The organism is Bacillus sp. XB1 (assembly GCF_053557995.1).
Map to the genome: position 1 here is coordinate 377,690 of NZ_JBNRIL010000002.1, position 115,343 is coordinate 493,032.

Sequence of the window (115,343 nt, forward strand, 5' to 3'; positions counted from 1 at the left end):
TATGCCAGCCGTACTTCCAGAAGGTTTAATGATTGGTTGTACACCAAAGCGTGTTGACCCTCGTGATGCTTTTATCTCAAAAAATGGAGCATCGTTTAAAGAGTTAGCGGAAGGTGCTATTTTAGGTACGAGTAGTTTAAGACGTAGTGCACAGCTACTCGCTGCGAGACCAGATTTACAAGTTAAGTGGATTCGCGGGAATATCGATACACGTTTACGTAAATTAAAAGAAGAAGATTACGATGCGATTATTTTAGCGACAGCTGGATTACAAAGAATGGGCTGGGATGATGAAGTTATTACAGAACATTTAGATGAAACGTTATGTGTACCTGCTGTAGGACAAGGTGCATTAGCGATTGAGTGTCGTGAGGATGATAAGGATTTATTGCAATTGTTAGCGCATATTAATGATACGATAACAGAAAGAACAGTGGCAGCGGAGCGAGTATTTCTTCATAAACTTGAAGGTGGATGCCAAGTTCCAATTGCTGGATATGCAACCCTTACAGAGAACGATGCAATCGAATTAACAGCTCTTGTTGGCTCTATGGATGGCTCTGTTTTATTAAAAGAGACAGTAGTGGGTACTAATCCTGAGGAAGTAGGATTAGAGGCCGCGGACCGTTTAATTAAGCAAGGCGCCCAAGAACTCATTCTTGCTGCAAATAAGGAGCAACAATAAATATGAACGCTCTCGCTGGAAAAACGGTATTGATTACACGTGCCCAGCATCAAGCGAAACAAATGAGTGTAGCAGTGAAAGAAAAGAGCGGAATTCCATTGGAAATTCCGCTTTTGCGTATGGAAGGTATGTCTCATAGGCAAATTCAACATATTGAAGAGCAGCTACATTCATACGACTGGGTTATTTTTACGAGCAGAAATGGTGTAGCTTTTTTTCTAGATAGTTTAAAAAAGAAACTACCACTAACCATTAAAATCGCTGCGGTAGGTGTGAAAACAAAATTAGAGTTAGAAAAAAGGGGCTATCAAGTTCATTTTGTTCCGACTTCATTTGTTGCAGAAGCATTTGCAGAAGAGTTTCTAAAAGAATTAAGTGGAAATGAACGTATTTTATTTCCGAAAGGGAATTTAGCAAGAGAGGTAATTCCGGTTGCACTTCGGGAAATTGGTGTTTCTCTAGATGAGCTAACCGTATACGGTACGAAAGTGAATATAGAAAAAAAGCAAGAGCTTATAGCGGCATTGAAGTTAGGGAAAGTAGACATTATTACATTTACGAGCCCTTCAACTGTTACTAGTTTTGTTCGTTTACTTGAGGGTACAAACTGGAGAGAATGGACAAAAAAATGTACAATTGCTTGTATAGGACCTATTACGGAAAAAGAGGCAAGTCTTTATTTTCCGTCTGTTATTGTGCCGAAAGAGTACACTGTAGAAGCATTACTACAATGTGTTTGTGAATCTATAAAATGAAAGAATGGGGATAGAAATCTATGAACTCTTTACAATTTAATCGTCATCGTCGTTTAAGACAAAGCGGGGGCATGCGTGCGCTTGTGCGTGAAACGTTTTTACATACGGAAGATTTTATTTACCCTATTTTTGTATTAGAAGGTGAAAATGTTCGTAATGAAGTTCCTTCTATGCCAGGCGTATATCAAATGTCTTTAGATTTATTGCAAGCTGAAATGCAAGAAGTTGTTGATTTAGGTATTCGTTCTGTTATTGTATTTGGTTTACCTGCTGAAAAGGATGAAGTTGGATCATCAGCATATTGTGATCATGGAATTGTACAACGTGCTATTCAGCAAATTAAAGGTGATTTCCCTGAACTAGTAGTAGTTGCAGACACATGTTTATGTCAATTTACAAGCCATGGTCATTGCGGTGTAATTGAAGATGGTATTATTTTAAATGACGAGTCTCTTGCAGTTCTTGCGAAAACAGCTGTAAGTCAAGCGAAAGCAGGAGCGGACATTATTGCGCCATCAAACATGATGGATGGCTTCGTAACAGCAATTCGCCATGCATTAGACGAAAATGGTTTTGGACACGTGCCAGTTATGTCGTACGCTGTGAAATATTCATCAGCATTTTATGGACCATTCCGTGATGCTGCGCACGGTGCACCGCAATTTGGTGACCGTAAAACATATCAAATGGATCCGGCAAACCGTATGGAAGCATTCCGTGAAGCAGAATCGGATGTAATGGAAGGTGCAGATTTCTTAATCGTAAAACCAGCTCTTTCTTACTTAGATATCGTTCGTGATGTGAAAAATAACTTTAATTTACCAGTTGTCGCTTATAATGTAAGTGGTGAATATTCGATGATTAAAGCGGCAGCGCAAAATGGTTGGATTAATGAAAAAGAAGTTGTTCTTGAAAAATTAATTAGTATGAAACGTGCAGGAGCAGATTTAATTATTACGTATCATGCAAAAGATGCAGCAAGATGGTTACAAGAAGGAGGCGCTAAATAATGAAAAAGTTTGATAAGTCAATTGCAGCGTTTGAAGAGGCGCAAGACTTAATGCCTGGTGGCGTAAATAGCCCGGTTCGTGCCTTTAAGTCTGTTGGGATGAATCCGTTGTTTATGGAGCGTGGAAAAGGCTCTAAAGTATATGATATCGATGGGAATGAATATATCGACTACGTATTATCATGGGGTCCTTTAATTCATGGTCATGCAAATGATCGTGTTGTAGAAGCGTTAAAATCTGTTGCTGAAAGAGGTACAAGCTTCGGTGCACCAACAGAAATTGAAAATAAATTAGCAAAACTTGTTATTGAGCGCGTGCCATCAATTGAGATTGTGCGTATGGTTAACTCTGGAACGGAAGCAACAATGAGTGCACTACGTTTAGCTCGTGGTTATACAGGTCGTAATAAAATCTTGAAATTTATCGGTTGTTACCACGGTCATGGTGATTCGCTATTAATTAAAGCTGGTTCTGGTGTGGCGACTTTAGGTTTACCAGATAGTCCTGGTGTACCAGAAGGTGTAGCGAAAAATACGATTACAGTAGCTTATAACGATTTAGAAAGCGTAAAATACGCGTTTGAACAATTCGGTGATGATATTGCTTGTGTAATTGTAGAACCAGTAGCAGGAAATATGGGGGTTGTTCCTCCACAGCCTGGATTTTTAGAAGGTCTTCGTGAAGTAACAGAACAAAACGGTGCATTGCTTATTTTTGATGAAGTAATGACAGGGTTCCGAGTAGCTTATAATTGTGGCCAAGGTTATTATGGCGTAACGCCTGATTTAACATGCTTAGGTAAAGTAATCGGTGGTGGTTTACCAGTAGGAGCATACGGTGGTAAAGCGGAAATTATGCGCCAAGTTGCGCCAAGCGGACCGATTTACCAAGCTGGTACTTTATCAGGTAACCCACTTGCAATGGCGGCAGGTTATGAAACGTTAGTACAGTTAACGCCAGAATCATATGTAGAATTTGAGCGTAAAGCTGAAATGTTAGAAGCTGGATTACGTAAAGCAGCTGAAAAACATGGCATTCCTCACCATATTAACCGTGCAGGCTCTATGATTGGTATTTTCTTTACAGATGAACCCGTTATTAATTACGATGCAGCAAAATCTTCAAACTTAGAATTCTTTGCGGCTTACTATCGTGAAATGGTAGAACAAGGTGTATTCTTACCGCCATCTCAATTCGAAGGTTTATTCTTATCGACAGCACATAGTGATGCAGATATTGAAGCGACGATTGCAGCAGCTGAAATTGCAATGTCAAAATTAAAAGCGTAATGTATTAGAGAAAATCGCTCTCCGTAAGGGGAGCGATTTTTTTTATTCATAAAGTAAGCTTTCCGCACATAAATCTGTAATGACATATAGTTTGGGAGGGGGAAAAGAAGTGGCTGCAGATCATTCATTACGATTTTCATTAAAAGAATCTGTGTGGTTCCAAAAAGGACAGGAAGTCGAAGAACTTTTGTCAATTTCGTTAGATCCAGACGTTGAGATAGAAGAGCTTGATCATGAAGTAATCGTGAGAGGACAATTAGATTTAACGGGAGAGTATGTTGCACGAAAAGATGATTCGGCGTATTCATTAAGAGAACTATCGCCAGCAAAGTCAATTGATTATGTAGAAACAAGAGAAGATGGGGTTAATGAACTTGTTCATTCCTTTCCACTTGAAATATCAATTCCGAGAAATCGAGTGAAAGTAATTGAAGAGCTATATGTATCAATCGAGGAATTTGATTATGAATTAAAGGAAAATGGTTGCTTACAATTATTAGCGGATATATCTATTACAGGTTTGTGTGATGAAGAGAGAAGCGAGGATGAAGTTGAAGAGGAAGAGGAAGAAACGGTGTATGCTGAGTTAGAAGAAGATTCAGCGCAAGAGGATGAAAATAGACCGGCGCCGCATGTAGAAGAACCAGCATATAAGGAATCAGATGAGTGGGAAGATTACGCATTTGAACCGTTCCAATTAGAGGAAAGAAAAGAGCAGGAATTAGAAGAAGAGAAAATAGAAGAACATGAATTTGTGGAACGTGAAGAGGAGCAAGAAACAACGCCACAATTTGAACTGTTCGGACGAAAAGATTTCAAGAAAGAAAAAGCGAAAAAGCAGGAAGAACAAGAAGAAGAGTACTCACAGCGAGATGAAAATGCGCTTTATTTAACAAAACTATTTACGAAAGAACCGGAAGAAGAATTTACAAAGTTAAGAATGTATTTCGTGCAAGAAGGGGATACAATTGAATCTATTGCAGACCGTTATGAAACGTCTGTACAAAATTTACACCGTGTCAATCAAACAGAAGATATATTTTTAAATACGGGGCAAATTATTTATATTCCCGTTTCAAGGGTAAAGACGAAATAAGGAAGTGAGTGTTTTCACTCACTTCCTTTCTTAGAGGCTATGTTTTGAATAGAAAGGGTTATTCGTATGGATATTGAGTTGCGAAATCACTATGAACCTATTGTGAGGCAATATAGATTGGATACGCAGCATATGGAAGAGCACGGAAATGTAATGAAAATTTATACGAATCAAGGTCCATATGCACTCAAGAAAATAGAAGGCAGAAAGTTAGAGCGGAATAACTTTCTGCATCATATTCAATATTTGAAGGAGAAAGGTTTTTCAAATTATGTACCTATATATCATGCGACGGATGGAAGTTATATTTTAAGTGACGGGACGTATAATTATTATTTAATGCCTTGGTTAGAACGTGCAGAAGGAAACGGTGAGGACAATGATCAATACCATAAAATGTTTCAGACACTTGGAACGTTGCATCAAAAAACTGTGAAGGAAGAAACGTATACGGAAGAAGATTTAGAAAAACATTATACAAGTATATCCGATCGTTGGGAAAATGATGGTGAGATGTTAGAAGAGTTTCTCGTAGAATCTGAATCAAAATGGTATATGTCCCCGTTTGAATTGCAATATTGTACGTACTATCATCATGTAATGAGAGCGCGTGAATTTGCAACGAAGCAATTAAATGAGTGGAACGATGCGATGAAAGAAAAAGAGAAAACGCGTATTACTTTTGTGCATGGTAATGTGTCACTTAATCATTTTTTATTTGACTATGAGCGGAATGGCTATTTTATTAGTTTAGAAAAATCGAAGTTTGCAACGCCTGTGCAAGATATAGTAGGTTTTTATTCACGTTCTTTAAACACATATCCAATCGCAAGAAGTGATCGGTTTGAATGGTTTCAAATGTATCAAAAAAATTTCCCTTTTACGAAAGAAGAGCAACTACTTATGTTTGCGTATATGACGTATCCATCGCAATTTATTCGGCAAATCCAGTCTTATAAGAAAAGAAGAGATAATCGCAACGAGGAAAATGAACTGCGCGGAGTAAAGAGTTTGCAACAATCGCATTGGCTCGTTAGCAATATAGAATATTTCCTGTCGCAATTACAAGCTGCCCAGCAAGGGAACGGATAAAGTAAAGGCATTCTCCGCTGATGATTAGCCTTCACCAATTGGGCGTTTACGGGCAGCAGGGCTCCCATCTAACTTCTTTGCTTCAGCTGAGTTTTGAGGTGGAGGTCTTACTGCCCGCAAATAGCGGGGGAAAGAAGATAAGTAGAGGATTCTACTTATCTTCTTTTTTTTGCACGAAAAGCTGTAGTTTTAAATTTATCTTGACGAATAAGGTTTCGTTTTTTACACTATTGTATATAATAATTAACAATCATATAAATGCCTTGAAGGGGAAGAGTATAACATGAAACGTCTTCAGAGAGGAGAATCATTAGCTGAGAGATTCTCTAGATAGTTATGTTAGAAGGTAGCCCTGGAGCATCTTTTCTGAACGGAATAGTTCTTATTAGGAAAAGACGGATTTGTCCGTTATCAAATTAAGAGTATAAGCAAATTATGAATTTGTTTGTAAATAAAGGTGGTACCGCGATGTCCCTCGTCCTTTTTGGATGAGGGACATTTTTTATTTTAAGGAGGGAAAATAATGTCAAACACGGAAAAGAATTTACCAACTAAATATGATCATATGTCCGTTGAAGAAGGCCTTTATCAATGGTGGCTTGAAGGCAAATATTTTGAAGCAACAGGAGACGAGAAGAAACAACCGTATACAATTGTAATTCCACCTCCGAACGTAACTGGTAAGTTACACCTAGGTCATGCTTGGGATACAACTCTTCAAGATATTTTAACTCGTACGAAGCGTATGCAAGGATACGATGTACTATGGCTTCCAGGAATGGACCATGCTGGTATCGCAACACAAGCGAAAGTAGAAGGAAAACTTCGTGAAGAAGGTATTTCACGTTACGATCTTGGCCGTGAAAAATTCCTTGAAAAAGCTTGGGAGTGGAAAGAAGAGTACGCTTCTCACATTCGTCAACAATGGGGGAAAGTTGGTTTAGGACTAGACTATTCTCGTGAACGCTTCACATTAGACAAAGGTTTATCAGATGCGGTTAATAAAGTATTCGTTCAATTATACGAAAAAGGCTTAATTTACCGTGGTGAATATATCATCAACTGGGATCCAGCAACACGTACAGCTCTTTCTGATATTGAAGTAATTCATAAAGAAGTTCAAGGTGCATTCTATCATATGAACTATCCGTTAACAGATGGTTCTGGTCACATTCGTCTTGCGACAACTCGTCCAGAAACGATGCTTGGTGATACAGCAGTAGCAGTTCATCCAGAAGACGATCGTTACAAACATTTAATCGGAAAAACAGTTACACTTCCAATCGTAGGCCGTGAGATTCCGATTATTGCTGATGAGTACGTAGAAAAAGATTTCGGAACGGGCGTTGTAAAAATTACACCAGCTCATGACCCGAATGACTTTGAAGTAGGTAACCGTCATGACTTACCACGCATATTAGTAATGAACGAAGATGGAACAATGAACGAAAAAGCTGGTAAGTATAACGGTATGGATCGTTTCGAATGCCGTAAAGAATTAGTAAAAGACTTACAAGAAGCTGGCGTATTAGTAGAAGTCGAGCCACATATGCATTCAGTAGGTCATAGTGAGCGTAGCGGTGCAGTTGTTGAGCCTTATTTATCAACACAGTGGTTCGTAAAAATGGCTCCACTTGCTGAAAAAGCAGTAGCGCTTCAACAAAAAGAAGAAGAAAAAGTAACGTTCGTACCAGAGCGTTTTGAAAACACATATTTACGTTGGATGGAAAATATTCATGACTGGTGTATTTCTCGTCAATTATGGTGGGGACACCGTATTCCAGCTTGGTACCATAAAGAAACTGGTGAAGTATACGTAGGTACAGAAGCACCAGCAGATATTGAAAACTGGAATCAAGATAACGACGTACTTGATACATGGTTCAGTTCAGCGTTATGGCCATTCTCAACACTTGGTTGGCCAAATGAAGATTCAGCAGATTTCAAACGTTACTATTCAACAGATGCACTAGTAACGGGTTATGATATCATCTTCTTCTGGGTATCTCGTATGATTTTCCAAGGTTTAGAGTTTACAGGAGAGCGTCCATTTAAAGATGTATTAATTCACGGTTTAGTTCGTGACGAGCAAGGTCGTAAGATGAGTAAATCTCTTGGTAACGGTATTGACCCAATGGATGTTATCGAGAAGTACGGTGCAGATGCAATGCGTTTCTTCTTATCAACAGGAAGTGCACCAGGTCAAGATTTACGTTTCAGCATGGAAAAAGTAGAATCTACTTGGAACTTCATTAATAAAATTTGGAACGCATCACGTTTCGTATTAATGAACATGGATGATATGAAGTATGAAGAAATCGATTTAACTGGTGAAAAATCAGTAGCAGATAAGTGGATCTTAACGCGCTTAAACGAAACAATCGAAAGCGTAACACGTAACATGGATAAATATGAGTTCGGTGAAGCTGGTCGTTCATTATACAACTTCATTTGGGACGATTTCTGTGATTGGTATATTGAAATGGCGAAACTTCCACTATACGGTGAAGATGAAGCAGCTAAGAAAACAACTCGTTCTATTTTAGCTTACGTATTAGATCAAACAATGCGTCTATTACACCCATTCATGCCATTCGTAACAGAGAAAATTTGGCAACATTTACCGCATGAAGGCGAGTCTATTACAGTAGCTGCGTGGCCAACAGTTCGCGAAGATTTACAAGATACGGAAGCTGCGGCAGAAATGCACCTTCTAGTTGATATCATTCGCTCTGTTCGTAACATCCGTGCAGAAGTAAATACGCCAATGAGCAAAAAAGTTCAAATGCAAATTAAAGCAAAAGATGAGGCTGTACTTGCTCAACTTACGAAAAACAGCTCTTACATTGAGCGTTTCTGTAACCCAAGCGAATTAACAATTCAAACGGACTTACAAGCGCCAGAAAAAGCAATGACTGCAATCGTATCAGGTGCAGAGTTATTCTTACCGTTAGCTGATCTTATCAATCTTGATGAAGAGAGAGCTCGTCTTGAGAAAGAACTTGAGAAGTTCGATAAAGAAGTAGAACGTGTACAGAAGAAACTTTCTAACCAAGGTTTCGTAGCGAAAGCTCCTGCAGCGGTTATTGAAGGAGAGCGTGCGAAAGAGCAAGATTACCTAGAAAAACGCGAAGCAGTTCGTCAACGTCTAGCAGATCTTGAAAAGTAAAAATGTTTTTAGAGACTCACTATATTGGTGAGTCTCTTTTCTTTGCGTATAATAGAACTATGAAAGTTGTCTTTTGAAAGGGGAAAAACATACGTGATACATACATACGAAGAAGCGATAGGGTGGATCCATAGCCGATTGAAATTTGGAATTAAGCCAGGATTAGAAAGAATGAGATGGATGTTAGAAGAACTTGGAAATCCAGAGCGTCATATAAAATGTGTTCATCTTGCTGGTACAAATGGAAAAGGTTCAACGTTAACATATATGCGTTACATGTTAGAAGGCGCGAAATATAAGGTAGGAACGTTTACCTCTCCTTACATCGAATCATTTAATGAACGCATTAGTGTGAATGGAACACCAATTGCAGACGAAGAGATTACTGAACTTGTAAAGATGGTAAAACCAGTCGTGGAAAAACTAGATGAAACGGATTTAGGGGAAGCGACAGAGTTTGAAATTATTACTGTTATGGCGATTTGCTATTTCGGTAAAGTCAATTTCTGTGATGTTGTTTTATTTGAAACAGGGCTTGGTGGACGTTTTGACTCTACCAATGTCATACACCCTGTTCTCACGATTATTACGAATATCGGTCACGATCATATGCATATTTTAGGAAATACACTAGGGGAAATTGCATATGAAAAGGCAGGGATTATTAAGTCTGGCGTGCCGGTAATTACTGGTGTACAAGATGAAGAAGCTTTGCAAGTCATTCAAAATGTTGCAAAGGAAAATCATGCAAACTTATACGAACTTAGCAAGCATTTTACAGCGTTACATAAACAGTCTAATGAAGATGGGGAACAGTTTGATTTTACTTGTCCTTTTTCCGCATTTGAAGATTTGCAAATCTCAATGAAAGGCATTCATCAAGTAGGAAATGCAGCGTTAGCACTTATGGCAGTAATGTATGTAAAAACATATTTATCATTTTTAATTGAGGAAGAGGAAATAAGAACGGGATTACTGGAAGCATATTGGATTGGGCGCTTTGAAAAGCTACAAAGTAACCCGGATATTATTATAGATGGTGCTCATAATCCAGAAGGTATCGAAAGCCTTGTGAAAACAGTAGAAGCGCATTACAAAGATAAAAATGTAATAGTGTTATTTACTGCCCTTGGTGATAAACAATTACATAACATGGTAGGCCAATTAGAAACCATTGCAGATGAAATTATTTTTACAACATTCGCCTTTGATCGTGCTATTTCTGCTGACAAGCTTGCATCATATTCACAGAAAGAATCAAAATTAGTTTTTGAAAATTGGAAAGAGGCAATTGATACAAAAGTTGAAAAGATAGCAGAAAATGATGTTTTTATCATAACAGGTTCTCTTTATTTCATTTCTGAAGTACGAAAATATATTCGCGAGAAAAACTAGATAGTCTTTGCTATCTAGTTTTTTTGTTCTACAAATGAAGTCAAATGCATACATATAAGATAAATATATAGGGTTATTTGGCGAATTCCTCTGACAAATATCTCGTTTTTTTATGAAATGAATATGATATGATGCGGACAACGATAAGAGGTGAGGTGTGAGTGTATGGACAAGCAATCACGAACGATCTCAGTGAAAGTGAATGGAACAGAAGCGAAGTATGAGGAAAAAAAGAAAGATGAATTTGAATGGATGGTAGTAGAAAGTGAACGACCGAAAAATGTTGTTCCGTTTCAAAAAGCGAAATCAATGTCTGTGGAAAAATACCGAAAGAAGTGGAGTAATACATTAATTGTAATCGTTGCAACTGCAATCATTATCGGTACAGCTTTTGGAATGGGGATGCTTCATTTACTTACTGGACAAGGAACGACAGGAGGAAGTGAAGTGACAGCTTCAAGGCCGACTGGAAATGGAGAATCAAAGGTGGGTGGAACGGCAGAACAAACCCCAGCACCGAAAGAAGAAAAACAAAAAGCACAGGCAGGAACGTCATTGGATCCGATGAAATTATTTTTTGTTCAAGGGGGGCTTTATTCTTCTGAAGAAAAGGGACAGGCAGCTCTTGAAGAATGGAAAGGCAATGGGGGCATTGGTGCTTTGAGACCGAGCGGTGATAAGTATGCAATAGTTGTTGGTATTGCTAGCGATGAACAGTCTATAAATCAATTAATGACTAAGTATAAAAATGATGGTGTCTCCGTTTTAAAAAAGAGCTGGGATATAACAGATAAAGCATTGCTGAAAGATGATAAAGAAGTAGGGACATTTTTAACAAAAGTGCAGCCATTATACACTCATTTAGCAAAATATGCTTCTAGCGTACAAGTTGGTGGAAAAAGCAGCCAAAAAGATATAGAAGCAATTGAAAAAGAATGGAAAAAGGTTGAAAAAGAAGGGGAAAGTATGAAACGAGAAGAAGCAAAGAAACTGTATATGTATACGTCGGTAGCTGTACAAACAGTAAAAGATGGGAAGGTGGATAAGGAATCTTTGGCGAAATTAAATCAAGTTATTATTGATGGTTTACTCTCGTATGAAAAAATTGTTTCGTAGAAAGTGAAATGATAGGATAATAAAATGAGTAAGAAAGAAGTACATGTACTTCTTTCTTTTCTTTTGAATTTAGAGCAAAGTGCTTTCTCTATGACGGGAATATAATCGTATGCAATAAAGAAGTTTTATTTTAGTTAGAGAAATTAATATTTCTTTCATTTGTGGGCAAACTATTCCTTTGATACGATTAATATAAATTGTTCTGCTTCATGTGAGAAAGGAAGGAGAAAATATGAGAAAAATAATTTTAGCTTCAGGATCACCTCGGAGGAAGGAATTACTTGAGTTAGCTAGTGTGCCATTTGAAATCGTTGTAAGTGAAGTAGAGGAAACAATTGGTGCATATTCATCGCCTTCTGATATTGTAATGTCGCTTGCCTTGCAAAAAGCATCAGCGGTGGCAGAAAATAATAGTGATCACATTGTGTTAGGTGCAGATACAATTGTTACATATGAGTCGCGTATTCTTGGTAAGCCTTCTAATGAGGATGAGGCGAAAGAGATGTTACAATTACTATCAGGGAAAACACATGAAGTGTATACAGGTGTTGCGATTATAGCAAAAGAAAAAACGGTTACTTTTTATGAGCGTACAGAAGTTACATTTTGGGAGTTAACAGAAGAGGAAATTGATACATACGTCGCGTCGAAAGAACCTCTTGATAAAGCCGGTAGTTATGGGATTCAAGGTAAAGGATCTATTTTCGTTCAAAATATTCAAGGGGACTACTATAGTGTAGTTGGCTTACCGATCGCACGCCTCGTTCGGGAATTAAAACAATTTGATATTGATGTAACCCATGCGTAAAATTGCATGGGGTTTTCTTTGAGAGAACAAATAAAGGGGTGGAGAGATGAACGGTATTCGTGATGTTGTAAGAGAAGAACAGCCACGGGAGCGTTTATTGTTAGAAGGTGCTGGAAGTTTATCCAATCGAGAGCTTCTCGCAGTGTTACTCAGAACAGGTTCTAAAGAAGAAACAGTTTTAAAGTTGTCAGATAAAATTTTACACCAATTTGATGGCTTACGTATGTTGAAAGATGCAACATTAGAAGAGCTAATTAGTATACATGGTATTGGGATTTCAAAGGCATCGCAACTTATGGCAGCCTTTGAACTAGGCAGAAGAATGGTACGTTTAGAATATCAAAATAGATATAGTATTCGAAGTCCAGAAGATTGTGCGAAATACATGATGGAAGAAATGCGTTTTTTACAACAAGAGCATTTTGTTTGTTTATATTTAAATACAAAAAATCAAGTTATACATAGGCAAACGATCTTTATTGGAAGTTTAAACACGTCAATTGTACACCCGAGGGAAGTTTTTAAAGAAGCCTTCCGTCGTGCAGCAGCCTCTATCATATGTCTTCATAACCATCCCTCAGGAGATCCCACGCCGAGCCGTGAAGATATTGAAGTAACCAAACGCTTAGTAGAATGCGGCCAGATTATCGGAATTGAAGTGCTTGATCATATTATAATAGGTGACCATAAATTCGTGAGTTTAAAGGAAAAAGGTCATATTTAAGACTATGCTTTTTACTTATTTTGTTTTATAATGTGATTTATGAGTTTTTTGTAGAAATTTATCTACAAAAAGGATAAAGATATAAAAAACGTACTGTTTTTATAATATAAATTAAGAAAAAATGAGTCCGTGAAAACAAGAAAGGAAGATAAATAATATGTTTGGATTTGGTGGATTTACTCGCGATCTTGGAATAGACTTAGGAACTGCGAACACGCTTGTATATGTAAAAGGAAAAGGTGTAGTTTTACGTGAACCTTCAGTAGTGGCGTTACAAACTGATACGAAACAAATCGTTGCTGTAGGTAGCGACGCAAAACAAATGATTGGTCGTACACCAGGGAACGTTGTGGCACTTCGCCCGATGAAAGACGGTGTAATTGCTGATTACGAAACAACTGCAACAATGATGAAATATTACATTCAACAAGCTCAAAAATCAAACGGTTTCTTCTCACGTAAGCCGTATGTAATGGTATGTGTACCATCTGGTATTACAGCTGTAGAAAGACGTGCAGTAATCGATGCGACTCGTCAAGCGGGTGCTCGTGATGCTTATCCTATCGAAGAGCCATTTGCAGCAGCAATTGGTGCAAACTTACCTGTTTGGGAACCAACTGGTAGTATGGTTGTTGATATCGGTGGTGGTACAACAGAAGTTGCAATTATTTCTCTAGGTGGTATTGTAACAAGCCAGTCAGTCCGTGTTGCTGGTGATGATATGGACGATTCAATCATTCAGTACATTAAGAAAAGCTATAACTTAATGATCGGTGAAAGAACAGCTGAAGCATTAAAATTAGAAATTGGTTCTGCAGGCGAGCCCGAAGGTATCGAGCCTATGGAAATTCGCGGTCGTGATTTAGTAAGTGGTTTACCAAAAACAGTACTAATTCAGCCAGAAGAAATTGCAGATGCATTAAAAGATACAGTAGATGCGATTGTAGAATCAGTTAAAAATACGTTAGAAAAAACTCCACCTGAATTAGCGGCTGATATTATGGACCGCGGTATCGTATTAACAGGTGGCGGGGCATTACTACGTAATTTAGATAAAGTAATTAGTGAAGAAACGAAAATGCCAGTTCTTGTTGCAGAAGATCCATTAGATTGCGTAGCAATTGGAACAGGTAAAGCATTAGACAATATCGATCTTTTCAAAACTGCTGCTCGATAATATTGCAAAATAAAAATCAGTGAAATTAAGAGGGTGTGAACGTGCCACAGTTTTTCTTAAACAAAAGATTAATTGTTTTGTTGGTTAGTATTATTCTTCTCGTGGCATTGATTGGAATCTCATTGAAAGAACGGAACAGTTTAACATGGCCAGAGCAGTTTGTTAAAGATACTGTCGGTGTTGTAGAACGTGTATTCCAAAAGCCAGCGAAATACGTAGCTGGATTCTTCGAAAATGTAGAGGATGTAAAGCGCACGTATGAAGAGAATAAAGAATTAAAAGCAAAATTAGATAATTATGCAGGTCTATCAGGGAAAGTAAAACAATTAGAAGATGATAACAAGAAGCTACAAGAGCTAACTGGTAAAAAAGAGTTAAATAGCGGGTATACTGAAATTCCAGCTACTGTTGTTTCTCGTAATCCAGATAAATGGTACGATTTAATTGGAATTGATAAAGGGGCACAGCAAGGAATTAAAAAAGATATGGCTGTAGTAACTTCACAAGGGTTAGTTGGAAGAGTGAAAAGTGTATCTCAGTTTACATCATCAGTAGAATTACTAAGTTCTATGAGCCGAACAAATCGCGTTTCTGCCATTGTACAAGGGCAAGAGAAAATCTTTGGATTGATTGAAGGTTATGACAAAGAAAAGCAATTACTTCTTTTCACAAAGATTGGCTCTGATGCACCGGTAGAGAAAGATCAACTAGTTGTAACATCTGGACTGGGTGATATTTTCCCGAAAGGTCTTGTAATTGGAAAAATCGTTGAAGTTCAGCCGGATGCATATGGCTTAACAAAAACAGCTTATGTAAAACCTGCCGCTGATTTAAATGACGTAGAGCATATTACGGTTGCTAAACGTGCAACACCTTCAGCGCCATTAGAATAGGAGGAGAAGAAGAGATGATGAAGATATTAAAAAGAGCAGCTCTTCCTCTTTTGCTCCTTTTTGTGTTTCTATTTGAAAATATGTTTGCTACTGTTGTTCCAACGGATGTGTTTTGGAAAGACAGCATAGCAGCACCGCATTTCTTTATAATCGTATTATGTTTTATTACAGTGTATTATAGTCCGGTCCAAGGGATTTATTACGGACTATTATTTGGCTTCTTATTTGATACCGTATACACAGAACTTGTCGGGATATATATTTTTGCTTATCCGATTTTAGCTTATTTAGTATATAGTGTGATGAAAGTACTACAATTGAATTTATTTATTGTTGTTTCTATCATATTAGCTAGTGTTGTAGCACTAGAGTATTATGTGTATGGATTCTTAACTTTATTAGGACGTACTCATATGCCAGCGTATGTCTTTTTCACAGATCGTCTCCTTTCTACTTTATTGTTAAATGCTATTTTCTTATTGATAGTTTGTTTCCCACTGAGACGATATATAGTGCGTCTTTCAAAAGCGATGGAAGAAAAAGAAAAAAGGATTTTCTAATTTTATGTCGAATTGAATCGGTGGGGTGAACTTTAGTGGAAGAAAAAAAGCAACAAAATGTAACGATAAAAGGGACAAAAGATGGGATAACGCTTCATTTAGATGATTGTTGTTCATTCTCAGAATTATTGGTGGAATTAGACGAAAAACTTTCTACACATTACTACGATGGTGATGGACGCTCTCTAATTGAAGTGCATGTGAAAGTAGGAAATCGTTATTTAACAGAAGTCCAACAAGAAGAGATTCGTACGTTAATTCGTAATAAAAAGAATCTTGTTGTGGATTCAATTGAAAGTGATGTTATCACTAAAGCAGAAGCAATAGCTTGGAAAGAAGAAACAGAAATTGTCCCTATTTCCAAAATTGTTCGCTCTGGACAAGTTTTACATGTAAAAGGAAATTTGTTGTTAATTGGAGATGTTAATCCAGGCGGAACGGTTATCGCTGGGGGGAATATTTTTGTCGTAGGATCATTAAGAGGAATTGCACATGCTGGGTATTATGGGGATTCGGATGCTGTAATCGCTGCATCTGTTATGAACCCGATGCAACTTCGAATTAGTGATGTGGCAATGCGGGCTCCGGAAGAGAAAGAAGACGGAGCGGAGGCGGCAGAATGTGCGTATATTAATGAGAACAATCACATTGTTGTCGATCGCCTGCAACTTCTCACTCATCTTAGACCTAATTTAACAAAGTTAGAAAGGGGAATTGTATAGCTGTGGGAGAGGCAATAGTAATTACATCTGGAAAAGGCGGAGTAGGTAAAACTACTACATCTGCGAACATTGGTACGGCCCTAGCGTTATCTGGAAAGAAAGTGTGCTTAATTGACACAGATATCGGTCTTCGAAATTTAGACGTAGTAATGGGGCTGGAAAATCGTATTGTATTTGATCTTGTTGATGTCGTTGAAGGGCGTTGCCGTTTACCTCAGGCTCTTATTAAAGACAAACGTTTTGATGATCTTTATTTATTACCTGCAGCACAAACGAGTGATAAATCAGCGGTAACACCTGAACAAATGGATGAATTAATACAAGTATTACGTCAAGATTATGATTACATATTAATCGATTGTCCTGCGGGGATTGAGCAGGGATTTAAAAATGCGGTAGCTGGTGCGGATAAAGCAATCGTTGTTACGACTCCAGAAGTATCCTCAATGCGCGATGCGGATCGTATTATTGGGCTTTTAGAAAAAGAGGATATTGAACCACCGAAACTTGTTATTAACCGTGTACGTAGTCATATGCTTCATGAACAGGATATGTTAGATGTTGATGAAATTGTACGTACATTGTCAATCGAGCTTCTTGGTGTTGTCGAAGATGACGATGAAGTTATTCGAGCTACAAATACAGGTGAACCTGTGGCGTTGCAACCAAGCGGAAAAGCAGCGTTGGCTTATCGTAATATTGCAAGACGCTTGTTAGGTGAGAATGTACCATTACAAGCATTTGAACAAGAAAAGGTATCGGTATTTGCAAAGGTGAAAAACTTCTTTGGAATCCGTTAAGAGCACTTCGCACATATGCGAGGTGCTTTCTTTTTTCTTCACACGAATATCTTTCTTTCTTAGCTCATACATATGTACAAACTGTATACAACTGTTTCTAATGAAATTAGCTTAACGAAAGAAAGGAGACAGTATGAAGAATAGACGCGTAGAAGAAATTAAAAAGCGGATTGCAAAAAGGAAGGCCGAGCAAGAAAGGATGGAGGAAGAGCAGTATTTTAACGGAGGGAATTTTGATAGTGAAGCGGTATTTATTGAAGATGGAGAAAAGGAAATGCATCCTTTATTTCGAAAGGAAGTCTTTTTCTTCAAAGTTTTATTATCAGCAATATTAGTTCTTTCGGTTGCTATTTTATATAAGAATGCTCCTTCTTCATTCAATGGAGCTAAAGCTGTTACAGAAAAAGTGATGAAAGAGGAATTTCAGTTTGCTACTGTAGCGAAATGGTACGAAAAGCAATTTGGAAAACCGCTCGTATTCTATTCGCCGAACGAGAAAAAAGAAGGAAGTATTCAGCAAAAAGATTATGCAATTCCTGCTTCTGGAAAGGTAATGCAAGGGTTTCAAAAAAATGGCCAAGGTGTATTTGTCCAAACAGCTACAAATGCAAAAGTGGAGTCAGTAAATGAAGGGTTAGTTGTTTTTGCAGGCAAGAAAGAGGAACTTGGAAATACGGTTCAAATTCAACATGCAGATGGTACGGAGTCATGGTATGCAAACTTAAACGATATGTCAGTGAAATTATATGATTACGTTTCAAAGAAACAAAAAATTGGAACGGTGAGTAATGATACAAATGATAAAAATGGAAAGTTTTATTTCGCGATAAAAAAGAATGAAAAATTTATTGATCCGATCCAGGTGATATCATTTGATTAAATATAGGGACGTTTTAACGAAAATTTCCGTGCATCCATTATTTTGGGTTATTATTGTCATTGGTATTTTTACTGCGCGTTTTAAAGAGTTACTACTGTTATTTTGTATTGTTCTTATTCATGAACTTGGGCATGCTTTTGCAGCAGCACACTATAATTGGCGTATAAAAAGAATTCAGCTTTTGCCGTTTGGTGGCGTTGCCGAGCTTGAGGAACATGGTAATAAGTCATTGAAAGAGGAACTTGTTGTCGTAATTGCAGGACCGATTCAACATGTTTGGATGATGCTGGTAGGTTACATGTTGTTCGAAGCCGGTTGGCTGAATACAGATTTATATTATTTCTTTATGTGGAATAATATAATTATTTTAGCATTTAATTTACTCCCTATTTGGCCGTTAGATGGCGGGAAAGTATTGTTTAATGTATTATCATATCGTTTCCCTTATTTACAAGCACATGAAAAGATGATGCAATTGTCATGTGTTTTTTTGGGTGTAATATTAGGATGGCAGTTACTCTGGAATAGTAACAATATTATGATGTGGGTACTACTCATATTTTTAGCAGTGTCATTATATCAAGAGTGGAAACAAAGACGGTATGCATTTATGCGTTTTTTATTAGAACGTTATTATGGAAACAAAAGAGGAATCGAAAAGATTGCACCTATTGAAGTGCAAACGGAAGATCGTTTATATACGATCTTCACAAAATTTCGTAGAGGATATAAGCATTCTATTATCGTCCGTGGAAAATATAAAGAGCATTACACATTGGATGAAAATGAATTGCTCTATGCATATTTTACTGAAAAACGAACAACTTCATCAGTTGAAGAATTAATCGGTTAGTGTTGACGATAGCACTAACCTTTTATTATTGTAAAAGCAAAGAAGATTATAAAGTGAGGAAATAATTTTGAAAACGTTATATGTGAATTACGCTGGTTCGGAAAAGCGGGTTGCAATTGAAGAGAAGAAAAAAATTGTTGAGTTTTTATGGAAACGTAATGAAGAGCAAGAGATTGTTGGGCATATTTATGTTGGACGTGTCGTAAGAACAATTGCTGGAATGAATGCAGCTTTTGTAAACATCGGTTTAGAAAAACATGCTTACCTTTCATACGATGATGTACCATCTTCTTATCGTATACATGAAGGGCAAGCGATACTCGTACAAGTTGTAAAAGAGGCAATTGATACGAAAGGGCCTAAATTGACAGCGAATATAGAATTTACCGGGAAATATGTCGTTTATATGCCGTTTGATGAGATGCGCGCTGTTTCTCGAAAAATAAAAAATAATAAAAGAAGACAACAGTTACTCCAAATTGAAATAGAGGGAATGGGGGGATACATTTTCCGTTCTGCTTCTGAAAAAGGAGCAATTGAAGAAATACAAGCTGAAATGCAAGAGTTACAACAGTTGTATGAAGAGTTAAAAAGAAAAGAGGGCCAAGGAAAGGCGCCGTTATTACTTCATCGACCGGCGACCTTTTTAGATCGTGTATTTCAAGAGAATCCAATTGAAACCATTGAAAAAGTAGTTGTAGATACAAGAAGTATAGTAAAAGAATTAGAAGACAAAGTTGGAAAAGAAAAAGTATCTTTTTATAATGAAAAGTCTTCGATGTTTAACCATTTTGGAATAGAGCGTGAAATTGAGAAAGCACTTCAAAAAATTGTGTGGCTTCCAAATGGTGCTTATTTAATTGTAGAACAAATGGAGACGATGACTGTAATTGATGTGAATACGGGCAAGTTTACGGGAAAACAAAATTTACAAGATACAGTACTTCGCACAAATGAGATGGCAGCTGAAGAAATTGCACGCCAATTAAGACTTCGTGATATTGGTGGTATGATATTAATTGATTTTATTAATATGAAAAAAAGAGAAGATAAAGAAAAGGTAAGAGAATGTCTTATAGCTGCTATGCAAGATGACCGCACATATACAAGGGTGCTCGGCTTTACGGAGCTAGGGATTTTGGAAATGACACGTAAACGTAAAAAGCATTCTTTACGGGACGTATTATTAAAAGAGTGTGTACCTTGCAAAGCGACGGGTTATGTGATGTCGCATGAAACAATTGCGTATGAGTTAGAGAGAGAACTAATCACATATGGCAATATAGAAGATGAAGCGGTATTAATCGCTGCGCCTAAAGAACTGCAAAAACAGTTTTTGCAAAAAGAATTACAAAAAAATATTCCATTTGAAATTTATTTCAAAGATGATAATATCGAAAAGTATGCTATCGTTCGTTTTGGAAGTAAAAAAGAAATTGTAGAGCGGAAAAAATAGTTAGCAGAACATTTATTGACAACCGTCTATGATTCATGATAACATCTTTATGTTATAGTTTATAGCACCTAAACGGCTATATGCTACAACCGCACAAGACAGGTTCCCTAAAGGCATTTATGTCTACCTCGTTTTTGGCGAGTCTTAGTAATTAAGAGGAGGTGCAAGTATGTACGCAATTATCGAAACAGGTGGAAAACAAATTAAAGTTGAAGCTGGTCAAGCAATCTACATTGAAAAATTAGATGTTGAAGCTGGTGAAACTGTTACTTTTGACAAAGTTCTTTTCGTTGGTGGCGAAAACGTTAAAGTTGGTAGCCCAGTTGTAGAAGGTGCAACAGTTACTGCGAAAGTTGAAAAACAAGGTCGCGCTAAGAAAATTATCGTTTTCAAATACAAAGCGAAAAAGAACAATCGTAAGAAACAAGGTCATCGTCAACCTTACACTAAGCTAGTTGTTGAAGCTATCAACGCTTAATTCTGGTTAACATGATTAAAATTACGATAAGTCGCACGAAATTAGGAAGTATCCAATCATTTAAAATGACTGGACATGCCGATTATGCGCCACATGGACAAGACCTTGTCTGTGCTGGAACTACAGCGGTTGTGTTTGGTTCTATAAATGCAGTGGAAGAACTTTGTAATGTGCAAGCAACTATTGAACTCGGAAGTGATGGCGGATTCTTAACGTATGAATTGCCTAATGATTTAGACGTTCATACAGCAGAAAAAGCACAAACACTTTTAGAAGGATTAGTTGTTTCGCTTAAGACGATCGAACTTGATTACGGAAAGTATATCCGTTTAATAGAAAAAGTGCAGGAGGTGTAACGTATGTTAAGATTAGATCTTCAGTTTTTCGCATCTAAGAAAGGTGTAGGTAGTACAAAGAACGGTCGTGACTCTCAGTCAAAACGTCTTGGTGCTAAACGCGCAGATGGTCAAACGGTTACAGGTGGTTCAATTCTTTACCGTCAACGCGGTACAAAAATTTATCCAGGTGTTAACGTTGGTCGTGGTGGCGATGACACTTTATACGCGAAAGTTGACGGCGTAGTACGCTTTGAGCGTCTTGGTCGTGACCGCAAACAAGTGAGCGTATATCCTGTTGCTCAAGAAGCATAAGAACTCACGGAAAACTCTAACCTGAGTGCAGGTTAGAGTTTTTCTATATTAAGGGGTATCTAAATGAATGAAAAATGGACAATTATAGATGCATTGCGCCACTCAAGACATGATTGGCTCAATCGTATGCAGATGGTGAAAGGAAACCTTTCCCTTGGAAAAGTGGAAGAAATTCATAGTCTCATCGATCGTTTTGTCCAAGAAGCGAGACAAGAATCCAATCTGATGGGGCTATCAATGCCTTTATTTTCAGAGTGGATTTTAACATATAATTGGAAACAGCAGCCGTGCTTATTGGAGTACGAAGTATTAGGGAAATTACATAACTTATCTCACTTAGATGAGACTGTATGTACATGGACGAATCAATTTTTCTCGATGCTTCAGCATAGTTTAGACGTATATGTTGAAAATTATGTTTGTATCACAATTGAATGTGACGCGGATAATGCTCGTTTCTTTTTTGATTTTCGTGGTAAGCTAACGAGTGTAGAAGAACTACAGAATTGGCTTGCGACCCAAAACAATAAATGGTATTCCATTTCTTATACAGTGCGAGACGAAGAAGTCTCAGTTATATTACAACCAATTGAAAAAAGTGTGGTGAAATAATGTTTGTAGATCAGGTCAAGATATATGTAAAAGGCGGCGACGGTGGTAACGGTATGGTTGCGTATCGTCGTGAGAAGTATGTACCAAAAGGTGGCCCAGCAGGTGGCGACGGCGGTAAAGGTGCAGATGTTGTTTTCGTAGTTGAGGAAGGCTTACGTACATTAATGGACTTCCGCTACCAACGTCATTTCAAAGCTGATCGCGGTCAGCACGGAATGAGTAAAGGTCAGCACGGACGTAAATCTGAAGATTTACTTGTAAAGGTTCCACCAGGAACAGTAGTAAAAGATGAAAAAACTGGTCAAATTCTTGCCGATTTAGTAACACATGGACAAACTGCTGTAATTGCAAAAGGTGGCCGCGGTGGCCGTGGTAACTCACGTTTTGCAACAGCTACGAACCCAGCGCCAGAAATCGCTGAGAACGGGGAACCAGGTCAAGAGCGTGATGTTATTCTAGAACTTAAAGTACTAGCAGACGTTGGACTTGTTGGATTCCCAAGTGTAGGTAAATCTACATTATTATCTGTTGTATCATCAGCGCGTCCGAAAATTGCAGAGTATCACTTCACAACAATCGTTCCAAATCTTGGTGTTGTTGAAACTGGTGATAACCGCAGCTTCGTTATGGCTGACCTTCCAGGACTAATTGAAGGCGCACATGCTGGCGTCGGACTTGGACACCAATTCTTACGTCATATTGAGCGTACACGTGTAATCGTGCATGTTATTGATATGTCTGGTTTAGAAGGCCGTGATCCATATGAAGATTACGTAACGATTAATAATGAATTAAAAGAATACAATCTTCGCTTAACTGAGCGTCCACAAGTTGTTGTTGCAAACAAAATGGATATGCCAGATGCAGAAGAAAACTTACAAGCATTTAAAGAGAAAGTGGGAGACGAAGTAAAAATCTTCCCAATCTCAGCTGTAACAAGACAAGGTGTTCGTGACTTACTGTTTGAAGTAGCGAACTTAATAGAAACAACACCAGAATTCCCAATACATGAAGTTGCGGATGAGTCTGATACAAGTGTAATGTACAAATTTGATACTGAAGGTGTTAAATTTGAAATTACACGTGAAAGTGATGGCACGTTTGTTATCTCTGGTTACGATATTGAGAAGACATTCAAAATGACAGACTTCTCACGTGATGAATCTATACGTCGTTTCGCTCGTCAAATGCGCGGAATGGGTATTGATGAAGCGCTTCGTGCACGTGGTGCGAAAGACGGAGATATTGTAAAAATTCTTGAATATGAATTTGAATTTATCGATTAAGACTGCCGAAATACGGCAGTCTTTTTTTATATCGTAAAAATCGGATTTATATAGGAAAAAATCCCCACTAATTAAATTTTCAATTTATAATAAAAAGGGGAGTGGTTTTAGAAGAATTTTTTTATGGGGAGAAAATGAACATGTATAAAATATTAATTGTAGAAGATGATGAGAAAATCGCGGGAATATTAGAAGAGCATTTAGAAAGATATGGCTATCAATCATTTAGAGCAAGTGATTTACGTCAAATAAAAGATGAGTTTGTAAAAGTGAATCCTCATCTCGTGTTACTTGATATTAATTTACCGTACTTTGACGGTTTTTATTGGTGTCGTCAAATTCGTACTGTATCGAATGCACCAATTATTTTTGTTTCTGCAAGAACAGGAGAAATGGATCAAGTAATGGCGATTGAAAATGGCGGCGATGATTATATTACGAAGCCATTCCATTTAGATATCGTAATGGCAAAGGTGAAGAGTGCACTTCGCCGTGGTTACGGAGAGTATGCTTCTGCCGCTGAGAGTGATTGTTTAGGTGTAAATGGACTGTTGTTATTCCCGTCTCAGCATATTGTTGAGTGGCAAGGACAACAAACTGAACTGACAAAAAATGAGTTTTACTTATTAGAGTGTTTAATGAAACAGGTGAATCAATATGTAACGCGCGAAGAACTGTTAGAAGCTCTATGGGATGAAGTAGCATTTGTGGATGATAATACATTAACCGTAAATGTAAAACGTGTAAGGAAGAAACTAGAGGAGTTAGGCATTAAAAATGCAATTGTAACGAAACGTGGATATGGTTATGCGCTTTTTACGGAGTGGGGCGAAGGGCATGAAGGTTAAAAATTACCTTATGGACCGCTTTTCTTTAATTCTTTCTTATATTGTTAGCCTTTGTTTATTTGGGCTCGTTTTACAGCTGCAAAGTCTTTTAGAAAAGAAATCCATTGATTGGAGTACGTGGTTATATGGACTTTTATTAGGAACAGTTGTGTTTACTGTATACCTCATTTACGATTACCGAAAACGGAGTGTGTTTTTAAAGAGGATCGAAAAGTATGTTACTGGTGGAAATACATTACATGACTCTTTACTTATTGATGAATCTTATACATCAGAGCAAGAAATGGTCGTTGAATCTTTTACGTTATTAAGACAGCAATATATGAATGAAGTTCATAAACAGCATGCGAAAGAGCAACAGCAAATGATATTTATGAACCAATGGATTCACCAAATGAAAACACCAGTATCTGTTATTGAATTATTGCTGCAAAAGTTTGGCAAAGAGCATCGTGAGGCAAGAGCAACAGTTGAAAGTATTCGTGAAGAAAATAACCGTATACTAAATGGTTTAGATTTAGCGTTACATATGGCAAGACTAGAGCAGTTTGCGAAAGATTATAAGATAGAAGTAGTAAATGTTATAGATGTCGTGCGAGGTATTATTAATGAAAATCGGAAATCCTTTATTCAATCGTCTGTATTTCCGAAAGTGATGTTTGAAGAAGATACTTGTATGGTTGCATCTGATAGAAAATGGCTGAGTATTGCTATAGGTCAAATTGTTGTAAACGCAATCAAGTATACAAAAATTTCAGCGGCAGAGAAAAAAGAAATTCAATTTCAAATTGAAGAGAAAAATCAAAAGGTGTTATTACATATTAAGGACAATGGAATTGGTATTCCAGAGCAAGACGTAAAGCGCATATTTGATCCATTTTTCACGGGAATAAATGGACGTAAAACGAGAGAAGCGACTGGGATGGGCTTATATATTACGAAGGAAATTTGCGATAATTTACATCATGGAATGTATGTCCAATCGGCTGAAGGAGAAGGGACAACATTCACGTTCCAATTTGCAAAAGATGAAGAATATCATACATTGATGAGAAAAATGACAAAACTGTAAGATAACAAAACGTTTTGTAAGGGAAATCACTCGTTTCTTTTTCTTATTTTTCTTATAGTAAATGTAAGAAGAAAACACGTAGGGGGATTAGAAATGAGTGTTCTTGAAGTAAAAGGATTAACGAAGGTGTACCAATCAAAAGGTTCAGTAGCGACGACTGCTTTAAACGATATAAATTTTAAAATAGAAGAAGGCGAATTTGTAGGGATTATGGGTCCTTCAGGAAGTGGGAAAACGACGCTTTTAAATTTATTAGCAACAATTGATAAGCAAACTTCAGGTCATGTGCTTGTAAATGGTGAAGAAATTAATCAAATGCGTGCTGCAAAATTAGCGGAGTTTCGCCGTACACATTTAGGGTTCATCTTCCAAGATTTTAATTTACTTGATACGTTATCCATTAAAGAAAACATTATTTTACCACTTGTAATGGCGAAGAAATCTGTAAATGAAATTGATGCGAAAGTACTGGAAATTGCGAAGTTTTTAAACATCGAAGAAATTTTAAATAAAAAAGTATACGAAGTATCTGGGGGACAACAACAACGTGCAGCAGCAGCGAGAGCAATCATTCATGAACCGACGTTAATTTTAGCAGATGAGCCAACTGGAAACTTAGACTCGAAGTCAGCAAAATCGCTAATGGGCGCTCTGCAAGATTTACACGAGCAAAAGAAAGTAACGATTGCAATGGTTACGCACGATCCAGTAGCGGCTAGTTATTGTGAACGTATCCTTTTCATACGCGATGGAGAAATTTTCTCGGAAATACATAAAGGAAGAACGAAACAAGCCTTTTTCCAAGAAATTCTGGACGTACTTGCGATGCTAGGAGGAGAATATCATGAACTTTCGCCAGCTCGCGCTTAATAACGTAAAAGGAAATTGGCGTAACTATAAAGCGTTTCTTATAAGTAGTTGTTTATCGATTGTCGTATTTTTCATGTATGCTTCTTTTATTTATCATCCAGATGTCGTAAGCGGTAATATTAGTATGAGAAAGATGATCACAAAAGGATTAGAATCGATGAATTATATTGTGGTCATCTTCTCGGCACTCTTTATTTTATATGCAAATTCAACGTTTTTACGAGCAAGAAAAAAAGAGTTTGGTCTACTAACATTAATAGGCGGAACGAAATCGCAGCTCGGCCGAATGATTATATTAGAGCAACTGATGTTAGGTAGTATTGCAATTGTAGTTGGCATTGGGGTTGGAATGCTTTGTTCAAAATTATTTTTTCAAGCGTTAAGCGTATTATTAAAAATAGATAAGACGCTTCCACTTGTTTGGAATAGTAAAGCAGTTCTTATTACAGCTGGTGTATACTTTATTCTATTTTTAATCCTATCATTGTTTAGTGTTTGGACAGTAGGACGCTTGCAAATTATTGATTTATTAAGAGAGGCAAGAAAGCAAAAAGTAGAGCCGTTTGCATTTACATGGTTATGTGTAGTTGGTATAGGATGTATTATTGTTGCATATGTACTTAGCTTCCAAGTAACGTTTCTGAATTTCCTCCTCCTCTTTTTACCGGTGGTAGGACTGACAATTGGCGGAACGTATTTACTATTTACACAAGGTAGTACAGTTGTATTAAAAGCATTACAAAAAAGAAAGCAATCTTTTTATACGTACCCAAATATGTTCGTCCTTAGCAACCTTATTTATAAAATGAAAGATAATGCTCGTTTTCTATTTGTAATTTCTATCATTACGGCGGTAGTATCTTCAGCGGTGGGTACACTGTACGTATATTTTGAAAATATGAGTGCGAAAACGGTAGAACTTACACCACATGCTATTTCATATGAGGAAAAGGGGTTAAATACGCATAACCTTATTAATGAAGAAAAGGTACAGGAGCTTGTGAAGAGACACGGGTTTGAAGATGCGCGAAAAGTAACATACGTTAAACTACCAGCAACACAGAAAATAACGTTGTTTAATAGTGAACATGAAGTACCGATGACGATTATTTCAGAAAAAGAATATAATGCAGAAGTGCGCAAACAAAAGAGAGAGCAACCTACAGAAGTTCATAATGCACCAGGTAGTGCAACGCTGGTTATGGTTGATATGTCAAATGAACTGATGAAGATAGATCGTACGAAACCGTATGAATTTACAATTAATGGACAAAAGCAGTCTGTTCAATTAAATAATCCAACGCAGTATTCTGTTTTTAATGATAGTGAATATCTCATTGTAAATGATCAAGATTTTGAGAAATATGCAACACTCGTACCAGATGAAGAAAAGACAAAATATTACGGTTATTATATTGAGGATTGGAAAAGTACAGAAAACCTTGTATTAGATTTGAAAAATGAAATTGTACCAGAAAAGCAAGGGGAATTGAGAAATTCAGTGTTTGCGTATAAGGATATAAGAGAAGGTGGAGCAATTACAATGTTCATCGGTTTCTTCGTAGCGGTACTGTTCTTCTTCTTCGCTTGTAGTATGACATACTTTAAATGGTTTAACGATAAAGAACAAGATCGTATTCAATTTAAATCGTTAAAGAGAATTGGTATGACAGATAAAGAAATTCGCAAAATTGCGATTCGACAAATGGGAGTTATCTTCTTTATCCCAATTTTAATCGGTTCCATTCATAGTGGATTTGCTCTTCATACGTTAGGAAAAATGCTTTATATTAATTTGTGGAAATCAGGTGCGCTTGTAATTGGAGCATACATTTTAGCTTCTGCCATTTACTTTATGATCGCGCAAAGAGGATATTTAAAACACGTAAAAAGCTAGGGGAACCTCTAGCTTTTTGCCTATGTAGTAAGTTACAGGAGGACGATAGATGAACATTCGGCAACTAGCGCTGCAAAATATAAAAGGAAATTGGCGTAATTATAAAGTGTTTTTCTTAAGTAGTTGTTTTGCAATATTTGCTTCTTACGCATATATGTCTGTCATTGTGCATCCATATATGCAAGAGACGATGTGGTATCAAAACGTACGCTGGGGACTTATTATATGTAATGTTATAATCATTTCTTTTTTCGTCATATTTATTTTGTACTCTACTTCTATTTTCATAGAAGCACGTAAGAAAGAATTAGGGTTATATATGTTAATGGGAGCAACGAAGTCTAACGTAATAGGAGTGATTATGACCGAGCAAATTTTAATCGGGGTCTTCGCGAATATTTTCGGTATTGGGCTTGGTATGATATTTTTAAAACTCTTTTTTATGGTATTTAGTATGTTACTGGGGCTTCCGAAAGAACTCCCTGTCATATTTGACGTAAGGGCGATTGGTGTAACATTTATTACATATATGGTCGTTTTTATTTTGTTATCTTTTATAAGTGCTTTACGTATATGGAATATAAAAATCATTCGGTTATTGAAAGAATTTCGAACAGATAAAAAAGAGAAGAAAACATCAAAGTGGCTCTGTTTATTCGGTTTTGCTTGTTTAGTGGGCGGGTATGCATTGGCGCTACAAGTGACGATGGCTACGATAGCGATATACTTTTTCCCTGTGTCTATACTTGTCTTTTTTGGAACGTACTTTTCTTTTACACATGGAGCTACCCAAATGTTAGAAATAATAAAGCGAAATAAAAAGATTATGTATACATATCCGTATTTATTTATAGTGAATCAATTGTCACATCGAATGAAGGAAAATGGTCGCTTTTTCTTTCTGATGTCTATGGCAACGACGTTTGTAGTTACAGCAACAGGTACGGTGTTCTTATATTTTTCTAGCATGCAAGATATGTGGCGAACTGGAGGGGTACACTCGTTTTCGTACATAGAAAAAGGTATTTCTACTCATGAAGTCTTTGAGGAAGGTGCGGTTGAAAAATTACTGCATCAATATGGGTATGACGATTTTCAATATATGAGTTTTGTTGGAGTGTATGCATCCTTTCAGTCTAGTAAAGGAGAAACAACAATAGTACCGCTTATAAAAGAAAGTGAATATAACCAAGAAGCAAGGAAACAAAAACAGAAAACGTATCGTCCTAAAAAAGGTACAGTGACACTCGTTTATTATAATAAATACAATAATTCGAATGTATATAATCAAAAAGAGATTCAATTGCAAGTAATGAATCAACCATATCAATTCGTATTTAACGGTCAGAAAGAAGGGGTTCAATTTAACCATCACCCTTCGTACATTAATGGTCTGTTCTTTGTTATGAATGATGAAGATTTTGATAGTATAGCAAATCAGGTTCCTGATTCTGAAACAATGATATATAGAGGCTACACATTACCAAATATCGAAAAGACGAAGAAATTAAATGAAGATTTACGGAAACATATGAAACAAGATAATAATAATGCATTTCGAAGCAATATGGAGTTGTATGTAAATATGAAAGAAGGCGGTGATATTACTCTATTTGTAGGCTCATTTATTAGTATATTATTCTTTCTTACTTCATGTAGTATCGTGTATTTTAAATGGTTCCATAATATTGCATCGGACCGAAAGCAGTATGGTGCACTCTCTAAACTTGGAATGACGAAGGAAGAAGTATGGAAAATTTCTCGTTGGCAATTATGTATGCTATTTTTTGCGCCAATTATAGTAGGGAGTATGCATAGTGCAGTTGCGTTATATACGTTTCATAATACGCTTTTTATGGATGGATCATTAAGAAAAGTAGGTTTGTTCATTCTGTTTTATATCGCAGCATGTATCATTTATTTCTTCTTCGCTCAAAGAGAATATAAGAAACATTTAGACTAGCGAATGCTAGTCTTTTTTAAATATTCGAAATTTACATAGAAGAATATAAAAAAGTATGGTATAACAGTAAGAAAATGAAAAAGAGGGGAAAAGACGATGATTCGAGTAGGATATTTAGGACCAGAAGCAACATTTACAAATATGGCGGTGAGTCGTTTTTTTCCGGAAGCAGAGCATGTACCGTATCGAACGATTCCAGATTGTATAGATGCAGCTGCAAATGAAAATGTAGACTTCGCAGTTGTACCGTTAGAAAATGCAATAGAAGGTTCAGTGAATATAACGGTTGATTACCTTGTACATGAGCAGCCGCTTTCCATTGTAGGAGAAATTACAGTACCAATTCAGCAGCATTTACTTGTACATCCGGAGTATGCAGAAGTGTGGGATGAAGTATATGCAGTGCATTCTCATCCGCATGCCATTGCACAGTGCCATAAATTTTTAAATGAAGAATTAAAAGGAGTAACTGTTCGAGATATGACATCTACAAGTGCTGCTGCGCAATATGTGAAAGAACATCCTGAAGAGAAAATTGCCGCTATTGCAAATGAAGCGGCTGCAGAAAAATACGGATTAACAATTGTGAGACGTAGTATTCATACGCATAAAAATAATCACACACGTTTCTTGGTACTCCATAAGAAAAAGAAAGCAGTACTCCCGAATAACGGAGAGAATCGCGGAGAGAAAACGACGCTTATGATAACGTTACCTGCAGATTATGCAGGTGCCCTATATCAAGTGTTATCAGCTTTCGCATGGAGAAAATTAAACTTATCAAAAATCGAATCGCGTCCGATGAAAACAGGTCTTGGAAATTACTTTTTCTTAATCGATGTTGATAAAGCATACGATGACGTATTATTGCCAGGCGTAACGATGGAACTTGAAGCACTCGGTTTTTCTGTTACTGTGCTGGGGAGTTATTCTTCTTATTGGTTGTAGAGGGGAGCTGTTGTTAAAGTTGTTTGAAATGAAAAGCTGTTTCTCGGTTTGAGGTAGAGTAAGCTATCGATTCTATTGAAGTAAGTGATTAATTAAGCTAGCAAAATAAAGAAGCCGTCCTAAAAGATATTTAGGACGGCTTCTGTTAGGAATAGATAACTCTTTTGTCGGGTTTTTAGTACGCATCATTACAACTATTATAATAATAGGATTCATCATTGTTCGAATTACTGCAGCAAATACAATTCGTTTGTTGTATTAATAGATTGAGTGTAGATGGAGCTACAGTATCTGAGAAAGTAATACTCTCAACATCTTCTACTAAAAATGTTTTAATATCTCCTGGTGTTAAGGTAAATGTAAGTGGAGAGCGATGGTTTAATCTTGCGATTGTTAATCTAATCGTTGTTGCAAATGCAGGACTGAAACTAAATTTAATAAGTGTCTTATTATGATTTTTAGTGAAGTTTTCAAATACAGTTCGAGGAATTCCAGTTGTTATATCAAGATCTTGAGGGGTATTTCCCGTACCGAAAATAGTATAGTTCTGTATAAAACAGTTATTTGAATCTGAATTTGAAGAATTACATGGACGATCATTTTTCTTATAATATTTTTTTCCATTTTTTAAGAAGTAATCCGCCATAATTAATCACTCCCTTCACATATAAGAATTAAAGGTTGTCCATATATAATATGAAATATATTTTTATATGTTTGGACGTGAAGGAAGAGAAAATAAAAAGAGTCCATCTGGTATGATGGACTCAATACTGTTTTACCTGGTGTGATTCTTTATTTTAACTTCGCAAGACGATCTTCTAACTGACCACGCCAAATATCAGCTAGTTCTGGAACGGCAAGAATTTTTTCAATACCATCTTTATCTTTTCTATTATGAAAATAAATTTCGTTAGAGAACAAGACAGAAACATTGCTCGGTTGACGTTCTAGTAATGTAATTTTAGAATCTTTACGTACAGTACCTTCTTGAAGAACGCGGCATAGGTAGCCTGTAAATCCAGTTGCTACAATGCGTGGCAGTATGCCAGGGATGCCAAGACGTTTTGAAATTGTGCTACAAGGTACTCTTGCTTGTGTCACTTGAATGATTGTTTCACCTAGTTGATATGTATCTCCGATGCAAACATCACGCTCTAACATATTTGTTACGGTAATGTTTTCGCCAAATGTGGAAGCTGGAAGCGTAGTTTGAAATTCCTCTTCCCATAGCGCGTAATGCTCGTGTGGGTACACACAAACAGCACGATCAGGACCGCCGTGATGTTTTAAATCCGCTACGTCATCACCACGAAATCCGTCTTTTGAGAGAAAGGCCTCTTCTGTAGGGTCTTTACATATACCTGTTATCATTTCTTTATCTTCGCCATATTTCATTTGTTTCGGTTTGCCAATGCTAAAGTGAACGAGTTCAATTCCCATATTTGATCTCCTTTACGATTGATTACAATATTATAGCATTAAAAAAGCACAGAGAATGATAAAAACTCTGTGCCTTACATTAATAAACGAGAAATCCTGCTTTATCTAACGCCTCACAAGCAGCATCTAACTTTTCTTTAGAATCTGCCTCAATTGTATGTAAGTGAATACCATCTGTTAGTTGTGAAAGATAGGAAGCATTTGTGTTTTCGATTTTTTGTAAATATTGCTCTACATCAAAGCGATTGCTTACCATGATGGATGCTGTTAAGTCACCGTATACAGGATGCTCAACTTTTACATCTTTAATCGTAACGCCATGGTCAACAAGCATTGTAAGTTCTTGACGTACTTCTGCTGGTTTGTGCTGGCATACGATTACGCGTTCAAAAGCTTGTTGTTTCTCTTGTGGTTTTAAATATAAATAGCCTTGGGCAGTCGCAATAATTGGTTCGTTTCGTGCTTTAAGCAAGGAAATATCTTGCACGATAACTTGTCTACTTACGTTTGTCTTCTTCGATAGTTCATTCCCAGATAACGGCTCATTTGCAGCGAGAAGCCACTGAAGGATAAGCTGTCGTCTTTCTTCGCCTAAAATCTTTTTTTGGTCATTTTGTTTCATTATGATTTAACACCTCTATAAAATTGATTTCCAATTGTGTGTAGTGCATGAATAGTAGTATCAATTTGATCTTTCGTTGTTTGTTGTCCGAAAGAGAAGCGGACATATTGTTTGGCCTCTTCATACGTTTTTCCAATTGCAAGCATAGTTTTCGAAGGTTCTTGTTTACCGACTTGGCAAGCACTTCCGGTGGAAATAGCGATACCATGGCGATTACATTCTAGCATAGTATATTGACCTTCTATTCCTTTTATTGTAACCCCAACAATATGTGGTAAACAAGAAGTAGAATGACCTTCTACTTCAATTTCTAGCGGAAGTGTTTGTATTTGCCCTAAAAAGTAGGAGCGTAACTCTTTAAAACGTAAACTTTCTTCCCATTGAGTTTTTAATATATTTTCAGCAGCTGTTAAAAAAGATGCGATGCCGGGAACGTTCACTGTACCTGGGCGAAATCCTTTTTCGTGAGAAGTTCCCGGAAATACTTGCTCCCAGCGAGATTGCGGATTTATGTAGCAAGCGCCGACACCTTTTGGTCCGTATATTTTATGTGCTGAAACAGAAAGACTATCAATGCCCATCTCAAAAACATGGATAGGCAGTTTACCAAACGTTTGCACACAATCTGTATGAAATAAAACATTATATTTTTTTAAAAGTGCCCCGATTTCTGTAATGTTTTGAACGGTTCCGATTTCAGAGTTTCCATGCTGTATACTTGCTAGCACAGTATCTTCTGTAATAGCTGCCTCTAAATCTACTAAACAAAGGAGTCCGCTTTTATCAACAGGAATTTCAGTGATCGTATAGCCTTTTGATTTTAGAGATTGAAAATAACTTCGAATGGATGCATGTTCCATAGGTGTCGTAATAATATGCTTCTTAGTTCGGGCATTTAGAAGTGATTGAATCGCAAGATAGTTTGATTCCGATCCGCCACTTGTGAAAAATACTCCTTGTTCTTTTCCTCCAATCATTTCCGCAAATGTTTTTCGGCAAACTTGTAATAAAGAAGCAGCTGTTCCTCCAATATCATGTAAACTTTGTTCATTTCCGAAGTATTGCGACGCTGCTTTCATATATGTTTGTAACGCTTCCTCGCTCATAGGTGTAGTAGCTGCATAGTCAAGATATATCATCATGTAAGTTCCTCTCTCTAGTAAGAGTTACAGTTCTTTTACTTTTTAAATGGTAGTGAAAATAAGAATTATAAAAAAACTCTTGTCATTATTTTAAAACTATGTAAATATAGGTGTCAAGACAGTTGAAAAGTGTAAAGTAGGAGGCAACAATTATGCCAAGTGCAGATGTCTTAATTATTGGAAGTGGTGTTGCGGCACTTCGTGTTGCAAAAGAGATTTGTCACGAAAAGAATGTGATTATTATCACAAAGGAGACGAAACGTAATAATAATACACATTTAGCTCAAGGTGGAATTGCCGCAGCGGTAGCTACATATGACAATCCTAATGATCATTTTGAAGATACATTAGTAGCAGGGTGTCATTATAACAATGAAGAAGTGGTCCGTTATTTAGTCGAGGAGGGACCGAAAGAAATTAATAACCTTATTGAAAGAGGAATGAAATTTGATGGAGATGAAACAGGTCCTCATCTTGGAAAAGAAGGAGCGCATCGAAAACGTCGTATTTTACATGCAGGTGGCGATGCAACAGGAAAGAATTTATTAGAGCATCTTATTCAAGAAGTAGCTCCATACGTTACGGTAGTGGAACAGGAAATGGTGCTCGATTTTATTATAGAAAAAGATAAATGTGTTGGGGCTTTAACTCGCAACAATAAAGGAGAATTGAAACGTTACAATGCAGATTGTACGGTGTTAGCTTCAGGCGGTATTGGCGGTTTATACGCCTTTACTTCTAATGATGAGACGATTACAGGCGATGGACTTGCAATGGTGTACCGTGCAGGCGGAGAGCTTGTAGATTTAGAGTTTATACAATTTCATCCGACGATGTTATACGCGGGTGGGCGTTGTTCCGGCCTCGTGTCCGAAGCTGTTCGCGGAGAAGGAGCTGTCCTTATAAATGGAAAAGGGCAGCGTTTTATGATGGATATACATTCCGAACAGGATCTAGCACCTCGTGATGTAGTCGCACGGGCTATTCATGAACAGCTACTTGCGGGTGAAAAAGTGTACTTAAACATCGAAATGATTCAAAACTTTGAACAACGCTTTCCGACCGTGTCATCGATATGTAAAACAAATGGAGTCGATATAAATAAAAAACTTATTCCAGTCGTGCCTGGTACTCATTTTCACATGGGCGGCGTGAAAACGAACTGTGATGGAGAGACGTCTATTCCGAACTTATACGCAGTCGGTGAAGTAGCTTGTAACGGAGTTCATGGTGCAAATAGATTAGCGAGTAATTCATTATTAGAAGGTCTTGTGTTTGGAAAAAGAATCGGACGACACATTTTATCTAGAGAGACAAAAGAAAAGGTGAACATGCTAGCTGAAAAGGAAGAAAAGTTTATCGTTCTGAATCATTTACCGACGAAAGAAGAAATACAAAAATGCATGATGAAATATGTTGGGATTGTGCGAACAGAGCAAAGTTTATCTTATGCGAAGAGATGGTTTAGTAAGTATGGTGTTCGAAATATGATATTACAACATGATGTTCTTACGAATGAAGAGATAACGCTTATTAATATGTTAACGGTTTGTGAGCTTATAGTTGTGTCAGCCTTGCAAAGAGAAGAAAGTATTGGCGGGCATTACCGGAGTGATTATCCAGATAGAAATATAGGAAAGAAAGAGATTGTTCGAGTAAAGAGAAAACTACAACTTGTGTGATGAGGGGAAGAGGGGCTTTATGAACACGATAAAAGTTAAAGAAGCATTAAACCGATTTTTTTTAGAAGATATAGGAGAAAGAGATGTAACATCTCAGCTTATTTTTCCAGATAACTTGCTTTCGAAAGGAACGTTTCTTGCGAAGGATACAGGGGTCTTTGCAGGATGTTTAGTAATTGAATCAGGATTTAAATTAATTGATGAGAGAATTGAAATAGAGCTTCATAAAAAAGATGGGGATCTTGTAGAAAAAGGAGAAATTATTGCAACAGTGCAAGGTCCAATCGCATCGTTATTAACAGCAGAGCGCGTTATATTAAACGTTATTCAGCGTATGAGTGGAATAGCGACGATGACGCGTAAAGCGGTTCTTGCTTTAGATAGTAGTCATACTCGCATTTGTGATACGCGAAAAACGATGCCAGGACTACGTATGTTTGATAAGTATGCAGTCGTGTGCGGCGGTGGATTTAATCATCGCTTCGGTTTATATGATGGTGTCATGATTAAAGACAATCATATTGCTTTTGCTGGTTCTATTACAAAAGCTGTTACATCAGTAAAAGAAAAGTTAGGACATATGGTGAAGGTAGAAGTGGAAACAGAAACTGAGGAACAGGTGAGAGAGGCTGTCGCTGCTGGTGCGGATATTATTATGTTCGATAATCGTACGCCAGATGAAATCCGGGAGTTTTCAAAGATTGTACCAAGTGCCATCGTTACGGAAGCTTCAGGGGGCATCACAATTGAAGATTTATCGAAATACGGAAAAACAGGGGTAGATTATATTTCACTTGGAGCGTTAACACATTCAGTGAAAGCACTTGATATTAGTTTCAATATTGAAGAGTAAGGAAAGTGGCTTAGAGGGGGAGAAACGTATATGAGTATTTTAGAAAAAGTACAGCCGATTGAAACGATGTTACCAGAGCGTTATTACACAATGTCAACGGAAGATATGGAAAAGCGTGTTCGTGAAATTAAAGAGAAAATGGGGAAAATGTTATTCATTCCAGGGCATCATTATCAAAAAGATGAAGTGGTACAATTTTCAGATGCAGCAGGGGATTCACTTCAACTTGCGCAAGTTGCAGCGAGCAATAAAGACGCAAAATACATTGTGTTTTGCGGGGTACACTTTATGGCGGAAACAGCAGATATGTTGACGACAGATGATCAAGTTGTCATCTTACCAGATATGCGTGCAGGTTGTTCGATGGCGGATATGGCAGATATTGAACAAACAGAAAGAGCATGGACAGAGCTCACTAAATTATTTGGAGATACGATGATTCCGTTAACATATGTGAACTCTACAGCTGCAATTAAAGCGTTTTGTGGTCGTAACGGAGGAGCAACAGTAACTTCTTCTAATGCAAAGCAAATGGTATCTTGGGCGTTTACTCAAAAAGAACGTCTCGTCTTTTTACCAGACCAACATTTAGGGAGAAATACAGCGTACGATCTAGGTATCCCGTTAGATAAAATGGCAGTATGGGACCCACACACAGATTTATTAGAGTACGATGGGGATATAGAAGAAATTCAAGTGATTTTATGGAAAGGACATTGTTCTGTTCATCAAAATTTTACAATGAAGAATATTGAGAGTGTACGAAAAAATCATCCGGATATGAATATTATTGTACATCCAGAATGTTGCTATGAAGTTGTAGCTGCTTCAGATTATGCAGGCTCAACGAAATATATTATTGATATGATTGAATCAGCGCCATCTGGTAGCCAATGGGCGATTGGTACAGAAATGAATTTAGTGAATCGAATTATTCAGCAACATCCAGATAAAGAAATTGTTTCGCTTAATCCATTTATGTGTCCGTGCTTAACGATGAATCGAATTGATCTGCCTCACTTATTATGGACACTTGAAACGATAGAAAGAGGAGAAGAAATTAACGTTATTAGCGTAGACAAACAAGTAACGGCAGAAGCAGTTCTTGCATTAAATCGTATGTTAGAGCGTGTGTAAAGCAACGGTATTCCCGTTGCTTTTTTTCATACATATAATCATAACGAGAACGAAATGGGCATACATTGTTTTGAAGAAATCATTGTGGTTCTTTATGCTTATTCCACTTCGAATGATATTGAAAATCGAAGAAGTGATAAAAGTGAAAAGAAGTTAATGTTATTTAGAAAGAGTTACTTCATGAGATTTGTTACTTATAGATAAGTTATACAGGAGGGGGAAAATTTGAAAATTCATATCGTGCAAAAAGGGGATACCCTTTGGAAAATTGCGAAAAAGTACGGAGTGGATTTTGATACGTTGAAAAAAACAAATACACAACTTAGTAATCCAGATTTAATTATGCCAGGTATGAAAATTAAAGTGCCATCAAAGAGTGTTCATATGAAACAACAGGCTGGAGCAGGTTCAGCACCTCCAAAGCAATACGTAAAAGAAGTGCAGCAAAAAGAATTTGCAGCAACACCAACTCCGCTTGGAATAGAAGATGAAGAAGAAGTTACGTATCAATCAGCACCAATTACACAGCAGCCAGCTATGCAACAAACACAAAAAGAAGTGCAAGTAAAACCGCAGAAAGAGATGCAAGTAAAGCCACAAAAAGAAGTACAGGTGAAACCACAGAAGGAGATGCAGGTAAAGCCGCAAAAAGAAGTACAGGTGAAACCGCAAAAAGAGGTGCAAAAAGAACAGCCAATTCAAAAAGAAAAACCGTCTGTTATTCAAAAACCACCTGTGATAGAAAAACAAAAACCGGCGGAAAAAGAAAACACGAAGTTTTCGGTAAATGTATTACCGCAGCCGCCACAACCACCAATAAAACCGAAAAAAGAATATAAAATTTCAGATGTAATAAAAAAAGGAAGCGAGTTAATTGCTCCTCAAATTAGTAAAATGAAACCTAACAATATCATTTCTTCGCAAACGAAAAAAAATAATATAATATCGCCGCAAGTGAAAAAAGAAAATGTAGGGAATATAGTGTCACCGCAAGTGAAAAAAGAAAATGTAGGAAATATAGTGTCGCCGCAAGTGAAGAAAGAGAATGTAGGGAATATAGTGTCACCACAAGTGAAAAAAGAAAATGTAGGAAATATAGTGTCGCCGCAAGTGAAAAAAGAAAATGTAGGAAATATAGTGTCGCCGCAAGTGAAAAAAGAAAATGTAGGGAATATAGTGTCACCACAAGTGAAGAAAGAGAATGTAGGAAATATAGTGTCACCACAAGTGAAGAAAGAGAATGTAGGAAATATAGTATCGCCAAATGTATCGAAAGAAAATGTAGTTATTCCACAAGTCATACCGCCAAATATTCAAATGCCAAATATAATGCCGATCATGGATAACAACCAACCACCGAATATAATGCCAATTATGGATAACAATCAAATGCCGAATATGATGCCAATTATGGATAACAATCAACCACCGAATATGATGCCAATCATGGATAACAATCAAATGCCGAATATGATGCCAATTATGGATAACAATCAAATGCCGAATATAATGCCAATTATGGATAATAACCAAATGCCGAATATGATGCCAATCATGGATAACAATCAAATGCCGAATATGATGCCAATTATGGATAACAATCAAATGCCGAATATGATGCCAATCATGGATAACAATCAAATGCCGAATATAATGCCAATTATGGATAACAATCAAATGCCGAATATGATGCCGATTATGGATAACAATCAACCACCAAATATGATGCCCTATCAAATGCCCATGATGCCGCCGAATCCGTATTATCAACAACCAAATCCATATCAAATGCCATATCAGCAAGGAGCGCCGTTTGGACCGCAACATACGTCTATGCCAAACCCGAATATGATGCCAATGGATAATAACATGCCGCCGCTTGTGCAGGGTGAGGAAGATTGTGGATGCGGAGGAGAAAGTAGACTATATAGTCCACAACCAGGCGGTCCGCAATATGCGAATCCTTTATATTATCAACCAACTCAGTCTGCATATGCACCACAGCCAGGAACGATGTATTATCAACCAGATCCACCAAATGTATTTGGAGAGCCCGTTTCAGAAGAAGAGGACGAAGAAGAAGTTTAAAAAGGCGGGAGTATTCCCGCCTTTTTTGCAGTCCTGTTAATTAAGAAAAGGCAGTTTTTTTATGAAGTGCTAGAAAATTCCCAGTGAAATATTAACAGTGTAAAAACCTTCTCTGTTACTCATCATAAGAGGGAGCTTTTCAGTAGAGAAGCTCATTCTAACAGAGGGGGTTTTTGTATTGAATACGAAAGTAAAAGTGATTGCTGCTTCTTTGTTAGTTACTAGTGCATTAGCTGCATGTGGTACACCAAAAAACAATGCAATGGATGGACGTAACTACAATTACGAGCGTACATCTTATAATGATACACATCAGTATCGTGATAATGTGACGCGTAATGATCGTTATACAGATTATGTAACATATAGAAATGGTCGTAACGATACAGGATACAATTATTACCGTGATGTAAATTACAATGGACAAATTGCTAATCCGCATCCAACTCGTAATATTACAATGAACAATTCATACATTAACAATGATGGTAAAACAGCTGAAAGAATAACAAATCGTGTGAAACGTATGAATAACGTAGACCGTGTGTCTACAGTTGTATATGGAAACGATGTAGCGATTGCGGTAAAACCACGTAACACAGTGACAAATGAAACGGCGATGGCGAACGAAATTCGTCAAGCTGTTGCAAATGAAGTTGGAAACAGAAACGTATATGTTTCTGTAAGAAATGATATGTTTACTCGTGTCGATGCAATGAGTACGCGTCTACGTAACGGTACAGTTACAAACGATTTTAATCGTGACATAGTGAATATGTTCCGAGACATTCGTTACGGTTTAACTGGTACAGTGCGATAGCAAAACAAAAGAGGAAGGGGGAGCCCTTCCTCTTTATTCATCGTTGTCTTGTAAACGACGTTTTTTAATAAAATAACTAACGGAATAAGAAACTAAAAAGCAGATGAAAAGAATACTATCTGTTAAAATAGCTTCAAATAGAGGTCTTTCTGGACTGAAAATGATATAAATAATAGCCATAACGATTCCTACAATAAGGGAGCGGAAGACAAGTTTATAATAAGGAGTTAACTTTATTTCCTTTTCGCCTTCTTCTACATCGATTGAAACACTTAACTGTAAATAACTAAGGATCATACTCGTAAGAATAAATACTAGCCATAATGGAGATTTCGTAATTTGATCTATTCCTTCAGTGAATCCGATATAGCCTAAAACACCGATTATACCAAGTGATTGAAAAAGAAAGACAATACGTATGTTTTTTTACGTTTGCAGAATGAGACGTTCATCCTTTATTTGTTTCATAATATCTATCTCCCGTTTATGATGATTTCGCTGTTATGTTTATTGTAATATATATATTGCATTTATCAATTTATAATTTGCGTTTGATTTATTTGGATGAAAGAGGAAATAAAATATTTTTATAAACATGTTGCACTTATACTTTATTAATGTTATATTAGCAAAGCGATGAGCTAATTTACGTAAGACGAGAGATATGCTTAAGTGCTAAACACGCGAATGTGGTCGCCTGGTCTCTCGCCGTAAACGCATCAAGACGCCTGCTTTGCAGGCGTCTTTCATTTTATATAAAAGTAAATGATACATGCAGATGAGGTGAATCCTTATCTGCATTTTTTATATTTTCGAAAGAAATGTAATATGGATAAAACCCCCATTTCCGGAAAAACTACTAATGAAAGTATGATCTTGCCTAAAAGAGGTGAACGGAAATGAAATGGATACTGATTGCGATGCAAGCTTTCGTTATGATGTTTTGTTTCGTTTATGAAACGAATGTGAAGGCGGAAGGGCCAGTACCAGAAGTGACGAAAAAAGAACCTGAGGTTACAATTTTATTAGAGCGTATGTATGTTGATGGCGAAGTAAGCGAAGAAATACTTACAGAAAAAGTGACGGATTTAGAAAAGTTTTTACAGCAGTATAAAGAATGGCAGCTCGTTGATCGTGATGATGTACAAATTGTATTGCAAAAGAAAGTTGATGATATTTCTCCGTTATTGAAAACGAGCGGGTATTTTGGTGTTTCAGAGGAAGGGATATTACAAATTTTCAAAGGTGTGCCAAAAAATGATAATGCGATCCATTCTTTCTTTCAAATTGATATGAAAAAGCTTGAGAGCTATGAACGTGCGAAATTGAAACGTGGCATTCGTATTAAATCAAAAGAAGGTTTTGTGAAGACGATTGAAAAAATGAAGCAATACGCAGTTCAAAGTAAGAAAAAAAGCAGCTCATGGTGAGCTGCTTTTTTTCTTATTTATTTTTAGCTAAAATTTCTTTTGCGATTTCATCAATTAGCATATCTTTTCCGATTGGATTGAATGCTTTCGTATTGAAGACTTCATTTGATACTTCATATACGTGATTATTTTTAACTGCTTTATTGTCTTTCCAAACGGCACTGTTTTTGTAGTCTTCGTAAACTTTATCAGCTTCGCCGCCGAAGTTTACAATAAACATTTGGTCAGGCTGGAATGCAACTAGACCTTCTAGTGATACTTGCGCCATCGTTTGTTTTAAATCCGTACCTTTTGTTGCTGGAAGTTTTAAGTCATTAAAGATGATGTCACCGTATCCGAAGCTACCGTATACACGGAAGTTTTGTGGTGTAACTGCAACGAACATAAAGTTCTCATCTTTTGTTTTCTCTTTAATTTTTTTAGATAAAGAGTCTGCTTTCTTATCGTAGTCTGCAATCCATTTGTCTGCTTTCTTCTCTTCGTCAAATAGCTTACCTACTTCTTTAAACTTACCACGCCAGTCTTCTAAGTTTGTTTCTAGAACAACTGTAGGTGCAACCTTTTCTAGTTGATCATAAATTTTTAATTGACGGTTGTTTAAAATAATTAAGTCTGGTTTTAAAGCAGTAACAGCTTCTAAATCAACTTTAGGTGCCCAGTACCAACCTACTGCTTTTACTCCATCTAACTTGTCTGTTAAGTGATTTTGGATTTTATCTTTATATGTATTTGCTGTACCAACAGGTTTATGTCCAAGAAGTAATAGTTCTTCTGTTGATCCAGATAAGTCAACAATTCTCTTTGGATTTACTGGAATTGTAGCTTCACCTTTAGCATGTTTTACAACTTTTGTTTTCGGTTGTTCTTTTGCTTTCGATTCTTCTTTTTGAGAAGAACAGCCAACGATAGAAAGAACAACAAGCATAATAGTAAATAAAATAAATAGCTTACGTTTCATCCTGATGTAACCCCTTTAATTAGTATTGATAATCATTATCGACTTCTGTATATTAAGGTGCTTTAACCTTTCTGTCAATGGAAAATAACAGAAGTTTCAAGTGGAGAACATTTGTTGGGGCAGTCTCGCTTTTCTATCATTAAATATGTTAAAATGGAATACATGATTTAAGAGGGAGAGATCGTATTTTGTTTGAATATGTTACAGGTTACGTGGAGTATGTAGGGCCGGAATATGTCGTAATTGATCATAATGGAATTGGTTATCAAATTTTCACACCAAATCCGTATGTATTTCAAAGAAGTAAGCAAGAAATCCGTGTCTATACATATCATTATGTGAGAGAAGATATTATGGCACTTTACGGTTTTAAAACACGTGAAGAGCGTTTATTATTTACAAAGTTGTTAGGCGTGTCTGGCATTGGGCCAAAAGGCGCTCTTGCAATTTTAGCTTCTGGTCAAACAGGACAGGTCGTTCAAGCGATTGAGCATGAAGATGAGAAGTTTTTAGTGAAATTCCCAGGCGTCGGAAAGAAAACAGCACGCCAAATGATTTTAGATTTAAAAGGAAAACTAGCAGATGTCGTACCAGATGCATTTGTTGATTTATTCTCAGACACAGAATGTTTTGATGAGAATAAAGGTTCATCAGCTGAGCTTGATGAGGCACTGGAAGCTCTGCGCGCACTTGGATACGCAGAACGCGAAGTTTCTCGTGTTGTACCAGAGTTATTAAAAGAAGCATTAACGACGGATCAGTATATTAAAAAGGCACTTAGTCTTTTACTAAATGGTAAGAGGTGAGTATAATGGACGAACGTCTCCTTTCAGGGGAATCTGCATATGAAGATGCGGATTTAGAATATTCATTACGGCCACAGACGCTCCGTCAGTATATTGGCCAAGATAAAGCGAAACATAATTTAGAAGTATTTATTGAAGCGGCGAAAATGCGTGAAGAAACGTTAGATCACGTGCTTTTATATGGACCACCAGGTCTTGGTAAAACGACGCTTGCGAATATTATTGCCAATGAGATGGGCGTTAATGTTAGAACAACTTCAGGTCCCGCAATTGAAAGACCAGGAGATTTAGCTGCTGTATTAACAGCGCTTCAGCCAGGTGATGTATTATTTATTGATGAAATTCATCGTTTGCATAGATCAATTGAAGAAGTATTGTATCCTGCGATGGAAGACTTTTGCCTTGATATTGTAATTGGAAAAGGGCCTTCAGCACGTTCTGTACGCCTAGATTTACCGCCATTTACATTAGTTGGAGCAACAACACGTGCTGGAGCATTATCGGCACCGCTGCGTGACCGCTTCGGTGTACTTTCAAGGTTAGAGTACTACACAGTAGATCAGCTTTCTGCGATTGTTGAACGTACAGCAGAAGTATTTGAAGTTGAAATCGATTCGTTAGCTGCATTAGAAATTGCAAGACGTGCTCGTGGTACACCTCGTATTGCGAATCGTCTTTTAAGACGTGTACGTGATTTCGCACAAGTTCGTGGTAATGGAACGGTTACGATGGAAATTACACAAATGGCATTAGAGCTACTGCAAGTAGATAAATTAGGTCTAGATCATATTGATCATAAATTACTGCTTGGTATTATTGAGAAATTCCGTGGCGGTCCAGTTGGATTAGAAACGGTTTCAGCAACAATTGGAGAAGAATCTCATACGATTGAAGATGTGTATGAGCCGTATTTATTACAAATTGGCTTTTTACAACGAACGCCGAGGGGCCGAATTGTAACGACGCTTGCGTATGAACATTTCGGAATGGAGATACCAAAAGTATGACGGAGATGCCAAAGCTGCTTATTACAGCCGGGATCTTACTCATCGTTGTTGGATTAGCTTGGAAGTTCATTGGAAGGCTTCCAGGCGATATTTTTGTGAAAAAAGGAAACGTTACCTTTTATTTTCCTATCATTACATGTATTGTGTTAAGTATTGTATTATCTTTTATTATGTATATAATAAATCGATTTAAATAAGAAATAGGTGGATATAGCTATGGATATAAATCTGTTTGATTTTCATTTACCAGAAGAACTTATTGCACAAGTCCCGTTAGAAGAGCGTGAAACATCAAGATTAATGGTGTTAGACCGTGAAACAGGTGATATTGAGCATAAACATTTTACGGATATTCTTTCTTACTTACATGAGGGGGATTGCTTAGTTTTAAATGAAACGAAAGTTATGCCTGCTCGTTTGCACGGTGTGAAAGAAGATACAGGCGCGCACATTGAAGTACTTCTTTTAAAACAAGAAGAAGGTGATAAGTGGGAAACGCTTGTAAAGCCAGCGAAACGTGTAAAAGAAGGAACTGTTATCTCTTTTGGCGAAGGGAAATTAAAAGCAACTTGCACAGGAACTGCAGATCAAGGTGGACGTCAGCTTGAATTTTCATATGACGGCATCTTCTATGAAATTTTAGATGAACTTGGGGAAATGCCACTTCCTCCATATATTAAAGAGACGCTAGAAGATCGCGATCGCTATCAAACAGTATATGCGAAAGAAATCGGTTCAGCAGCAGCGCCGACTGCGGGACTTCACTTTACAGAAGAGTTACTTGAGAAGTTAAAGCAAAAAGGCGTTCAGTTAGCATTCATTACACTTCACGTAGGACTTGGAACATTTAGACCAGTTTCTGCAGACACGATTGAAGAACACCATATGCACGCAGAATATTATCATATGTCTGAAGAGACAGCGGCATTATTAAATCGTGTGAAAGAGAATGGTGGACGTATTATTACTGTAGGTACGACATCAACTCGTACGTTAGAAACAATTGCAACAGATCATGAAGGTAAGCTTTGCGCCGCTTCTGGATGGACAGATATTTTCATGTATCCGGGATATGAATTTAAAGCAATTGATGGTTTAATTACAAACTTCCATTTACCGAAATCAACATTAATTATGCTTGTAAGTGCATTTGCAAATAGAGATAATGTACTTCATGCTTATAATGAAGCAGTAAAAGAAAAATATCGTTTCTTTAGCTTCGGTGATGCAATGTTCGTTGCATCTCACGCTAAAATGAGAAACAAATAAAAGGAGTAAGTTATGACAGCAATTCGTTATGAATTTATTAAGACATGTAAACAAACGGGTGCCCGTTTAGGTCGTGTGCATACGCCGCACGGTTCATTTGATACACCAACATTTATGCCAGTTGGTACACTTGCAACAGTTAAGACAATGTCACCAGAAGAATTAAAAGCAATGGATTCTGGCATTATTTTAAGTAATACGTATCATTTATGGCTACGTCCAGGTCATGAAATTATTCGTGAAGCAGGCGGTTTGCATAAATTTATGAACTGGGATCGTGCAATCTTAACAGACTCTGGTGGTTTCCAAGTATTCAGTTTAAGTGACTTCCGTCGTATTGAAGAGGAAGGCGTTCACTTCCGCAATCACTTAAATGGAGATAAATTATTCTTATCACCAGAAAAAGCGATGGAAATCCAAAATGCATTAGGTTCAGATATTATGATGGCATTTGATGAGTGTCCACCATTCCCAGCTACTTTTGAATATATGAAGAAATCTGTAGAGCGTACGAGCCGCTGGGCAGAACGTTGCTTAAAAGCGCATGAACGTCCGCAAGATCAAGGTTTATTCGGTATTGTACAGGGGGGAGAGTACGAAGAGCTTCGTCGTCAAAGTGCGAAAGATCTTGTTTCAATGGACTTCCCTGGTTACGCTGTAGGTGGTTTATCTGTAGGTGAACCGAAAGATATTATGAACCGTGTACTTGAGTTTACAACACCACTTCTTCCAGATAATAAGCCTCGTTACTTAATGGGTGTAGGTTCTCCTGACTCGTTAATCGATGGCGCAATTCGTGGTATTGATATGTTTGACTGCGTACTTCCAACTCGTATCGCTCGAAATGGTACATGTATGACAAGTGAAGGTCGCCTCGTTGTAAAAAATGCGAAATTCGCAAGAGACTTCGGTCCGCTTGATCCAAACTGTGATTGCTACACATGTAAAAACTACTCTCGTGCGTACATTCGTCACTTAATGAAATGTGATGAAACGTTCGGAATTCGTTTAACGTCTTATCACAACCTTCATTTTCTGTTAAACTTAATGGAGCAGGTGAGACAAGCTATTCGTGAAGACCGTCTTGGCGATTTCCGCGAAGAGTTCTTTGAACAGTATGGCTTTAATAAACCGAATGCTAAAAACTTCTAATACATAATTTAAAAGGAGGAACAAAAGATGAATGCAGGTATGATGAATATCGTTATGATCGTTGCGATGTTTGCGATTTTCTATTTCTTATTAATTCGCCCGCAACAAAAACGTCAAAAAGCAGTTGCTCAAATGCAAAGTGAGTTAGCAAAAGGTGATGCTATCGTAACAATCGGTGGTTTACACGGTACAATCGAATCAGTAGATGAGACGAAAATTGTTATTAAATCTGGTGGTTCACACTTAACGTTCGATCGCAATGCGATTCGTGAAGTTGTGAAAAACTAATTTGGAAGGCCCTGCATGAAATATGCAGGGCCTTTTTTAGTTACTTTGCTTTGACATATTTACACCGAAAATACCACCGAGTGTACTCGCCCCCATTAATGCTAATTGATAAAGTAATTGTGAGTTCGATAAAGTTTGAGAAAAGCCTAAATAGTTAACTAGAAAAACGAGTATAGTGAACGTGAGACCTGTTGTGAGACCTACTAGCCAACCTTTTCCTTGAGCCTTTTTGCCGGCAGTAAATCCAGACATAAGCATAGATAAAAGAGCGAGTATAAAAATAGTAACGGTTAATGTCCCTTCGTTTATATTCGTAAACTTTAATAAAAGAGCCATAATCATGCTAGTAATAGATGCGAGAATTAGTAGTGTAATAATACCGAAGCCAATTGCAGTTGATAATTTTTTCGTTCCATCCATTTATGCATTCCCCCTTTTTAATACAAGCATATTTTCCTTTTGTCTAAGTTAGACTAGTTTCTTTTTTATAGGGGAGTCTATACGTAAAAAAGGAGATGTAGAAATGGAATGGATATCAATAATTGGACGGACAATGCTTTTGTATATCATCATCTTAATTATTTTTCGTCTTATGGGTAAACGTGAGATAGGAGAGCTAAGTGTATTAGATTTAGTCGTATTTATTATGCTTGGAGAAATGGCTGTAGTGGCAATTGAAAATACCGATAAATCACTTTGGCATCAATTAGTTCCGATGACTTTTCTTATGTGCATCCAAATTATTTTGTCAGTCATTTCCCTAAAGTATCAACGCTTTCGGCATTTAATAGAAGGTGAGCCGGCTATTCTTGTAAACGCGGGAAAGATTGATGAAAAGAAGATGAGAAAGCAACGTTATAATATAGATGATTTAATGATGCAATTAAGGGAACAAGGAGTTGGAGATATTCGGGATGTAGAATATGCTATTTTGGAACCGTCTGGGAAGTTATCTGTCTTTCAAAAACAAAAAAATAAACAAGATACATTGCAGTTTACGCTTCCTCTTATTATTGATGGAGAAATTCAATCTAGTCATTTACAAATGATTGAACATACAGATGCATGGCTTATTGAGAAATTAAAAAACTTAGGTTATAACGATGTAACACAAATTTTATATTGTAGTTTTCAAAACGGAAAATTTTTTGTTGATTTAAAAGAAAATTAGAGACTTATTCTTTGAAAGAGTAAGAATGATTAGTGTAACTAATAATCAGTGGAGATTACCCCACTGATTAAAGTTTCACCTTATTTCAAAAATGAAAGTTTACGAATGATAGGGAGACGACTTAACTCTTCTTTTCGAATGAGTTTGAAAGTGAAGAGAAGTACGATATAAACAATTGTTGTTAAAGTGATTTCCCATAATGTTTGTATGCCAAGGGCATGAGAGAAAATAATATATTTATGAAGATAAAAACCGAAGGCGCCTGCGATACCGATGGCAAGTCCGCCGAAAATATAGTCTTTTGCGTAAATGGTAAATGTAATCTTTTTTAAAACAGTAGCGTAGTGAAGAAATGTTACTGTTACAATATTTGCAGCAATAGCGAGAGCAACCCCCATCATTTGAAATTCTGGCCTTGATGCTAGTACAAAAATAACGATTAATTTCACGATGGCACCAATAAATGTATTCATCATTGCAGCTCTTGCTAAGTTTAAAGCTTGCAAAACAGAGGTAAGTGGACTTTGGAAATAATGAAATAAAAAGCAAGGCGCAAGAAGTTGAATGAATGCTGTTGCACTGTCTGACCCATACATAAGAGTTAAAACAGGAGAAGCGAATACGTATAATATAACGACAGACCATCCGCCGGTAATTAATGAAATTCGAAGTGCTTGTTGTAAACGGTGCTCCACTAATTTATGTTGTCTTTTTGCCATTGCTTCACTAATAGAAGGGACGAGCGCTGTAGAGAGAGCGTATGTAATAAAGGCGGGTAGTGATAGAAGCGGGAATGCATAACCGTTTAATATACCGTATTGCTGAGTTGCAACAGAAGCAGCGACACCAGCAATTGCTAAGCTTTGCATAACGACAATAGGTTCAAAAAAATATGAAACGGAGCCGATTAAACGACTTCCTGTAGTTGGAAGGGCAATATCCATCAGAGAATAAAATGTCCCTTTGCTTTCCTTTACAGTAGTAAAAAATCCAGAGCGTATTGATAAATGTTTTTCTCGCTGAAATAACGTGAGTAAAAATAATAACGATGCAACTTCACCGAGAACAGCTGATAACATAGCGCCGGCTGCAGCGTATTCTATGCCGTAAGGTAAAAATAATTGAATGCATATAGCAATAATGGTAATGCGGACGACTTGTTCTAGAACTTGCGCATAAGCGCTAGGTTTCATGTTTTGTTTCCCTTGAAAATAACCACGCAAAACAGAAGAAACAGCAATAACAGGAACAACGGGCAAAATGGCCATTAATGGATAGTACGTTCTTTCGTCGGTTAATAATGTTTTTGCTAAAATAGGTGTGAGGAACATAATTCCGATTGTTAAAATGATACTAATAACGGATGTAACAGCTAGTGATACGGTTAATATTTTTTTAACTCTTTGTTTATCGTTCACAGCTTCCGCTTCTGCTACAAATTTTGCGATTGCGACAGGAAGACCAATTTGTGTCAATGTAATTGCTAAAATGAATGTAGGAACGGCCATCATATAAAGACCAACGCCTTCTTCTCCCAAAATACGTGCCATTACTATGCGGTTGATAAAGCCGAGTATTTTTGTAATAAAGCCGGCTATCATTAAAATAAATGCGCCTTTTAAAAAGCTTTGTCTCGTCATGTTCTTCTCCTACCTTCTCAAAATCAATGGAATGATTTACAATAATTTATATGCACGTACGAGACAAGAATGACAAGCATTTAAGAGAGTGAAATATGATAGTGCTCTTGAAAGTAGTTATTGCTGTCCATTAGAGCGGGAATAAAAGCGACTTTTCGTGCGAAATAAGAAGGAGATGTTATAGATGTTAGATAGAGAGGCTTTGGTAGAATCATACCGCGGACAGTTACAAGTCGTTTTAGAAAGTAAAGTAGAAGAGTTTCAAATGTTCGGCTACGACAGAGTGACAGATGATGACATTTGGAAGTTTCTTAAAGTGAAAAAGTGGAAGAAGATAGACAGCGATGTTAGATTGTATGAATTAGTTAATGACGTATTAACAGTAAGTGCTAATGAATATATGACATATTTAACTGTTGAAGCATATCAAGCGCCACTTTGGTCATTTGATGAATATGAAAATAAATAACCGACTGCAATTGGTTTGTTCTTCCTTTTGCAGTATAATGATAGGTATTGATAATCAGGAAATAATTATGTCTAAGATCATATATAAAGGAGGTAGTGAAGAGAGAAAACAAATAATGAAAGTGCAGGTATCGTGAAAACGTACCGGCACAGCTAGTGATGAGCTAGCAAAATTATAGAAAGGAAGTCTACTAACTAGACGTATGCACACGTGTAAAAGTGAATCGTAAGAGATTTATTTAAAGTGTTAGTAGCGGAAAGAGGGTACATATGGCAAAGCGTGGTACGAGAATTGCCGCCTTTTTCCTCATCGTTTTATTAATCGGTGGAGTAATTGGTGCGGCAGGAAAAGACATAGCAAAAGGAATTAGTCTAGGACTAGACCTTCGCGGTGGTTTTGAAATTCTGTATGAAGTAAAACCAGCCAAAAAAGGGGACAAAATCGATCGAGACGTACTTGTAAGTACAGTAGGTGCTCTTGAGAATCGTGTCAATGTTCTCGGTGTAAGTGAGCCGAACATTCAAATCGAAGGGCAAGATCGAATTCGTGTACAGCTTGCTGGTGTACAAGATCAGCAAAAAGCACGTGAAATGTTATCAACACAAGCGAAATTAACATTCCGTGATGTAGATGATAATCTTCTTATGGACGGAACGGATTTAAAAGGCGGCGGAGCGAAGCAAACATTTGATGAGCAAGGCCGTGCGAGCGTAGGTCTTACACTAAAGAGCGCTGAAAAATTCCGTGAAGTAACTGAAAAAATTTCAAAAATGCCACCACCAACGAATTTAATGGTAATTTGGCTTGATTTTGAAGAAGGAAAAGATTCGTACAAAGCAGAATCTGCAAAACCGAATCCGAAGTTCTTATCAGCAGCAACAGTAAACCAAGTATTTAACCAAGCTGAAGTATCTATCGTAGGTGGAAACTTCACAGTTGAAAGTGCGAAACAACTTTCATCTTTATTAAATGCAGGTGCACTTCCTGTTGATTTAAAAGAAATGTATTCAACATCTGTTGGAGCGAAGTTTGGTCAACAAGCGTTAGAGCAAACGATTTTCGCTAGTGCGATTGGTATCGCTCTTATTTTCTTATTTATGCTTGTATTCTACCGTTTACCAGGACTTGTAGCGGTTATTATGTTAGGTTTATACATTTTCGTTACATTACTTGTCTTTAACTGGATGCATGCAGTTCTTACGTTGCCAGGTATTGCGGCGTTAGTGCTCGGAGTAGGTATCGCAGTTGATGCGAATATTATTACGTACGAGAGACTGAAAGAAGAGTTGAAAATTGGTAAGTCCATGATGTCGGCATTCCGCGCTGGTAACCATCGTTCATTAGCAACAATTCTAGATGCAAACGTTACAACTCTTGCGGCAGCTGGTGTGTTATTCGTTTATGGTAATAGCTCTGTAAAAGGATTCGCAACAAGTTTAATCGTAAGTATTTTAGTTGGTTTTATTACGAACGTATTCGGTACTCGTTTCTTACTAGGTTTACTTGTAAAGAGCCGTTACTTTGATAAAAAACCAGGATATTTTGGTGTGAAACAAAAGGATATTATTCCATTAACAAAAGGTGTAGTACATCCGCCAACGAGATTTGATCGTATTAACTTCGTAAATATCGGTCATAAATTCCTTATCTTCTCGATTGTAGTTGTAATTGCGGGTGCAATTATCTTACCAATTTTCAAATTGAATCTTGGTATTGACTTTGCGAGTGGTACACGTATTGACTTGCAATCAAAACAAGCTGTTACGGTGTCTGATGTTCATAAAGATTTTAAAGAATTGAACATTGATGTGAAGGAAGAAAATATTGTACCGACTGGAGATGACAATAAAGGTTTCGCAGTTCGTACATTAGGTGTTTTATCAAAAGATGAAATTGCGAAAACAAAAACATTCTTCCACGATAAATATGGTACAGATCCAAACATCAGTACAGTTTCACCGACAATCGGTAAAGAAATTGCACGAAATGCATTTATCGCTGTACTGATTGCTTCTGCGGTTATCATTTTATACGTAAGTATTCGATTCCGATTTACGTATGCGTTATCTGCAGTGCTTGCATTATTACATGACGCTTTCGTTATGGTTGTTATGTTTAGTATTTTCCAATTAGAGGTAGACTTAACGTTTATCGCTGCAGTGTTAACAATCATCGGTTATTCTATTAATGACTCGATTGTTACATTTGATAGAAACCGTGAATTATACAAACAGAAAAAACGAGTGCGCGATATAAAAGATCTAGAAGAAATCGTAAATGCAAGTATTCGCCAAACGCTTGGTCGCTCGATTAACACCGTATTAACAGTGTTATTCCCAGTAATTGCACTGCTTATCTTCGGTAGTGAGTCACTACGTAACTTCTCGTTTGCGTTACTTGTTGGATTAATTGTAGGTACGTACTCTTCTGTTTTCGTTGCCTCTCAAATTTGGTTAATGCTTGAAAACCGTCGTTTGAAAAAGGGAAAAAACAAGAAGAAGGTTGAGAAAGTAGAATCTGAACCGCAAGTATAGAAAAGATGATGTCTCTTTATGAGGCATCTCTTTTTTCGTTTGTGGATACAATAAGATAGCAACTTTTTAACAGAAAGAAGATGGAAGAAAGTGGTGGTGTTATCGCTGTTTTTGTTAAAATAAAAAGATAGGTTAGGAAAAGAAGGGATTTTAATTATGGAAAAAGATGAACGTTTTAAACAGGCCGAGTTTGGTGCTATTGTCGGGATCGTTGGTAATATTATATTAGCGATTGTAAAGGCGGTAATTGGTTATATTGGGAACAGTAAAGCGTTATTAGCGGATGCCGTGCATTCTGCATCAGATGTAATAGGTTCGCTAGCTGTACTTTTTGGACTGCGAGCGGCAAAGCAGCCACCTGATGAGGATCATCCGTATGGTCATGGTAAAGCGGAATCGATTTCAGCGATTATTGTTGCGGTATTATTATTTATTGTGGGACTTGAAATCGCGATTTCGTCTATAAAAGCTTTTTCGCAAGAACTAGAACCGCCGAAAGGAATTACGATATTTGCTGTTGTTCTTTCAATCGTCGTGAAAGAAGGAATGTTTCAATATAAATTCCGATTAGGGAAAAGAGTAAACAGTGATGCAATTATTGCAAATGCATATGAGCACCGTTCGGATGTATTTTCTTCAATTGCAGCTTTAATCGGTATTTGTGCAGCTATAATCGGTGGTAAGTTTGGTATAGACTGGCTCGTATATGCTGATCCGATTGCAGGATTAGTTGTTTCACTTCTTGTTGTAAAAATGGCATGGAGCATTGGAGCGGAAGCAATTCATGCAACGCTTGACCATGTTCTTCATGAGGAGGATGTTATTCCGCTTAGAGAGGCCGTTCTTCAAGTAGATGGTGTGAAAAAAATTGGTTCTTTATATGCACGGGAGCATGGTCATTATGTTATTGTCGATATTAAAGTGTCTGTAGATCCATACATTACCGTAGAAGAAGGACACCGTATTGGAAAACATGTGAAAGAAATACTTATGAAACAAGATAATGTACAAAATGTATTCGTACATATAAATCCGTATTCTCCAAATTAAACATCATTAACATTTTAGTATATAGATATCGCATCGTAGTTTGCATTATATTGTCACCCCTTAATCTGTCTTGTATAATGAACAGGTTAAGGGGTGATTTCGTGTTACAACCGAAGACGCGTTGGAAAGAAAAAGAATATAATGACGAGCGAGTGAGTGAATTAGCAAGTAAATTACAGTTATCGCCACTTGTCGTTTCATTATTCCTCGGTAGAGGACTAGATACAGAAGATAAGATTTTAGATTTTTTAAATACAGAAAATCAAGAATTTCATGATCCATTTTTATTAGAAGGAATGGATAGAACGGTAGAACGTGTAAATAAGGCGATTCAAAATGGAGAGCAAATATTAATATTTGGTGATTACGATGCGGACGGAGTAAGTAGTACGACGGTTTTATATCTTGCTCTTCAAGAATTAGGTGCAGAAGTAGAATTTTACATTCCAAATCGTTTTACAGAAGGGTATGGACCGAACGAAGAAGCATTTCGTTGGGCGCATAGTGCAGGTTTCTCACTGATTATTACTGTCGACACTGGCATCGCAGCAGTACATGAAGCGAATGTAGCGAAAGAGCTTGGAATAGATCTAATTATTACAGATCACCATGAGCCACCGCCAGAATTGCCAGAAGCGCTTGCGATTATACATCCGAAATTAGAAGGTGGCGTATATCCGTTTCACTATTTAGCTGGTGTAGGTGTTGCGTTTAAAGTTGCGCATGCACTATTAGGCCGTGTACCAGAACATTTATTAGAGATTGCAGTAATCGGTACAGTAGCCGATTTAGTATCACTTCATGGTGAAAATAGGTTGCTAGTGAAACGCGGTTTAAAACATATGCGTATGACGAGAAATATTGGTTTGAAGGCATTGTTTAAAGTTGCTAACGTTTCGCAAAGTGAAATTACAGAAGAGAGTATTGGCTTCTCAATTGCACCTCGTATTAATGCGGTTGGGCGTTTAGAAGATGCTGCGCCGGCTGTACACCTTTTATTATCAGATGATCCAGAGGAAGCGAAAGAGTTGGCCGAAGAAATTGATGAGCTGAACAAACTGCGAAAAGATATTGTAAAGCAAATTACAGAAGAAGCTATCGCTGAAGTTGAAAATAAATTCCCGCCAGAAGAAAACAAAGTATTAGTACTTGCAAAAGAAGGCTGGAACCCAGGGGTAATTGGAATTGTTGCTTCTAAATTAGTTGAACGTTTTTATCGTCCGACGATTGTATTAAGCATCGATCCTATAAAAGAAACAGCAAAAGGCTCAGCACGTAGTATTGCAGGATTTGATTTGTTTGCAAACTTATCAGATTGTAGAGAGTTATTGCCACACTTCGGAGGGCATCCGATGGCAGCGGGAATGACGCTACATATGAATGATGTAGATGAATTACGTCGCCGATTAAATGAACAAGCAGATGCGATTTTAACAGAAGAAGATTTTATTCCAATTACAGCAGTTGATGTTTTTTGCAAAGTAGAGGATGTAACGCTAGCGGCAATTGAAGATATGCAAAAACTAGCCCCGTTTGGTATTGGAAATCCGAAACCACGTATTGCAGTAAAAGATGCAGAGTTAGAAAGCATTCGCGCAATCGGATCAGATGGTTCTCATTTAAAAATGGCTCTTCGTGATGGACAAGCAACACTGGATACAATTGGATTTGGTTTTGGTGCATATGCGAAAGAAATCTCTCCAGTTGCAAAAGTATCTGTAATAGGAGAAGCATCCATCAATGAATGGAATAATTTTAAGAAGCCACAACTAATGGTACAAGATATTGCTGTAGAGGCGTGGCAATTATTTGATTGGCGTAGTATGCGTAATGCAGAAGCAAATTTAGCAGAACTTCCGAAAGAAAAAATAACAATGGTGTATTTTTCTGAAGAGGTATTGAATAAATTTTCTTTAGAGAGCTATAAAGAAAAGCTCATGCATGCTTCAGAAGTAACGCATTTAGATGATCAATATATCGTGTTACTTGATTTACCAAAAGGAACCGATGAATTACGTGAGTTATTTAAGGCAGGATTCCCAGCGCGAATTTATACGCTATTTTATCAAGAGAATAACCACTTATTTAGTACAGTTCCGACGAGAGAACACTTTAAATGGTACTATTCTTTCTTAAGCCAAAAAACACCATTTTCTTTAAGACAATATGGAGAACAACTATGTCGTCATAAAGGTTGGTCAAAAGATACAGTAAATTTTATGACACAGGTGTTTTTTGAGTTAGAATTTGTTACAATAAAAGATGGCGTCATTTTTATGGCAGACAAAAAACAAAAGCGTGATTTAATTGAATCGAACACATATCGTGAGAAAATGAACCACTTACAATTAGAAAAAGAATTGGTTTATAGCACATATCAGCAACTATATACATGGTTTGAAACGATTCGTAATCATAAAGAAGTAGAACAGTTAGGGTAAAGGATTTGTATTTACAAACCTTTTAGATCTGAGGAGGATTCAGAAATATGGATTTCAAGCAACATATCGCAATTGTACCGGATTATCCGAAAGAAGGTATTGTGTTTAAAGACATTACACCTTTAATGAATGACGGTAAAGCATACAAAGCAGCAACAGATGCAATCGTTGAATACGCAAAAGAAAGAGATATCGATGTTGTAGTAGGACCAGAAGCTCGTGGTTTCATTATCGGTTGCCCAGTTTCTTATGCGTTAGAAGTAGGATTTGCGCCAGTTCGTAAATTAGGAAAATTACCACGTGAAGTAATTACAGTTGACTACGGTAAAGAATATGGTAAAGATGTTTTAACAATCCATAAAGATGCAATTAAGCCAGGTCAACGCGTATTAATTACAGATGACCTATTAGCTACAGGTGGAACTATTGAAGCGACAATTAAGCTAGTTGAAGAACTTGGCGGAGTTGTAGCAGGGATTGCATTCTTAGTAGAGCTTACTTACTTAGATGGTCGTAAAATGTTAGATGGTTACGATGTATTAGTATTAGAAAAATACTAATCACTATATAGGTAAAACTACGGTGATAAAAAGTACCCGTGAATCTCTTGGAGAGGAGCGGGTACTTTTGTATAATTGAACAAAAAATCATGGTGAAATGTCAGTAAAATCTTTTCCTTTTCACAATTCACAATCATTGGGTTATAATGATAGAATATAATTTATTCTATTAAATAAAGATAAAGTCAATTTTCAATAAAAGGTGATTCGATGGCAAATGAGCAGGTACTAACAGCTGAACAGGTACTCGAGAAAGCAAGTCAATATTTAGTGGATGAAGATATTGAGCTAGTAGCACGTGCCTATGAATATGCACGCGATGCGCATAGCGAACAATACAGAAAATCGGGTGAACCGTATATTATTCATCCAATTCAAGTTGCAGGTATTTTAGTTGATTTACACATGGATCCAGCTACGGTATCAGCAGGTTTCTTACATGATGTAGTGGAAGATACAGAGATTACGTTAGAAGATATTGAACGGGAATTTAACAAAGAAATTGCTATGCTTGTTGATGGTGTTACGAAGCTTGGGAAGATCAAATATAAATCTCACGAACAACAACAAGCAGAAAACCATCGCAAAATGTTTATTGCAATGGCTCAAGATATTCGAGTTATTTTAATTAAACTAGCTGATCGTCTTCATAACATGCGTACATTGAAACATTTGCCTCAAGAGAAGCAGCGTCGCATAGCGAATGAAACGCTAGAAATCTTTGCACCTTTAGCACATAGACTCGGAATTAGTACTATTAAATGGGAGCTAGAGGATACGTCACTTCGCTATTTAAATCCACAACAATATTATCGTATTGTAAATTTAATGAAGCGTAAACGTGCAGAACGTGAAGAATACTTAGACGAAGTAATGACTGGTATTCGTGAGAAATTAAAAGAAGTTGCAATTCAACCTGAGATCTCTGGAAGACCGAAACATATTTACAGTATTTATCGTAAAATGGCACTGCAAAATAAACAGTTCAATGAAATTTACGATTTATTAGCTGTACGTGTTGTTGTAAATAGTATCAAAGATTGTTATGCAGTGCTTGGAATTATTCATACGTGCTGGAAGCCGATGCCAGGTCGTTTTAAAGATTATATTGCAATGCCAAAAGCAAATCTATATCAATCTCTTCATACGACTGTAATTGGACCGAAAGGTGATCCACTTGAAGTGCAAATTCGTACGAAAGAAATGCACGAAATTGCAGAATTCGGGATCGCGGCACACTGGGCATACAAAGAAGGAAAAACAGCAGAAACAACAGGTACATTAGAGAAGAAACTCACGTGGTTCCGTCAAATATTAGAATGGCAAAATGAAGCTTCTAATGCAGAAGAATTTATGGAGTCATTAAAAATTGATTTATTCTCTGACATGGTATTCGTCTTTACACCGAAAGGCGATGTAATGGAATTACCACTTGGATCGGTTCCAATTGATTTCGCGTATCGTGTCCATTCGGAAATTGGGAATAAAACAATTGGTGCAAAAGTAAACGGGAAAATGGTAACGCTGGATTATAAATTAAAAACCGGCGATATCATTGAAATTTTAACGTCGAAACATTCATATGGCCCAAGTCAAGATTGGGTAAAACTTGCTCAAACATCTCATGCGAAAAATAAAATTCGTCAATTCTTTAAGAAACAACGTAGAGACGAAAATATTGAAAAAGGCCGTGAACTTGTTGAAAAGGAAGTACGTGGTCTAGAGTATGAGATGAAAGAAGTATTAGCGCCTGATAACTTAAAACGCGTCGCTGAGAAATTTAACTTTGCAAATGAAGAAGATATGTTTGCAGCAGTTGGATATAGCGGAATTACAGCTTCGCAAATTGTTACGCGACTAACGGACAAGTTCCGCAAGCAACGCGAAGAAGAAGAAATTGTTGAAGTTAAAGAAGTTCGTAAACCGATGAAAATTCGAAAATGGGATTCTGGTGTAAAGGTAAGCGGTGCTGATAATTTATTAATCCGTTTATCGAAATGCTGTAACCCAGTTCCGGGTGATGATATCGTTGGGTATATTACGAAAGGCCGAGGTGTATCGATTCACCGCCGTGATTGTGTAAATGTTCATACAGAAGAAGCGATAGAACGTTTATTAGAAGTTGAGTGGGAAGGTAGCCCTGAAAAAGAAATAGAGTATAACGTTGATATTGAAATTTCAGGTTACGATCGCCGCGGTTTATTAAATGAAGTACTGCAAGCTGTTACAGAGACGAAAACATACATTTCAGCTGTTTCTGGTAGAAGTGACCGTAATAAGATGGCAACAATTAATATGTCAATCTCGATTCGTAACTTACAACACTTGAAAAAAGTAGTAGAACGCATTAAACGCGTTCCAGAAATTTATGCAGTACGACGCATGATGCATTAATAGGGAGTGTAGAAAGATGAGAGTTGTTTTACAACGATCAAAGAAAGCGTCTGTCACAGTAGACGGTGAGATCGTAGGACAAATTCCGTTCGGTTTAACATTACTAGTTGGCATTACGCACGAAGATACAGAAAAAGATGCAACTTACATTGCGGAAAAAATTGCAAACTTACGTATTTTTGAAGATGAGAGCGGAAAGATGAATCATTCTGTACTTGATGTAGAAGGACAAGTTCTATCTATTTCGCAATTCACATTATACGGAGATTGCCGCAAGGGAAGACGTCCAAACTTTATGGATGCTGCGAAACCTGATTATGCAGAGCGTTTATACGATTTCTTTAATGAAGAAGTTCGTAAACAAGGATTACATGTGGAAACAGGGAAGTTCGGAGCAATGATGGATGTTTCTTTAATCAATGATGGTCCGGTGACCTTAATTGTAGAAAGTAAATAGTGTTGATAAAAAAGAGAGGGTTATATAATCCTCTCTTTTTTATACATTGTTGTATGTTTTGTTCATTTATTTGGAATTAATAGCAGTTTTGGTTATGTATAACTCTTTCATCAATATGGAACAATAAAAAGTAAAACATCCATATTGAATGTGAGGGATATACGTATGCGTATGAATGAAAAAGGGCATTCTGTTACAAATGGTGCAAATCAACTATTTAACGTGAATTTTCATGATTTTATTTCAAAAGAGCAAAACAATACTTCAATGGAGCTTGCTTCCGAGTTTGGGATTTCTCTTCAAGATGTAAAGCGTTTAAAGAAGCAGATTGAACGTTCTTAGAGCACTTGACAATCCTACTTAACAAACGTATAGTAATTTTATATTTACATATGAATATAACCGTTGATAGAGAAGAGTAAATGAGACACACATGGAAAGAGAAGGAATGTCTTAGGCTGAAAACATTTCTACATGATGACTGATTGAATGACACTCTAGAGGTTTCAACTTGAACGGCATATACGCTTAGTAGGGATGAACGCATATTTAAGCGTTATTAAAAAAGTGGAAGCATAAGTGCTTCAATTAGGGTGGCACCACGGGTATAATACTCTCGTCCCTACTGTTCAAACAGTAGAGGCGGGAGTTTTTTTATTTTTATTAAGATTAAAACAATTTGAGGAGGAACTGAATATGTCTATTCAAATCCCACGCGGAACGCAAGATATTCTTCCAGGCACTGTTGAGTTATGGCAGTATATCGAAGGGCAAGCACGCGAAATTTGCCGTCGTTACAATTATAAAGAAATTCGTACACCAATTTTTGAGCACACTGAGCTATTTTTACGCGGTGTTGGTGATACGACAGATATCGTACAAAAAGAAATGTACTCATTCCAAGATCGTGGAGAGCGTAGCTTAACATTACGTCCAGAAGGTACTGCACCTGTTGTACGTTCTTACGTTGAAAATAAAATGTTTGGTGATGCAACACAACCAACGAAATTATACTATATCGGTCAAATGTTCCGTTATGAAAGACCACAAGCAGGTCGCTATCGTCAATTCGTACAATTCGGTATCGAAGCAATCGGCAGTAATGACCCTGCAATTGATGCAGAAGTAATTGCACTTGCTGTTGAATTTTACCGCGGCATGGGCTTAAAAAATATTAAAGTTGTATTAAACAGTTTAGGTGACGCAGCGAGCCGTCAAGCACACCGTGATGCATTAATCGCACACTTTGAGCCACGTATCGGCGAATTCTGTTCTGACTGTCAATCTCGCTTAGAAAAGAATCCACTTCGAATTTTAGACTGTAAGAAGGACCGTAACCATGAATTAATGGGAACAGCACCATCTATTACAGAATACTTAAACGAAGATTCAGCAATATACTACGACAAAGTTCAAGAACTATTAACGATGATGGATGTTCCGTTTGAAAAAGATCCGAACTTAGTGCGTGGTTTAGACTACTACCAACACACTGTTTTTGAAATTATGAGTGAGGCAGAAGGTTTCGGTGCGATCACTACATTAAGCGGTGGTGGCCGTTATAACGGACTTGTACAAGAAATCGGTGGACCAGAAATGCCAGGTATCGGTTTTGCAATGAGTATTGAACGTTTAATTATGGCGCTAAAAGCTGAAAACATTGAATTACCACTTGAACATAGCATTGATTGTTACGTTGTGGCGCTTGGCGAAAAAGCGAAAGACCATGCTGCAAAAGTTGCGTTCGATCTTCGTAAAGCTGGATTGTCAGTTGAAAAAGATTATTTAGGTCGCAAAATGAAAGCACAATTTAAATCAGCAGATCGTCTAAAGGCGAAATTTGTAGCTGTATTAGGAGAAGATGAGCTAGATAAAGGCATCATTAACTTAAAAGATATGGCAACAGGTGAACAAGAAGAAGTAGCGTTAGATGTATTTGCTTCATACGTAGCAGAGAAATTAATATAGGGGGAACTTACAGTGGCTGAAAGAACACATGCATGTGGAAAAGTAACAGTAGAAGCTGTTGGACAAACAGTTCAATTAAAAGGTTGGGTACAAAAACGCCGTGACTTAGGTGGATTAATCTTTATCGACTTACGTGACCGTACAGGTATCGTGCAAGTTGTATTTAACCCAGAAACATCAAAAGAAGCGTTAGAAGTAGCAGAAACAATTCGTAGCGAATACGTATTACACGTAGAAGGTACAGTTGTTGAACGTGGTGAAGGCGCAATTAATGACAATATGGCAACTGGTCGTATTGAAGTACAAGCAACAAAAGTAAATGTACTAAATGCAGCGAAAACAACGCCAATCATCATTGCTGATGATACAGATGCATCAGAAGATGTGCGTTTAAAATATCGTTATTTAGACTTACGTCGTCCAGTAATGTTTAACACATTCAAAATGCGTCATGACGTAACGAAAACAATTCGTAACTTCTTAGACACAGAAGAGTTCTTAGAAGTAGAAACACCAATTTTAACGAAAAGCACGCCAGAAGGAGCTCGTGACTATTTAGTGCCAAGTCGTGTGCATGATGGTGAATTCTATGCACTACCGCAGTCACCACAGTTATTTAAACAGCTTCTTATGGTCGGCGGATTTGAGCGTTACTATCAAGTAGCACGTTGTTTCCGTGATGAAGATTTACGTGCGGATCGTCAACCGGAATTCACGCAAATCGATATCGAAGCTTCATTCTTAACACAAGATGAAATTTTAGATATGATGGAGCGTATGATGACGAAAGTTATGAAGGATGCAAAAGGTGTAGAAGTTAGTGCACCATTCCCTCGTATGAAATATGCTGATGCAATGGCTCGCTACGGTTCTGATAAGCCAGATACACGCTTTGAAATGGAACTAACAGACTTATCTGAGTTTGCAGCAGGTTGTGGCTTTAAAGTGTTTACAAGTGCTGTAGAAAGCGGCGGACAAGTAAAAGCAATTAATGCAAAAGGTGCTGCAAGTAAATATTCTCGTAAAGACATCGATGCATTAACTGAATTCGTGAAAGTATACGGTGCAAAAGGTCTAGCTTGGCTTAAAGTTGAAGAAGATGGCTTAAAAGGACCGATTGCGAAATTCTTCAGTGAAGAAGATGCAAATGTGTTAATGAGCACATTAGAGGCTACTGCTGGCGACTTATTACTATTCGTAGCAGATAAGAAGAGCGTTGTTGCAGATAGCTTAGGTGCACTTCGCTTACGTCTAGGTAAAGAGCTTGAGTTAATTGACGAAAGTAAATATAATTTCCTATGGGTAACGGATTGGCCACTTCTTGAGTACGATGAAGATGCAGATCGTTACTTCGCAGCTCACCACCCATTCACAATGCCATTCCGTGAAGACGTTGAGTTACTAGAAACAGCACCAGAAAAAGCACGTGCACAAGCATATGACCTTGTATTAAACGGTTATGAGCTTGGTGGTGGATCACTTCGTATTTACGAGCGTGACGTACAAGAAAAAATGTTCAAAGCACTTGGATTCTCACAAGAAGAAGCGCAAGAGCAATTCGGGTTCTTATTAGAAGCATTCGAATACGGTACACCACCACACGGCGGAATCGCATTAGGTTTAGATCGTCTTGTTATGTTACTTGCAGGCCGTACGAACCTTCGTGATACAATTGCATTCCCAAAAACAGCAAGCGCAAGCTGCTTATTAACAGAAGCTCCAAGCCCAGTTGCAGAAGCACAGCTTGAAGAGTTAAACTTAAAATTAAGCTTAAAAGAAGAGAAGTAAGAATAGGGTCTAGATGGTTATACTATAACCGTCTAGACTTTTTTTGAGAGGTTGTTTAAAAAGTCCGGTTTAGATAACTGTCGCATCTCATCGTTGCTTCGCCAGTCCGGTGCTCGAGTAGTATTTCTACACTGCGCTCCTCCTGGCTTCAGCGCCTCGATCTCCTCGGTTCTCTAAATCCTCCTTTTTAAACGTGTATTGAAAGGAAGTTTAAAAAGTCCGGTTTAGATAATTGTCGCATCTCATCGTTGCTTCGCCAGTCCGGTGCTCGAGTAGTATTTTTCTACACTGCGCTCCTCCTGGCTTCAGCGCCTCGATCTGCTCGGTTCTCTAAATCCTCCTTTTTAAACGTGTATTTAGGAAGAAATGAAATTCTGGTCTATGTTTTCATTTTCGAAATATGTATTTTTAGGAATTCTATAACTTTTTCTATACAAATAGTCGGAAAAACGCTAGAATACATGGTAGACCATTTTTGTAATAGGAGTGTAGAGCTGAATGTTACATCAATTTTCACGTAATGAATTAGCCTTCGGTAAAGAAGGACTTGAAATATTAAAAAATAGTACAGTCGGTATTTTAGGAATTGGCGGCGTAGGCTCTTTTGCAGCTGAAGCGTTAGCACGTTCTGGCGTTGGACGTCTTGTATTAGTTGATAAAGACGTTGTAGATATTACAAACGTAAACCGTCAAATTCACGCTTTAGTATCTACTGTAGGACGTTCAAAAGTAGAATTAATGAAAGAGCGTATCGCAGACATTAACCCAGAGTGTGAAGTAATTGGACTTGAAATGTTTTATACAGATGAAACATATGAAGAGTTCTTTAAGCACGGTTTGGATTTCGTAGTGGATGCATCTGATACGATTACGTTCAAAATTCATTTAATTAAACAATGTTTACGTCGTAAAATTAAAATTATCTCATGTATGGGTGCAGCAAATAAAATGGACCCAACTCGTTTCCGTATTGCGGACATTTCTAAAACACACACAGATCCGATTGCGAAAGTCATTCGTACGAAGCTTCGTAAAGAGGGTATTAAAAAAGGTGTAGAAGTTGTCTTCTCTGACGAAAACCCAATCGTAATTCGTGAAGAAGTACGTAAAGAAATCGTACCAGACGAAAATGCAAAAATTCGTAAAGCGAAATTACCGCCTTCATCAAATGCATTCGTACCATCTGTGGCAGGCTTAATTATGGCAAGTCACGTTGTACGTGAACGTATTAAAAATGTAGAAGTGAAACGTGTAGGGCAAGAATAAAAAAAAGCATATATCCATTTTGGATATATGCTTTTTTTTTATGTATTAAAGAAATATGGATATTTGCATTACTACTAGTTCAAATGTAAGTAACGCTAGTAAGTAATGATCATATTTATCTGATGTATAGGCGGACGTCTTTTTTAAACTGTTAATGGTGAAAAGAGCCAAAGTTAGGACGAGAACACCGAGTGTTATTTTGAAGACTATTAAAGAAATAGCAACCATCCCCCTTTAAAGGTATATGTTTATAATAACATTTTAGTAAAAAATATCTAATCCGTTTTAGGAGTTTCCTTGTATGACAAGGAGGAATGTTATTGTCAATCTTTGTCGTTAAATCGATATCCTTTATTGAATCGTTGATATATTGCAAGTTGTGATAGATATATTCGAAAAATCGTTGATATATTGCAAGTTACGATAGATATATTCGAAAAATCGTTAATATAATTTCATTTACCGACATGTATATATATGATTTACCAAAAACAAACAAGGATGTCACTCAGTTAAAAAAGTGACATCCCTGTTTTTAATTCTCAGCAGAATAAATAATATCTAAATTCCCGTTTTGATCGGTTTTGAAAATCGGGGCAATTTGCTCTTCTTGCTCTTCGACTGAAACAAGTTTTCGAGCACGATCCATAATTCGAACAAGCATCGCGTAATCTTCTTCGATTGCTTGTTGTTTTTTTGTGAGTACCGCTAATTTCGTTTCAAGTTCATGATTCGTTTTTTGCAGAGAAGTGAGCTGAGCTTGTAATACATCATTTTCAGTTTGCAACTTTGCGAGTGAAGGGTTATTATGCTCCAAGTTTTGCAAAAATGAGATGACATTTTGCATCGTAAGTTCTTGTTTACTTGGCGTAATATCTTCAGAAAACTCAGCATCGATTACGAGTTTTTTCGTTTTCGTGAACTGATTTTTTTCTATTTTAGCTTCAGAGCGCTTTAATTCTTTACGTTGTTTCTTCGCAAGCTGCACAGCATCTTCGTAATTCGGTCTTACTTCAGCATTCCATCTAAAGCCGCAAGCTGCTGAAGTCCGGTTCAACGTATCGCCGACTTCATCAAATGCTTTTATTTGTGTACTTCCGCTGCGAATATGTCGTAAAACAGTTTCTGCTAAAAGGAGATCATCTTCTTTTGTCCATGCATCTTGACGTGTTTTCATAAGCGAAGCCTCCATAATGGTGACGTTTTCGTTTATGTTACCCTTTATTTTTCGTTTTATTCGAAGTTTGTAATCTTTCATAAACAGTAGAAAGTGCTTGCTCAAATTTCCCTGTCGTTTTCGGTTTATAATATTGCTTGTTTTTTATTTTATCAGGTAAGTATTGTTGCCTTACCCAGCCGTTTGGATGGTCGTGTGGATATAAATATCCAATGCCTCTTCCAAGCGATTCTGCGCCTTTGTAATGACTATCTTTTAAATGGCTTGGAATGTCACCTGTTTGACCGTTGCGTAAATCGTGTAATGCAGCATCAAGTGCTTTATAAGCTGAATTTGATTTTGGTGATAAGCATAGCTCGATAACGGCATTTGCAAGTGGGATGCGTGCTTCTGGGAATCCAACTCGTTCAGCTGATTCAATTGCAGCTAGTGTACGTGGTCCAGCTTGTGGGCTAGCAAGTCCAATATCTTCATAAGCCATAATAAGAAGGCGTCTGCCAATACTTTGTAAATCACCTGCTTCAATAAGGCGTGCTAAATAATGGAGCGCTGCATTTACATCACTTCCGCGCACTGATTTTTGAAATGCTGATAATACGTCATAATGAGCATCGCCGCCTTTGTCGTGAACGAAGCTCTTCTTTTGTAAGCATTCTTCTGCAATCTCGAGTGTGATTTCAGCCGCTTGATCGTCTGTAGTAAAGCTAGATAATACAGCAAGCTCAAGTGCGTTATAAGCGGAACGCATATCACCACCAGAGGCGTTTGCAAAGTGATGTAGTGCTTCATCTGTTACCGTTACAGCATATTCTCCAAGGCCTTTTTCTTTATCTTCTAAAGCTCTTTTTAACCCAATTAAAATATCATCTTCTGTTAGTGCGTGTAATTCGAAAATTTGACACCTGCTTCGAATAGCGGAGTTTATTGCATGGAATGGATTACTTGTCGTTGCACCAATTAAAGTAAGAAGTCCGCTTTCTAAGTGAGGTAATAGAAAGTCTTGCTTTGCTTTATCTAGACGGTGAACTTTTGTATAACTTGTTTTATATGGATGAAATTATTAAACGTTGTTTTAAAAAGATTGTATGATTTTTATCCAAATTTCGACGGATAAAATTATGGCCCGATAAAATTATGGCCCGATAAAATTAGACTACATTCTTTTTGTACTAAAGTAGAATATTGGATATTTGCGATATCTGAATGAATATAATTAAAACACGAAAAGGTGTCTCAATGATCGAGACACCTTTTTTATAGGAGAAACAGGTTTAGCAATTGGTGTAGATATGACACCAGAAATGGTAAGTAAGGCGCGTGCTAACGCTGAAAAACATAATTATAAAAATGTTGAATTCCGTCTTGGTGAAATTGAACACCTTCCTGTTTCAAATGATTCAGTGGACGTTTAGCGATTTCTGATATTGTACTCACAGCAGAGTTACCAGAAGATATTCAAAAAAATTTACGTTTTTATTCGGGTTGTATTTCAGGAGCATCCTATATTGATCATTTGAAGGGTTATTTGGAAAAAGCAGGTTTTGAATCTATTCGGATTGAATCAAAAGGGTTTATCAAAGATTGGGCTCCTGGTACAAGTGTAGATGAATACATTGTATCAGCAGTTATAGAAGCTACAAAACCATAAAAAGAATGAATTAGTCTATCCATCATCATGGATAGACTAATTTTATAAGAAAAAGGGGATAGGAGAATTGTTAATTCGTAATGCGAGAGCACCAGACATTGAATAAATCACTGCGATCTACAATCAAGGGATACAAGATCGAATTGCTACCTTAGAAGAAAATGAGAAGACCGTTGTTGATATGGAAGAATGGTTTTCAAATCGTAGTGATCGATATGCAGTATTAGTGGCGGAAATGAAAGGACAAATCATAGGGTGGGTGTCTTTAAATTCATATTCACACCGTTGTGTGTATAACGGTGTTGCTGATTTATCTATTTATATTGACCGAGAGTAACGAGGAAAAGGGATAGGAAAACGGCTGTTAAAAAAATTGAAGAAGTTGCTGTACAAAATGCATTTTATAAAATTGTATTGTTTACATTTCCCTTCAATTTATTAGGACAAGGTTTATATTGTTCTATGGGGTATCGTGAAGTAGGCGTATTTGAAAAACAAGGAAAGTTAGATGGGAAATTTGTGGATGTTATGGCAATGGAGAAAAACGTTGGCTTATAGAATATGGTTATATTAAAACAAAGGGTAAAGTTAACTTTACCCTTTGTTTTTTGTTTCATAGGACGTTTTAAGAATAGGAATAAAACACTACATACAGTTTTGTATTTGTTGTTTTATTTCTATATGCAGTTTACAATATTTTTAGGTATTTAATGGAAAGATTATAAGTTTAATAGAGAGAATTTATCGTAAAGGGGAAAACGGTTTGAAGAATATTGAGTGGTTAATAAAGTATGAACGTGAAAGCACAAGACTAGATTTTAAAAGAGAACAATATAAAAAAGAAAAAAACAAAGATTTAATTAAGGATATTATGTCGATGGCTAATGCGCCAATTGACGGTAAAAAATACATTGTTGTTGGTGTTAAAGATAAAACAGATGGAGAGAAAGAATATCATGCAATTCAGAAAGAGGAATTTATAGATCAAGCAACTTATGAACAGGTTATTCGAGAAAACATCGAACCTTCTATTGAGTTTTCATATTCTCCACTTGAAGTAGGAGGGAACTTATTAGGTATATTTGAAATTGGTCCTTGTAATAATCCTCCTTATATGATGAAAAAAGATTTCCAAAGTTTAAAAAAAGGAGATTGTTACATCAGAAGAGGTAGCCAGCAAGATCGATTAACAAGAAGAGATTTAGATGAATTATTAACTTTTCGATCAAATCAGTATTTTAATGGGAAAATTTCAGTTGGTTTCAATGAAACATTTGAGGATAAAATAGTTATAGAAGGAACAAAAGAAGTTAAATTCCCGTCTGAATTAGCTAAACAAAGAATTGAGGTTGAATTAAATAGGAGAGAAAAAGAAGGTGAAATGGAAATGCATCGTTTTGATAGTATGATATTTTCGCCTTTTCAATCAATACCTTATGGAAAAAGAAGTACGGAAAAGCTAAGAGAAAATTTAAAAGAGGTGAAACAAGATTATTATCAGCACGACTGTTATTATGTAGGTGAAGAAATTTCAAAAAAGATAAATATTATTCTTCGGAATAATGGTGAGCGATATTTAGAGGACGTATCTATTCGAGTGACAATTCCAAGAGAAGAGGGAATAATCGTAATGGATGAGATTCCTTCAGAACCGCCTAAGGGTAGGGATATATTTCATGCGGCTATTTCTAATGTAGCAATTAATACTGTTTTGCATTATCCGAATGTGCAAAAGGAAGAAAAGTATTTTGTTGTTGAAGCAGATGTTGGAGCTCTTAAACACCAACAGAACACAGAGGTTTTTGCAGAAGAATTAAGAGTTGCTTTTGGGCCAAGGGCCTGCGGGAAAAATTTAAATTGGGAGTATACAATATATGCTAAAAATCTCCCTAAGCCAATTACTGGTGAACTGAGAATAGAAGTTGTATAAAGGTTTTGTGTAGAATATGTTAAAACCGTTAAGAAGCATAATCTAGAATAGTTGAATTAATAATAATATTGAGTGGGATCTAATATTATTGACCGATTTTTACTGGGAAATCGGTCATCTTTTTTGTATGGATTTTAATATTACTGAGAACTTATTCGTGTTTAATGAAAAATGAGAGAGTGTAAATAGAGGTGTGAATGCTAAATGAGAAATGTGAGCTTCAAGGATATTAGTACTAAAGGTCTTAAAGTAATAAAAAGCTTTGGTATAGAAACAATTATATTAAGCAGTTTAGTTACTATATTATTAATGGTTTTACATAATTTTGTGGAAATTAAAAGTCCAACTATGTTGGTGTGGGATCGAGTAAATCTTTTTGATTGGACTGGAATTTGGGCAGTTATTTTATATTTAACAGTAATAACCATTATATTATTGATAGTAAAATATAAAGAACCTTTATATGGAATAATACGAAAAAGTCATTATTTTACATACATAACCCTCGCTGATAAAGCTTTAGCCAGTTTGTTTATAGGACTAATACTCTATAAGGTTATTACAGCTTTTGGTGTGGGTAAACTTAGCTTTATAGCTGAATACTATGTGTTATTGGTGCTTATTTTTGTTTTTCTAGTTAGTAGAATTAGTAAAATAATAAGAAATGTTATTAGAGATAAGGGTTCTCAGCGATTTGTGGGAGACAATCCAGCAACAGAAGATTTATTGAATAGAAAAAACACTGTTGATAATTTATCTAATGCTATAAAAAACGTTAATGTTAAAGGTTCATTTGTTATTGGGATGTATGGTGAATGGGGAGAGGGTAAAACTACTGTATTAGATATGATTGAAAAAGAGTTAGGTGAAGAGAAAGATTATGTCCATGTAATTCGCTTCGAACCTTGGTATTTTAAATCTATAGATTCAATTATAAAAAATTATTTTGATCTAATCTGTGAAAGTTTAGGGAAAAAAATGATGACATTGGATTTGATGATGTTAATTTCTGATTATCGAGACTTGCTTCTTGATTCAATTGAAGGATTTAAGGTTAAAAAAATTATTTCAATGGTTATTCCTGATTTCACTTCTAGACAAAATGTAAATACGGTAAAAAATAAAATCGAAGATAAATTAAAAAAGCTGGATCAAAAGGTAGTTATTTTTATTGATGATTTGGATAGGATGGAAAGAGAAGAAATATTATTGATTTTCAAGATGGTTAAACTATTTTCAGATTTTGATAACTTTATTTACATTCTATCCTTTGATAAAAAAAGGGTAGAGAGAATCCTTTGGCGTGAAATGAGATCGGATAAAGATTTTTTAGACAAAATTATACAAGTAGATTTTAAATTACCTAAAACCCCTAACGGAACATATGAAACTATTTGGGTAAACTATTTAAATAGTTTCATAAGAGAAACAGGAATAACTATAGATAGAGAAACAAAAGATAAAATCCAAAGTATTTTACCAAGTATCTCAGCTTTATTTGATGATGTGAGGAAAATTAAACGCTTCTATAACTTATTAAATATAAAATCTGCTATGCTGAAAACGGATATCAACTTTTATGATTTTTTAATGATTATTTTAATTGAATTTTCTTTCCCAGTTCAGCATAGTGAGATTCTCAAAAATAAAAATAAGTTTGTTTATTACTTCTCTGATATTGTTTTTCAAATGCCGAGTGGAGATATTAATCAAAAAAGAAAAGAATATTATAATGGATTCTTTTCTAAAGTGGTAAATGAAGAAAAACAGGAAATATTGAAAAATATTCTGGGTTCGATATTTACCTCAGTGAAACATTACAAAAATGGGTACGATAATTTAGTAAACACTGGTGCAAATTATGAATTTATTCTTAGAAAATCAATTGAAGATGATCAGTTCTTTGATTTTTACTTTACCTTTGAGAAAAATAGATACATGATTTTAAATGATAAAATCGAAGAGGTGGTATTGAGCTTAAATCCTGAGGTTGATAAGAATTTAAGCAATTCTAAATTTGTTAATGTATTCGATGAAATGGATTTTAGGGAACAAGTTCAGTTTTTTAAAAATATTAGAGGTTATATAAGAGATATGGATTCATATTCTAGTTCAAAATTGGTGCAAATACTTTACAGCAATTCATCAATGTATGATGATAAAGAGTCAGGAATAGATTTAACTGCATATACGCATGCAAAAGGAACGGTAGCGGAAATAATTAAACTAGCTAATACCAATGAATTAAAAAAGGCTTTATTAGAAGATGTTATTAAAGAATGTGTGGATTTAGAATTTGTAAGAGGAGTACTGTATTTTGCCGAGGGACATGCAGAAAAGATGGGATACGAATATATTGTGAAAGAATGTAAGTCTTTATTCCAAAAAAAGTTACAAAAGAAGTATATTGATTTGGGTGCAAATATTTTTGTGGACAATCAAAAAAGATATGGAATGTGGGTTTTAATGGAGTATATAGATAACACAGAAGAGGTCATTGAATATTATTATAAATTAATTGAAAAGAACCCAAGAAATATCATAAAGTTTCTTAGTATTTTTCAAGCAAGAATTGATTCATTTCGAGATGATAAACTATGGAAAGAAATTCGGTTCAATGATAGAGACTTTAATATGTATTTTGATAAAGAAAAAATTAATGAATATGTAAGAGTATGTGAAGAAGTCAATAGTACAATCACGGAAGAAGAAAAAACAATAATCAATTTGTTTAAGGAATTCTATAATAACAATCGAGAGGTATATTTAACTAGTTAAAAGGACGGACAGCAATTATAAGAAAGGTATCAGAATAAGGTCCCTTTTTTATAAAGTGTCTGTAAATCCCCCTAACTATTTACGTTCGAATAAAATGAATATATTAATGAAAAATAAGAAACGATTGGTATAGATGATGACGTTCTATTTTTTATAGGAGCTATCTATGGAGCGGCTTTTCAAAAATTACTCGATCTTTACAGATAAGAAAAAGATTCTAATAAGTGGAATGAAAACTTAGAGGAAGAATAACGAATAAATTGGGCACTAAAAGTAATAGGAGATTTATGTGCACATAATAATATAACGAAATAAGAAGTGGATAAGTTATTAACAAATAACTAAAAAGATCCTCTTCATATGTTTTTAAAACAAGCATAAGAAGAGGATCTTTTTGCTTTATATTTAATCATCTTTATCATATAGAACAAGCTGATATAATAGTTTCTTAAACAGACATGAATTATATGTATTAGCATGGGTAAATGCAGTCCTTATTGTTGATAGGGAAAGAGAACTATGCATTTAATGCCATTGCAATTGGAAAATGTTATAATATTAAATGTTCAATACTATTTGAATCAGTTCTTCCGTTTTATTAAACAAATAGGAAAAGGTGAATTTATGGATATTTTTAACTTTATAGCAGGATTAGCTTCAATAGTATCACTTTTAATTTCAATTTTTGTAGCAAATAAGGTTATTAAAATTAAAAATCAATTGAATATTACAAATGTTGATTCTTCAAGAAATGATAATCATCAATCAATTAAAACAAGAGATAATAGAGGAACTACTATTAATCAATATGGACGTGACCATAAATGATTAAGAGATTCCTAAGTAAATTTTTACCTAGTGTTCCCACGCAAATTATTAAAACAAAAGATAATGAGAATTCAAGTATTACACAGATTCAAAATATAAATTTAAATGTGAATTCTGAACAAGGGCAAGAATTATTAAGGTATCTTAGTGTCAAGTATGAAGAGGGAGCAAACGGGACTTCTCAAGAGATTTATGTCGCTTTAATAAGTAAGTTTATTGATACGGCTAAAAACTTATTAAAACAAGCTAGATATGATGAAGCTAATGAACATATTGATGAATTGCTGTGTAGCAGTGGTTATTCGTCTATACATGATGTTCATAAAGCTGAACTTTTTTATTTTAAGGGATGGATTGCGTTAGAAAAAGAGAATGAGTCTTCTTGTAGGGAGTATATTGATAATATTCTTCAACTGGATGGGCAAAATTCTAAAGCGTATGAATTAGAGATGCAATTATTAGTTTATACTAGAAATCGAGTTGAATTTGAATTATTAGAGTATAAGTTAATACAAATAGGAATAAATAACATAGATTTAAATTTAAAAAGGGCATTATTTGAAGTTGCTTGTGAGGATTTTGAAAAAGCAATTGAATTTTTGACGAGTGAAGGAGAGCTAAAGCAAGAATATAAAGAGAATGCTGATGCTTTGTACTATTTAGGGTTGTGTTATATTAACACGGGAGAATTTGAAAAAGCGAAAGCTGCATTGAACAACTCCAATCAATTAGAAGCGAGTCAATATAAAAAATATCTTGAAATATTGAGTGAGGTACTCCCGATAATTTCTATTAAAAAAATGATTGATTTTTGTCCATTGAGTAATGAGGAAAAGAAATTAATAGAGAGAAATTTAAGTGACTTACTAAGTCTTCAAATTTATATGGGAAATACAGGATTCGATTTACAAATTGATTATTGGGGATACATATTAACTCTTAAATTATTTATTAAACCAGAAGAAATAATCGTGGATGTTGAAGGATTAAATGCTGAAATAAAGAATTCAGATATGATTATTCTTATGCTTGCTGAAGCTTATTATATATTAAATAGAATCAGTGATGCTTTGCCATTATATCAAGGGTTATACGAAAAATCTAATAATGTACACATTTTACAGAAGATAGTATCAATACTATATAAACAAGGAAATTGTGAACAAATAAAACAATATGTTGAAAAAATAGAGTGTATTGATCAAGACGAGTATTTGGATGTTATTAATTGCTATTTGATGTCTTGTTCTAAAAATAATCATTCATTAGATGAGTTGAAAGAAGTAATTTTAAAATATGAAAATGAATTTAATCAAGAAGCTCTGTTTTATAATGCGGTATGTAGAGCCATTTATCCCAAAAATGAAATTGAAGGAATTGCTTATTTAGAAAAGGCTATTAAAAATCTTAAAAATGAAGAAGAATTAATTCTTGTTTCCTTGACGTGTAAAGATATCCAGTGTTATGAAAAGGGATTGTCTTTAATAGAAGATAAGATAGAAAGCTCATTGATTTTAAAAGTTATTTATGTTGAAATGCTTCTGGATTCTAATAAGAGGGACAACCTTATAAGAGCTGAAGAAATATTATCTACAATTCCCAAAGATGAAATAGATGACAGACTATTAATGTTGAAAGCTGATGCGAAAATATACACAGAAAAGTATGAAGAGGCAATAGAGTTATTTTCAACCGTTTTTGAAAATACTCCCTCTGAGGAGATTGCTTATAAAACTGTGATTTCAAAGTTGAATTTGAATGATGGGGATAATATTGAAATATATTTGCCCTTTTTATTAAAAAGTATTAATCCCATTTATATAATGACGGGAGCTTTAGCACAGAAAGATTTGCAAAATAATGTTGATGAAGGATTAAAAAATGCCTATAAATCTCTATGTTTTTTAAAAGGGAAATTTAATGAAACAGTGTATCAACAGTATATTTCATTTTTTATACCTATCTTAGGAAGGGAAAGTCGTCTAGAGGGTAGATTCGATACACCGATAAAAACTGTTAAAGCTAATACTGTCACAACTCTTATGAGTGAAGAGGGTGAAACAAAACATATTTGTTTACATGATGAAGATTTTAATACTCTAGATGAGAATGAATTTGACTTTGACTGTGAGCATATTTTAAGTACTTCATCTTTAGGGATTAATTTACTAGGTAGAAATATAAATGATTTGTTAGTTTATCAGGGGAAAAGCTATAAAATAAGTAAGATAGTAGATAAGTATTTATATGCACACTTTTATTGTTTTAATAGGCATGTAAGGGAAAGACCTGAATCTAAGGTTTTAAGGACAATTCAATTTGATTTTGAAAACCCCCAAGATATATTTGAAAAGATGATACCGTTTCTATCGGAGGGCCAGCAAAGAAATAAACAAATGCTTGAAGCGTATAATAACGGCAAAATGCCTATAAGTAGTATAGTTAATTTTGATTATAGCCGATATTATCAAGTAGTAAAATATTTATTTAATAGTCCTGACCAAGTGTTTAATTCAGGCTTTTGTAATACAAATGTTTTAAGGGATAACACTGTACCAATTGTTATAAATTTAACTTCCTTAATTCTTTTGAAAATGGTTGATAGGCTAAGTCTTATAGAAAATTACAGTGATAGAATATTTATTCCTGAATCAATGATTAGTATCATTACAAGTTTGTTTGAAAAGGCTAGGAATTCGGATAAAGTGGCAGGGACAATGTACTTAGATGATGAGGGGGTACCAAGATATCAAGTATTAACAGAAGAAGAAAAGCGAGATGAAATTAACTTTTGGCGTGATATTCTAATTACGATAAAAGAATGTAATGTTATAGATCAAATAGAAGTAGCGCAGACGTTACCAAAAGAATTATTATATGACCTAGAATGTATAAGTTTAGCTAATAGTATGAAGGGGATTTTGGTATGTGACGACTTTTTTATAAGGGAAATTGGTCATCATATGTTTAAATCCGTAAAGACAACAAACTTCATTTCGCTATTAGAACTACATTGTAAAGAAAATCGGGATGAATATGAAGGTTATTTAGATGTATTATTGAGTTTAAGTAAAAATCAATATGTTTCTTGGGGAAATTTAGGTGCTTTGCATTCAATCATATTTGATTATTTGTTAAATATAGTTCCTATATATGGAAGGGAAACTCCGTATGGGAAATTTGAGGAGATTTTAAGGGAGTTATTTTCTGATATAAGGTTTTTCAAAGAAAATTTAAGTGGTATCAGTGAAATAATTAATCAGCTTTATGATAAACGAATTAACCCTACTTCTCTAAGGATTCTTGAATTAATAATTAACCAATTAAGAACAATGGCTGAATTTCATGGGAGTATTAATTCAATGAGACAATATATTTTAGCAGTAAGTAAGCTAGATATTTCCAAGGAACAACTTTTATTAGATATTTATAATAGATGATGTAGGAAGAGTTTTTTATTATTATGATTTGCGTATTATGTTAGAACAAGAAAGGGGCTTCTTAATATACAATGGAGGGCCCTTTTTGTTTGTTAATTTTTCTAGTTTATATTTAGAAGGTCTACTGAGTGATATGTTATAAATAATATCTAAGGAAAATTTTAAAATTAAAAATGTAAATTATGGACGAAGTTGAATTTAAGAGGATTTTTGGAATTTTTCACTCATCCTACTTTATGGTAAATTTATTAAAGACATAATTTATTTAATAGTGTGCTTTAAGCTAAAGGGGAGATATATATAATGTTTTACAATGAACCTTTATCACATAGGATGAGACCACGAACAATTGATGAAGTAGTCGGGCAAGATGGTGTAATAGGTCCCAAAACAGCCTTATATCGTATGCTTCAAAATGGACATATCCCATCTCTTCTTTTCTATGGACCGCCAGGTACTGGGAAAACGTCTCTCGCTTTTGCGATCGCAAATACAGCAAAGAAAGAATTTTATGCACTAAATGCCATTAGTGCTGGGAAAAAAGAAATAGAAGCTGTTATCGAAGAAGCAAGATTAACTCGTAACGCGATTTGTTTTATAGATGAGATTCACTTGTTAAATCGTACACAGCAAGACTCATTACTCAAGGCATTAGAGGAGGGAGTATTTACTCTAATTGGGGCAACAACAGAAAATCCTTACCATAGTGTGAGAGGTGCGATTTTATCAAGAATTGGACAAGTAAAGCAATTAAAATCTTTGACCGCCCCTTCTATTCTAAAACTGTTAAGAAGGGCGTTAGAGGATCAAGGAAACGGTTTAGGGAAAATGAATATTACTATATCCGATGAGCTATTAACATTAATTGCTCAAACAACAGGAGATGCGCGTTCTGCACTCAACTTATTGGAGGATATTGTATTTGGTTCTGAAAAAGATGAAAATAACAAAATTATTGTGACAGAAGATACTGTGAAACAATGTATCCAAAATAAAGGGTTCTCTCATGATAAAAAAGGGGATATTTTTTATAATTTACTATCCAGCTTTCAAAAAAGTGTCAGAGGTAGTGATGTAAATGCAGCCCTTCACTATTTGGCAAGATTGTTAGAAGGGGGAGACTTAGTTTCCATTTGCAGGAGATTACTTGTTATGGCGTATGAAGATATTGGGTTAGCCAATCCTGAACTTTGCGCAAGAGTTTTACCTGCAATAGAATCAGTAGAGCGAATTGGGTTGCCTGAGGGAAGAATACCTTTATCCGTTGTAACAATTGAATTGTGTTTATCTCCTAAATCAAATTCAGCATATAAAGCTTTGGACAAAGCAATTGACGATGTGAAAAAAGGACGTACAGGTGACATACCTGCACATCTAAAAGATTCCCATTATCAAGGTGCAGAAAAACTAGGGCATGGTCAAGGATACTTATATCCTCACAATTATCCAAATGGATGGGTGAAACAAGAGTATTTGCCGAATGAATTGAAAAATACGATATATTATGAGCCAAAGGTGGCTGGAGAAGAGAAGAAATTCGGTCATATTTACCAGAGACTGGCTGATTTGAAAAAACAAAATTAATAATAAAAATAGTTCTCCCCACCAATTTATGAATAGGTGGGGAGAACTATTTAGAAATCAAAATCATCCAAAATGCTTTCTTCTTTTTGTTTTGGAGGATTTAAAGGTACTACTTCACTTTGTTTTACTTCTCGTAATGAAGTATTTTTCTTGAGTTCGTTCATTTTACTAAAAATCTCAACAGGGTTATCTGATAGCATACTTTTTAACAATTCTTCAGCGATTGGTGTTCGTGTTTTACCTACCGTTAATAAATTTGTTAGTGGAATATCTTTGTTCATGCTTAATTCCATCCATTGGAATAAGGTGTCTTGATAGGATTCTACATTATCTTTAAGATCTTTATTTTGTTCTTTTGCTTGTACCAAAGCTAATTTTGTTTCAAGTAATTCTTTCTCTAGCTTCTTGCATTTTTTAATATATTGTTGGAGCTTTAATTCATTCATTTTTAAAGCGCCAATTATTTTATTTTTATCGGAAGTTTTTCCTGTGAAAAACTTATTTACGATATCGTTTGTGTTAATAATTGACTCATCTTCTTGAACTTCATTAGGAATATGGTGTTGCATGACTTGATTTGTTTTGTCAATTATGGCTCGTCCTTCACCTTTTCGCCAAAAAAATTCTCCGATGTTGTGTTCAATCTCACCATTTTCAAACAATTCTTTGGAATATCGATATACATCCATATACGCTATTTTTCCAGTAACTTTTTGTTCTTTAGTGTAACGATAGATAATATCTTGTATGAGTTCTGCGGGAAATGTTTTTTTAGGTCTGCCTCGTCTTTGTGTCATTATTTACTTCGTTCCCTTCGTAGCATTTGCTAATTTGAGTGAGAAATTCAACATTTTATGTACACTTGTATCTAATTGATTTTTAGTAACGAGTAAATCTCTATTAAACTCTTGGTTGAATTCTGAGAAATCATCTTCAAAGGCTTCATTTATAGCCATTTTGTAAAGAGTGTTTAATGTTTTTACAAGTGCACTTACTTCGTTTTTACACTGTTTTAGTTCATGTTCTATTTGTTCTTTTTTAGATAAGAACTCTTCAGGGCTTATTTTCCAATAATCACAAAAATAGCATTTATCTACTTGGCAAAATACATTTTGATCTGTACAATAACCTGTTTCAAGTTCCATTTCGAAACCTGTATCATTAGTTTTCAGGACTTTTTCTCTTACAAAATCATCATCTAAATAGTTATGATGTGAACTAGAGGTAGAAGAATCTTCTTTATTTATTTTTTGTTGGAACTTGAATTTTTGCATCAATTGTATAATTTCAACGTCTACCCAATATTCCATATGCTGTTGATAATGATATTGTGAACTTACAGAGGTGTGTCCTCCGAGTCTGGCGATTTCAATAGGATGATAGCCTTGTCGCATTAAATTTAAAAAAGCGAAATGCCGTGTATCTCCAAGGCGAATTCTATGTGTATATGTTACTTGGTACATCTTTTCTACGATTTCCTCATAGAAGTCATTTAAAAGTAGTTGGAGACGGTTATATCTAAATCTACGTTTAAAGTATTCACGATGATTATATGTTTTTTTAAATTGAATTGATGCATCAGAAATTAATGTTATTGATGGGCCGAAAGTATTTGTCATTGTGATGTAATTTTCTATTTCTTGATACAATTTTTGAGGTATAGATATTTTATCAATGATTTGAATTTTATAATGATTTTTTTTCTGTTTTAAACGAGGTAATTGTATATAATACCTTCCATTTTCTTCGCTTAAAGCATTTCTATTTATATCACAAAATTCTGCAGGGCGCATGGGAATCAAATTACTTAGTGTCCACCACAAATAAATTGGATAGTATTTTAAAAAGTGATTCTCTTCTTTCGATGTTTCTTTAAAAAAACTTTCAATTACCCACGAAAATGTTAATACATCGTTTGAGGGAGGGAGCTTTCGAACCATTCCGCCAACTTTTTGAATATCGATATCTTTTTTTATATCTACAAGCATTTTTTTATAAGTCTGCGTAACGTCAATTCCTTCATAAAAATCAATGAAGTTGAGGATAGGGATACATAGATTCCACCGTGTTCTATCGTCACATTCATAAAGAAGATAATTGTTAGTTTGCTCTAATAAATCCTTGTTACATATATGAGATAATGTGAGGAAATTTTCTACATATTTATAGTATTTGCTAAGTGATTCTACGGAACGATAAGGAATTAAAGTAGCGATCCAGCACTTTAAAGCTTGAATGATAAGAGTAGAATCTGCATTCCAGAATGTCGTTTTTTCTCTCATAGTTGCAAAATTAAAGTAAACATGTGAATGACGAGTGTCACATATAAAACGCCATTCGTCATCTTCAATAGTGCCTTCAATCAGTAAACCTTTTGCTTTTTGTTCCTCTAAAATTTCAACTGATTGTTGAATCATACTATCTACATCGAACTGAAAATCATTGAATTCTTCAAGTAATTCTTCAATCCTTTTGTCTTCTATTACAGACATGATTATCACCTACCTTAACGTTGAATAGTTACATACTCTTTAATATTAGGGATTGAACTTAAATCGTTTTTAAAACCTTCTAAGCCATTTTTAAAGAAAGAAGATACTTCATCTTTGCCGAATTTTTTTACAGCAGCTTCTATTAAATACAGGTAATTATATAAAAGATTAGAAAGGCGAATTTTTTCACCTTTTTTAGTAGTTGTATTAAATTGTTCTTTAAAGTCATTAACAGTTAATTGAAGTTCTTCTTCTAATTGCGACAATGCATAGAAGTTTGGAATTGCAAACTGGCATTTTTCACAATCTCGATTCGGAAATTTACAAGTTTGGTAAAGGCACTGGAAATATTCCTTTTTGGAGGGCTGTTGCCCTAGTTTTATAGAGTCGTATATGTCTTTTCTTTCTTCAAGTGAAAGTCCTTTGATAACTTTGTAAACAATGTTTTGTTCGTTATTTAATCTATTTAAATAACGGGCCATTTGTTCGATATGATAGACATCACCAAATACTTCTTTTAGTGTTAGAGAAGTTTGATTTTTCTCTTCTTTGTTATTAATAGGTTCTTGTAGTATCAATTCACTTAAAGCATCATATGCATAGCCAAAGTGCCCGAGATCAAAAAGTTGTTTGGTTATAAAATCCATTTGTTCTTGAGGGATGTCAATATAAATATTCGTTGTTTCTTTGTCGCTATGACTTCGTATGAATTTAGTAATTTCTAAAGGATTTCGATTAGTCGTTTTTTGAATTACACTATAAACATAGCTAATTAATGTGCGGTTCATTTTTGTAGATTTAAAGATAAAATGACCATTATGTTTTTTAAAGAAAGCCTCTCTTTGTCCTTCTTTAAAACTTCTTTGACGATTATTAAAATCAATTAATACCTCTGATAAAGGTTGACAAATTTGGCAGCGAAGTTCACATAATACTGCAGAATGTGCAAATGCTGCTAACAACTCTTGTGAGCAAAAGAAATGACGTTTTTTCTTAGTTTTTGAATGTGTAAAAGTCATTGCCTTAACTTGATTAACAACTGTTATGATATCTTGTTCGCTTAAATTGTTTCTTTCAATCCATGTTAATGCATCTAGTGCTTCCATACTTCCAATTTGTGTTTGTTGTAAGTCTAGTCTTGGAAAAGAGGTTACATCATAATGTCGCCATGCATTGTTCAAATGGAGTAGTACATATAGCCAGGAAGAATCTCTATGCAGGTGTTTTTCACTGTTAATCTGTGATCGGATATCTACAATTGCTTGTTTTTTATGTTCTGGGATATTTTTTGCATAATCTATTAAAGCAATGTATTCATCAATAGGATAAATCGTTTTTTCTCTTTGAATAAGTGGTGTTTTTTTATATATATTTTTGAGCCTACTGAACTTATAATTAATAGGTAAATTTGAAGTTTCTCTTGTCTCAGATAGTTCTTTCAAAAATTTGTACAATTCTATTTGTACAGTGGTGTTGATGTTGGAATTAAATATTGCTAAATTTAGTTCAGTATCCGTATAAGCAAAAATTTCTTTTAAATGTGTTATTTTAGTTAATAAAATTGTGGTATTAAATAAGGTGCGTGTCAAACTCTGTATGGTTTTACGGGTTGCTTTGCTTTTCGAAAATTTCATTTTCAAAAAGGTAAACCAATATTTCGCAGTTTCACTTCCTGTGTTGCTGAAAGTGATATCAGCTTCGCGTAATGCAGTTTGTAATACTTCGTATGGGTCAGACTCGGATTGGTAAATGATATTTTCTATATTCTGTTCTTTTTTTCTTTTTTCGTTTATAGATAATACATCTTTTTTTGAGTATATTAAATTTGGACTACTACGAAAGTTGATCCCATCACGAATTGTACATATCAAGGGAGGAACATAGATTGAATGTACATTATTTTTAATGAATTTTTGGCTCATTGTACTATGAGCGATGTTTAGTATTTTGGTTGCCTCTTCTAATGTTAAGTATTCATTGCGTATCTGTTGCCACAAATCATTCTGTTTATCAATGAGCATTGCAACATCTTCTGTTTTAAAATAAGTAATGGGGGAATTTTCATTTTTTATGGTTATAAGGTTGTATTCTTTTGCTACTTTTTCAACAGAGATTGGAGTAATAGCAAGTGTTATTGCCAAGCTTTCTTTTGCTGTATATTGAATTTTTTTTTGTTCTCTTTCTTTCAAGATTGATTGCCAATCTTTTTTGTTAAGGTACATATAATTGCAATCATTTTGGTACAATTTAACAACATCTATTGGATATTGATTTAACCAATGCTGTCGAAATGCTTTCAAAGAAGTACTTTGTTCTTTGGCAGCGGAAGTGACTGAAATGTATTCTTTTTTAAACCTTGTAACTTCCTGTTTGGGAATGAAAACTCGGTTGTAATGTATCTTGTGATTAAGTAATACAACTTTTATATGACCACTGTTGTGAAAATCACAGAAACGTTTTTCAAATGTCTCTAATGGAATCGGGGATTTGTTGTCGTTGTAACATAATTCTGCTATGGCTTCTGCAATTTTATAAAAATGTTTATTTAATAGTTGGAATGCTAATTGGTATTTAGCTAATGTATAGAGAGAATATAAAAACATTCTCTTTTCCTTTTTGAAAGAGATTACGCCTTCATTTTTTAAACGTTTAATTAAGTCAATCCCAAAAGCTGATGTTAATTCAGGGTTTTCCTTTTTAATAGTTAGAAGTGTTTTGTATTGATCTTTATAGTGCTGTAACGATTGCACCCCTTTTTGATACTCTTCAAGATGTTGTACAGCTTCTTCAATAGAAATAGCCTCTATTTTCATTGCCTCACTTCCTTAAATTAAAATTGTCTATAGTTTTTCTATTAATATCTGCGTTCTGCGTTTCGGCCGCTATGCGTATGTTATCAATAGCTTTCTTAGTTAATTGCAAGGCATTTTTTTCTTCTACATAGCTCATTACTGAACTTAAATTTTTGTCTCCTCTGGCAATAGCAACTTCAGGAATAGTAGCGTTAATTTGAAGAAGAAAGTTTGTAAAAATACCTCGACCAATATGAGTAGACCATTTTTTATCAGTGAGAAACAAATAATCGTCCATACGACCTTCCTCGCTAAGGCTCGTTAAAAATGCCTTTTTAACTTTGTTGAATAACTCTGTATAAGTTTTTCCCGACATAGCTTCCCCAGTTCTTTTTGCAATAAACAATGCATTTGGATTTCTTATGTTTTTTTGATTATTCAATCTTTCTAAAAGTTGTTTGTGTTCTTTGTATACTTGGGAAAGTAATGGGTTTGTTAATAAAGCTTGATTGCGAGGACGTTTTACACCTTCATGCTGTAAGTTTGATTTGTTTTGGAATAATTCTTGATGTCTTTCTCTTATTTTTAAAATGAATTTATTTTCCCCTAAATTTGTATCGTTCCAAAAATAAGGTGATTCGATAGCTTCTTTAGTTAAATTTACAACTTCACCTGTTCGTAATCCCCCAAAGAACTGAAAACAAATCCCAAGTGCTATATCAGGAGCAACGTCTTGCGTAATCTTAATAAATCTTTGAACTAGTTCATATCTGTTTTCACCAAAATCCACTAGTTTTTCTGATACTCTTTCGTCTCGGCCAGGGTAAATTGTACCTAGCTCTAGGCTGTTAAAAGGTGAACATTTTTCTGCATTGATCTTTTCATGAATAATCTGGTTAGTGGATAACCATTGGTAGAATTTAATTAAGTAGCTTTCTATCCTATATATATAATCAGAAGACAACTCTTCATTTCTTGCCTTAAGAGATAAGTAGGATATATATTGAGAAGCATGAATTAGCTTTAACCCAAATAAACCTTCCTCTTTTAAATTAATAAATTCCGTTGCTTTATCTCTTATCTGTTTGTTTGTATAATTTAGAAATTTTATTAGTTCATATGCTGCATTTCTTTGTGAACTCAAAGACTTAGATGCCCCTCGATAATATGTCCGTATATAATTTGTTAAAGGAGAAGGGTATATTCTATTTGTTTTTTCATCCTTTATTCCTATACCTATAGCTCTTTCCCCTATTACTCTTCCATTGATATAGTGAAAGTTATCGTATTCCTTTACTACAAATGTATAATCATATTCAAACTTCACTTCACTCTGCCCCCCCACATAAACAAAAGAATATCTATTTAATCTATGTTTAGTAGATAATATTTAGTGTTTATTTTTACCAATTTAATATATTCGTGGATAAAAAAATAAATCCTTCTATTATAAGGATTTTCGTGTGTTTTCTATGAGTTTTTTTATTTAATACCAGATAACGTTATACAAGAACTTCATCTAAAATTAAAACGAGGTGTCGATGCATCTTCGCTTCTTGTACGACAACTTCCATATCTTTTTTATTGTGAGTAACAGCATTCAATAGACGAAACGGGGTACCGGTACTTCCAGCAATTGCACTGGCAATGGATGTTTTTCCTGTACCTGGAGGACCGTATAAAATCATAGATTGAAAATGATTGGCTTGGACCATTCGCCATAAAATCTTTCCTTCACCAACTAAATGTTGTTGCCCAATAATTTCTTGAATATTTGTAGGGCGCATTCGATGTGCGAGTGGTTGTTTCATTTGGACCGTCTCCCTTAATATATAATCTCGTTCTATCGTATCATTTTTTTCTACGAAATTTGAAATAGGATGCTGTTTTATGGGAAAAATAAAGGATAATATTTTCATTTTTCTTTCAATTGTAATAATTCCCGAGTTTTTCAATGTGATTTTATGTTATCATTTTGATACACAAGTTGAAATTTCTTATAATACTATATTATGCTATAATTTCATAGGATTTTAAATTGTGTTCTTTTTATAAATAAGATATAACCAATAGAAGTGAAAATTTGAAAAGAGGTGCAAAATAGATGAAAATTTCAACGAAAGGCCGCTATGGCTTAACAATTATGATTGATCTTGCAAAAAAGTTTGGTGAAGGTCCGATTTCATTAAAATCAATTGCGCAGGCGCATGACTTATCCGAGCATTACTTAGAGCAATTAATTTCACCACTTCGTAACGCTCGTCTTGTAAAGAGTACGCGCGGGGCATATGGCGGATATGTATTATCTGATCAACCGGCTAACATTACAGCTGGGGATGTAATCCGTGTATTAGAGGGACCGATTAGTGTTGTAGAAATGATAGAAGAAGAAGAGCCAGCGCAGCGCCAGTTATGGATGCGTGTTCGTGATGCGGTGCAAGAAGTGTTAGATAGTACAACGTTAGAAGATTTAGTACGTTATGAGGAAGAAAATCACGGGGGCTATATGTTTTACATTTAATTCCTTGTGAAACGATTTGGAAAGAAGGAGATTTAATGGAACGCATTTACTTAGATCATGCTGCGACATCTCCGACTCACCCAGAAGTGGTCGAAAAGATGATTCCATATATGACAGAAATATTCGGGAACCCGTCTAGTATTCACTTTTATGGACGTCAAACTCGTCACACAGTAGATGAGGCGAGAAGAGTGTGTGCACGCAGCATTCATGCGAATCCGAATGAAATTATATTTACGAGCGGTGGTACAGAAGCTGATAATTTAGCGCTTATCGGTGTAGCACGTGCGAACCGTCATAAAGGTAACCACATTATAACGACGCAAATTGAACATCATGCGATTTTGCATACGTGCGAATTGTTAGAGCGTGAAGGGTTTGAAGTGACATATTTACCTGTCGATGAAACAGGGCGCATTCAAGTTTCTGACATACAAAAGGCATTAACAGAAGAGACGATTCTTGTATCTGTTATGTTTGGGAATAATGAAGTAGGGACGATGCAACCGATTGTGGAAATAGGAAAGCTGTTAAAAGAGCATCAAGCGTATTTCCATACAGATGCGGTACAAGCTTACGGTTTAGTAGAAATTAATGTGAAAGAGTTTGGTATTGATTTATTATCAATTTCAGCTCATAAAATTAACGGGCCAAAAGGTGTAGGTTTCTTATACGCTGGTGCAAATGTGAAATTTGAACCGTTATTAATAGGCGGAGAGCAAGAAAGAAAACGCCGTGCTGGTACGGAAAATGTGCCTAGTATTGCTGGGCTTCAGTATGCAATTCTTATAGCTGAAAAAACTCGTGAGCAAAAAAATGCCCAATATGAAGAGTTTAAAGATATAATGGTATCTGTCTTCAAAAATGAAGGCATTACTTTCGAGGTAAACGGAAACTTAGAACATCGCTTACCGCATGTACTTAATGTAAGTTTTACAGGAATGAACATTGAACCTTTCCTTGTGAACTTAGACTTAGCTGGCATTGCAGTATCAAGTGGTTCTGCTTGTACAGCTGGTTCGATTGATCCATCACATGTATTAGTAGCGATGTTTGGAAAAGACTCCGATCAAATACGTTCATCCGTACGCTTTAGTTTTGGACTTGGAAATACGAAAGAGCAAATTGAAAAAGCGGCGTACGAAACAGTGAAAATCGTGAAGCGATTAACACAAAATTAGCATGGGAGGTGACATGATGAACAAACTACCTCACGAAACACGCGTTGTCATCGGAATGTCCGGTGGCGTCGATTCATCTGTAGCAGCACTTTTATTAAAAGAGCAAGGTTATGATGTAATCGGAATTTTTATGAAAAACTGGGATGATACAGATGAGAATGGTGTCTGCACAGCAACAGAAGATTACAATGATGTAATTGAAGTGTGTAACCAAATTGGTATTCCGTATTATGCAGTAAACTTTGAAAAACAATACTGGGATAAAGTATTTACGTACTTCTTAGATGAGTACCGAGCTGGTCGTACACCAAACCCAGATGTAATGTGTAATAAAGAAATTAAATTTAAAGCATTTTTAGAGCATGCAATTGCGCTTGGTGCGGATTATGTGGCAACAGGCCATTATGCACGCGTTGCTTATATGGACGGCGAATATAAAATGCTTCGCGGTGTTGATGACAATAAAGATCAAACATATTTCTTAAATCAATTAAGCCAAGAGCAATTATCAAAAACAATGTTCCCATTAGGTGAATTAAAGAAACCGCAAATTCGTGAAATGGCGAAAGAAGCTGGCTTAGCGACAGCGGCGAAAAAAGATAGTACAGGTATTTGCTTCATTGGTGAGCGTAACTTTAAAGATTTCTTAAGTAACTACTTACCGGCACAACCAGGTGTAATGCAAACATTATCTGGTGAAGTGAAAGGGAAGCATGACGGTTTAATGTATTATACAATTGGACAACGTCATGGCCTTGGAATTGGTGGTAATGGTGATCCATGGTTTGCTGTTGGGAAAAATCTAAAAGAAAACATTTTATATGTTGATCAAGGATTCCATAACGAACTTCTATATGGTGATGAAGTTATTGCTACGAATGTAGGATGGGTAAGTAACAAAGAAAAAGAAACAGAATTTAAGTGCACGGCGAAATTCCGTTATCGTCAAGAAGACAATAAAGTAACGGTTCAAATCGTTGATGAAAATACAGTTCGTATTCTTTGTGATGAGCCAATTCGTGCAATTACACCAGGACAAGCAGTCGTTTTCTATGATGGAGATGAGTGCTTAGGCGGTGCTACAATTGATGAAGTGTACCGTAGTGGTAAGAAATTGGATTATTTAGGATAAATGAGAAGCCTCTGCCGATTAGCGGTTAGAGGTTTCTTTTACATAAAGCGAATTTTCGTTCGCTTGGAAAATACATTCTTTGTTATAATTTGTTGTAGAGGTGAAGGACATGTCAAACAAACTTGAAACAGGTATTCAATATATGCAAGAAGGAAACTGGGAAGAAGCAGCTAAAAATTTTACAGAAGCAATCGAAGAAAATCCGAAAGATGCGCTTGGGTACATTAATTTTGCAAATTTATTAGACGTATTAGGTGATAGCGAGCGAGCGATTTTATTTTATAAACGTGCACTAGAGTTAGATGATAAATCTGCAGCAGCCTATTATGGTTTAGGAAATGTATATTATGGCCAAGAGCAATTTACTGAAGCGAAAGCTGTATTTGAACAAGCAATGCAAGCTGGATTACAATCAGCTGATGTAACATTTATGTTAGGTATCACACATGTACAGCTTGGAAATGATCGTCTTGCACTACCATTCTTACAAAGAGCAACAGAATTAGATGAAAACGATGTAGAAGCTGTATTCCAGTGCGGACTTTGCTTCGCGCGATTAGAACACGTTCAAGAGGCGAAACCTTATTTTGAAAAGGTATTAGAAATGGATGAGGAGCATGCAGATGCGTATTACAATTTAGGTGTTGCGTACGTATTTGAGGAAAATAATGAGAAGGCTCTCGCTTTATTTAAGAAAGCAATTGAAATTCAGCCAGATCACTTTTTAGCGGGTAATGGCGTTCGTTTATTAGAGCAAGAAGCTGAATAAGATAAAAATATAGTTTAATGGGTAGTTATCCCTCATCTAAAAAGGTGGGGGATGTACTGCTCATTAAAGTGAAAATACCGGAAAGGAGAGGAAAAATGGGAAATCAACATGCAATGGATTTGTTTGAGGAAGAGAAAAAGTTTATAAAAGCGCAAGTTCTTCATACCATTTTCCACAACGAAGAAAACCTCTATTCCGTTGTCAGTATGAAAGTCATTGAAACGAATGAAACGTATGACGAAAAGAAAGTAATGATAAACGGTCATTTTCCCCGCATGCATGAAGATGAAGTGTTTACATTGACAGGTCATTTTAAGGACCATCCAAAGTATGGAAAACAATATATGGTTGAAACATTTAAAAAAGAATTGCCGCAAACAAAAGCAGGTATGGTGCAATATTTAGCGAGTGATTTATTTAAAGGGATAGGAAAGCGTACAGCTGAAAAAATTGTGGACCATCTCGGAGAACATGCTATTTCTAAAATTATGGATGACCCTGAGGCATTAAATGGTGTTGTTAATAAACAAAAGGCTCAGGAAATATATGAGACAATTGTTGAACATCAAGGGCTAGAGAAAGTAATGAGCTTTTTAAATGGCTACGGTTTTGGAACGAAACTTTCTATTAAGATTTACCAGCAATATAAAGAGATGACATTAGAAGTGATTCGTAATAATCCGTATCAACTTATCGAAGAAGTGGACGGGATTGGTTTTGGAAGAGCGGATGATATAGGGCGTGCGTTAGGGATATCGGGTAATCATGACGACCGTGTACGCGCAGGATGTTTTTACACATTAGAGAATGTCTCATTACAACTTGGTCACGTTTATATGAGGAAAGATCAACTTGTAAGAGAAACGATGTCACTTTTAAACAATCAAGAAGGAAGAGTGACTGAGGAAGATATTATAGGTTGTATTGAAACGATGCAAAGTGAAGGGAAAGTCATCATAGAAGAAGAACGAGTGTATTTAGCAACGTTATTCTACTCTGAGAAAGGTGTTGTAAAGTCTATTCGCAGGCTTATGAATCAAGAAGAAACACCTTCATTTCCAGAAGCAGAAGTGTTAAAAACGTTAGGTGAAATTGAAGAACAACTGAACGTACAATATGCACCGTTTCAGCAAGAAGCAATTCAAACGGCACTTCATAAACCGATGATGTTATTGACAGGTGGACCAGGAACAGGGAAAACAACAGTTATTAAAGGGATTGTTGAAATGTATGCATCACTACACGGGTTATCGTTAAATCCGAATGAATACAGTGATGATAATCCATTTCCAATACTATTAACAGCTCCAACAGGAAGAGCAGCGAAGCGGATGAGTGAATCGACAGGACTTCCAGCTTGCACAATTCACCGTTTACTTGGTTGGACGCCAGAAGGATCTTTCCAGCGTAATGAAACGGATCCTGTCCAAGGTAAGCTCCTTATTATCGATGAATTTTCAATGGTTGATATTTGGCTTGCAAATCAGCTATTTAAGTCGTTGCCGACGAACATTCAAGTTATCGTTGTAGGTGATGAAGATCAGTTGCCATCTGTAGGACCTGGACAAGTATTAAAAGATTTATTAAATGCAGGCGCAGTTCCGACAGTGAAGCTTACTGAAATTTATCGTCAAGCGGAAGGCTCATCAGTGATTCAACTTGCCCATGCGATAAAAAATGGAACTCTACCACCAGATTTAGCACAAAATCAAAAAGATCGTTCATTTATCGGCTGTACAGGAGCTCAAATTGTTGAGGTTGTGAAAAAAGTTTGTGAAAATGCTAAAACAAAAGGCTTTAGCGCAAGAGATGTACAAGTATTAGCACCGATGTACCGCGGGCCTGCTGGTATTAATGTATTAAACGAAGCGCTGCAACAAGTATTTAATCCGAAGAGGGAAAAGAGTAAAGAAATTGCTTACGGTGATGTTGTGTACCGAAGAGGCGATAAAGTACTGCAACTCGTGAATCAGCCGGAGAGCCAAGTGTTTAATGGTGATATTGGGGAAATTGTTTCGGTGTTTTATGCGAAAGAAAACGTTGAGCAACAAGATATGATTATCGTTTCATTTGATGGAATTGAGGTAACGTATACGAAGCCCGATTTAAATCAAATTACGCATGCATATTGTTGTTCCATTCATAAATCACAAGGTAGTGAATTTCCGATTGTTATTATGCCAATCGTGAAAAGTTACAACCGTATGTTACGTCGTAATTTAATTTACACGGGCATTACAAGAAGTAAGAAGTTCCTTATTATTTGCGGAGAGGAAGCAGCTTTCCAATCTGGTGTAAATCGCCTTGATGATGCAATGCGTCAAACAACCTTAGCTAGTCGCTTGCAAGAATCACAAGGAGAAGTACAGATGGTCACAGTTAATGGCGAGGAAATGGACGTGGAAAACATTTCACCGTATGATTTCATGTAACAAGGTGAAATTATATAGTGAAACTTTCAAACGCATAGCGTTGAAAGGCTCCAGTAAAATGTATAAATGAATGCAGTTTGGACATAATGGCGAATAGAATCTGGGAGACTGTAAGGAGATGAAAGCCATATGTTTATTTGTCCAAATTGCAAAGGGAAAGACATTGGAAAAATAGGTGTCAACCAATTTTATTGCTGGAATTGTTATATCGAATTATCGGTTTCAAAGGGGAAAATCCATACGCATCAAGTTGAGGAAGATGGTTCACTAAGCTCTCTTGATGATTTATTTGATGAGAATGAAAGAACGATCGGATAACGAAAAGGGGGATTTACTTTGAATCTACGCAATTCATTAATCGCATTAGGTGTTGGAGCTGCAGCATATCAATATGCTCGTAAGCAAGATGTATTTTCAAAACGCAATATGAAAAAAGCACGTAAGATGATTAAGTCTTACTTATAATCATTTCGATAAAGTGAAAAACTCCCTTGTAGACAAGGGAGTTTTTTTATGCACCCATATGCAAATAAAAAAGTCCGATCTCTGAGAAAAGATAAGATAGACCGTAGCAGCCAACGCCAAGTATTCCATACTGCCATAATTGCTTCGCTTTTTCTTTACGTGAGGAATGAATAAAGAACCCTTTCCAAATACCGAACCCGATACAAATCCATTCAAGAATCATAAAAAGTGCTGATAATCCAAGCATAAATAAAACCATAATTAGCCCTCCTGATTATATTAATTCATGCTGTATTCTCAGGGGTGGTTGTCCTTGTTATGTTATTTATATGTACGTCTTTAAAAAACAGTATGGTCCGTATGAAAAGATTTTAAAAGTTTCGCACATAACCTACCCCATTTATTTTCAAAATAAAGGTGGAGGAGGTTTTTCATGTGAAGAATCTTAAAATCATTTGGATATATCGTTTAGGATTATTGTTACTTGTTTTTCTTTGTCTGCTCGTCTTTTTAAAAATTAAGCCGCTATGGGCACCGATTATTTTTGTATTTAAAGTAGCAATCACGCCGTTTCTTATCGCGTGTTTTATTGCGTATTTATTGCACCCTTTAATTGAAAAAATTCATAAGGAAGGGATGCCCCGTACACTTGCCATTTTGCTCATTTATATCCTTTTCTTTGGCGGAATTGGTTATGGGATTTATAAAGGAACACCAGTCGTTATTAAACAGTTACAAGAGATTAATGAACAATTTCCGCAGTTTACAAAAATGTACGATTCGTGGATGGATGGCGTTACAGAACAAACGGCGAATTTCCCTTCGTTCATTCATGAAAAGGTGAAACAACTTTTTGTGGGTGTGGAAACGAAGATTCAAGCGCTTTTAAATAAAGTGATGAGTACAGCTCGTGGTGTACTCGATTCATTGCTCATTATTTTCTTAATACCGTTCATTGTATTTTACATATTAAAAGATTATGGTGAGTTTTATCATATCTTTTGGAAACTAGTCCCAAGTAAATGGCGAGGTACGGGGCAAATGCTTGCGAAAGAAATTGATAAATCACTTGGAAGTTATATTCGAGGACAGTTATTTGTTTGTTTAGTATTAGGGGGAGTATCAGCTCTTTCTTTTTGGTTTATCGGTATGAAATATCCATTATTGCTTGGCATTATTATTGGGGTAACGGATATAATCCCGTACTTCGGTCCTATTTTAGGAGCAATCCCGACGTTAATGATTGCAGCAACAGTATCAACGAGTTTACTTATTAAGGCGGGGATCACAATTGCGATTTTGCAATTTGTGGAGAGTAACATTTTATCGCCTTACATCGTTGGTAAGTCACTTCGTATGCATCCCGTTATTATTATGCTTGCCTTACTAGTTGGGGGAGAGGTAGCTGGGATTGTAGGGTTGCTAATATCGGTTCCGATTTTAGCAGTTATTCGCACTGTCATTGTTCATGTGAGACCGCTCTTGAAAAAAGAAGATGTGTAAGTATAGAAGCCCTCTATGTAAGAAATAGAGGGCTAATCATATATTTATTTAGAAAGCTGCTCGTGTATCTTTTGAACGAGGGAGCTCACATCATTTGTTTGAATATGTTTTATTTTTTTCCATTCGTTATCATACATAAATACAATTTGATTGTTGAAAAGACGCTTTTGTTCTTTTAGATTAGAAATTTTTGCGAAAGAGTACTCTTCAAATATTGGATTCTTACTTACATCTGGCCCATAAAAGAATAGCCTTTTGTTCGTTAAAATTAGCAATCCTGGCCTTGCGACGGAACGATAAATAAATATGTCTAATGAACATGCTGCGTAAAATAATATCGTTTCGTCAGTCGCTAATATGTTTTTAGCTTTGCTAAGTAAGGTTGTCATTGTGATCGCTCCTTTATTTTATTAACAATAATTTAATTATAACAAAAAAGGTAATATTTAGAAATTTATATAAATTATTCTTATAAGGAGATTCCGATTTATTAATAAATGCATACTATATGAAAAGGCTGTTAAGAATGAATAGTAGAATACTTATGATTAATAAGTAATTAATCCAATATAAATGATTATCTACATTGACAAACTTAAGAGAATTCTATTATATTTAGTCATATAATACATTAAATCAATGACGGAACAAGTACGTTACAGTCCATTTATAGAGAGAAGCTTCCATATGGCTGAAAGAAGCTTTAAATGAAGGGTAACAGAAAGCTAATCCTGAGAGCAGCTAATCACTGCCGTCTTGCCACGTTACGGCACCATGAGGTGATGAATTGATTGTTATTGTAATCAATTCATAATTAGGGTGGTATCGCGAGTTAACTCTCGTCCCTTTTATAGGGACGGGAGTTTTTTATATTTAAGGAGGAAAATACAATGAAACAACTAACAGGCGCACAAATTCGTCAAATGTTTTTAGACTTTTTCCAAGAAAAAGGACATGCAGTAGAACCTAGTGCATCACTAGTTCCGCATGAAGATCCATCTCTTCTATGGATTAATAGTGGTGTAGCTACATTAAAAAAATATTTTGATGGACGTGTAATCCCACAAAATCCACGTATTACAAATGCTCAAAAATCAATTCGTACAAACGATATTGAAAACGTAGGGAAAACAGCTCGTCACCATACATTCTTTGAAATGTTAGGAAATTTCTCAATTGGTGATTACTTCAAAGAAGAAGCAATTACATGGGCTTGGGAATTCTTAACGAGCGACAAATGGATCGGATTCGATAAAGAATTACTATCAGTTACAATCCATCCAGAAGATGAAGAAGCATTCACAATTTGGAATGAGAAAATGGGCGTTCCAAAAGAGCGTATTATTCGCTTAGAAGAAAACTTCTGGGATATCGGTGAAGGACCAAGTGGACCAAATACAGAGATTTTCTATGACCGTGGAGAAGCTTACGGTAATGACTTTAGTGACCCAGAATTATATCCAGGCGGAGAAAACGAGCGTTACTTAGAAGTATGGAACCTTGTATTCTCTCAATTTAACCATAATCCAGACGGTTCATATACACCACTTCCTAAGAAAAACATCGATACAGGGATGGGTCTAGAGCGTATGACATCTATCGTTCAAGATGTGCCTACAAACTTCGATACAGACCTATTCATGCCGATGATTGGTGCAACAGAAACAATTTCTGGTGAAAAATATCGTAATGGCGATTTAGAAAAAGATATGGCATTCAAAGTAATTGCTGACCATATCCGTACAGTAACATTCGCTGTTGGTGACGGTGCTCTTCCATCTAACGAAGGCCGTGGTTATGTATTACGTCGTTTATTACGCCGCGCTGTTCGTTATTCGAAGAAATTAAACATCAATCGTCCATTTATGTTTGAATTAGTACCGGTTGTTGGAGAAGTAATGAAAGACTTCTATCCAGAAGTACTTGAAAAGAAAGATTTCATTGCGAAAGTTGTGAAGAACGAAGAAGAGCGTTTCCATGAAACACTTCATGATGGTGAAGCGATTTTAGCTGAAGTAATTGCAAAAGCAAAAGAAGAAAAAACAACTGTTATTTCTGGAGTAGATGCGTTCCGTCTATATGACACATACGGTTTCCCAATTGAATTAACAGAAGAATATGCAGAAGAAGCTGGCATGACAGTTGATCATGAAGGCTTTGAAAATGAAATGGAAAAACAACGTGAGCGTGCACGTGCTGCTCGTCAAGACGTTGATTCTATGCAAGTTCAAGGTGGTGTCCTTGGAGAAATTAAAGTAGCGAGCGAATTCGTTGGTTACGGTACAGTTGCAACAGAAAGTAACGTTGTTGCACTTGTGAAAAATGGCGAATACACAGACAGCTTACAAGCTGGTGAAGAAGGACAGTTAATTCTTGATGTAACACCATTCTATGCTGAGAGCGGTGGACAAATTGCAGACCGTGGTTACCTTCTTGCTGATGGCGTGAAAGTTCTTGTAAAAGACGTACAAAAAGCACCAAACGGCCAAAACTTGCATAAAGTTGTTGTTGAAGAAGGAACATTAACGAAAGATGCGGCTGTAAAAGCTATTATCGATACGAAAAATCGTAGTAGCGTTGTAAAAAATCATACAGCAACTCATTTACTACACCAAGCATTAAAAGACGTACTTGGAACACACGTTAACCAAGCAGGTTCTCTTGTAACTTCTGAACGTCTACGCTTTGACTTCTCTCACTTCGGTCAAGTACAAGCTGACGAATTAGAAAAAATTGAGCGTATGGTAAACGAGAAAATTTGGGAAAGTATTGATGTTGAGATTTCTCAAAAAGCAATCGAAGAAGCGAAAGAAATGGGTGCAATGGCATTATTCGGTGAAAAATACGGTGATGTTGTACGCGTTGTACAAGTTGGCGATTACAGCTTAGAGCTTTGCGGCGGTTGTCACGTTGATAACACAGCTTCTATCGGTATTTTCAAAATCGTTGCTGAGTCTGGTATCGGTGCAGGAACTCGTCGTATTGAAGCAGTAACTGGTAAGTCTGCATACGAATTAATGAACGATCAAGTAGGTTTATTAAAAGAAGCAGCAGGAAAAATGAAAACAAATCCGAAAGATATTTTAACAAGAGTTGATGGTCTATTTGCTGAAGTGAAACAACTGCAAAAAGAAAATGAATCTCTTGCTGCGAAATTAAGCAATATCGAAGCTGGAAACTTAACTGATTCTGTAATGACAGTTGATGGTGTGAATGTATTAGCAGCGAAAGTAAATGTTGCAGATATGAATAACTTACGTACGATGATGGATGATCTGAAAAATAAATTAGAGTCAGCAGTTGTTGTATTAGCGTCTGTTAATGACGATAAAGTAAACATCCTAGCAGGTGTAACGAAAGACTTAATTAGCCAAGGTTACCATGCTGGTAAACTTGTGAAAGAAGTAGCTTCTCGTTGCGGCGGTGGCGGTGGCGGCCGTCCTGATATGGCACAAGCAGGCGGTAAAAACCCAGCTCAAGTCGAAGAAGCTTTAGCATTTGTACAAGAGTACGTTAAATCTGTTTCAAAATAAAGAGATAGTAGTGTACAATGGTAGGGAGAGGAGAAGTTCTTCTCCCTATACTTACTATATAAGTGAGGTGCTTGAAATGGACGGTTTTGATAAAACAATGAAGTTTAGCATTCAAGATGAAAAACAGAGTGTCCATGTAAATGATGTACTTTTAACTGTGTATGATGCACTTCAAGAAAAAGGCTATAATCCGATTAACCAAATCGTCGGTTACTTATTAAGTGGAGACCCAGCATACATACCTCGCCATAAAGATGCACGTAGCATCATTCGCAAGCTTGAACGTGATGAGTTAATTGAAGAGCTTGTGAAGTCTTACTTGAAACATCATCGTGAGGAGTAGTTTATGCGGATATTAGGTTTAGATGTAGGTACAAAAACAGTCGGGGTTGCAATTAGCGACGAAATGGGCTGGACAGCACAAGGATTAGAAACAATTAAGATTAACGAAGAACGAGGTCACTTTGGTTTTGATCGTATTTCTGAGTTAGTAAAGCAGTACAATGTGGACAAGATAGTAGTAGGTTTACCTAAAAATATGAATGGTACAATTGGCCCGCGTGGTGAAGCGTGCCAACAATTTGCAGAAAACCTACGAGAGCTGTTACAATTAGACGTTGTAATGTGGGACGAGCGTTTGTCAACAATGGCAGCGGAACGTCTGCTCATTTCAGCCGATGTAAGCCGTAAGAAGCGAAAGCAAGTAATTGATAAGATGGCTGCAGTCGTAATCTTACAAGGATTTTTAGATAGTAAATAAGAGGTGACCAAAATGGAAGAAAATCAAATTACAATTGTAGACGAAAAAGGTAACGAACATTTATGTGAAATTATTTTCACTTTTGACGCTGAAAAATTTGGAAAAAAATCATACGTAGTCTTCTCTCCAATCGGTGAAGTAGACGAAGATGGAGACCAAATTTATGATGCAATGGCTTATGAGCAAAATGAAGAAGAGGGCGGAACTTTACTTCCAATCGAATCTGAAGAAGAGTGGGAAATGGTACAAGAAATGTTCAACACTCTAGCTGATGAGCAAGAAGCTGAATAATAAGTACTGAAAAGATGGACGACATACAGTCCATCTTTTTTTGTATTTATATGTAAAATGAAAGATTTTTTGTCGAAACTGTGTAAGTCTTTGTAGTATAATGAGACGGATTGTAGAAAAATAAAGTGTCAATTAAAAAAGATAAGTGAATTTTTAGCGTTTTTACATCGTGCTGTATAGAAAGGTGTACATACGGTCTACAATTAAGTAAGGAGGAAATGTTTTGATAGAGAATCAAGTGAAAAAGAAGCGTAGACGCATCTTTTTATTTTCGATTATTGCACTGCTTTTAGTTTGTGGTTCAGTCTATGCGTATATTTCATCCGCATTAGGACCAGTTGATAGCGGGAATAAAAAAGAGATTGAAGTAGAAATTCCGAAAGGATCATCTACAAGTAAAATTGGAGAAATTTTAGAAGAAAAAGGCGCTGTAAAAAACGGTACAGTTTTTAGTTTTTATACAAAGGCTAAATCGAAAAGTTTACAAGCAGGTACATATTTATTAAATCCTTCAATGAATGCTGAAGATGTGATCGAACAAATGTCATCTGGCAATGTGCATCGTCCGGCTCTTTATAAAGTGACGATTAAAGAAGGGGCGCAAGTAACTGAAATTGCAGAAACGATTGCGACAGAACTAAAGTGGAATAAAGATGATGTTACGCGTCAATTAAACGATAAAGCATTTATTCAAAAAATGCAGCAAAAGTATCCGAAGTTATTAACGGATAAAATCTTTGATAGCAATATTAAATACCCATTAGAAGGTTATTTATATCCTGCAACGTATTCGTTTTATAAGAAAGATACGACGTTAGAAGAAATTGTAATTCCAATGCTTGAGAAAACAAATGCAATCATTGTTCAAAATGAGGCGAAAATGAAAGCGAAGAATTGGGATGTTCATCAGCTTTTAACATTATCTTCACTTATTGAAGAAGAGGCAACTGGTTTTACAGATCGTCAAAAGATCTCTAGTGTCTTTTATAATCGTTTAGCAAAAGGTATGCCGCTTCAAACGGATCCAACGGTATTATATGCACTTGGAAAGCATAAACAACGTGTATTATACGAAGATTTAAAGGTCAACTCACCGTACAATACGTATGTTGTAAAAGGATTACCGATAGGGCCGATCGCAAACTCTGGTAAACATTCAGTAGAAGCTGCGTTAGAACCTGCGCAAACAGATTATTATTATTTCTTAGCTGCACCAAGTGGTGAAGTGTACTATGCGAAAACATTAGAAGAGCATAATGCATTAAAGCAAAAATACATTACGAAAAAATAGTGAAATGGGGAGGGATAGCGAAAAAAGTCGCACATCCCTCTTTTTTGTGGTAAAATATATCGGGTTAAAAACTGGCAGAAGAATCGTTTTTAATATCAAAACGGGACGTACAAGCTAAGGATAAAGCTGGCTTGTATTTTTATTGCATTCTATGTGTGAAAAGACGTCATAGAGGCACTTCTCCATGTAAATAAGGAGGACCATTTATGGAGGATGCAGTTAACGAGTACCTATTATCATTTATTGATCCGAAAGATAAATTAATTCTTGAAATGGAAGAATATGCAACAGAAAATCATGTGCCGATTATGGATCGACTTGGAATGGAATTTATGCTGCAATTTTTACGTTTAATTGGACCGAAAAGCATTTTAGAACTTGGAACAGCAATCGGTTATTCTAGTATTCGTATGATGCAAGCTATTCCAAATTCACGTATTGTGACAGTTGAGCGCAATCGTGAGCGATATGAAAAAGCACTTGAATATATAGAACGTTCCCCAGTAACAGATCGTATTTCAGTTATTTACGGTGATGCGTTAGAGACAGGTGAACAAGTAAAAGAACACGGGACATTTGACGTTATTTTTATTGATGCAGCAAAAGGACAGTATCGTCGCTTTTTTGACTTATATGAACCGTTATTAAATCCTGGTGGCGTAATTATTTCAGATAATGTTATGTACCACGGTCTTGTAACGACAAAAGAGAAAATTGAAAACAGACGTACACGTGGTTTAATCCGTCGTATTAAGACGTACAATGAGTGGCTTATGAACCATGAAGGATATGATACAACGATTTTCCCAATTGGTGATGGAGTAGCTGTTAGTAAAAAGAGAGGGTGACCAAGGTATGAAGAAACCTGAATTGTTAGTAACGCCAAGAGCGGTGGCGGATATCGAACAACTTGCGAAAGCAGGAGCAGATGCGGTAATGATCGGTGAGCAAAAGTTTGGTTTACGTTTAGCAGGGGAGTTTTCACGTGAAGATGTAAAACAAACTGTAAAGATTGCACATGAAAATGGTGTGAAAGTATACGTAGCCATGAACGCTATGTTCCACAACGATAAAGTAGAAGAATTAACAGATTACGTTTCATTTTTAAACGAAGTAAATGTAGATGCAATTGTTTTCGGAGATCCAGCGGTATTAATGGCTGTTCGTGAAGTAGCACCAAATATGCAGTTGCACTGGAATACAGAAACGACAGCAACAAACTGGTTCACTTGTAATTACTGGGGACAAAGAGGATCAAAGCGTGCTGTATTAGCTCGTGAGCTTAGCTTAGATGAAATTGTTGATTTAAAAGAAAATGCTGAAGTGGAACTGGAAGTACAAATTCACGGTATGACTTGTATGTTCCAATCGAAGCGTTCATTAGTAGGAAACTACTTTGAGTATCAAGGACGTAATCTTGACATTGAAAAGAAAAAATATGAAGAGAATATGTTCTTATATGACCCAGAGCGTAACAATAAATATCCAATTTATGAAGATGAAAATGGTACTCACATTATGAGTCCGAACGACATTTGTTTCATCGATGAATTAGAGGAACTAATCGATGCTGAAGTTGATAGCTTAAAAATCGACGGTGTACTAAAAAGCTCTGAATACATTATTGAAGTAACGAAGAAATATCGTCAAGCGATTGATTTATGCGTAGAAGATCGTGATGCATATTATGACGTGAAAGATGATCTATATAAAGAAATAGAAGAAATGCAACCAGTAAATCGTCCGTTAGATACAGGATTCTTCTTTAAAGAAACGGTTTACTAAACGAGGAGGGTGTAGGAAATGACTGTACAAGAAATTTCACGAGTGATCGATGGCAAACGTGTTATTGTGAAGAAACCTGAACTGTTAATCCCTGCGGGTAACTTAGAAAAATTAAAAGTAGCTATCCATTACGGGGCAGATGCTGTATATTTAGGTGGACAAGAATTTGGTCTTCGTTCGAATGCAGGTAACTTTACGCTAGAAGAAATGGCAGAAGGCGTTGAGTTTGCAAAGAAGTATGGAGCAAAAATATACGTAACAACAAATATCTTTGCACATAATGAAAATATGGACGGGCTAGAGGAATATTTAAAAGGGATTGAAAAAGCTGGCGTAACGGGAATTATCGTTGCTGATCCGCTTATCATTGAGACTTGTAAACGCGTAGCGCCTTCTGTTGAGGTGCATTTAAGCACACAGCAATCACTATCCAACTGGAAAGCAGCACAGTATTGGAAAGAAGAAGGTTTACATCGTCTTGTATTAGCTCGTGAAGCAAGCTATGAAGAAATGAAAGAAATTAAAGAAAAAGTGGATATTGAAATTGAAGCGTTCGTCCATGGTGCAATGTGTATCGCATATTCAGGAAGATGTACATTAAGTAACCATATGACAGCGCGTGATTCTAATCGTGGTGGTTGTTGCCAATCTTGCCGCTGGGATTATGATTTAGTTCAAACAGTATCACAACATAAAGATGCAAAAGAGCTTCCTCTATTCCAAGAAGGAGATGCTCACTTTGCGATGAGTCCAAAAGATTTAAATTTAATTTTATCAATTCCAAAAATGATTGAAATCGGAATCGATAGCTTAAAGGTAGAAGGACGTATGAAATCAATCCATTACGTAGCGACTGTAGCAACTGTATATCGTAAAGTAATTGATGCGTATTGTGCGGATCCAGATAACTTTGAGTTTAAACAAGAATGGTTAGATGAGCTTGATAAATGTGCAAATCGTGATACAGCTCCTGCATTCTTTGAAGGGGTTCCAGGACATCAAGAGCAAATGTTTGGAAATCATAGTAAGAAAACAACGTATGATTTTGCTGGTTTAGTGTTAGATTATAATGAAGAAACGGGCATCGTAACGATTGAGCAACGTAATCATTTCAAACCAGGACATGAAGTGGAGTTCTTTGGACCAGAAATAGAAAACTTTACGCAAACGGTGGAGAAAATTTGGGATGAGGATGGAAACGAATTAGATGCAGCGAGACATCCGTTGCAAATCGTGAAATTCAAAGTGGATCAACGAGTGTATGTGAATAATATGATGCGCAAAAGCATACTTCAATAAGAAAGAGTGATAGTCGAATGGGGACGAATAAGCCTGTTGTAATTGGAATTGCTGGTGGTTCGGGATCAGGTAAAACGAGTGTAACGAAAGCGATTTTTGACCATTTTAAAGGTCATTCTATTTTAATCTTAGAGCAAGATTATTATTACAAAGATCAAAGCCATTTACCAATGGAAGAGCGTTTAAAAACAAATTATGATCATCCGCTTGCGTTTGATAATGATCTGTTAATTGAACATTTGCAGCAGTTGCTTGCATATGAGCAAATTGATAAGCCTGTATATGACTATACATTGCATACGCGTTCAGAAGAAATTATTCCGGTTGAGCCGAAAGATGTAATTATTTTAGAAGGAATTCTTATTTTAGAAGACCCACGTCTTTGCGAGTTAATGGACATTAAATTATTCGTTGATACGGATGCTGACCTTCGTATTCTGCGCCGCATGCAACGTGATATTAAAGAGCGCGGTCGTACGATGGATTCAGTTATTGATCAGTACGTAAATGTTGTACGTCCAATGCACAATCAATTTATTGAGCCTTCTAAGAAATTTGCGGATATTATTATCCCTGAAGGTGGACAAAACCACGTTGCAATTGATATTATGGTGACAAAAATTGCAACAATTCTTGAACAAAAAGTAAATTTGTAATAGCATAGTAAAAGATATACGGTAGGAAGGGATTTTTTCCCTTCTTATCGAATACAATGAAACATGCAACCTCATCTATATATAGGTGAGGGCATATTTATATCAACTTTCCATACATATCTTCTTTATATAAAGAAGAATTGGAAATACGGGGTTGTATGTGACAACTCCGCTAGTGCAAGGGTACTAGAAACCTCCGCTAACAATGGAAGCGGAGGAGTTTTCATATGGAACTCCTCTTTTTTTCAGGGGATTGGTATATAAAAGGAGTGGAAAATATGTCAACAGAAAAAACATACCCTATGACGCAAGAGGGTAAGCAAAAACTAGAGAACGAACTTGAGCAATTAAAAACAGTAAGACGTAAAGAAGTAGTAGAACGTATTAAAATCGCACGTAGCTTCGGGGATCTTTCTGAGAACTCTGAGTACGATGCAGCGAAAGATGAGCAAGCGTTCGTAGAAGGACGTATTACACAATTAGAAAATATGATTCGTAACGCAGTTATCATTAAAGATACTGGCGAAGTATCTACTGTTGTTACATTAGGTAAAACAGTAACATTTAAAGAATTACCAAACGGAGATGAAGAAGCGTATACAATCGTAGGTAGCGCGGAAGCTGATCCATTCGAAGGAAGAATTTCTAACGATTCTCCAATCGCAAAAAGCTTATTAGGTAAGCAAATTGGTGAGAAAGTAACAATCCAAACACCAGGCGGAGAAATGCAAGTAGAGATTGTCTCTGTAAAATAAAAAAAAGATTCTCCTATCGGGAGAATCTTTTTTTTCTATAGAATGAAAAAAATTGTGTAAACCTTAGAGTGATTCGACAAAAAATGTCAAAAAAACACTTTAAGCTTTGATATCATAATTAGAGACCATAGGTTTTAAAAGGGAAAAGGGGCTAATTATGAAACATAAAATCTTTACAGGATTGGTTTGTAGTATCTCCATATTAGGACTTGCTGCATGCGGAACGAATGAAGAAACTACATCATCAAAGGGAGAAAAAGTGAAGCAAGAAGAAAAAAAGGATATTAAAGCAACTGAGAGTTCAAAAGCCTTAGAAAATCCACAAGATAAAAAGGAATTTAATGATTTTGATGTAGCGTATCAATTAGCAATTGTCATGAAAATATTTCAAGATGTAACGATTAAGTATGATTACGCAATTGGGAATCCAGATTATTTATTGCGAGATTCGATGGATCAAAAAACAATAGATGATATGAAGAATATGTTACAAGAACAGGCGAAGAATAATGATAAAATTTTAAAAGATGAAGTGAATCAAGCATATACATATTTAAAACAATCGAAAGTAAGTAATAAAGATGATATTCAAAAAATAATAGATGCACAAAATAATTATTTACATATTGTAGATAAGATGATTACTTGTATTGATTCTGTAACAGTTGAGAATGCAAAAGAAAAAAGAAATGAAATGGATAATCTTAGTAAGGATTATTTAAAAATAGCGGCTAATGTAACAACCACTGTAATTGAAGTTGCTAAAAACACTGGAGTGAATGAAACTGAATTTAGATCGCTTCTTATGAAATTTTTAGAGAAGCCAAAGAAACAATAATAGCCTTATATAATATCTGTTTTTGTTTTGGAGATTGTATAAATAAAATAGTACCTCGTCTAAACTACAATAGACGAGGTGTTTTTTATGAAAATAAAACGGAGAATTACAATTGTTTTAATTTGTTTTATGAGCGTTATGTTTGTATTGCTTTGTCGTTTAATCCAAATTCAAATTATAGATACAGAATCATTTACTGATCGCAAAATAAATTTAATTGAAAAAAGTGTTACGCAACGCACACAATCCATTACAGTAGACGATGGACGTGGGCAGTTTATAGATCGTAATGGTAAAAAAATAGGTGAGGAAAAATATCCTGTTTTAATTATTTTTCCATTTTTACAAATAAAAAATGACATGTTAGAGAAAATCGCGCATATCATTGGTGTGTCGAGACAAGAGATTAGAAGACAAATGAAAAATAATAAAAATGCATTTACACTACAAGGAGAAACTGCTCCATTTCGAGTGACACGAGAGCAGATGGAGAAGGTAAATGAATTACATGTATTAGGTATTGTAGCAGCTGAAGTGCGATTAAAACAAACTGGAGAGATAAATCATTTAATTGGTGATGTAGGGGAGAACGAAAGGGAGTTTCAAAAGCGATATGGAGAATTGAAAAGAATCTCAAAACAAACGCCGATAGGTATTTCAGGATTACAGCAATCATTTGATGAATTTCTATTGACTGATGGAGAGGCAAAAGTATTATATCAAGTAGATCGGCAAGGAGAACCAATTTTCGGAAAGCAAGCGAAATACACTTCACCAGGAAATCCATTTTATCCAGTTAGGATTCAAACTACTTTACATAAAGAGTTGCAGCAAAAAGCAGAAGAAGTGATTGAAGCGAATGAAATAAAGAAGGGGGGACTAGTATTACTTGATGTAAAGACAAATGAAATATTAGCGATGGCTAGTAAGCCGTCTTTACAAGTAAGGGATGAGAATTTATATAAAACTACACTTGAAAATCAAATGTTAACGCCACATTTTCCAGGCTCTGTTTTTAAAACAGTAGTTGCAGCTGCAGTCATTGATCAAAAAGTAAATTTGTTTAATCGGACATTTAACTGTAACAAAGATTTATATGGTGAAAACGACCCGCAAGTTAGGATGGGTACACTTAACTTTAAAGAGAGCTTTGCTAGGAGCTGTAACAGGACATTTTCCGAGTTAGGTAACGAGCTATTACAAAAGGATAAGACGGTGCTACAAACATACGTAGCAGCTTTAGGAGCAAATGAAAAGGTTGGATGGAAAGGTTCTGTATTTCATACACCTCATTTTGAGCAAATGCCAGAAGAAAAGGGTACTACTATTTGGGGGAATGAAGAAAATAAAAATAGTAAAAAAGCGGTAGAACAAACAGCAATTGGACAGAAAGATGTACGTATATCACCTCTAGCAATTGCAAATATGATGGCGACGATTGCAAGGAATGGAGAAAAGATGGAAGTGAAAGCAGTTGAAAAAATAGTATATAAAAATGGAGCGGATTTTTTTACATTTGAGAGCCATACGTTAAATGGAAAACAGCTTTCGTATGAAACAGTGAAAACATTACAAGAGTTATTAAGAGGCGTTGTAACAAGGGAGAAAGGAACAGGAACGGCATTCCGTTCGTTGCCACTAAGTGTCGCTGGAAAATCCGGGACAGCGCAAACAGGGAAAGGGACGAGGGTGAATCGCTGGTTTGCAGGTTATTTTCCGTATGAGAATCCAAGATATGCTTTAGTTGTTGTTGATCTAGAGACTGATAGCAAAGTGAATAAAGTTACACCTATTTTTAAAGATATGGTAGGAGCAATCTATCAATTGGAGAATGAAAAGTAATCTTGCAATTTATAGTGAAATGTCTTCATTTCATGAAAATATCATTGTAAATGTTCAACCTTTCTAGATTTAATGTTACAATAGCAATTAGGAAAAACTGCATGGAGGTTTGGAGAATGGCAGGAGGATCAAGATTCCAACAGAAACAACAAAAACGTCGTCAAAACGGTGTTTTAAATATTGCAATCGCTATTGTATTACTATTAGTAGCTATTGTAGCATATCAATTGTTCGTTCCTAGTACGAAAGAGCAAGCATCTTCTACTGATAAGAAAGTCTCTCAACAAACAACAAAGAATGAGAAAGCTGGAAAATCAGAAGATAAAGAATCTGCTAAGAAAAAAGAAAAAGAACAAGAGCAAGCAGAAGCTAAGAAAAAAGCTGAAGAAGAGAAGCTAAAGGCTGAAGAAGAACAGAAAAAAGCTGAAGAAGAAGCGAAAGCTAACGAGAAAGTATCAGCTGAGAAAACTGTATCTAAGGCAAAAGAGGCGTATACAAAACCTTCTTGGAAAGCTGTGGGAACAGAACAAGGTTCATCACCAGCGATGACGTTTAAACAGGGTTCATCAGATTGGAATGAGATGCAAAGTGCAATTGCTGCAGGTGTTGAAGTACCGAAAGAGCAATTAGTATTCCATTTTGTTGGAAGAGACAAAACTGGAAAGAGCAAAGCTTATGGTGATGTTCAAGATAAGCAAAGTGGGAAAAGATATTATGTAAATATTGATTGGGTAGACAATGAGGGCTGGAAACCAGTACTTGTTCAAACTCTAAACTAAAAAAGAGAGGCTCCTTAGGAGCTTCTCTTTTTTGTTAACGCAATTTCTTTAATTTAAAATGAACAACCGCGCTATAATACGGTCTTTTGCTTTCAGGATCCATAACCATTTGATGTGAGATGTGATGAACTTCAAGCATAAGTGCTTTATTATTATCAATTTGTTCACTAATTTTTCGTTCTAAAGAAGCTAAGTCTCCCGCTTCAAAAAACTCTACTTTATCTTCTAACATTTCAAAGGTAAATGACATGAAGACGGCCCCTCTCCTATGTAATCAACTATAGTGTAACAAAGAAAAGAAGGAAATACCATGTACATTTCAATTGACATTTTTAGAAAGAGGGAATATCATACTGATAAAACCGATAAGAAAAAGGGGAATTTTTATGGGTACAGAATTTAATGGTTTATTTGATGAGTGGGCTCATACGTACGACTCATTTGTACAAGGCGAAGATATACAATATAAAGAAGTTTTCGCCCATTATGAGGACATTCTAGAGGATGTAGTTAACAAGTCATTTGGTAATGTATTAGAATTTGGTGTCGGTACAGGTAATTTAACAAATAAATTATTACTTGCTGGCCGCACAGTTTACGGTATAGAACCGTCGCGTGAAATGCGCATGATTGCAAAAGAGAAATTGCCAAAAGAATTTTCAATTACAGACGGTGATTTTCTTTCGTTTGAAGTTCCAAATTCAATTGATACCATTGTAAGCACCTATGCATTTCATCATTTAACAGATGATGAAAAAAATGTAGCGATTGCGAAGTATAGTCAATTGCTAAACAAAGGTGGTAAAATAGTGTTTGCTGATACGATATTTGCAGATCAAGATGCATATGATAAAACTGTTGAAACAGCAAAACAAAGAGGTTTCCACCAGTTAGCAAACGATTTGCAAACGGAATACTATACACGTATTCCAGTTATGCAGACTATTTTTGAAAACAATGGCTTCCATGTAACGTTCACGAGATTAAATCATTTCGTTTGGGTAATGGAGGCAACTAAGCAATAGAAAGAGGGATTAGATTGAGAATTGCTGTAATTGGAGCAATGGAAGAAGAAGTACGTATTTTACGTGATAAATTAGAACAAGCAGAGACAGAAACGGTTGCAGGTTGTGAATTTACGAAAGGGCTATTAGCAGGGCATGAAGTAATCTTGTTAAAGTCTGGTATTGGTAAAGTAAACGCAGCGATGTCAACGACAATTTTATTAGAAAAATATAAGCCTGAAAAAGTAATTAATACTGGTTCAGCTGGTGGATTCCATCATTCTCTAAACGTTGGTGATGTAGTTATTTCCACTGAAGTTCGTCACCATGACGTAGATGTAACAGCATTTAACTATGAATATGGTCAAGTACCAGGAATGCCGCCTGGATTTAAAGCTGATGAGGCGTTAGTTGCATTAGCTGAGAAATGTATGCAGGCTGAAGAAAATATTCAAGTTGTAAAAGGTATGATTGCAACAGGTGATTCATTTATGAGTGATCCGAACCGCGTTGCAGCCATTCGTGATAAATTTGAAAATCTTTATGCGGTAGAAATGGAAGCAGCAGCTGTTGCACAAGTATGCCACCAATATGAAATTCCGTTTGTTATTATTCGCGCACTTTCTGATATTGCTGGTAAAGAATCAAATGTTTCATTTGATCAGTTTTTAGATCAAGCAGCTCTTCATTCTACAAACTTTATCGTAAAAGTGTTAGAAGAGTTAAAGTAATGTAACAAAAAGGCAACTGTCTCATATAAAGAAAATACATACAGTTGCCTTTTCTTTATTGGCAAACAAGGGGGAGAACACGATGAATGTATATCGTGGAGTTCATGAGTTAATTGGTCATACACCAATTGTAGAAATTACTCGTTTTTCACTTCCGAAAGGAGTCCGTTTATTTGCAAAGCTTGAATTTTATAACCCAGGCGGAAGCGTTAAGGATCGTTTAGGAAGAGAATTAATCGAAGATGCGCTAGAAAAAGGGCTTGTTACCCGGGGTGGAACAATTATTGAACCGACTGCTGGGAATACTGGTATTGGACTGGCACTTGCAGCATTAGAACATGATTTACGTGTTATTGTTTGTGTACCAGAGAAATTTAGTATTGAAAAACAAGAATTAATGAAAGCACTAGGTGCAACGGTCGTGCATACACCGACTGAGCAAGGAATGACCGGTGCAATTGCTAAAGCAAAAGAGTTAGTAAATGAACTACCGAATTCATACTCTCCAAGTCAGTTCGCAAATGAGGCAAATCCTCGTGCATATTTTAAAACACTAGGACCTGAACTGTGGGACGCATTGAATGGAGAGATTAACATATTTGTTGCTGGAGCAGGAACTGGCGGTACGTTTATGGGGACTGCATCTTATTTGAAAGAAAAAAATATAGATATTAAAACAGTTATCGTAGAGCCAGAAGGATCTATTTTAAATGGTGGTAAGGCTGGTTCACATGAGACCGAAGGAATTGGACTGGAATTTATCCCGCCATTTTTGAAGACATCTTATTTTGATGAAATTCATACGATTTCTGATCGAAATGCATTTTTACGAGTGAAAGAATTAGCGCAAAAAGAAGGACTTCTCGTTGGGAGCTCTTCAGGAGCAGCATTTCATGCGAGCTTACTGGAGGCAGAGAAGGCAGCACCAGGTACAAATATTGTAACGATTTTTCCTGATAGCAGTGAGCGCTATTTAAGTAAAGACATATACAAAGGATGGGAATGAAAAATGAGAGCAAAGACAAAGTTAATTCATGGTATTCGCATAGGAGAACCTTCAACTGGATCTGTAAACGTACCGATTTATCAAACAAGTACGTACAAACAAGAAGCAGTTGGTAAGCATCAAGGATATGAATATTCACGTACAGGTAACCCAACACGTGCAGCTTTAGAAGAAATGATTGCTGTATTAGAAAATGGGCATGCTGGATTTGCATTTGGTTCAGGAATGGCTGCTATTACAGCGACAATTATGTTGTTCTCAAAAGGTGACCACGTTATTTTAACAGATGATGTTTATGGCGGAACATACCGCGTTATTACGAAAGTATTAAACCGTTTCGGTATTGAGCATACATTCGTAGATACAACAAACTTAGAGGAAGTTGAAGAAGCGATTCGTCCAAATACGAAAGCAATTTATGTGGAAACACCAACGAACCCACTACTAAAAATTACTGATATTAAGAAAATATCTACTCTTGCTAAAGAGAAAGACCTATTAACAATTATTGATAACACATTCATGACGCCATATTGGCAGTCGCCGATTTCTTTAGGAGCAGATATTGTGCTTCATAGTGCAACGAAATATTTAGGAGGTCATAGTGATGTAGTTGCAGGTTTAGTAGTTGTAAATAGCCCACAACTAGCAGAAGATCTTCACTTTGTACAAAACTCAACAGGAGGTATTCTTGGGCCACAAGATAGCTTCTTACTACTTCGCGGTTTAAAAACATTAGGAATTCGTATGGAAGAACATGAAACGAATTCACGTGCTATTGCTGAGTTCTTAAATAATCATCCAAAAGTAAATAAAGTATATTACCCAGGTCTTGAATCACATCAAAATCACGAATTAGCAACAGAACAAGCAAACGGGTTTGGTGCTATTATCTCATTTGATGTAGATAGTGAAGAAACATTAAATAAAGTACTTGAGAAACTACAATACTTTACACTTGCTGAAAGCTTAGGAGCGGTAGAAAGTTTAATTTCTATTCCATCTCAAATGACACATGCATCAATCCCAGCTGATCGCCGCAAAGAATTAGGAATTACAGATACATTAATTCGTATTTCTGTCGGTATTGAAGATGGTGAAGATTTAATTGAAGATTTAGCACAAGCGCTAGCATAATAAAAAATGCACTGCTCTATATTAGCAGTGCGTTTTTTTATTACGTCTTTTTGTGAAACGTTTCACAAAATAGACATACACAAACGAAATGATTTCATGTATATTGAATTCAGGAAACGTTACTCACGAACAAACTTGTGAAACTTTTCACAAACAATGAAATTCATGTAGGAAAGCATCTCTATTTTTTTGTGTTAATTGGGACTTATTTTGACCTACAGGGACATATAAGGACCGTAATAGTAGAATAGGAGGAAATTTACATGGTAGTCAAAGAGAAAGTTGTAAATGAAATGCAGGAAGTAAAAAAGATGATTGATACGCTAGTAAATAATGGTCAACAAGCTTTACAAGCATTAGAAAGTTTTACACAAGAGGAAATTGACAACATTGTTCATGAAATGGCATTAGCAGGTGTTGATCAACATATGCCGCTAGCAAAATTGGCAGTTGAAGAAACTGGCCGTGGTGTATATGAAGACAAATGCATTAAAAATATTTTTGCCACTGAATATATTTGGCATAGTATAAAGCAAGATAAAACGGTAGGGACTATTCACGAAGATCCTCATGAAGAAATAATAGAAATCGCGGAACCTGTCGGTGTAGTAGCTGGAGTAACACCAGTAACGAATCCAACGTCGACAACAATGTTTAAAGCGTTAATTGCGATAAAAACAAGAAATCCAATTATTTTCGCATTTCATCCTTCCGCACAAAAATGTTCTGTGGCAGCAGCGAAAACCGTATATGATGCAGCGATGAAAGCTGGTGCACCAAAACACTGTATTCAATGGATTGAAAGACCGTCTGTTGAAGCGACGAAACAATTGATGAACCATGATGGTGTAGCACTCGTTCTAGCAACTGGAGGCGCTGGTATGGTGAAATCAGCTTACTCTACTGGAAAACCAGCGTTAGGCGTTGGTCCTGGTAATGTACCGTGTTATATAGAAAAATCAGCACATGTAAAACGAGCTGTTAATGATTTAATTTTATCAAAAACATTTGATAACGGTATGATTTGTGCATCGGAACAAGCAATCATTGTCGATAAAGAAATTTATGATGATGTTAAAACAGAAATGATTGAAAACAGTTGTTACTTTGTAACAGAAGAAGAAAGAAAAAAATTAGAAAAGCTCGTTATAAATGAAAATACATGTGCAGTAAATAGTGATATTGTAGGGAAATCAGCACAGTATATTGCCGATTTAGTTGGGATCACTGTTCCTGGACATACAAAAATGCTTGTAGCTGAAATTCAAGGTATCGGAGCAGCATATCCGTTATCCCGTGAGAAACTGAGTCCAGTATTAGCTTGTGTGAAGGCAAATTCATTAGAAGAAGGATTTACATATTGCGAAGAAATGTTGAACCTCGGTGGTTTAGGACATTCAGCAGTTATCCATTCTACAAATAAAGATGTGCAAAAGCAATTTGGGTTACGTATGAAAGCTTGCCGTCTCATTGTAAATGCACCTTCATCACAAGGTGGAATAGGGGATATATATAATGGATTTATTCCATCACTTACACTTGGTTGTGGTTCATACGGAAAGAATTCAGTTTCCCAAAATGTAACAGCGACTCATTTATTAAATATAAAAAGGCTGGCAAATAGAAAAAAGAATATGCAGTGGTTCAAACTGCCACCAAAAATTTATTTTGAAAAACATGCTACAGCTTATTTAGCAAATATGCCTAACATTTCACGTGCATTTATTGTAACGGACCCCGGAATGGTTGAACATGGCTATGTCGATACAGTCGCGCACTATTTAAACAAGAATGCAAATGATGTGAAAGTTGAAGTTTTCTTTGAGGTCGAACCAGATCCATCAGATGAAACTGTTTTCAAAGGTGCGGAAATGATGAAAAGCTTTAAGCCAGATGTAATTATCGCACTTGGTGGTGGTTCAGCTATGGATGCAGCAAAAGGAATGTGGTTATTCTATGAGCATCCAGAAACGACATTCTATGGTATTAAACAGAAATTTTTAGATATAAGAAAACGTACATGTAAATATCCGGAATTAGGAAATAAGGCGCAGTTTGTTGCGATTCCAACGACATCAGGAACGGGATCAGAAGTGACACCATTTGCGGTTATTACAGATAAGAAAAATAATATAAAGTATCCGCTCGCAGATTATGAATTAACACCAGATGTAGCAATTGTTGATCCACAATTTGTAATGACAGTACCACCACATGTAACAGCAGATACTGGTATGGATGTTTTAACACATGCAATTGAGGCGTATGTGTCTGTTATGGCAAATGACTATACAGATGGATTAGCATTAAAAGCTATTGATCTCGTATTCAAATATTTACCGAGAGCATATAAAGATGGAAATGATGAAGAAGCAAGAGAAAAAATGCATAACGCTTCTGCAATTGCAGGGATGGCATTTGCAAATGCTTTCCTCGGTATTAATCACAGCTTAGCACATAAGATTGGACCAGAATTCCATATTCCGCACGGACGTGCAAATGCCATTCTAATGCCGCACGTAGTCCGCTATAATGCTATTAAGCCAAGAAAACACGCATTGTTCCCAAAATATGAGCACTTTGTGGCAGATGAAAGATATGCACATATAGCGAGAATGCTCGGGCTTCCAGCAAGTTCGGCAGCAGAAGGAGTGGAATCACTCGTCCAAGCAATTATTGAGCTTGGAAAAAGCTTAAATATTAATATGAGTATTGCGGGACAAGGAGTCGATAAAGAGCAATTTGAAGAGGTTGTTGGAGTATTAGCAGAAAGAGCTTTTGAAGATCAATGTACAACTGCTAATCCAAAGTTACCGCTTATTTCAGAGCTGAAAGAAATTTATATGGAAGCATATAAAGGTGAATAATGATAAAAAAAGAGCCGCAGTAAAAGCGGCTCTTTTTTTATTGGAAAACATCTCCCAGAATGGCTGTATTTACTGGTCTTTCAGTTTCATAGAATATGATACAGTGAAATGGAGGAGTGAGAATATAATGAAAGAATTAAAAGGAAAAATAGAAGATTATACTCGGTTTGGACAAATGCTTCTCGCTGTAAGTACATTGTTAATGGTTGGCTTATTGATTCCGAGTGGAGCAAAAGAGACAATCCAATTTTTTGTTATGATGGGGAGCATCGTTATATTTTTAAGCTTATCGTTCTTTTTCTTTCAGCGTGTGAAAGTGATGCGTGACCAGCTAGAGGAAAATGAATGTGAATAATATTGTTAACTAGAGCGCAGCGAAAAGAAAAAATCTTTTTGTCGCGCTTTTTGTTTTTTTGTAGGAAAATATATGCGTTTCGTGTTGACAATGATAATCCTTATCAATTAAAGTAGAATAGTAGTTAATGATTATCATTATCAATTAGAGGTGAAGGAATGAAAAAATCTATTACGCTATTTACAGCGATTTTATCTATTTTT

102 protein-coding genes, 5 pseudogenes and 4 other annotated features (2 of these 111 running past the window's edge) are annotated in these 115,343 nt (G+C 36.0%); of the genes and pseudogenes, 89 read left to right on the forward strand and 18 right to left on the reverse strand.

What is annotated here, in order from left to right:
• The 30 genes from hemC to pheA form a co-directional block, all read left to right on the forward strand.
• On the forward strand, window positions 1–685 hold the 3' portion of the coding sequence (gene hemC, locus ACK1U5_RS17255; protein WP_001226402.1) for a hydroxymethylbilane synthase. 245 nt of this gene lie to the left of the window's left edge; only the last 685 of its 930 coding nucleotides appear in the window; the start codon falls outside the window, past its left edge; its stop codon occupies window positions 683–685.
• 2 nt (window positions 686–687) lie between these two features.
• The gene (gene hemD, locus ACK1U5_RS17260; protein WP_000992348.1) at window positions 688–1,440 is read left to right on the forward strand and encodes a uroporphyrinogen-III synthase; all 753 of its coding nucleotides are present in this window, start codon (window positions 688–690) and stop codon (window positions 1,438–1,440) included.
• A gap of 20 nt (window positions 1,441–1,460) precedes the next feature.
• Window positions 1,461–2,450 carry a porphobilinogen synthase gene (hemB, locus tag ACK1U5_RS17265; RefSeq protein ID WP_001087065.1) on the forward strand — a complete coding sequence of 330 codons (990 nt, stop codon included), beginning with the start codon at window positions 1,461–1,463 and terminating at the stop codon, window positions 2,448–2,450.
• A complete protein-coding gene (hemL, locus tag ACK1U5_RS17270) occupies window positions 2,450–3,739 on the forward strand; it encodes a glutamate-1-semialdehyde 2,1-aminomutase (RefSeq protein ID WP_000712943.1) in 1,290 nt (429 codons plus the stop codon). Before hemB ends, hemL begins: the two co-directional genes overlap by 1 nt.
• A 79-nt stretch (window positions 3,740–3,818) precedes the next feature.
• On the forward strand, window positions 3,819–4,835 hold the full coding sequence (gene spoVID / locus ACK1U5_RS17275) for a stage VI sporulation protein D (RefSeq protein WP_002062448.1): 1,017 nt from the start codon (window positions 3,819–3,821) through the stop codon (window positions 4,833–4,835).
• 66 nt (window positions 4,836–4,901) lie between these two features.
• Entirely contained in the window at window positions 4,902–5,927 is a 1,026-nt protein-coding gene (gene ysxE, locus ACK1U5_RS17280) for a spore coat protein YsxE (RefSeq protein ID WP_000350658.1), read from the forward strand.
• Window positions 5,928–6,181: 254 nt separating this feature from the next.
• Window positions 6,182–6,413: a binding site (T-box leader), on the forward strand.
• Window positions 6,414–6,450: 37 nt separating this feature from the next.
• Window positions 6,451–9,096 carry a valine--tRNA ligase gene (locus ACK1U5_RS17285; protein WP_069605005.1) on the forward strand — a complete coding sequence of 882 codons (2,646 nt, stop codon included), beginning with the start codon at window positions 6,451–6,453 and terminating at the stop codon, window positions 9,094–9,096.
• Between the two features lie 93 nt (window positions 9,097–9,189).
• Window positions 9,190–10,491 (forward strand): bifunctional folylpolyglutamate synthase/dihydrofolate synthase, encoded by a 1,302-nt coding sequence (locus ACK1U5_RS17290; RefSeq protein ID WP_000582067.1) that lies wholly within the window; start codon window positions 9,190–9,192, stop codon window positions 10,489–10,491.
• A gap of 165 nt (window positions 10,492–10,656) precedes the next feature.
• Window positions 10,657–11,607 carry a hypothetical protein gene (locus tag ACK1U5_RS17295; RefSeq protein ID WP_000361011.1) on the forward strand — a complete coding sequence of 317 codons (951 nt, stop codon included), beginning with the start codon at window positions 10,657–10,659 and terminating at the stop codon, window positions 11,605–11,607.
• Between the two features lie 232 nt (window positions 11,608–11,839).
• Window positions 11,840–12,415 (forward strand): Maf family protein, encoded by a 576-nt coding sequence (locus tag ACK1U5_RS17300; protein WP_001226291.1) that lies wholly within the window; start codon window positions 11,840–11,842, stop codon window positions 12,413–12,415.
• A 46-nt stretch (window positions 12,416–12,461) separates the two neighbouring features.
• Entirely contained in the window at window positions 12,462–13,139 is a 678-nt protein-coding gene (radC, locus tag ACK1U5_RS17305; protein WP_001013391.1) for a DNA repair protein RadC, read from the forward strand.
• A gap of 157 nt (window positions 13,140–13,296) precedes the next feature.
• Window positions 13,297–14,316, forward strand: coding sequence for a cell shape-determining protein MreB (mreB, locus tag ACK1U5_RS17310; RefSeq protein WP_000466736.1), 1,020 nt, complete (start codon window positions 13,297–13,299; stop codon window positions 14,314–14,316).
• Between the two features lie 41 nt (window positions 14,317–14,357).
• Window positions 14,358–15,209 (forward strand): rod shape-determining protein MreC, encoded by an 852-nt coding sequence (gene mreC / locus ACK1U5_RS17315; RefSeq protein WP_001135488.1) that lies wholly within the window; start codon window positions 14,358–14,360, stop codon window positions 15,207–15,209.
• Between the two features lie 14 nt (window positions 15,210–15,223).
• Window positions 15,224–15,769, forward strand: coding sequence for a rod shape-determining protein MreD (gene mreD / locus ACK1U5_RS17320; protein ID WP_000975766.1), 546 nt, complete (start codon window positions 15,224–15,226; stop codon window positions 15,767–15,769).
• 35 nt (window positions 15,770–15,804) lie between these two features.
• Window positions 15,805–16,491 (forward strand): septum site-determining protein MinC, encoded by a 687-nt coding sequence (minC, locus tag ACK1U5_RS17325; RefSeq protein WP_000391525.1) that lies wholly within the window; start codon window positions 15,805–15,807, stop codon window positions 16,489–16,491.
• A 2-nt stretch (window positions 16,492–16,493) separates the two neighbouring features.
• On the forward strand, window positions 16,494–17,291 hold the full coding sequence (gene minD, locus ACK1U5_RS17330) for a septum site-determining protein MinD (RefSeq protein ID WP_000503309.1): 798 nt from the start codon (window positions 16,494–16,496) through the stop codon (window positions 17,289–17,291).
• A gap of 133 nt (window positions 17,292–17,424) precedes the next feature.
• On the forward strand, window positions 17,425–18,171 hold the full coding sequence (gene spoIVFA / locus ACK1U5_RS17335; RefSeq protein WP_000797471.1) for a stage IV sporulation protein SpoIVFA: 747 nt from the start codon (window positions 17,425–17,427) through the stop codon (window positions 18,169–18,171).
• Complete coding sequence (gene spoIVFB, locus ACK1U5_RS17340; protein WP_113710607.1) at window positions 18,164–19,024, forward strand: stage IV sporulation intramembrane metalloprotease SpoIVFB; 861 nt, start codon at window positions 18,164–18,166, stop codon at window positions 19,022–19,024. The genes spoIVFA and spoIVFB overlap by 8 nt, the downstream gene beginning before the upstream one ends.
• A gap of 67 nt (window positions 19,025–19,091) precedes the next feature.
• Window positions 19,092–20,480 carry an Rne/Rng family ribonuclease gene (locus ACK1U5_RS17345; RefSeq protein WP_044584879.1) on the forward strand — a complete coding sequence of 463 codons (1,389 nt, stop codon included), beginning with the start codon at window positions 19,092–19,094 and terminating at the stop codon, window positions 20,478–20,480.
• Window positions 20,481–20,557: 77 nt separating this feature from the next.
• Window positions 20,558–20,635, forward strand: a sequence feature (ribosomal protein L21 leader region).
• Window positions 20,636–20,649: 14 nt separating this feature from the next.
• Window positions 20,650–20,958 carry a 50S ribosomal protein L21 gene (gene rplU, locus ACK1U5_RS17350; protein ID WP_000270907.1) on the forward strand — a complete coding sequence of 103 codons (309 nt, stop codon included), beginning with the start codon at window positions 20,650–20,652 and terminating at the stop codon, window positions 20,956–20,958.
• An 11-nt stretch (window positions 20,959–20,969) separates the two neighbouring features.
• On the forward strand, window positions 20,970–21,314 hold the full coding sequence (locus tag ACK1U5_RS17355; protein WP_002001054.1) for a ribosomal-processing cysteine protease Prp: 345 nt from the start codon (window positions 20,970–20,972) through the stop codon (window positions 21,312–21,314).
• A 3-nt stretch (window positions 21,315–21,317) separates the two neighbouring features.
• A complete protein-coding gene (gene rpmA, locus ACK1U5_RS17360) occupies window positions 21,318–21,608 on the forward strand; it encodes a 50S ribosomal protein L27 (RefSeq protein WP_000944958.1) in 291 nt (96 codons plus the stop codon).
• A 63-nt stretch (window positions 21,609–21,671) separates the two neighbouring features.
• Window positions 21,672–22,220, forward strand: a complete 549-nt coding sequence (locus tag ACK1U5_RS17365) for a sporulation initiation phosphotransferase B (RefSeq protein ID WP_001003584.1) — start codon at window positions 21,672–21,674, stop codon at window positions 22,218–22,220.
• Window positions 22,220–23,506 (forward strand): GTPase ObgE, encoded by a 1,287-nt coding sequence (gene obgE, locus ACK1U5_RS17370; protein WP_000497127.1) that lies wholly within the window; start codon window positions 22,220–22,222, stop codon window positions 23,504–23,506. The genes ACK1U5_RS17365 and obgE overlap by 1 nt, the downstream gene beginning before the upstream one ends.
• A gap of 140 nt (window positions 23,507–23,646) precedes the next feature.
• Window positions 23,647–24,354 (forward strand): response regulator transcription factor, encoded by a 708-nt coding sequence (locus tag ACK1U5_RS17375; protein ID WP_001986640.1) that lies wholly within the window; start codon window positions 23,647–23,649, stop codon window positions 24,352–24,354.
• A complete protein-coding gene (locus ACK1U5_RS17380) occupies window positions 24,344–25,426 on the forward strand; it encodes a HAMP domain-containing histidine kinase (RefSeq protein ID WP_000865399.1) in 1,083 nt (360 codons plus the stop codon). The genes ACK1U5_RS17375 and ACK1U5_RS17380 overlap by 11 nt, the downstream gene beginning before the upstream one ends.
• A 93-nt stretch (window positions 25,427–25,519) precedes the next feature.
• A complete protein-coding gene (locus tag ACK1U5_RS17385) occupies window positions 25,520–26,296 on the forward strand; it encodes an ABC transporter ATP-binding protein (RefSeq protein WP_000114529.1) in 777 nt (258 codons plus the stop codon).
• Window positions 26,271–28,193 (forward strand): ABC transporter permease, encoded by a 1,923-nt coding sequence (locus tag ACK1U5_RS17390; RefSeq protein ID WP_069605006.1) that lies wholly within the window; start codon window positions 26,271–26,273, stop codon window positions 28,191–28,193. The genes ACK1U5_RS17385 and ACK1U5_RS17390 overlap by 26 nt, the downstream gene beginning before the upstream one ends.
• A 49-nt stretch (window positions 28,194–28,242) precedes the next feature.
• Window positions 28,243–30,156, forward strand: coding sequence for an ABC transporter permease (locus ACK1U5_RS17395; protein ID WP_001026365.1), 1,914 nt, complete (start codon window positions 28,243–28,245; stop codon window positions 30,154–30,156).
• Between the two features lie 96 nt (window positions 30,157–30,252).
• Window positions 30,253–31,104, forward strand: a complete 852-nt coding sequence (gene pheA, locus ACK1U5_RS17400) for a prephenate dehydratase (RefSeq protein ID WP_000621698.1) — start codon at window positions 30,253–30,255, stop codon at window positions 31,102–31,104.
• 175 nt (window positions 31,105–31,279) lie between these two features.
• Here pheA and ACK1U5_RS17405 read toward each other — a convergent pair whose 3' ends face one another.
• From ACK1U5_RS17405 to ACK1U5_RS17420, 4 genes are all read right to left on the reverse strand, one after another.
• Entirely contained in the window at window positions 31,280–31,750 is a 471-nt protein-coding gene (locus ACK1U5_RS17405) for a hypothetical protein (protein ID WP_000796370.1), read from the reverse strand.
• 149 nt (window positions 31,751–31,899) lie between these two features.
• Window positions 31,900–32,547, reverse strand: coding sequence for an MOSC domain-containing protein (locus ACK1U5_RS17410; RefSeq protein ID WP_000510668.1), 648 nt, complete (start codon window positions 32,545–32,547; stop codon window positions 31,900–31,902).
• Between the two features lie 79 nt (window positions 32,548–32,626).
• Window positions 32,627–33,169: a transcription repressor NadR gene (locus ACK1U5_RS17415; RefSeq protein WP_000812240.1), complete on the reverse strand. Its 543-nt coding sequence runs from the start codon at window positions 33,167–33,169 to the stop codon at window positions 32,627–32,629.
• Window positions 33,169–34,311: an IscS subfamily cysteine desulfurase gene (locus tag ACK1U5_RS17420; RefSeq protein WP_000973759.1), complete on the reverse strand. Its 1,143-nt coding sequence runs from the start codon at window positions 34,309–34,311 to the stop codon at window positions 33,169–33,171. Before ACK1U5_RS17420 ends, ACK1U5_RS17415 begins: the two co-directional genes overlap by 1 nt.
• Window positions 34,312–34,463: 152 nt before the next feature.
• Here ACK1U5_RS17420 and nadB point away from each other — a divergent pair, with 152 nt between their 5' ends.
• From nadB to ACK1U5_RS17445, 5 genes and pseudogenes are all read left to right on the forward strand, one after another.
• Entirely contained in the window at window positions 34,464–35,993 is a 1,530-nt protein-coding gene (gene nadB / locus ACK1U5_RS17425) for an L-aspartate oxidase (protein WP_001138536.1), read from the forward strand.
• A 19-nt stretch (window positions 35,994–36,012) separates the two neighbouring features.
• Window positions 36,013–36,846 (forward strand): carboxylating nicotinate-nucleotide diphosphorylase, encoded by an 834-nt coding sequence (gene nadC, locus ACK1U5_RS17430; RefSeq protein WP_001092207.1) that lies wholly within the window; start codon window positions 36,013–36,015, stop codon window positions 36,844–36,846.
• A gap of 30 nt (window positions 36,847–36,876) precedes the next feature.
• Window positions 36,877–37,983: a quinolinate synthase NadA gene (nadA, locus tag ACK1U5_RS17435; protein WP_000025305.1), complete on the forward strand. Its 1,107-nt coding sequence runs from the start codon at window positions 36,877–36,879 to the stop codon at window positions 37,981–37,983.
• A gap of 225 nt (window positions 37,984–38,208) precedes the next feature.
• Window positions 38,209–38,365 (forward strand): annotated as a pseudogene (gene safA, locus ACK1U5_RS17440) (SafA/ExsA family spore coat assembly protein); the annotation flags it as partial.
• A 1,884-nt stretch (window positions 38,366–40,249) separates the two neighbouring features.
• Complete coding sequence (locus ACK1U5_RS17445; RefSeq protein ID WP_001093542.1) at window positions 40,250–40,891, forward strand: YhcN/YlaJ family sporulation lipoprotein; 642 nt, start codon at window positions 40,250–40,252, stop codon at window positions 40,889–40,891.
• Window positions 40,892–40,924: 33 nt separating this feature from the next.
• Here the strand turns inward: ACK1U5_RS17445 and ACK1U5_RS17450 are convergent, their stop codons facing one another.
• Window positions 40,925–41,311, reverse strand: a complete 387-nt coding sequence (locus ACK1U5_RS17450; protein WP_223153420.1) for a branched-chain amino acid ABC transporter substrate-binding protein — start codon at window positions 41,309–41,311, stop codon at window positions 40,925–40,927.
• A 479-nt stretch (window positions 41,312–41,790) separates the two neighbouring features.
• On the opposite strand from ACK1U5_RS17450, the gene ACK1U5_RS17455 reads away from it, so the two are divergent.
• Complete coding sequence (locus ACK1U5_RS17455; protein ID WP_000871174.1) at window positions 41,791–42,321, forward strand: BofC C-terminal domain-containing protein; 531 nt, start codon at window positions 41,791–41,793, stop codon at window positions 42,319–42,321.
• Between the two features lie 13 nt (window positions 42,322–42,334).
• Here the strand turns inward: ACK1U5_RS17455 and ACK1U5_RS17460 are convergent, their stop codons facing one another.
• Window positions 42,335–43,279: an iron-hydroxamate ABC transporter substrate-binding protein gene (locus ACK1U5_RS17460; RefSeq protein ID WP_000823606.1), complete on the reverse strand. Its 945-nt coding sequence runs from the start codon at window positions 43,277–43,279 to the stop codon at window positions 42,335–42,337.
• 188 nt (window positions 43,280–43,467) lie between these two features.
• Between ACK1U5_RS17460 and ruvA the strand changes: the two genes are divergently transcribed.
• The 6 genes from ruvA to yajC are packed head-to-tail and all read left to right on the forward strand — an operon-like array spanning window position 43,468 to window position 47,801.
• On the forward strand, window positions 43,468–44,085 hold the full coding sequence (gene ruvA / locus ACK1U5_RS17465; protein WP_069605078.1) for a Holliday junction DNA helicase RuvA: 618 nt from the start codon (window positions 43,468–43,470) through the stop codon (window positions 44,083–44,085).
• A 5-nt stretch (window positions 44,086–44,090) separates the two neighbouring features.
• On the forward strand, window positions 44,091–45,092 hold the full coding sequence (gene ruvB / locus ACK1U5_RS17470) for a Holliday junction branch migration DNA helicase RuvB (protein WP_069605077.1): 1,002 nt from the start codon (window positions 44,091–44,093) through the stop codon (window positions 45,090–45,092).
• Window positions 45,089–45,289 carry a DUF2905 domain-containing protein gene (locus ACK1U5_RS17475; RefSeq protein ID WP_000138162.1) on the forward strand — a complete coding sequence of 67 codons (201 nt, stop codon included), beginning with the start codon at window positions 45,089–45,091 and terminating at the stop codon, window positions 45,287–45,289. The genes ruvB and ACK1U5_RS17475 overlap by 4 nt, the downstream gene beginning before the upstream one ends.
• Before the next feature lie 19 nt (window positions 45,290–45,308).
• Entirely contained in the window at window positions 45,309–46,361 is a 1,053-nt protein-coding gene (queA, locus tag ACK1U5_RS17480) for a tRNA preQ1(34) S-adenosylmethionine ribosyltransferase-isomerase QueA (RefSeq protein ID WP_000354034.1), read from the forward strand.
• Between the two features lie 12 nt (window positions 46,362–46,373).
• Entirely contained in the window at window positions 46,374–47,513 is a 1,140-nt protein-coding gene (tgt, locus tag ACK1U5_RS17485; RefSeq protein WP_000125365.1) for a tRNA guanosine(34) transglycosylase Tgt, read from the forward strand.
• A 27-nt stretch (window positions 47,514–47,540) separates the two neighbouring features.
• On the forward strand, window positions 47,541–47,801 hold the full coding sequence (yajC, locus tag ACK1U5_RS17490) for a preprotein translocase subunit YajC (protein WP_000991115.1): 261 nt from the start codon (window positions 47,541–47,543) through the stop codon (window positions 47,799–47,801).
• A 36-nt stretch (window positions 47,802–47,837) separates the two neighbouring features.
• Here the strand turns inward: yajC and ACK1U5_RS17495 are convergent, their stop codons facing one another.
• Window positions 47,838–48,221, reverse strand: a complete 384-nt coding sequence (locus tag ACK1U5_RS17495) for a TIGR04086 family membrane protein (RefSeq protein ID WP_000349131.1) — start codon at window positions 48,219–48,221, stop codon at window positions 47,838–47,840.
• A 103-nt stretch (window positions 48,222–48,324) separates the two neighbouring features.
• On the opposite strand from ACK1U5_RS17495, the gene ACK1U5_RS17500 reads away from it, so the two are divergent.
• Window positions 48,325–48,972, forward strand: coding sequence for a DUF421 domain-containing protein (locus ACK1U5_RS17500; RefSeq protein ID WP_000454816.1), 648 nt, complete (start codon window positions 48,325–48,327; stop codon window positions 48,970–48,972).
• Between the two features lie 80 nt (window positions 48,973–49,052).
• Here the strand turns inward: ACK1U5_RS17500 and spoVB are convergent, their stop codons facing one another.
• Window positions 49,053–50,612: a stage V sporulation protein B gene (gene spoVB / locus ACK1U5_RS17505; protein ID WP_000198300.1), complete on the reverse strand. Its 1,560-nt coding sequence runs from the start codon at window positions 50,610–50,612 to the stop codon at window positions 49,053–49,055.
• A gap of 184 nt (window positions 50,613–50,796) precedes the next feature.
• On the opposite strand from spoVB, the gene ACK1U5_RS17510 reads away from it, so the two are divergent.
• The 11 genes from ACK1U5_RS17510 to ACK1U5_RS17560 all read left to right on the forward strand — a co-directional run bounded on the left by ACK1U5_RS17510 (window position 50,797) and on the right by ACK1U5_RS17560 (window position 65,539).
• Entirely contained in the window at window positions 50,797–51,081 is a 285-nt protein-coding gene (locus tag ACK1U5_RS17510) for a post-transcriptional regulator (protein WP_000886978.1), read from the forward strand.
• Between the two features lie 269 nt (window positions 51,082–51,350).
• Window positions 51,351–53,615: a protein translocase subunit SecDF gene (secDF, locus tag ACK1U5_RS17515; protein ID WP_001119065.1), complete on the forward strand. Its 2,265-nt coding sequence runs from the start codon at window positions 51,351–51,353 to the stop codon at window positions 53,613–53,615.
• 156 nt (window positions 53,616–53,771) lie between these two features.
• The gene (locus tag ACK1U5_RS17520) at window positions 53,772–54,665 is read left to right on the forward strand and encodes a cation diffusion facilitator family transporter (protein ID WP_000409741.1); all 894 of its coding nucleotides are present in this window, start codon (window positions 53,772–53,774) and stop codon (window positions 54,663–54,665) included.
• Between the two features lie 101 nt (window positions 54,666–54,766).
• Window positions 54,767–57,106: a single-stranded-DNA-specific exonuclease RecJ gene (recJ, locus tag ACK1U5_RS17525; RefSeq protein WP_000941237.1), complete on the forward strand. Its 2,340-nt coding sequence runs from the start codon at window positions 54,767–54,769 to the stop codon at window positions 57,104–57,106.
• A gap of 47 nt (window positions 57,107–57,153) precedes the next feature.
• On the forward strand, window positions 57,154–57,666 hold the full coding sequence (locus tag ACK1U5_RS17530; RefSeq protein ID WP_000346215.1) for an adenine phosphoribosyltransferase: 513 nt from the start codon (window positions 57,154–57,156) through the stop codon (window positions 57,664–57,666).
• A 210-nt stretch (window positions 57,667–57,876) separates the two neighbouring features.
• A complete protein-coding gene (gene relA / locus ACK1U5_RS17535) occupies window positions 57,877–60,060 on the forward strand; it encodes a GTP diphosphokinase (RefSeq protein WP_001262811.1) in 2,184 nt (727 codons plus the stop codon).
• A 16-nt stretch (window positions 60,061–60,076) separates the two neighbouring features.
• Complete coding sequence (locus ACK1U5_RS17540; RefSeq protein WP_001266965.1) at window positions 60,077–60,517, forward strand: D-tyrosyl-tRNA(Tyr) deacylase; 441 nt, start codon at window positions 60,077–60,079, stop codon at window positions 60,515–60,517.
• 165 nt (window positions 60,518–60,682) lie between these two features.
• On the forward strand, window positions 60,683–60,859 hold the full coding sequence (locus ACK1U5_RS17545; RefSeq protein WP_001242605.1) for a hypothetical protein: 177 nt from the start codon (window positions 60,683–60,685) through the stop codon (window positions 60,857–60,859).
• Window positions 60,860–60,913: 54 nt separating this feature from the next.
• Window positions 60,914–61,144: a binding site (T-box leader), on the forward strand.
• Window positions 61,145–61,213: 69 nt separating this feature from the next.
• Complete coding sequence (gene hisS / locus ACK1U5_RS17550; RefSeq protein WP_044584871.1) at window positions 61,214–62,485, forward strand: histidine--tRNA ligase; 1,272 nt, start codon at window positions 61,214–61,216, stop codon at window positions 62,483–62,485.
• A 12-nt stretch (window positions 62,486–62,497) separates the two neighbouring features.
• Window positions 62,498–64,273, forward strand: coding sequence for an aspartate--tRNA ligase (aspS, locus tag ACK1U5_RS17555; protein ID WP_000840905.1), 1,776 nt, complete (start codon window positions 62,498–62,500; stop codon window positions 64,271–64,273).
• Window positions 64,274–64,771: 498 nt separating this feature from the next.
• Complete coding sequence (locus ACK1U5_RS17560; RefSeq protein ID WP_113710608.1) at window positions 64,772–65,539, forward strand: tRNA threonylcarbamoyladenosine dehydratase; 768 nt, start codon at window positions 64,772–64,774, stop codon at window positions 65,537–65,539.
• A gap of 535 nt (window positions 65,540–66,074) precedes the next feature.
• On the opposite strand, the gene ACK1U5_RS17565 is transcribed toward ACK1U5_RS17560, so the two are convergent.
• Together ACK1U5_RS17565 and ACK1U5_RS17570 are read right to left on the reverse strand one after the other, a co-directional pair.
• Window positions 66,075–66,716, reverse strand: coding sequence for an RsfA family transcriptional regulator (locus ACK1U5_RS17565; RefSeq protein WP_069605075.1), 642 nt, complete (start codon window positions 66,714–66,716; stop codon window positions 66,075–66,077).
• 37 nt (window positions 66,717–66,753) lie between these two features.
• A pseudogene (locus tag ACK1U5_RS17570) lies at window positions 66,754–67,746 on the reverse strand (replication-associated recombination protein A); the annotation flags it as partial.
• A gap of 226 nt (window positions 67,747–67,972) precedes the next feature.
• Between ACK1U5_RS17570 and ACK1U5_RS17575 the strand changes: the two are divergent.
• The 7 genes and pseudogenes from ACK1U5_RS17575 to ACK1U5_RS17605 all read left to right on the forward strand — a co-directional run.
• A pseudogene (locus tag ACK1U5_RS17575) lies at window positions 67,973–68,364 on the forward strand (methyltransferase domain-containing protein); the annotation flags it as partial.
• A 106-nt stretch (window positions 68,365–68,470) separates the two neighbouring features.
• Window positions 68,471–68,922, forward strand: a pseudogene (locus ACK1U5_RS17580) (arsinothricin resistance N-acetyltransferase ArsN1 family A).
• 205 nt (window positions 68,923–69,127) lie between these two features.
• The gene (locus tag ACK1U5_RS17585; RefSeq protein WP_113710609.1) at window positions 69,128–70,294 is read left to right on the forward strand and encodes an ATP-binding protein; all 1,167 of its coding nucleotides are present in this window, start codon (window positions 69,128–69,130) and stop codon (window positions 70,292–70,294) included.
• 204 nt (window positions 70,295–70,498) lie between these two features.
• Window positions 70,499–73,072 carry a KAP family P-loop NTPase fold protein gene (locus ACK1U5_RS17590; protein WP_113710610.1) on the forward strand — a complete coding sequence of 858 codons (2,574 nt, stop codon included), beginning with the start codon at window positions 70,499–70,501 and terminating at the stop codon, window positions 73,070–73,072.
• A 519-nt stretch (window positions 73,073–73,591) separates the two neighbouring features.
• The gene (locus tag ACK1U5_RS17595; protein WP_098573823.1) at window positions 73,592–73,900 is read left to right on the forward strand and encodes a hypothetical protein; all 309 of its coding nucleotides are present in this window, start codon (window positions 73,592–73,594) and stop codon (window positions 73,898–73,900) included.
• Window positions 73,897–77,340, forward strand: coding sequence for a PIN domain-containing protein (locus ACK1U5_RS17600; RefSeq protein WP_069604736.1), 3,444 nt, complete (start codon window positions 73,897–73,899; stop codon window positions 77,338–77,340). Before ACK1U5_RS17595 ends, ACK1U5_RS17600 begins: the two co-directional genes overlap by 4 nt.
• A 303-nt stretch (window positions 77,341–77,643) precedes the next feature.
• Window positions 77,644–78,924: a replication-associated recombination protein A gene (locus tag ACK1U5_RS17605; RefSeq protein ID WP_069604737.1), complete on the forward strand. Its 1,281-nt coding sequence runs from the start codon at window positions 77,644–77,646 to the stop codon at window positions 78,922–78,924.
• 50 nt (window positions 78,925–78,974) lie between these two features.
• On the opposite strand, the gene ACK1U5_RS17610 is transcribed toward ACK1U5_RS17605, so the two are convergent.
• The 5 genes and pseudogenes from ACK1U5_RS17610 to ACK1U5_RS17630 all read right to left on the reverse strand — a co-directional run.
• A complete protein-coding gene (locus tag ACK1U5_RS17610) occupies window positions 78,975–79,721 on the reverse strand; it encodes a hypothetical protein (RefSeq protein WP_069604738.1) in 747 nt (248 codons plus the stop codon).
• 3 nt (window positions 79,722–79,724) lie between these two features.
• Window positions 79,725–81,416 (reverse strand): site-specific integrase, encoded by a 1,692-nt coding sequence (locus ACK1U5_RS17615; protein WP_069604739.1) that lies wholly within the window; start codon window positions 81,414–81,416, stop codon window positions 79,725–79,727.
• Between the two features lie 14 nt (window positions 81,417–81,430).
• The gene (locus ACK1U5_RS17620; protein ID WP_069604740.1) at window positions 81,431–84,229 is read right to left on the reverse strand and encodes a hypothetical protein; all 2,799 of its coding nucleotides are present in this window, start codon (window positions 84,227–84,229) and stop codon (window positions 81,431–81,433) included.
• A 4-nt stretch (window positions 84,230–84,233) separates the two neighbouring features.
• A complete protein-coding gene (locus ACK1U5_RS17625; RefSeq protein ID WP_069604741.1) occupies window positions 84,234–85,535 on the reverse strand; it encodes a hypothetical protein in 1,302 nt (433 codons plus the stop codon).
• Window positions 85,536–85,719: 184 nt separating this feature from the next.
• Window positions 85,720–86,019 (reverse strand): annotated as a pseudogene (locus ACK1U5_RS17630) (AAA family ATPase); the annotation flags it as partial.
• A 293-nt stretch (window positions 86,020–86,312) separates the two neighbouring features.
• Here ACK1U5_RS17630 and cymR point away from each other — a divergent pair.
• The 7 genes from cymR (at window position 86,313) to ACK1U5_RS17665 (ending at window position 92,708) form a co-directional block, all read left to right on the forward strand.
• Window positions 86,313–86,729, forward strand: coding sequence for a cysteine metabolism transcriptional regulator CymR (gene cymR / locus ACK1U5_RS17635; RefSeq protein ID WP_000704116.1), 417 nt, complete (start codon window positions 86,313–86,315; stop codon window positions 86,727–86,729).
• 35 nt (window positions 86,730–86,764) lie between these two features.
• Window positions 86,765–87,910 (forward strand): cysteine desulfurase family protein, encoded by a 1,146-nt coding sequence (locus ACK1U5_RS17640; RefSeq protein ID WP_000439893.1) that lies wholly within the window; start codon window positions 86,765–86,767, stop codon window positions 87,908–87,910.
• 16 nt (window positions 87,911–87,926) lie between these two features.
• A complete protein-coding gene (mnmA, locus tag ACK1U5_RS17645) occupies window positions 87,927–89,042 on the forward strand; it encodes a tRNA 2-thiouridine(34) synthase MnmA (protein ID WP_001038010.1) in 1,116 nt (371 codons plus the stop codon).
• Between the two features lie 109 nt (window positions 89,043–89,151).
• Complete coding sequence (locus tag ACK1U5_RS17650) at window positions 89,152–89,811, forward strand: tetratricopeptide repeat protein (protein WP_000066407.1); 660 nt, start codon at window positions 89,152–89,154, stop codon at window positions 89,809–89,811.
• A gap of 95 nt (window positions 89,812–89,906) precedes the next feature.
• A complete protein-coding gene (gene recD2 / locus ACK1U5_RS17655) occupies window positions 89,907–92,243 on the forward strand; it encodes an SF1B family DNA helicase RecD2 (RefSeq protein ID WP_000528086.1) in 2,337 nt (778 codons plus the stop codon).
• Window positions 92,244–92,372: 129 nt separating this feature from the next.
• Window positions 92,373–92,561 carry a hypothetical protein gene (locus ACK1U5_RS17660; RefSeq protein WP_000469281.1) on the forward strand — a complete coding sequence of 63 codons (189 nt, stop codon included), beginning with the start codon at window positions 92,373–92,375 and terminating at the stop codon, window positions 92,559–92,561.
• A gap of 18 nt (window positions 92,562–92,579) precedes the next feature.
• Window positions 92,580–92,708, forward strand: a complete 129-nt coding sequence (locus ACK1U5_RS17665; RefSeq protein WP_001053553.1) for a YrzQ family protein — start codon at window positions 92,580–92,582, stop codon at window positions 92,706–92,708.
• 46 nt (window positions 92,709–92,754) lie between these two features.
• On the opposite strand, the gene ACK1U5_RS17670 is transcribed toward ACK1U5_RS17665, so the two are convergent.
• Window positions 92,755–92,967 carry a hypothetical protein gene (locus ACK1U5_RS17670; protein WP_000242535.1) on the reverse strand — a complete coding sequence of 71 codons (213 nt, stop codon included), beginning with the start codon at window positions 92,965–92,967 and terminating at the stop codon, window positions 92,755–92,757.
• A 176-nt stretch (window positions 92,968–93,143) separates the two neighbouring features.
• Here ACK1U5_RS17670 and ACK1U5_RS17675 point away from each other — a divergent pair, with 176 nt between their 5' ends.
• The gene (locus ACK1U5_RS17675) at window positions 93,144–94,211 is read left to right on the forward strand and encodes an AI-2E family transporter (protein ID WP_000793128.1); all 1,068 of its coding nucleotides are present in this window, start codon (window positions 93,144–93,146) and stop codon (window positions 94,209–94,211) included.
• A 44-nt stretch (window positions 94,212–94,255) separates the two neighbouring features.
• On the opposite strand, the gene ACK1U5_RS17680 is transcribed toward ACK1U5_RS17675, so the two are convergent.
• A complete protein-coding gene (locus ACK1U5_RS17680; protein WP_000209579.1) occupies window positions 94,256–94,600 on the reverse strand; it encodes a PH domain-containing protein in 345 nt (114 codons plus the stop codon).
• A 241-nt stretch (window positions 94,601–94,841) separates the two neighbouring features.
• Window positions 94,842–95,061 (forward strand) — a binding site (T-box leader).
• 40 nt (window positions 95,062–95,101) lie between these two features.
• Here ACK1U5_RS17680 and alaS point away from each other — a divergent pair.
• The 13 genes from alaS (at window position 95,102) to ACK1U5_RS17745 (ending at window position 108,040) form a co-directional block, all read left to right on the forward strand.
• Entirely contained in the window at window positions 95,102–97,744 is a 2,643-nt protein-coding gene (gene alaS / locus ACK1U5_RS17685) for an alanine--tRNA ligase (RefSeq protein ID WP_000811825.1), read from the forward strand.
• 76 nt (window positions 97,745–97,820) lie between these two features.
• Complete coding sequence (locus tag ACK1U5_RS17690; protein WP_000348590.1) at window positions 97,821–98,087, forward strand: IreB family regulatory phosphoprotein; 267 nt, start codon at window positions 97,821–97,823, stop codon at window positions 98,085–98,087.
• Window positions 98,088–98,090: 3 nt separating this feature from the next.
• The gene (gene ruvX / locus ACK1U5_RS17695) at window positions 98,091–98,504 is read left to right on the forward strand and encodes a Holliday junction resolvase RuvX (RefSeq protein ID WP_001221193.1); all 414 of its coding nucleotides are present in this window, start codon (window positions 98,091–98,093) and stop codon (window positions 98,502–98,504) included.
• 12 nt (window positions 98,505–98,516) lie between these two features.
• A complete protein-coding gene (locus ACK1U5_RS17700; protein WP_000392247.1) occupies window positions 98,517–98,795 on the forward strand; it encodes a DUF1292 domain-containing protein in 279 nt (92 codons plus the stop codon).
• Between the two features lie 223 nt (window positions 98,796–99,018).
• Window positions 99,019–100,086: an endolytic transglycosylase MltG gene (mltG, locus tag ACK1U5_RS17705; protein ID WP_000572136.1), complete on the forward strand. Its 1,068-nt coding sequence runs from the start codon at window positions 99,019–99,021 to the stop codon at window positions 100,084–100,086.
• A gap of 206 nt (window positions 100,087–100,292) precedes the next feature.
• Window positions 100,293–100,934 (forward strand): O-methyltransferase, encoded by a 642-nt coding sequence (locus ACK1U5_RS17710; protein ID WP_000389102.1) that lies wholly within the window; start codon window positions 100,293–100,295, stop codon window positions 100,932–100,934.
• A gap of 7 nt (window positions 100,935–100,941) precedes the next feature.
• The gene (locus ACK1U5_RS17715; protein ID WP_000742811.1) at window positions 100,942–101,871 is read left to right on the forward strand and encodes a peptidase U32 family protein; all 930 of its coding nucleotides are present in this window, start codon (window positions 100,942–100,944) and stop codon (window positions 101,869–101,871) included.
• 18 nt (window positions 101,872–101,889) lie between these two features.
• Entirely contained in the window at window positions 101,890–103,170 is a 1,281-nt protein-coding gene (locus ACK1U5_RS17720) for a peptidase U32 family protein (RefSeq protein WP_000217974.1), read from the forward strand.
• Between the two features lie 17 nt (window positions 103,171–103,187).
• Entirely contained in the window at window positions 103,188–103,826 is a 639-nt protein-coding gene (udk, locus tag ACK1U5_RS17725; RefSeq protein WP_000537078.1) for a uridine kinase, read from the forward strand.
• A gap of 278 nt (window positions 103,827–104,104) precedes the next feature.
• Window positions 104,105–104,581 (forward strand): transcription elongation factor GreA, encoded by a 477-nt coding sequence (greA, locus tag ACK1U5_RS17730; protein WP_000102591.1) that lies wholly within the window; start codon window positions 104,105–104,107, stop codon window positions 104,579–104,581.
• Between the two features lie 157 nt (window positions 104,582–104,738).
• Entirely contained in the window at window positions 104,739–105,419 is a 681-nt protein-coding gene (locus ACK1U5_RS17735; protein ID WP_000680878.1) for a hypothetical protein, read from the forward strand.
• Window positions 105,420–105,506: 87 nt separating this feature from the next.
• Window positions 105,507–107,261, forward strand: a complete 1,755-nt coding sequence (locus ACK1U5_RS17740; RefSeq protein WP_069604742.1) for a peptidoglycan D,D-transpeptidase FtsI family protein — start codon at window positions 105,507–105,509, stop codon at window positions 107,259–107,261.
• Between the two features lie 116 nt (window positions 107,262–107,377).
• Window positions 107,378–108,040, forward strand: a complete 663-nt coding sequence (locus tag ACK1U5_RS17745) for a YrrS family protein (protein WP_000897099.1) — start codon at window positions 107,378–107,380, stop codon at window positions 108,038–108,040.
• Between the two features lie 34 nt (window positions 108,041–108,074).
• On the opposite strand, the gene ACK1U5_RS17750 is transcribed toward ACK1U5_RS17745, so the two are convergent.
• Entirely contained in the window at window positions 108,075–108,290 is a 216-nt protein-coding gene (locus ACK1U5_RS17750; RefSeq protein WP_000010984.1) for a YrzA family protein, read from the reverse strand.
• Between the two features lie 136 nt (window positions 108,291–108,426).
• Between ACK1U5_RS17750 and ACK1U5_RS17755 the strand changes: the two genes are divergently transcribed.
• The 7 genes from ACK1U5_RS17755 to ACK1U5_RS17785 all read left to right on the forward strand — a co-directional run.
• Window positions 108,427–109,065, forward strand: a complete 639-nt coding sequence (locus tag ACK1U5_RS17755) for a class I SAM-dependent methyltransferase (protein WP_000536315.1) — start codon at window positions 108,427–108,429, stop codon at window positions 109,063–109,065.
• Window positions 109,066–109,079: 14 nt separating this feature from the next.
• Entirely contained in the window at window positions 109,080–109,775 is a 696-nt protein-coding gene (gene mtnN, locus ACK1U5_RS17760; protein ID WP_001217024.1) for a 5'-methylthioadenosine/S-adenosylhomocysteine nucleosidase, read from the forward strand.
• An 82-nt stretch (window positions 109,776–109,857) separates the two neighbouring features.
• Complete coding sequence (locus ACK1U5_RS17765) at window positions 109,858–110,781, forward strand: O-acetylserine dependent cystathionine beta-synthase (RefSeq protein ID WP_001103882.1); 924 nt, start codon at window positions 109,858–109,860, stop codon at window positions 110,779–110,781.
• Window positions 110,782–110,784: 3 nt separating this feature from the next.
• On the forward strand, window positions 110,785–111,918 hold the full coding sequence (locus ACK1U5_RS17770) for a bifunctional cystathionine gamma-lyase/homocysteine desulfhydrase (protein ID WP_001201908.1): 1,134 nt from the start codon (window positions 110,785–110,787) through the stop codon (window positions 111,916–111,918).
• 263 nt (window positions 111,919–112,181) lie between these two features.
• Complete coding sequence (adhE, locus tag ACK1U5_RS17775) at window positions 112,182–114,785, forward strand: bifunctional acetaldehyde-CoA/alcohol dehydrogenase (protein ID WP_069604743.1); 2,604 nt, start codon at window positions 112,182–112,184, stop codon at window positions 114,783–114,785.
• Window positions 114,786–114,912: 127 nt separating this feature from the next.
• A complete protein-coding gene (locus ACK1U5_RS17780; RefSeq protein ID WP_000661265.1) occupies window positions 114,913–115,140 on the forward strand; it encodes a YrhC family protein in 228 nt (75 codons plus the stop codon).
• Between the two features lie 158 nt (window positions 115,141–115,298).
• Window positions 115,299–115,343, forward strand: the start of a protein-coding gene (locus ACK1U5_RS17785; RefSeq protein ID WP_000748453.1) for an ABC transporter substrate-binding protein. It continues 903 nt past the right edge of the window; the window shows 45 of its 948 coding nt (coding positions 1–45); it begins with the start codon at window positions 115,299–115,301; its stop codon lies beyond the right edge, outside the window.

Coding starts and splice junctions, on each gene's coding strand:
- adhE (WP_069604743.1), top strand. CDS start 112,182: ATGGTAGTCAAAGAGAAAGTTGTAAATGAAATGCAGGAAGTAAAAAAG.
- yajC (WP_000991115.1), top strand. CDS start 47,541: ATGAATGCAGGTATGATGAATATCGTTATGATCGTTGCGATGTTTGCG.
- ACK1U5_RS17690 (WP_000348590.1), top strand. CDS start 97,821: ATGGACGGTTTTGATAAAACAATGAAGTTTAGCATTCAAGATGAAAAA.
- pheA (WP_000621698.1), top strand. CDS start 30,253: ATGATTCGAGTAGGATATTTAGGACCAGAAGCAACATTTACAAATATG.
- ACK1U5_RS17615 (WP_069604739.1), bottom strand. CDS start 81,416: ATGTCTGTAATAGAAGACAAAAGGATTGAAGAATTACTTGAAGAATTC.
- ACK1U5_RS17720 (WP_000217974.1), top strand. CDS start 101,890: ATGACTGTACAAGAAATTTCACGAGTGATCGATGGCAAACGTGTTATT.
- ACK1U5_RS17355 (WP_002001054.1), top strand. CDS start 20,970: ATGATTAAAATTACGATAAGTCGCACGAAATTAGGAAGTATCCAATCA.
- nadC (WP_001092207.1), top strand. CDS start 36,013: ATGAACACGATAAAAGTTAAAGAAGCATTAAACCGATTTTTTTTAGAA.
- ACK1U5_RS17640 (WP_000439893.1), top strand. CDS start 86,765: ATGGAACGCATTTACTTAGATCATGCTGCGACATCTCCGACTCACCCA.
- ACK1U5_RS17700 (WP_000392247.1), top strand. CDS start 98,517: ATGGAAGAAAATCAAATTACAATTGTAGACGAAAAAGGTAACGAACAT.
- ACK1U5_RS17475 (WP_000138162.1), top strand. CDS start 45,089: ATGACGGAGATGCCAAAGCTGCTTATTACAGCCGGGATCTTACTCATC.
- hemL (WP_000712943.1), top strand. CDS start 2,450: ATGAAAAAGTTTGATAAGTCAATTGCAGCGTTTGAAGAGGCGCAAGAC.
- ACK1U5_RS17390 (WP_069605006.1), top strand. CDS start 26,271: ATGAACTTTCGCCAGCTCGCGCTTAATAACGTAAAAGGAAATTGGCGT.
- ACK1U5_RS17610 (WP_069604738.1), bottom strand. CDS start 79,721: ATGACACAAAGACGAGGCAGACCTAAAAAAACATTTCCCGCAGAACTC.
- ruvX (WP_001221193.1), top strand. CDS start 98,091: ATGCGGATATTAGGTTTAGATGTAGGTACAAAAACAGTCGGGGTTGCA.
- radC (WP_001013391.1), top strand. CDS start 12,462: ATGAACGGTATTCGTGATGTTGTAAGAGAAGAACAGCCACGGGAGCGT.
- ACK1U5_RS17415 (WP_000812240.1), bottom strand. CDS start 33,169: ATGAAACAAAATGACCAAAAAAAGATTTTAGGCGAAGAAAGACGACAG.
- ACK1U5_RS17740 (WP_069604742.1), top strand. CDS start 105,507: ATGAAAATAAAACGGAGAATTACAATTGTTTTAATTTGTTTTATGAGC.
- ACK1U5_RS17670 (WP_000242535.1), bottom strand. CDS start 92,967: ATGGTTTTATTTATGCTTGGATTATCAGCACTTTTTATGATTCTTGAA.
- ACK1U5_RS17385 (WP_000114529.1), top strand. CDS start 25,520: ATGAGTGTTCTTGAAGTAAAAGGATTAACGAAGGTGTACCAATCAAAA.
- udk (WP_000537078.1), top strand. CDS start 103,188: ATGGGGACGAATAAGCCTGTTGTAATTGGAATTGCTGGTGGTTCGGGA.
- ACK1U5_RS17520 (WP_000409741.1), top strand. CDS start 53,772: ATGGAAAAAGATGAACGTTTTAAACAGGCCGAGTTTGGTGCTATTGTC.
- ACK1U5_RS17590 (WP_113710610.1), top strand. CDS start 70,499: ATGAGAAATGTGAGCTTCAAGGATATTAGTACTAAAGGTCTTAAAGTA.
- ACK1U5_RS17410 (WP_000510668.1), bottom strand. CDS start 32,547: ATGGGAATTGAACTCGTTCACTTTAGCATTGGCAAACCGAAACAAATG.
- ACK1U5_RS17620 (WP_069604740.1), bottom strand. CDS start 84,229: ATGAAAATAGAGGCTATTTCTATTGAAGAAGCTGTACAACATCTTGAA.
- ACK1U5_RS17680 (WP_000209579.1), bottom strand. CDS start 94,600: ATGACAACCTTACTTAGCAAAGCTAAAAACATATTAGCGACTGACGAA.
- rpmA (WP_000944958.1), top strand. CDS start 21,318: ATGTTAAGATTAGATCTTCAGTTTTTCGCATCTAAGAAAGGTGTAGGT.
- ACK1U5_RS17405 (WP_000796370.1), bottom strand. CDS start 31,750: ATGGCGGATTACTTCTTAAAAAATGGAAAAAAATATTATAAGAAAAAT.
- queA (WP_000354034.1), top strand. CDS start 45,309: ATGGATATAAATCTGTTTGATTTTCATTTACCAGAAGAACTTATTGCA.
- ACK1U5_RS17710 (WP_000389102.1), top strand. CDS start 100,293: ATGGAGGATGCAGTTAACGAGTACCTATTATCATTTATTGATCCGAAA.
- ACK1U5_RS17500 (WP_000454816.1), top strand. CDS start 48,325: ATGGAATGGATATCAATAATTGGACGGACAATGCTTTTGTATATCATC.
- ACK1U5_RS17300 (WP_001226291.1), top strand. CDS start 11,840: ATGAGAAAAATAATTTTAGCTTCAGGATCACCTCGGAGGAAGGAATTA.
- ACK1U5_RS17365 (WP_001003584.1), top strand. CDS start 21,672: ATGAATGAAAAATGGACAATTATAGATGCATTGCGCCACTCAAGACAT.
- ACK1U5_RS17595 (WP_098573823.1), top strand. CDS start 73,592: ATGCATTTAATGCCATTGCAATTGGAAAATGTTATAATATTAAATGTT.
- ACK1U5_RS17285 (WP_069605005.1), top strand. CDS start 6,451: ATGTCAAACACGGAAAAGAATTTACCAACTAAATATGATCATATGTCC.
- greA (WP_000102591.1), top strand. CDS start 104,105: ATGTCAACAGAAAAAACATACCCTATGACGCAAGAGGGTAAGCAAAAA.
- ACK1U5_RS17745 (WP_000897099.1), top strand. CDS start 107,378: ATGGCAGGAGGATCAAGATTCCAACAGAAACAACAAAAACGTCGTCAA.
- ACK1U5_RS17380 (WP_000865399.1), top strand. CDS start 24,344: ATGAAGGTTAAAAATTACCTTATGGACCGCTTTTCTTTAATTCTTTCT.
- recD2 (WP_000528086.1), top strand. CDS start 89,907: ATGGGAAATCAACATGCAATGGATTTGTTTGAGGAAGAGAAAAAGTTT.
- ACK1U5_RS17395 (WP_001026365.1), top strand. CDS start 28,243: ATGAACATTCGGCAACTAGCGCTGCAAAATATAAAAGGAAATTGGCGT.
- ACK1U5_RS17770 (WP_001201908.1), top strand. CDS start 110,785: ATGAGAGCAAAGACAAAGTTAATTCATGGTATTCGCATAGGAGAACCT.
- ysxE (WP_000350658.1), top strand. CDS start 4,902: ATGGATATTGAGTTGCGAAATCACTATGAACCTATTGTGAGGCAATAT.
- ACK1U5_RS17650 (WP_000066407.1), top strand. CDS start 89,152: ATGTCAAACAAACTTGAAACAGGTATTCAATATATGCAAGAAGGAAAC.
- mnmA (WP_001038010.1), top strand. CDS start 87,927: ATGAACAAACTACCTCACGAAACACGCGTTGTCATCGGAATGTCCGGT.
- ACK1U5_RS17605 (WP_069604737.1), top strand. CDS start 77,644: ATGTTTTACAATGAACCTTTATCACATAGGATGAGACCACGAACAATT.
- rplU (WP_000270907.1), top strand. CDS start 20,650: ATGTACGCAATTATCGAAACAGGTGGAAAACAAATTAAAGTTGAAGCT.
- ACK1U5_RS17600 (WP_069604736.1), top strand. CDS start 73,897: ATGATTAAGAGATTCCTAAGTAAATTTTTACCTAGTGTTCCCACGCAA.
- ACK1U5_RS17420 (WP_000973759.1), bottom strand. CDS start 34,311: ATGATGATATATCTTGACTATGCAGCTACTACACCTATGAGCGAGGAA.
- spoVB (WP_000198300.1), bottom strand. CDS start 50,612: ATGACGAGACAAAGCTTTTTAAAAGGCGCATTTATTTTAATGATAGCC.
- cymR (WP_000704116.1), top strand. CDS start 86,313: ATGAAAATTTCAACGAAAGGCCGCTATGGCTTAACAATTATGATTGAT.
- ACK1U5_RS17715 (WP_000742811.1), top strand. CDS start 100,942: ATGAAGAAACCTGAATTGTTAGTAACGCCAAGAGCGGTGGCGGATATC.
- ACK1U5_RS17660 (WP_000469281.1), top strand. CDS start 92,373: ATGTTTATTTGTCCAAATTGCAAAGGGAAAGACATTGGAAAAATAGGT.
- alaS (WP_000811825.1), top strand. CDS start 95,102: ATGAAACAACTAACAGGCGCACAAATTCGTCAAATGTTTTTAGACTTT.
- ACK1U5_RS17735 (WP_000680878.1), top strand. CDS start 104,739: ATGAAACATAAAATCTTTACAGGATTGGTTTGTAGTATCTCCATATTA.
- ACK1U5_RS17510 (WP_000886978.1), top strand. CDS start 50,797: ATGTTAGATAGAGAGGCTTTGGTAGAATCATACCGCGGACAGTTACAA.
- ACK1U5_RS17540 (WP_001266965.1), top strand. CDS start 60,077: ATGAGAGTTGTTTTACAACGATCAAAGAAAGCGTCTGTCACAGTAGAC.
- hemB (WP_001087065.1), top strand. CDS start 1,461: ATGAACTCTTTACAATTTAATCGTCATCGTCGTTTAAGACAAAGCGGG.
- ACK1U5_RS17460 (WP_000823606.1), bottom strand. CDS start 43,279: ATGAAACGTAAGCTATTTATTTTATTTACTATTATGCTTGTTGTTCTT.
- mreD (WP_000975766.1), top strand. CDS start 15,224: ATGATGAAGATATTAAAAAGAGCAGCTCTTCCTCTTTTGCTCCTTTTT.
- spoVID (WP_002062448.1), top strand. CDS start 3,819: ATGACATATAGTTTGGGAGGGGGAAAAGAAGTGGCTGCAGATCATTCA.
- hisS (WP_044584871.1), top strand. CDS start 61,214: ATGTCTATTCAAATCCCACGCGGAACGCAAGATATTCTTCCAGGCACT.
- ACK1U5_RS17455 (WP_000871174.1), top strand. CDS start 41,791: ATGAAATGGATACTGATTGCGATGCAAGCTTTCGTTATGATGTTTTGT.
- ACK1U5_RS17545 (WP_001242605.1), top strand. CDS start 60,683: ATGCGTATGAATGAAAAAGGGCATTCTGTTACAAATGGTGCAAATCAA.
- tgt (WP_000125365.1), top strand. CDS start 46,374: ATGACAGCAATTCGTTATGAATTTATTAAGACATGTAAACAAACGGGT.
- nadA (WP_000025305.1), top strand. CDS start 36,877: ATGAGTATTTTAGAAAAAGTACAGCCGATTGAAACGATGTTACCAGAG.
- ACK1U5_RS17375 (WP_001986640.1), top strand. CDS start 23,647: ATGTATAAAATATTAATTGTAGAAGATGATGAGAAAATCGCGGGAATA.
- ACK1U5_RS17530 (WP_000346215.1), top strand. CDS start 57,154: ATGGATTTCAAGCAACATATCGCAATTGTACCGGATTATCCGAAAGAA.
- relA (WP_001262811.1), top strand. CDS start 57,877: ATGGCAAATGAGCAGGTACTAACAGCTGAACAGGTACTCGAGAAAGCA.
- ACK1U5_RS17565 (WP_069605075.1), bottom strand. CDS start 66,716: ATGAAAACACGTCAAGATGCATGGACAAAAGAAGATGATCTCCTTTTA.
- mreB (WP_000466736.1), top strand. CDS start 13,297: ATGTTTGGATTTGGTGGATTTACTCGCGATCTTGGAATAGACTTAGGA.
- ruvB (WP_069605077.1), top strand. CDS start 44,091: ATGGACGAACGTCTCCTTTCAGGGGAATCTGCATATGAAGATGCGGAT.
- ACK1U5_RS17755 (WP_000536315.1), top strand. CDS start 108,427: ATGGGTACAGAATTTAATGGTTTATTTGATGAGTGGGCTCATACGTAC.
- ACK1U5_RS17780 (WP_000661265.1), top strand. CDS start 114,913: ATGAAAGAATTAAAAGGAAAAATAGAAGATTATACTCGGTTTGGACAA.
- nadB (WP_001138536.1), top strand. CDS start 34,464: ATGCCAAGTGCAGATGTCTTAATTATTGGAAGTGGTGTTGCGGCACTT.
- obgE (WP_000497127.1), top strand. CDS start 22,220: ATGTTTGTAGATCAGGTCAAGATATATGTAAAAGGCGGCGACGGTGGT.
- secDF (WP_001119065.1), top strand. CDS start 51,351: ATGGCAAAGCGTGGTACGAGAATTGCCGCCTTTTTCCTCATCGTTTTA.
- ACK1U5_RS17295 (WP_000361011.1), top strand. CDS start 10,657: ATGGACAAGCAATCACGAACGATCTCAGTGAAAGTGAATGGAACAGAA.
- ACK1U5_RS17750 (WP_000010984.1), bottom strand. CDS start 108,290: ATGTCATTTACCTTTGAAATGTTAGAAGATAAAGTAGAGTTTTTTGAA.
- ACK1U5_RS17560 (WP_113710608.1), top strand. CDS start 64,772: ATGTTACATCAATTTTCACGTAATGAATTAGCCTTCGGTAAAGAAGGA.
- ACK1U5_RS17495 (WP_000349131.1), bottom strand. CDS start 48,221: ATGGATGGAACGAAAAAATTATCAACTGCAATTGGCTTCGGTATTATT.
- spoIVFA (WP_000797471.1), top strand. CDS start 17,425: ATGAAGAATAGACGCGTAGAAGAAATTAAAAAGCGGATTGCAAAAAGG.
- hemD (WP_000992348.1), top strand. CDS start 688: ATGAACGCTCTCGCTGGAAAAACGGTATTGATTACACGTGCCCAGCAT.
- ACK1U5_RS17765 (WP_001103882.1), top strand. CDS start 109,858: ATGAATGTATATCGTGGAGTTCATGAGTTAATTGGTCATACACCAATT.